We start from the raw sequence: 115,343 nt of genomic DNA on the forward strand, positions 1-115,343 counted from the left end.
GGCCGATGCCCGATACGAGGACCATGCCGGCCAGGGCCGTCAGGACGCAGAGAAATTTGCGGGCCGTCAGCTTTTCTTTCAGGAAAATCGGCGAGACCAGGATGACGATGATCGGGGCCATGTAATAACATAGCGTCGCCGTTGCGATGGACGTGTAGCGGTAGGCTTCGAAGAGGAAGGTCCAGTTGCCGCACAGGGCCGCGCCGGACAGGCAGAGGAGAAGCAGGTTTTGCCGGATATCCGGCCAGGATATGGGGATGCCCTTGCCTTTGATGAACAGAAATAAAAAGGCCGTGCCGATGATGCCGCGGCCGACGGCGATGACGCTGGACGGCAGGGGGATGTAGCGGACGAAAATGCCGATGGTACCGAAGATGAGCATAGCTAAAATCATCATGGATTTTGCTTTGTTTTCGAGCGTATCCGGTTGGTTCATGAAAATCTCCTTTACAGCATAGAGTTATTTGTGAAGACGCGCCTTGTTTTTTGCGGCGCTTTCCATTACTATTATAATATAGAATTACTAATATTGGGAGTGAACGATTATGATTACAGAATCAGATATGATGAAGTTGCAGAACGGCAGCGACGTCCGCGGCGTCGCCGTAGAAGGCGTTCCCGGCGAGCCCGTGACGCTGTTTCCCGAAGCGGCGAACCGCATTGCCGCCGGCTTTGCCTCCTTTTTAGCGGAAAAGACGGGCAAACCTGTCGACAGCCTGCGCGTTGCCGTCGGCCATGATTCGCGTATTTCTGCCGGCACGATGAAGCAGGCCGTGCTGGAAGGCCTCTGCGCCTGCGGCGTAGCCGGGTTTGACTGCGGCTTGGCTTCGACGCCGGCTATGTTCATGTCGATTATCTTCGAATCGACTCATATGGACGGAGCCATCATGATTACGGCCAGCCATTTGCCGTACAACCGCAACGGCTTGAAATTCTTTACGAAAGACGGCGGTCTGGAAAAGGCTGATATTAAAGACGTCCTGACCCGGGCGGCGTCGCTGGAAGAAACACACGGCGATGTGTCCGGCGTGCAGACGCTGCCGATTATCGATATATATGCCGAGCACCTGTGCTCCAAAATCCGCAGCGGCGTAGGCGCAGGCCCGGACAGCAAGCCCTTGGAAGGCATGCGCATCGTCGTCGACGCCGGCAACGGCGCAGGCGGCTTCTTTGCCTCGAAGGTCCTCGACGTCCTCGGCGCCGATACGACGGGCAGCCAGTTCCTCGAACCGGACGGCATGTTCCCCAATCATATTCCGAATCCGGAAAATAAAGAGGCCATGGCGGCGATCAGCAAAGCTGTTCTCGACAACCATGCCGATTTGGGCCTCATCTTCGATACGGACGTAGACCGCATGAGCGCCGTCCTGCCCGATGGTGAAGCCATCAACCGCAACGCCCTCATCGCCATGATGGCGGCCATCTTGGCTCCCGATTATCCGGGCAGCACCATCGTCACGGACTCGGTCACGTCGGATGAGCTGACGGCCTTCCTGCAGGATGAGCTTCATCTCATCCATCACCGCTACATGCGGGGCTATAAAAACGTCATCAACGAATGCATCCGCCTCAACCAGAGCGGCGTCGTATCGCCCTTAGCGATTGAAACGTCGGGCCACGGCGCGCTGAGCGAAAACTACTACCTCGACGACGGCGCCTATTTGGCGGTCAAGCTGCTCATTGCGGCGGCCCAGGCCAATAAAGCGGGGAAAGCTGTCGGCGATTTGGTTGCAAACTTGAAGCATCCGGCTGAAAGCAAGGAATACCGCCTCAAAATTCAGGGCACAGACGACGTAAAGGCTTACGGCGAAAGGGTACTGCAAGCCTTTGAAGAGCGGGCCGTCGCTGCCGGCGTCGTCGTCGCCAAGCCGTCGTACGAAGGCGTGCGCCTCGTATTCCCTGAAGGCTGGGCGCTCCTGCGCATGTCCCTCCACGACCCGAACATGCCGCTGAACGTCGAAAGCAAGGAAGAAGGCGGCTGCCAGGATATCATTGGCCACGTTAAATCATTCCTGGATGGGTTCGACTGCCTGGACATGACCGTATTCGACGCCTAAAGAAGCTGTTCACATGATATAAGAAAACCGTAAGGAAAGGGCGAAACGCCTCTCCTTACGGTTTTTTACATGAAAGAAGTATCAGGCCTTAGGGCTTGGCCTTTGGTTTCGGGCCGGCGTCGCTGACTTCTTCCGGGACGTCTGGGTATTTTTCCGTGAAGTTTTCCTGGAACATGGCGGCAACCTTGTCGGCCATGATGTCGTAGGATTTTTTATTGGCCCACGTATCGCGCGGGTTGAGGATCTGATTGGGGACGCCCGGGCAGGACTGGGGCACGTCGACGTTGAAGCGGCTGTCGTGCTTGTAGGGGACCGAATCGAGGCGGCCGTTCAGGGCTGCCGTAATCATGGCGCGGGTGTACTTGAGGTCCATGCGGCTGCCGATGCCGTAGGGGCCGCCGGTCCAGCCGGTGTTGACCAGGAAGACCTTCGTATGATACGTTTCGATTCGTTCGCCCAGCATGCCGGCGTAGATTTCCGGAGCCAGGGGCATGAAGGGTTCGCCGAACAAGGTGGAGAAGGTCGGCACCGGCTCGGTAATGCCTTGTTCCGTGCCGGCTACTTTCGACGTAAAGCCGGTGATGAAGTGGTACATAGCCGCTTCCTTGCTGAGGCGGGAGATAGGCGGCAGGACGCCGAAGCTGTCGGCCGTCAGGAAGATGATGACTTTCGGGATGCCGCCGATGCCGGGAATGGCCGCGTTGGGAATGTATTCGATAGGATAGCCGACGCGGGTGTTTTCCGTGTATTTGCTGTCGAAATAGTTCGGCCGTCGCGTCGCCGGGTCGAGGACGACGTTTTCAACGAGGCTGCCCGAACGGATGGCGTTGTAAATGTCCGGTTCCTTTTCGGGGTTCAGGTTGATGCACTTGGCATAGCAGCCACCTTCAAAGTTGAAGATGCCCCGCGGCGACCAGCCGTGTTCGTCGTCGCCGATGAGCTTGCGGTTCGGGTCTGCCGACAAGGTCGTTTTCCCCGTGCCGGACAAACCGAAGAAGATGGCCGTTTCCTTCGTGACCGGATCCATGTTGGCCGAGCAGTGCATGGGCAGGACGCCTTCGTCAGGCAGAAAGTAGTTCATAACGGAGAAGACGCTCTTTTTGATTTCACCGGCGTACTGCGTGCCGGCGATGAGGACGACCCGCGTTTCGTAGTCGATGATGATAGCCGCTTCAGAACGGACGCCGTCCGTCTTCGGGTCGCAGCGGTAGCCCGGCGTGACGATGACTGTAAAGTCCGGGTCGCCGAACTGGCTCAATTCGTCGGCCGTCGGGCGGATGAGCAGGTTGCGGATAAACAGGTTTTCGCTGGCTAATTCATTGATGATGCGGAATTTTTTGCGGCATATTAAATCGGCGCCGGCAAAGCCATCGAAGAGGAAGATATCACGGTTCTGCAGATACGCCGTCATCTTAGCCTTCAAGGCGTCAAACTTTTCCCGCGAAATCGGGCGGTTGACGTTGTTCCAGGCGATGTATTCATGAATAGCCGGCGTGTCGACGATGAATTTGTCCTTCGGCGAACGGCCCGTGTATTTCCCAGTCTGGACGACTAAGGCTCCCGTGTCGCTCAGCATGCCTTCGCCGCGAATCAGGGCCTGCTCGGTCAGCCAGGCCGGAGACATGTTGCGGTACACGTTGGCCGGGTAAAAAATTCCGATTCGTTCTAATCCATACGTATGTATCATGATATAATACCCCCCTGCTGTATAGTGGATACGCTGACGCGTATATATGATAAAAAATCATGCATATATTGTATATCACTTATTATAGACCTGATGACGGCAGGATTCAACGTATATGTATAATACATTATATAATAAATAACCTACCCTAAATGACAAAGGGAAATATTTTGGCGGATAGAAGGCTGGAATTGCCGCAGATTTGCAAGTTTTCTATTGACTATTTGACTTTTTATTGTATTATATAAAAGGGAGTTGGCACTCTGATGCTAAGAGTGCTAACACATTCTGAATAAAGGAGATTGTTGAACATGGCGAAAGAAACCTTTGAATTCCAAGCGGAAACGAAACAACTGCTGGACTTGATGGTTCATTCCATTTATACGAATCACGAAATATTTTTACGGGAACTGATTTCCAACGCATCCGACGCGATCGATAAGCTGCATTACGAATCGCTGACGAATAACGACCTTCTCGAAGGCGATACGGCCTTTGAAATCCATTTGACGCCGGATGAAGACAAGCATACCCTGACGATTTCCGATAACGGCATCGGCATGAATAAAGACGAGCTCATGCAGAACTTGGGCACCATTGCTAAATCGGGCACGAAGGCCTTTTTGGAAAAGCTGAAGGAAGCCCAGGAAGGCGGCAGCGTCGACAAAGACCTGATTGGCCAGTTCGGCGTCGGCTTTTATTCGGCCTTCATGGTCGCCGATACGGTGACGGTCGTCACGCGCAAAGCCGGCGAAACAGAAGCCTATAAATGGGAATCGGCAGGCGACGGCCAGTATACGCTGGAAACCTGCGAAAAGCCGAAGCACGGCACGACGATTATCCTGACCTTGGGCAAGGAATTTTACGGCGGCGAAACGGAAGAAAACTACACGGACAAATACCTCCTGGAAAGCCTGGTCAAGAAATATTCCGACTACATCCGCTATCCCATTACGATGGACTTCACGACGAAGGAAAAGCCGAAGGACGCCGACGGCAAGGTTATTGAAGACGCACCGGAAGAAGAACATACGGAAACGCGGACCCTCAACTCCATGCAGCCCTTGTGGACCCGCAATAAATCGGACATTAAGCCCGAAGAATACCGTGAATTTTTCCAGCATCAGTTCTACGAATGGGACGAACCGATGGAAATTTTCCACAGCCGCGTCGAAGGCAATGTCGAATACACGTCGCTGCTGTTCATTCCGGGCAGTGCGCCTTTCAATCTGTACTATGCCGATTATGAACCGGGCGTGCAGCTCTATTCGCGCCATGTATTTATCATGGATAAATGCAAAGATTTGCTGCCCGATTACCTGCGCTTTGTCAAAGGCCTTGTCGATTCTCCTGATTTGTCTCTCAACATTTCCCGCGAACTGCTCCAGCAGAGCCGTGAATTAAAGCTCATCGGCCGTAATCTGGAAAAGAACATCCTGAAGACCCTGGCCCGTAAGCTTGATAAAGACCGGGAAGCCTATGAAAAATTCTGGGCTGAATATGGGAAATCCTTAAAAATTGGCATCTACAGCGGTATGATGACTGGTGAAAACAACGTCGATAAATTAAAAGACCTGCTCCTGTTCATGTCGTCTAAAGACGGTAAGCTCTGCTCGCTGAAAGAATATGTCAGCCGCATGAAGGATGGCCAAGAAAAGATTTATTACGCTACAGGGAAAGACAAAGCCGCTATCGATGCCTTGCCGCAGATGGAAATGCTCCGCGACAGGGATATTGAAGTCTTGTGCATGACCGATCCCGTTGATGAATTTGCCGTAGAAGCTATTCGTGAATACGAAGGCAAGAAATTCCACTCCATCAGCCGCGGCGATCTGGATTTGGAAGACGAAGCATTCAAAGAAGAAAAGAAGAAGAACGAAGACCTAGCTAAGAGCAACGAAGGCCTTCTGAAGGATATGAAAGAACTCCTTGACGGCAAGGTCGTCGACGTCCGCCTGTCCAACCGCCTGAAGAGCGGCGCCGTCTGCCTCGTCGCCGACGCGGCCGGCCCGTCCCTGGCGATGGAACAAGCCTTTGCCGCCGCCGACAACCCGATGCTCAAGGCGCGCCGCATTTTGGAAATCAACCCGCAGCATCAGCTCTTTACAAAGCTGCAGGGCATTCACGAAGCCGGCAAGGATACGCCTGAATTCAAAGACTACTGCAAGATGCTCTACGATCAGGCCTTGCTCCTTGAAGGCATCATGCCTGACGACCCGGCAGCCTTCGCCAATAAGGTAGCTGAAATGATGGCAAAATAATAGCATAGCGTTACGACGAGAGTCCTTGTCAGGACTCTCGTTTTTGTATGTGCAGGAAAGGATCGTCGTGAATATACGGCGTATAGTTTTTATACGGAGGATGATATAATAAGGATAGATATTGGAATGAGGTGAAGGGCATGGAGTTTGGAATTCGTCCGGGCGTACTGGATGAGATACGGCAGTTGGCAGAAACATATCATATAGAAAAAGTCATTTTATTTGGTTCCAGAGCGCGGGGCGATTACAAACGGACGAGTGACATAGATCTGGCCGTCAGCGGCGGCGATGTCGTCCAATTTGCCTTGGCCGTAGACGAAGAAACGTCGACGCTGCTCATGTACGACATCGTCGATTTAGACGGACCAGTGCAGGACGAATTGCGGCAATCTATCGAAAGAGAGGGCATTGTCATTTATGAAAAAGTACGATAATTTTTGTGCGGCCTTGAAAAATCTTAAGGAGCTATTTTCCTATGAAGAACCGTATAATACCGTTGTTTTGACGGGATTAGTCGGGCTGTATGAAATTTGCTTTGAACAAGCATGGAAGATGATGAAAGAACTGCTGGAAGACAGCGGCTATGCCGAAAGCGCGACAGGCTCGCCCAGGCAGATTTTAAAGACGGCCTATAAAGCGAATATGATACGCAATGAAACGATGTGGCTTCAGGCGTTGCAGGCCCGAAATAACGTGAGTCATTCGTATAACGAGCTTATTGCCTTATCCATCGTGAGACAGACGAAGGCGTCGTACTATGATATGTTCTGCCGGCTAAAAGACGAAGTGGAGACGAATTGGTTGTAGAATCATCTGTACATACGTTTGCAGCCGTGCTATACTAAGGTAATCAATAATAATTATTTTTTACTATGCCGTGGCAGGAGAGGGTTATGGATATACAGTCGTATTTGAATAAGGATTATGATACGTCGCGGCCGTTTCGCGTCGTCGCGCCGTACGAGCCCATGGGCGACCAGCCTGAGGCGATTGCGTCGCTGGCAGAAGGGATACGGTCTGGGCAATGGGCCCAGGTGCTGCTGGGCGCGACGGGGACAGGCAAGACCTTTACGATGGCCAAGGTCATCGAGGCCGTGCAGAAGCCGACGCTGGTCATCGCGCATAACAAGACGCTGGCGGCCCAGCTGTGCAGCGAATTCAAGGCCTTTTTCCCAGACAACGAAGTGGCCTATTTCGTTAGCTATTACGATTACTATCAGCCAGAGGCGTACATTGCGTCTACAGATACATATATCGAAAAGGACGCGTCGATTAACGATGAAATCGACAAGCTGCGCCATTCGGCGACGATGAGCCTGTTTGAACGGCGCGACGTCATCATCGTGGCCTCCGTGTCCTGTATCTACGGCTTAGGCGACCCGGAGGATTACAGCGATCTTGTCGTGTCGCTGCGGCTGGGGCAGGAAAAGACGCAGGAAGAGATTCTTCACAAGCTCGTCGATATCCAGTACTCCCGCAACGATATGAATCTCGAACGGGGTACCTTCCGCGTTCACGGCGATACGATAGAAGTATTTCCGGCGGCCTTCGACAACTCCGTCATCCGCATTGAAATGTTCGGCGACGAAATCGACAGGCTGACGGAGGTCGACGTGCTGACCGGCGAGGTCGTGGCCGAGCGCAAGCACGTGGCGATTTATCCGGCCAGCCATTATGTCACGACAAAGGAAAAAATGGATAAGGCCCTGAAGACGATCGAGGCGGAGCTGGAAGAGCGCCTGGCCGTTCTGAAGGAAGGGGGCCATTTGCTGGAAGCGCAGCGGCTAGAGCAGCGGACGCGGTATGATATGGAAATGATGATGGAAATGGGCTACTGCTCGGGCATCGAAAACTATTCCCGTCATCTGGCGGGGCGGAAGGCCGGTGAAGCGCCGTACACGCTCCTCGATTATTTTCCCGACGATTTCCTCATCATGATCGACGAATCGCACGTCACCTTGCCCCAGCTGCGGGCTATGTACGCCGGCGACCGGTCGCGGAAGGAAAACCTCATCGAATACGGGTTCCGCCTGCCGTCGGCGCTGGACAACAGGCCGCTGAAATTTGAAGAGTTCGTCGAAAGGATTAACCAGATTATCTACGTCAGCGCGACGCCGGGACCCTATGAGATGGAGGTCCAGACCAATCTGGCCCAGCAGATTATCCGCCCGACAGGGCTCCTGGACCCGAAGGTCGAAGTGCGTCCTATTGCCGGACAGATGGATGATTTGTTAGGCGAAATACGGAAGCGGACGGAAAAGAACGAACGCGTGCTGGTGACGACGCTGACCAAGAAGATGGCCGAGGATTTGACCGATTATTTAAAGGAAATGGGCGTCCTCGTCCGCTATCTCCATTCGGATATTGCAACGATCGAGCGGGCCGAAATCATCCGCGACCTGCGGGCCGGCGTATTCGACGTCCTCGTCGGCATCAATCTGCTGCGCGAAGGGCTGGACATGCCGGAAGTGTCTCTCGTAGCGATTCTCGACGCCGACAAGGAAGGCTTCCTTCGTTCCGATACGTCCCTCATCCAGACGATGGGGCGGGCGGCGCGAAACGTCGACGGCACGGTCATCATGTACGCCGACAAGATTACCGATTCCATGGCCCGGGCTATGGACGAAACGAAGCGGCGCCGCGAAGTGCAGGACGCTTACAATCAAACGCATCATATTACGCCGAAGTCCGTCAAGAAAGACGTCGTAAACCTCATCGAGCTGACGAAGGTCGCCGAAGACCAGGCCCAATATAAGGGAAAGGGAGAAAAGCTGACGAAGGAGGCTTTGCATAAGGTCATCAACACCGTGACCCAGCAGATGAAGACGGCGGCGAAAAATCTGGAATTTGAAAAGGCGGCGGAATTGCGCGACCGCCTGGGGCAGCTGCGGCAGCAGCTGGCTGATATGAGCCATGACGACACGCTGCCCAAGGAGCTGCAGGGCGAGGACATGCCCTCGTCCCGGTATGTGCGCAAGGTGCGCCGGCCCGACGCGCGGCGGAAAAAGCCGGACTTGCCGGGCAAAGCTAAGGCAAAAAGGAGTAAAACGTAACCTATGCAGGAACCATATATTAGTATCAAAGGTGCGAGACAGCACAATTTGAAAAATATAGATGTAAAAATTCCCCGCGATAAGCTCGTCGTCTTTACGGGCTTATCCGGCTCGGGGAAATCGTCTCTGGCCTTCGACACGATTTACGCCGAAGGCCAGCGGCGTTATGTCGAATCCTTGTCGGCTTATGCCCGCCAGTTTTTAGGGCAGATGGATAAGCCCGACGTCGACTATATCGAAGGCCTGTCGCCGGCTATTTCTATCGACCAGAAGACGACGAGCCGCAATCCCCGCTCGACTGTAGGCACAGTCACGGAAATCTACGACTACCTGCGCCTGCTCTACGCCCGCGTAGGCGACGCCTACTGCCCGAAGTGCGGAAAGCCTATCCGCCAGCAGACGATCGAGCAGATGGCCGACTCCGTCATGGCTCTCGGCGCGGGGGAAAAGGTCATGGTCATGGCTCCCGTCGTCGACGGCCGAAAGGGAATGCATCAGAAGGTGCTGGCCGGCCTGGTGCGGGACGGCTATGTCCGCGTCCGCGTCGACGGCGAGGTATATCTGCTGTCTGACGATATCCCCTTGGACAAGAATAAGAAGCACACGATCGACGTGGTCATCGACCGGCTGGTCATTAAGGACAGCATCCTGACCCGCCTGACCGATTCGCTGGAAACGGCGGCCAAGCTGGCCGGCGGCATCGTCCATATCCTGCGCATGAGCACGGACGAGGTGCTGACCTTCAGCCAGCATTTCGCCTGCCCTGACTGCCATGTGAGCCTGCCGGAAATCGAGCCCCATCTCTTTTCCTTCAACAGCCCCTTCGGCGCCTGCCCGGCCTGTTCCGGCATCGGCAGCACCATGGAGGTCGATCCCCATTTGGTACTGCCTGATAAAACGAAATCCTTTGCTGACGGCGCTATTGCAGCCCTGAGCAGCAATCCCGATTCGTGGTTTATGCGCCAGCTCGGCGGCTTGCTCAAGCCCTATGGCTTTACGCTGGACAGCAGCTATGACGAGCTGCCCGGCGAGCTGCAGGAAAAGCTGATGTGGGGCTCTGACGACACGTGCGTCTTTGAGTATGAAAACCTGCGCGGCGAAGTGAAGCAGTACGCCACGGCCTTTGAAGGCGTCATTCCCATGGTGCGCCGCCGCTATAAGGAGGCGTCGTCCGACATGATGCGCGACCAGTTCGAGCAGTTTATGTCGGTCAAGCCCTGCACGACGTGCGGCGGCACTCGCCTGCGCCATGAAGCACTGGCTATTAAAATCGGCGGCCTCAATATTTCCGAGCTGACCGATTTGACTGTCGGCGACATGATTCGATTTTTTGACGGCTTGGAGCTGACGGAAAAGCAGCAGATGATCGGCCGGCAGATTTTTAAGGAAATCCGGGCCCGCCTGGAATTTCTCCAGACCGTAGGCCTGGAATACCTGACCTTGTCCCGTACGGCCGGCACCTTGTCGGGCGGAGAAGCGCAGCGCATCCGCCTGGCGACGCAGATCGGCTCCGGTCTGGTCGGCGTTTTATACATCCTCGACGAGCCGTCTATCGGCCTCCATCAGCGGGACAACGACAAGCTGCTCCAGGCCTTGAAGCACCTCCGCGACTTGGGCAATACGCTCATCGTCGTCGAGCATGACGAGGATACGATGCGGGCCGCCGATTATATACTGGACATCGGCCCGGCGGCGGGAGAGCACGGCGGTGAAATCGTGGCCCAGGGGACGGCAGAGGATATTATGGCCTGCGAGCAGTCCCTGACGGGACAGTATTTAAAGGGGGCGAAATATATCCCTATTCCGGAGGAGCGGCGCCAGGGCAACGGGACGTATATCGAAGTCATCGGCGCGGCGGAGCACAACTTGAAGAACATCGACGTATCGATTCCCATCGGCACCCTGACCGTCGTGACGGGCGTATCGGGGTCGGGCAAGTCGACGCTGGTCAACGAAATCCTGTATAAGGGATTGGCCGAAGCCGTATACGGCACGCCCCATCGTCCCGGCAAGTTTAGGGAAATCAGAGGGACGGAATATATCGATAAGATCATCAACATCGACCAGTCGCCTATTGGCCGTACGCCCCGTTCCAATCCGGCGACGTATACAGGCGTCTTCGATTTCATCCGCCAGCTGTACAGCCAGACGCCGGAGGCAAAGGTGAGAGGCTACAAGGCCGGGCGGTTCAGCTTCAACATCAAGGGCGGCCGCTGCGAGGCCTGCCGCGGCGACGGCATCATCCGCATCGAAATGAACTTCCTTCCCGACGTATACGTGCCCTGCGAGGTATGCCACGGCGCGCGCTACAACAGGGAGACGCTGGAAGTCAAATACAAGGGGAAGACCATATCGGACGTCCTCAACATGACTGTCGACGACGCCTGCGATTTCTTTGAAAACATTCCCCGCATCCTCAATAAGCTGCGGACCCTGCAGGACGTGGGGCTGGGCTATATCCGCCTCGGCCAGCCGGCGACGACCTTATCGGGCGGCGAAGCGCAGCGCGTCAAGCTGGCAACGGAGCTGTCCAAGCGCAGTACAGGCCGGACGCTGTACATCCTCGATGAACCGACGACGGGCCTCCATGCCGCCGATATTCATAAGCTCATGGACGTACTGCAGATGCTCGTCGACGGCGGCGATACGGTTGTAGTCATCGAGCACAACCTCGACGTCGTCAAGGCGGCGGATTATCTCGTCGATTTAGGCCCTGAAGGCGGCGACGGCGGCGGCACAGTCGTAGCGACGGGGACGCCGGAGGATATCTGCCAGGTGCCGCAGTCCTATACGGGAAGATTCCTGAAGCCCGTATTGGAACGGACGAAGGACTTGATGAAGGGGAACTGCCATGGCCTTGAGTGAAGCCGTACTCGATAAGGTACGAAATTTGACGACCCAGCCCGGCGTATACTTGTGGAAAAACGACAGGGGACAGATCATTTACGTCGGCAAGGCCGTGAATCTGCGCAACCGCGTGCGCAGCTACGTCCGGCACGACGCCAAGCGCGCGCCGAAGGTGACGGCGATGATGAGCCACGCCGCCGATGTGGAAACTATCGTCGTAGCCAATGAGATGGAAGCGCTCATACTGGAAAACACGCTCATTAAAAAGCATCGCCCGCGCTACAATATCATGCTGCGCGACGATAAGACCTACCCGTATATCAAGGTGACGGTGCAGGAAGACTATCCGCGTGTCTTTATGACCCGCCGCGTCCATCGAGACGGCGCCCGCTATTTCGGCCCCTTTGCCGACGCCGGCGCCGTTCATCGCGTGCTGAAGCTCATCCAGCGGGCCTTTCGCATCCGTTCCTGCCGGACGATGCAGGCCGACCGGCCCTGCCTGCAGTACCATCTGCATCACTGCGACGCGCCATGCGTCCATTACATTACAAAGGGTGAATACGGCAAACTCGTAGAACAGGCCGTCGGCATACTGGAAGGACGCGATGCGGGCATCGTGCGAAGGCTGCAGGAGCAGATGGAAGCGGCGGCGGAAGAGATGGAGTTCGAAAAGGCCGCTATGTACCGCGATCAGATAACTGCCGTCAGGGTGATTCAGGAGCAGCAGAACATTACGACTGTCGGCGGCGGCGACATGGACGTTCTCGGCTTTGCCGGCGACGCCGGGCAGACCTGCGTTCAGATTTACACTATCCGCCAGGGCCGCCTCATGGGACGGGAGACCTTCAGCCTGGAAAACAGTGCCGACGAAACGGCGGCTGCTTTGACGTCGGCCGTATTGGATCAGTATTACGTCGACGGCGTGTTCGTGCCCAAGGAAATCGTCGTCTCCGCCGTAGAGGATAAAGAGGATTACGAACGGCGGCTGACGCTGCAGAAGGGGCAGAACGTGGCCTTAGTCATCCCGCAGCGGGGCATCAAGAAGAAACTGCTGACCATGGCGGAGGATAACGCCCGCGTTCTCCTCGAACAGCGCCGCCTCCAGTGGCAGCACGATACGGACAAGACCAGCGGAGCCGTCGAAGCCTTGGCCCGCGTCCTCGACCTGCCGCGCCTGCCGGAGCGCATGGAATGCTTCGACATATCCCACACGCAGGGGATTGAAACGGTCGCGTCGATGGTCGTCTTTGAGCACGGCCGGCCGGCGAAGCAGGAGTACCGGCGGTTTAAGCTGAAAACCGTGCAGGGGAAACCTGACGATTTCAAATCCATGGCGGAAATCATGGGCCGCCGCTACGGAGAGCGGGATTGGCCCGCTCCGGACCTCATCGTCATCGACGGCGGCAAGGGACAGCTTCACGCCGCCCTGCCTATCATCCGAGAGGCGGGGTGCGAAGCGCCGGTTATCAGTTTGGCCAAGCGGATAGAAGAAGTATTCGTCGAGGGGCGGAGCGACTCCATTATCCTGAGTCATCACACGCCGGAGCTGCAGCTGCTCCAGGCTATCCGCGACGAGGCGCACCGCTTTGCCATTACGTATCACCGCAGCCTTCGGGGCAAGCGGAATCTCGTGTCTATCCTGGATCACATCGAAGGCATCGGGCCGAAACGGCGCAAGGCCTTGTGGGGAGCCTTTAAAAATCTGGACGCCATGAAGGCGGCTACGGTAGAAGAGCTGGCCGCCGTGCCGGGCATGACCCGGCAGGCTGCGGAAAACGTCTATTACTTTTTCCGCCTGGGAACGGATGAAAAGAGGAAAGTCGTGGAAAATAAGGCGGATTTACAGAATGTTTAAGGATTATCCCTGAAATACAATGGCATTTGCTTTTTGAACTATGGTATAATAAAGCATACACAGTACGCAGGAGGTAGGTATGATGAAAGAAAAATTAGCGGCCGCGCTGTGCGCCGCCTTGCTGGTCGGCTCGTTATCCTTCGCCGCGGCCCCGGCGACGGTGCAGGACGCGCAGAAGGCCGTATACACGAAATCAAACGGCAGCACGCTGACGATACAGTATCCGGCAGTTTCCGTCGCCGGCAACGCTGCAGCCAGCCAGAAAATCGCGCAATACTTTATAGAAGAACAAGCCAAGGCCAAGGCGTTTTTTGATAAAGAAAGCATGGAAGGCATGAAGATGACCGAAGAAAAGTCGTACGTCGTGACGCTCAACGACGGCAAGTATCTGTCCTTCATCGACCAGGGGTATATCTATTTTGACAAGGCCGCCCATCCGACGAGCTGGAAGCACGGCGTGACCTTCGATTTGGAAACGGGCGAACGGCTGGACTGGCAGGATTTGGTACGGCCGGAAGACGCGGAATTCTTTACGCTGGACCGCATCAACGCCAAGATTTTCCTGAGCAAGTACCAGCTGTCCACGTATTTTGAAGGCCTGACGGAGCTGCCGAAGAATTATTACCTCGACGAAAACAAGGTCATCCACTTCATTTTCGGGCAGTATGAAATCGCGCCGTACTCGACGGGTATCGTCGACATCAGCATGGGTAAAAAGGCAAAATAAGGTTGCAAAATATCGTCCTGTATGGTATGATAGTTAAGGATTATCAATAATTGATATTTATTAATGTTTCTTTTTAGGGAGGTTTTTTCAATGGATAAATACGAATGCACCATCTGCGGTTACATTTATGACGAAGCTGAAGGCGACGCTGAAAACAACGTAGCAGCCGGTACGAAATTTGCCGATTTGCCGGAAGATTGGGCATGCCCGACCTGCGGCGCTGGTAAAGACGCTTTCGTAAAAATGGACTAATTCTAAAAGAATTAGCGTAAGTTGTTAGTAAAAGCTTACTATCATGTGGTATACTCATGATAGTAAGCTTTTTTTGTTAAAGGAGGAATATTGCAATGGATATGAAGGAAATTCGCGAACAGGCTAAAAAACGGATGAAAGGCTGCCGCGTCTGTCCGGAGTGCAACGGCAAAGCCTGCGTCGGCATGATTCCCGGCTTCGGCGGGCTGCGGACGGGCCGTTCCTTTGCGCGCAATTTGGAATCGCTGCAGGAATACGGCTTGATCATGCGCAGCATGTCGGGCGTAGAAGAGCCGTCGACGGCTGTTGAAATTTTTGGCAAGACCCTGAGCCTGCCTATACTCATCGCGCCGGTAGGCGGCATCGTCCTGAACGCCCAGGTCGACGGCGACCCGGAAGAGGAAGAAATCAAATACGACGAAGCCGTTACGCAGGGGGCGATGGAAGCCGGCACGTGGGCCTTCACCGGTGACAGCGGCGCGCCGTACATGTACTCTTCGGGCATTGCGTCCTGTAAAAAGCGTCCGGGCTGCGTTGTCCCGACGATTAAGCCGCGGGAAGACGACAAGATCATCGAAAAGGCCGTATTGGCGGAACAGTCAGGCGCTCCGGCCGTGGCCTGCGATATCGACGCGGCGACGCTGATCAATATGCGCATTTTCGGTCAGCCTGTCGGCCCGAAGAGCGCTGAAAGCATCGCGAAGGTGGCGGCGTCCATTCAGATTCCCTTTATCGTAAAGGGAGTTATGTCGGCGGAAGAAGCGTTGGCCTGTGCGGAAGCGGGAGCTAAGGGCATCGTCGTCAGCAACCACGGCGGCCGCGTGCTGGACGGCATGGTCGGCACGGCTGACGTGCTGCCGGAAATCGCCGAAGCCGTCAAGGGGCGGATTACGATCTTTGCCGACGGCGGCGTCCGTCACGGCGAAGACGTATTGAAGCTCATTGCCCTGGGCGCCGACGCCGTCCTCGTCGGCCGTCCGGCAGCCGTTGCGGCCATCGGCGGCGGCGCAGAAGGCGTCAAGCTGATGCTGGATACGTTTAAGCGCGAATTGTGCGATGCCATGATGATTACGGGCGTGCGGGATATCCGCTGCGTCAATCCCCGCATCCTCAAAAAATTAAAATAACCGCGTCGTCTTTCAGACGCAAAAAAAACAAGCCGGGCGCTGCGCTCCGGCTTGTTTTTTCCTCGGACTTGCTGGGAAGGACTGGGAAATACATTGTGAAGTATATAAGTAACTATATGACGGCATATAGCTGCTTAACGCGTTTTGTAGCCTTGGTAATCTTTCAGCTTCGTGTTGTCTTCCAGGGCTTGTTTTACCGTTTTGCCGGCATCTAACTGGCTGATTACGTCTAAGGCTTTATCAGATAAGTAGGCGTTGTCTTTTTTGCCGAGCAGCTGAGTCTGGTCGGTCGCCCACAGGACGCCGGCGTTTTCGTTGCGGCCCTGCAGGAGGAACAGCGTGTCGCCGTTTTTATTGGCTTCGGCCAAGGTAACGCCGTGTTTTTTCTGCCATGCAGCGACGGCGGCGCATAAGCCGGCATCGTCAGAACGTTCGCGGTTCAGGATTAAGACGGCCTTGGTGTTTTTATATTCCGTGCAGAAATTGAAGTCGCCCTGAGAATCCATGGCGGCGAAAACAGGGCCCTGGCCGTTGTACTTCGGCGCGATGACCTTGTCGATGGTCAGGGATTTGCCGACACCCTGGGTCTGGGCATGAAGCTCGTAGTCGTACGAGTTGATATACCGGCCCTGGGCGTCTTTTTTGTTGGTCATGCCGACGATGCCGTCGACGCCGGGAACCTGGAAGTAATCGACGGCGGCGCGTACGACGTCAACGGGCGAGGCCGTGTCGATCCAGGTGTCGATGCCGTTGTCGTTTAAGGTCTTGTACAGTTCTTTCATTTCCGGAGAGACGGTGATGCCGAGTTTGTACGATACGGATACATTGCCGGCTTCGCTCTTGTAATCGACGGGGCTGACATATTTGCCTTTGCTCCACGTCTGGCCTTTATCGGGATTACCATAGAAGCTGTGGCTTTCATAGGCCAAATTGTATACTTCGTCAGGCGTCATGCCCGTGTACCAGTACGTGACCCAGGGATAGGAAACGGAAGCGTCCATCGTATCGCCGATAGCGTCGTAGAGCCAGCGCATCTTGGCAGTGAACTCTTTATATTCCGGGCTGACCCGTACTTCGGCAGGCTGTTCCTTGCCCGTTTTGGTAATCAATCCCTTGGCGTACAATTGTTTATAAGCTGCTGCGGCGTCTTTAATGGCTGCTTCAATCGAGACGGGGCGGCCGTCGCCGTCGTCGGCGCCGTACGTCAAGGTCAGCTTATCGGCAGGAATGCCCGTGCGCAGGACGGCTTCCATCTGGTCCGGTTCAATGGCAAAGGCCAGGCGGTCGAGCTGCCAGACCATGAGCTGCTCTTCTACGTCCAGGATAGACGTCGTGTTGTCGAAATCAAAGACGGCGTAGGGGCGGTTGGCTGCGTCGTACGAAGCAGAACGGCTGCCGTACATGTCCATGAACTGATTTAAGGAAGCCTTCACGGTCGGTTCCCAGTTGGCGCTCTGGACGTGCTGCTGCGCGGCGCTCTGGCTGACGGCGGCAGTATGGACCGGTGCGGCCCATACGGGGGCCGCTTGTACGGCCGTGAGGATCGATAAGGCGCAGACTACGCTGGCGGCGTATTTCTGCATGCGTTTTTTTGTCGGATACTTCATAAACGGAATACTCCCTTCTGACTAATCATGATATATTTACTATATAAAGAATGTATAAACTCACCGTCAAAGGCAGGTAAAAAACAGGTAAAAAGAGACGTTGACAGTATAAAATAAAAAAACGTATAATATAATTTATTGCTACGGTTATCATCGATGTATTTTTGCCTAAAGGGGGCTGTTTCATGCATAGCATATCCTATTTCTGGCGATTGTCCCGTACCATTTACGGTCCGCGCAATTTTCAGGAAAATAAGCGGGCCGTCGTTTTTTTTGCCCGCGCCGTGACGAACCGCTCTTTATTTGAAGAATTGTATTCTTTTTTTGACGCCTATGAGCCGATGAAAGGCTTTTTCGACAGGCAGGACCCGGATTTCCAGGAAGTCATGACCCGCGTGTTCCTGTTTAAAAATTCGACGATGCGCCAGCGCCTGGATGCGCTGCTCCATCATTTTACGATTTTGCGGACCATGTTTTCCGACGAAGTCATTCACGAGCTGTATTGGGGCAAGGGCTATACGCTGTGGAAATCGCCTGACGCGTCGCTGCCGCTGGAGGCCCGCCTGATTTTCGATACGGGCCAGCGGAAGGAAGGCTTTTTGTCGTTATACTTGTATCATGAAGGCGAAATGATTTATCATTTCAACTTCCGTTTCGATTACAATGCCGACGGCGCGCCGTCCATGTACATCGGTACGATTCAGGGCTCAAAGCACGGCCTGGAAACGACAAAGGCGCTGACGAAAAAGCTTTTCGGCTACCGGCCGAAGAATTTTATCCTGTACCTCATGCGTATCTTCGTCCAGACCTTGGGTATCCATGATATGTACGCCATTACCGATGAAGGATTTTATACGAACAGCCACCTGCTGCGGGGCAACCGTTCGAAGAAGACGAATTTCGACGACTTTTGGAACGACGAAGGGGCTGTGGCCGACGGGAAGGAGCAGTGGTATATTCGCCTGCCTATCGAAGAAAAGCGGCGCAAGTACGATGAAATCAAATCACAGAAGCGCAATCTGTTTCGGAAGCGGTATCTGCTCATGGATACGATCGTACCGGCCTATATCGAGGCGATCCGCGGCCTGTTCCGCGAAGGATTCGCGCCTGTCCCGTCTGCCGTGGACGAGGCGGCTATCGTCGACAAGCCGGCTGATTATGACCCTATCGAAGCGCCGAAAGAATAATAATATGTATATATACTGCAAGTCGTCTGCGCAGCGGCAGAGGGCTTGCAGTATTTTTTTGTCATAACAGGCCGTAGCTGCTTGCAAAAAGTCAAAAAGACGAATATAATAAAGTCAAAAAGATGAACCAATAGGCGTCTTTTTGTACGATAACCAATAGAGCAGGTGATTATGATGAGTATATTAGCCGACAAAATTGAACAATTTATTTTACATAAACTGCTGGAAGAAGAGGAAGAAAACATCGTGCTGCGCCGCAATGAACTGGCCGACGAGCTCAACTGCGCGCCGTCGCAGATCAGCTACGTCCTGAGCACCCGCTTTTCCAACGACAAGGGATTTTTGGTCGAATCGCGGCGCGGTTCGGGCGGCTTTGTCCGCATCGTCCGCCTGCGTCCGAAACAACAGGACCGCACGCCTGTGCTGCTGGAAGAACGGCTGCCGGCGGTGAGCATTACCCTGGACGATTTGGACGGGTTTTTATTCCAGCTTATCAAGCAGCACCGCATGACAAACCGAGAAGCTATTCTCATGCATCAGACCTTTGACGCATTGTACAAGGAAATCGACGACGAGGCGAAGCGGCTGGCCGTCATCAGCCGGATCCTCCGTCATCTGAATACCCATTAGCCCATTTTCGGAAGGAGGGTGATACCGATGCTGTGCGATATTTGCAAAAAGAGAGAGGCTGTCGTCCATATTGCGTCCTTTGAAAATGGGCGGCGCACGGACCTGCATTTGTGCGCGGCGTGTGCAAAGACACATAGCAAGTTAGCTCTGTTTCAGGACTTAAATATCATTAATAACGATTTTTTCCGCAAGATGGCCTATCCCGATTATACGGGCCAGTCGGAAGAAGAGCCGCGCTGTGCCAGCTGCGGCATGACGTACGGCGAGTTTAACCGATCGGGGCTCTTTGGCTGCCCCGACTGCTACGAAGCGTTTAAGGAAGAGCTGCCGCCGCTACTGCGCCGCATTCACGGCCATACGAAGCACGACGGCAAGGTGCCCAACCGCGGCACAGGCGTCTTCCGCACGATGACGCATATCAAGCGCCTCCGCCAGCATCTGCAGAAGCTGGTGCAGGAAGAACGGTACGAAGAAGCGGCGAAGGTCCGCGACGAAATACGGGCGCTGCAGAGAATGCAGCCCGATGCCGGTCGAAGGGAGGGCTGACCTATGCCGTATGAATTTCTCCGCAAGCCCCTCAGCCCCTGGCAGGAACAGCTCGGCGATTATGGCGACGTCGTCGTCGACAGCCGCATCCACCTGTCGAGGAATTTAAAGAACTACGTCTTTCCCCAGCGGGCGTCCGACGCCGAATTGGCGGCCGTCTTTGCCGAAGGGCGACGCATGACGCCGCTCCTGAGCGCTATGGGACGGGGCCAGTATGCTTTTATCGATTTGGACGAGCTGACGCCCCTGCAGCGGGAGCTGATGGCGGCCAAGCATTTCGTTTCAGCCGCCCATATTACAAAGCCTGTTTCCCGGGCGGTTATCGTGCGGGACGACGGCGCGGCGGCCGTCATGGTCAATGAAACGGACCATTTCTGCATCCAGACGGCGGCGGCTGGTTTCGACCTGCAAAAGGCCTGGGACGACGCGTCTCAAATCGATGACTGCCTGGAACAGAAGCTGAATTTTGCCTATCGCGACGACTTCGGCTATTTGACGGCCAGCCCGTCGATTACCGGTACAGGGCTCATTGCCGGCGTCACGGTTCACATACCGGCGCTGGTATTGATGAAGCGGCTGAACCGCATCGTCCAGGGGATTACGAAATTCGGCTTCGCCGTGTGCGGCATGTACGGCGAACGGGATGAATATATCGGCAACATATTCCAAATCAGCAACCAGATTACCCTGGGCGTATCGGAAGAAGGTATTTTAGGACAGCTGCGCAAGCTCGTTGCCCAGGTCGTGCAGGAAGAACGAAATTGCCGTCAGATTTTGTGGACCCATGACGGCGACACGATGAAAGATAAATTCTGCCGGGCCTACGGTACGCTGTCGCAGGCCTGGCTGATGAGCGAACAGGAAGGGCTGTCGCTGCTGAGCGATCTGCGTTTCGGCATCGACGCCGGCGTTATTGCAAAGCCGGCCCAGCTGTACGAGGGACTGCTGACGGCTATTACGCCGGCATACTTGCAGGCTGAAGCCGGGCGGGAACTCGGAGACACGGAGATGGAACGAGAACGGGCGGCCGTCATCCGCCGCATGGTATCGGCAGGCGACGGAGCGGCGTCTCTTCCGGAGTCCCTATAAAAGGAAGTGAGACACATGAACAATCGATTTACGAGCGACGCGAAGAAGGTACTGCGCTATGCTCAGGAATCTGCAAAATCGTTCCGTCATGATTATGTCGGGACAGAACATATACTGCTGGGCCTGGTGCTCCATACGGACAGCATGGCCGGACAGTTTTTGGCACAGCAGGGGCTGACGTCGGAGCACGTTACACGGGCGATTGAAAGCGCCGTCGGCATCGGCGAGAAAGCGACGTCGGCCCTGCGGCTCACGCCGCGGACGAAGCGGACCATGGAGCTGGCCGTGCGGACGGCGAACCAGCTGGGGCAGCAATATATCAGCACGGAGCACATGCTGGCCGGCGTGCTGCAGGAACAGGGCTGCATGGCCCGGCGGATTTTAGAGCAGATGGATGTCAATCCAGACGAGCTGCTGCAGAAAATCGTCCAGCTCATGAATAACGGCGCTGCCGGAGGCGAAGCCGAAGGGCAGGCCATCGATTTATCCGAATTTGGCCGCGATTTGAACGAACTGGCCCGGGAGGATAAGATCGACCCGGTCATCGGCCGGAGCCGGGAAATCGAACGGGTCGTCCAGATTTTGTGCCGCCGTACGAAAAACAACCCCGTCCTCATCGGTGAGCCCGGCGTAGGCAAGACGGCTATTGCCGAAGGGCTGGCCCAGCGCATCGTAACGGGCGACGTGCCCGACGTACTGGCCCATAAGCGTATCTTTTCCCTCGACATGGGAAGCCTCGTCGCCGGGACGAAATACCGCGGCGAATTTGAAGACCGTATCAAGCAGGTCATCGAAGCCGTCCAGCAGGACGACGACATGATCCTATTCATCGACGAGCTTCACCAGCTCATCGGCGCGGGAGCCGTAGAGGGCTCGATGGATGCGGCCAATATCCTCAAGCCGGCCTTGTCGCGGGGCGAGCTGCAGTGCATCGGTGCGACGACGATCGACGAATATAAGAAAAATCTGGAAAAGGACGCGGCCCTGGCCCGCCGCTTTCAGACCGTCCTCGTCGGCGAGCCGTCGGAAGACGAGGCCGAACAGATCGTATTCGGCCTGCGGGATCGGTACGAAGCCTTTCACAAGGCGCGCATTACCGACGAAGCGGTCCGGGCTGCCGTCAAATTGTCGGCCCGGTACATTTCGGACCGCTATCTGCCTGACAAGGCCATCGACGTCGTCGACGAAGCGGCGGCCCGCGTGCGCATGAAGGTCTACGCGCCGTCGCAGGACGTGCAGGCCCTGGAACAGCGGCTGGCGGCGATTCGTCAGGAAAAGGACGCGGCCCTGGCTAGTGAAGAGTTTGAACGGTGCGCGTCGCTGCGTGACGAAGGCAAGAAAATCGCCGATGAAATCGCCGCGCTGAAGCAGGAAAAGAAGCGCTATGACGATGCGAAGCTCATCGTGACGGAAGAAGACGTGGCCGACGTCGTTTCGCAGTGGACCGGCGTCCCCGTACAGCAGCTGACGGAAACAGAAGCCCGTCGTCTGCTCCATCTGGAAGAAGAGCTGCATAAGCGGGTTATCAGCCAGGACGAAGCGGTGACGGCGGTGGCCAAGGCCATCCGGCGGGCCCGCGCCGGCCTGAAAGACGTCAATCGTCCCATCGGCTCGTTCTTATTCCTGGGGCCGAGCGGCGTCGGGAAGACGGAGCTGGCCCGCACGCTGGCCCGTCAGCTTTTCGGCAGCCAGGACGCGATGATACGCATCGACATGAGCGAATTCATGGAACGGTACAGCGTATCCCGCCTCGTCGGCGCGCCGCCGGGATACGTCGGGTATGAAGAAGGCGGCGAGCTGACCGACGCCGTGCGGGAAAAGCCGTACAGCGTCGTCTTATTCGACGAAGTCGAAAAAGCCAGCGGCGATTTCTTCAACCTGCTCCTGCAGGTGCTCGACGAAGGGCGGCTGACCGATTCCAAGGGCCGCACAGTCGATTTCCGCAATACGGTCATCATTATGACCAGCAATCTCGGCGCGTCCCATTTGAAGCCGAGCGCGCCGGTCATGGGCTTTGCAGCCGGGACGGGAACCGACAAGGACAAGGCGGCGTCTTTTGCTATAGCTAAGAAGGAAATCCTCGACGACGTGAAGAAGTTTTTCCGTCCGGAATTCCTCAACCGCATCGACGAAATGCTCGTCTTCAAGCCACTGGAAACAGAGGACCTGCGGCGCATCGTGGCCCTCATGCTGGAAGACCTGGGCAGACGGCTTCAGGAAAAGGGCGTGCAGATGACCTGGACGACCGAAGCCGACGACGTGCTGGTACAGGAAGGGACCGACTTTGCCTACGGCGCAAGGCCGCTGAAGCGGGCTATCCAGAAGCTGGTAGAAGATCCCATTGCCGAGATGCTGCTGGGCGGCAGCTTAAAGGAGGGCAACGTCCTTCAAGTGGACAGCCTCGATAAAAAGGAGCTCGTCTTTACGACAACATAATACATTATATATAAGAAGCCCCTTGCCGGTTCTATGTCGGCAAGGGGCTTTGCGTCTTACGGAGTTTCCGCTTTTGAATCTAATTTCCACGTATTCTGCAATACGCGGAAATGCAGGTCGTGCCATTTTTTTTCAATATCCTGCATGGTGATTTCTGTAGAATACAGCAAGTTATTGTGTTTTTTTACAGATTGTTCCAGCTGGGCGATTCGCGTCTGCTGGATACGGGCCTGTTCCGTCAGCGTATAAAGGTTGTACTGCAGGACGGCAATCCAGACGAATTGTACGATAACCAACAGCAGAAGGACTGCCGCCGCGCCGGCGAGAAACTTTTCCGTTCCTAACAAATCGTCCCAACGCCGGTGAAGCGACCGTTTCTGTAAGTCGAATTCCGTGGCTGCATCAGTATCGCCGCCTAAGCGGCGGGAAGACAGGGAGACGACACGGCGGATGAATTTTTCCCGTACGGACAAGGAGAACACGACCTTTCGCGCTGCAATGCGCCTGAGTTATAAATTGGAAATGACGCGGGCTTTGTTGCGGACGAAGTCGAGCCACAACTGGGCTGCGTGGGAGAGGTAATGTCCCCGTTTCCAGATGACGTACAATACGTGCATGATTTCCGGCTCTACTAACGGACGGACGACGACTGATTCGGATACGCGCGGATTCGTTTCCTTCGTCGGGCAGAGGCGGCTCGGCAGGAGCGCTACGCCCAGGTTGGCCACGACGGTCTGAATCATGAGGTCGCGCTGGCTCGTTTCAAATACGATTTTCGGCTGGAAGCCGATTTTCTTGCAGTGCTGGATGATTTCGTCGTGCAGGTTGAAGTCGTCGCGATATAATACCAGCGATTCGTTGGCCAGCTTTTTCAGGGGAATGGTCTTTTCCTTGCTCAGGATGTTGTCCCGGTGGATGATGACGTTCATCGGGTCCTGGGTCAGGAAGAACGATTCGAAATCCTTTTCCTTCGGCTGGGTACAGACGATGCCCAGGTCGATGAGGCCTTCCTGCACGCTGATTTCGACCTTTTTCGAGCCGTGCTCGTACAGGTCGAGCTCAATCTGCGGGTATTCCTGCTTAAAGGCCCCTAAGAGATTGGCGAAAATCGGCGCGCCCGTAATAGGCGGCAGGCCGATGAGGACCGTCCCTTGCTCCAGCTTGAATTCGTTTTCAAAGTCGGTCTTCAAATGCTCGAACATGAAGACGACGCGCTTGGCGTGGGAGAGGAATATCGTGCCGGCGTCGGTTAATTCCACGGCCTTGGCGTTGCGCATAAACAAGACGACGCCTAATTCTTCTTCCAGGGCCTTGATCGTACGGCTGATTGCAGATTGGGAAATATGCAGCGTACGGGCCGCTTTGCTGAAGGATTTTTTATCGGCGACTTCTACAAAATATTTGAGATGATGAAAATCCATAATGCCACCTCCCTATAATAATACCTAAACAGTATACGTTTACAAAATGGCACAAACCAATGTTCAAAATCGCATCGCAATCCGGCATAATCCTATTGAATTTCAATTTGCTTAGGCATATAATTAACTCGTAAGGAAAAGTTACAAAGTCGTTCGGATGTGATGGTCAGAAAATACATAAAAAAGGCGTGAGTGTGCAAAACTGTAATACTATCATTATAGTATTACAAATTTGCAATAATATCAATACCTTTTTTGAATATTATCCGTACCTTCCTGTTTTTATTTTTGAAGCGGGACGCGTGTGCCTGCCTTGTGAATAGAATCACAGACTGGAAGCTGTGATGCATGCAACGCAAGGGACGCGCGAGTAAATTCGGAATGTCTTTTAACTTTGTCTGCAATATAGGAAAACCTATATTGAGGTATATATTTTTATAAGGAGCGTGTTTTATCTATGAGCAAATTCAAAACCATGGATGGCAACGAAGCAGCTGCATGGGTGTCCTATGCATTTACTGAAGTTGCCGCAATTTATCCGATCACGCCGTCTTCGCCTATGGCCGAACATGTCGATGATTGGGCTGCAGCAGGCATGAAGAACCTCTTTGGTCATCCGGTCAAAGTTTTCGAAATGCAGTCTGAAGCTGGTGCAGCTGGCGCATTCCACGGTTCTTTGCAGGCAGGCGCTTTGACGACTACATATACGGCATCCCAGGGCTTCTTGCTGATGATCCCGAATATGTACAAAGTTGCCGGCGAACTTCTCCCGGGCGTATTCCACGTTTCCGCTCGTGCGTTGGCTAACCATGCCCTGAGCATTTTCGGCGACCACCAGGACGTTATGTCCGCTCGTGCTTCCGGCTGCTGTCTCTTGGCTGAATCCAACGTACAGGAAGTTATGGACCTCGGCGGCGTAGCTCACTTATCCGCTTTGAAAGGTTCCTTGCCGTTCATCAACTTCTTCGACGGTTTCCGTACGTCTCACGAAATCCAAAAGGTTGAAGTTATGGACTTCGAAAACTTCCGTAACCTCATCGACTGGGACGCTGTAAAAGCTTTCCGCAAACGCGCTTTGAACCCGGATCATCCGGAAATCCGAGGCACTGCAGAAAACCCGGACGTTTACTTCCAGCACACAGAAGCCAGCAACAAATACTACGAAGCTATGCCTGATATCGTAGCTGGCTACATGGATGAAATCTCCAAGATCACGGGCCGCACCTACAAACCGTTCAACTACTACGGCGCTGAAGACGCTGAATATGTCGTAGTTTCCATGGGCTCCCTGTCCGACGTAGCTAAACAGGCTGTCGAATACTTGCAGAGCCAGGGCGAAAAAGTCGGCGCTATCAACGTTCACCTCTATCGTCCGTTCTCCAATAAATACCTCCTCAACGTATTGCCGAAGACGGTTAAGAAGATTGCCGTTATCGACCGTACGAAGGAACCGGGCTCCCTCGGCGAACCCCTGTACCTCGATATCGTCGGCTTCGTAAAAGAAGAAGGCCTCAATATCGACGTTATCGGCGGCCGCGCCGGCTTGGGCTCCAAAGACGTTCTGCCGGAAGACATCTTGTCCGTATTCACGGAACTCAAGAAAGAACATCCGCTCAACGGCTTCACCCTCAGCATCGAAGACGACGTTACGAACCTGTCCCTTCCGCGCGCACCGAAGATGCCGCTTGACACGACGGGCCTTACGGCTTGCAAATTCTGGGGCTTCGGCTCTGACGGCACGGTCGGCGCTAACAAGTCGGCTATCAAGATCATCGGCGACCACACGGATATGTATGCTCAGGCATACTTCGCTTATGACTCCAAGAAATCCGGCGGCGTAACGATTTCTCACCTGCGTTTCGGCACGAAACCTATCGACATGCCGTACCTCATCGACGCAGCTGACTACATCGCTTGCCATCGTCAGTCCTATGTAAAACGCTTCGACCTGCTCCGCGGCATTAAAGACGGCGGCACGTTCATGCTGAACTGCACGTGGACCGACGAAGAACTGGACAAAGAACTGCCGGCTAAGATCAAACGCGACATCGCTAAGAACCACGTTAAATTCTATACGTTGAACGGCGACGCTATCGGCCAGAAACTCGGCCTCGGCACCCGCATCAACATGGTAATGCAGGCTGCGTTCTTCGCATTGGCAAAAGTTATTCCTCTGGAAGACGCTGTTAAATACCTGAAAGACTCCATCGTTAAGAGCTACGGCAAGAAAGGCCAGAATGTCGTTGACATGAACTGGGCTGCTGTTGACGCCGGCGTAAGCGAATTCCATGAAGTCAACTATCCGGCTTCTTGGGCTGACGCTGTCGACGAAGTAGTAGAAGGCCGTCTGGCTCCGGAATACTTCACGAACGTTGCAGCTCCGATGCTCGGCCAGGTTGGCGACGACCTCGCTGTATCGGCATTCATCGGCCGTGAAGACGGCACGATGCCTTCCGGCACGTCCAAGTTTGAAAAAGCAGGCCCGGCTCTCCATGTTCCGTCCTGGGATGCTGAAAAATGTATCGGCTGCATGCAGTGCTCCTTCGTCTGCCCGCACGCTACGATCCGTCCGGTATTGACGACGAAAGAAGAAACGGCTGCTGCTCCGGCTGGCTACAAAGTAGCTGCTAAAGCTAAATCCGGCAAAGAATACGACGTTGCTATCATCGTCGACCAGCTCGACTGCCTCGAATGCGGCAGCTGCGTAAACGTCTGCCCGGTTAAGGCTCTCACCATGGTTCCGAACACGGACGAAGAACGTGCTAAGATGGACTTCTGGTACTATGGCACGGAAAAGGTTGCTCCGAAAGCTAACCCGCAGAATAAATACAGCGTTATCGGCTCCCAGTTCGAAACGCCGCTCCTCGAATTCTCCGGCGCATGCGCAGGCTGCGGTGAAACACCGTATGTCAAACTCGTTACGCAGCTCTTCGGCGACCGCATGATGATCGCCAACGCTACAGGCTGCTCCTCCATTTGGGGTGCATCTGCTCCGGTTGCTCCGTACACGACGAACGCTGCCGGCCATGGTCCTGCATGGGCTAACAGCTTGTTCGAAGACGCTGCTGAATTTGGCCTCGGCATGTTCATGGGCGTTGACAAAGTCCGCATGGACTTAGTTGCTAAACTTGACGAAGCGAAAGCTGTCGCTTCGGAAGAACTCCAGGCTGCTTTGAGCGACTGGGCTGCTAACGTACACGAAGGCGAAGGCTCCCGTGAACGTGCTGACAAGCTGACGGCTCTCCTCGAAGCTGAAGCTGCAGGCAAACCGGTTCTCGAAGACTTCCTCGACAAGAAACAGTTCTTCGTAAAACGTTCTCAGTGGATCATCGGCGGCGACGGCTGGTCCTATGATATCGGTTACGGCGGCGTTGACCACGTCCTCGCTTCCGACAACGACGTAAACGTCCTCGTACTCGATACGGAAGTTTACTCCAACACGGGCGGCCAGTCCTCCAAGGCTACTCCGACAGCTGCTATCGCACAGTTCGCTGCTGCCGGCAAACGCACGAAGAAGAAGGACCTCGGCATGATGGCTATTTCCTACGGCTATGTATACGTAGCTCAGGTAGCTATGGGCGCCGACAAGAACCAGCTCATCAAAGCTCTGAAAGAAGCTGAAGCTTACCATGGCCCGTCCCTCGTCATCTGCTACGCTCCTTGCATCAACCACGGCATCCGCAAGGGCATGAGCAAGAGCCAGACAGAAGAAAAACTCGCTGTCGAATGCGGTTACTGGGATCTGTTCCGCTACAACCCGGCTCTCAAAGAAGAAGGCAAGAATCCGTTCAGCCTCGACTCCAAAGAACCGGATTACAGCAAATTCCAGGAATTCCTCCAGGGCGAAGTTCGTTATGCTTCTCTCCAGAAGGCACTCCCCGAAAAAGCTGCTGAATTGTATGCGAAGACAGAAGCCGACGCTAAGAACCGCCGCGAAACCTATGTACGTTTCCAGAAGGGTTTTGAAGCTTAATCTGCAATGTCTGAACGCTGCATAGCGTACGTATAAAGAAAACTGCTGCACCATATGGTGCGGCAGTTTTTTTTCATGAAAATAACAGTTTTTTTCATCAATGTCTTTATTTTGAGAATATAACGTGGTAGAATAAGGATATGATTATTGATAGTGATTATTTATGAGAATGCGTTGTGATGTCATGAAAAAAAGATGGCGCGTCATTCCGGCAGACGAAGGCTGCGCGCGCTCATTGTCTGAACAACTCCATATATCACCTATACTGGCGCAGCTTCTGGTACATAGAGGTATCACCTCGGCAGAATGTGGGCGCCATTTTCTCTATGATTCGCTGGAACAGAGCTGCGATCCTTTTTTGATGAAAGGGATGGAAAAGGCGGTGCAGCGCATCTGCCGGGCTATAGAAGGGAAAGAGAAGATTATCATTTACGGAGATTATGACGTAGACGGCATTACGGCTACGTCGCTCCTGTATTGGGTCTTGTCGGATTTGGGCGCCGAGCCCTCTTTTTATATACCGGAACGGCAGAGCGAAGGGTACGGCCTCAATAGAGACGCCGTGCAACATTTGAAGGACGAGCATACGAATGTGCTGATTACGGTAGACTGCGGTATTTCCTCCTACGATATTGTCGATTCCTTCCGCGGCGACATGGATATCATCGTGACGGATCACCACGAGCCGCCGGCAGATATACCGCCGGCCTACGCCGTGCTGAATCCCAAGCAGGAAGGCTGCGTTTATCCGTTTAAGGAGCTGGCCGGCGCCGGCGTGGCTTACAAATTGTGTCAAGCCTTGTGGCTCCGTTTGTGCGGCGAGGCCCTGTCTGGGTATACGGAAATCGCCGCCTTAGGGACCATAGCCGATTTAGTTCCTTTAACTGGAGAAAACCGCATCATCGTCCGCGATGGGCTGCAGCGGATGAAAGAGGGATATAATACGGGCCTGCAGGCTCTTCTGGCCGTATCGGGCCTGACACCGGATTCAATCAGCGCCGGCCGCATCGCCTTTACGGCGGCGCCGCGCCTCAACGCTGCCGGCCGCATCAGCCACGCCGAAAAGGGCGTGCGCCTTTTGCTGGAAACCGACGAGGAGAAGGCTGGCCGCATTGCTGAAGAGCTGAACGAGCTGAACAAGGAACGGCAAGATATAGAGCACGACATCGCCAGGCAAGCGGTGCGGCAGATTGAAGCGGAGAAGAGAAGGGATGACGGCGTGCTCGTCGCCTACGGGCAGGACTGGCATGCCGGCGTTATCGGCATTGCGGCGTCGCGGCTGGTAGAAGAGTATTACCGGCCGTCGCTGGTCATCAGCGTTCACGACGGCGTCGGCAAGGGCTCGTGCCGGAGTATTGCCGGCTTTAATATGTACGAAGCCCTGCAGTATGCCGACGACTTGCTGATTCAATACGGCGGCCATCCCATGGCGGCTGGATTTTCCATACAGGCCGACCGCATCGAGGACTTCCGCCAGCGCTTGATAGACTATGCGGCGGCCCACATGAAGGAAGAAGACTATATTCCGCAGCTGGCCGTGGACGGCGAGCTCCGGCCCGACGATATCACCCTGTCTCTGGTCGGCGAGCTGAGCCAGCTGGAGCCCTACGGCATGGGCAACAGCCGTCCCGTTTTTTCCCTGCAAGGCTGCACGGTCGACGAAGCCCGGCCTATCGGCAGGGATAAAAAACACCTGCGCCTGGTCCTGCGCAGCGGCAAGCATACGCGAATATCCGGCGTAGGGTGGTCTATGGCGGAGGCCTGCGACGAAATCATGGAAGGCGACTGCATCGACGTGGCTTTTCAGCTGGAGCGCAACGAGTTCAACGGCGTGGCATCGCCGCAGCTCGTCGTGCAGGATCTGCGCGGTCCCGATATTCCTGTCCATTTAGACCGGACAGTCATGATAGATATATATTTGGCCTTGAAAAAATGCATTCCTGAATGGGGGATGCCCGTATGGCAGGTGCAGCAGCGCGCCTTGGCGGCTGAAGGCGACCGGTATGAAGCTCATGCCATTTATGCGGCGATCCTCGTGCTGAAGGAAATAGGCGTTTTAAAAATACGAAGCGACGTAGACGGCCCGTCTTATTACTTTCCCGTCCTCTCCGGGAAAATGTGCCTGCATATGTCGCCGACATATCAGAAATACAGTAAGACCTAAGGGGGAATTTGTATGGAACATAAAGATGCAGCAACGGCCTTTACCGAGCCGGATAAAGCGTTTCAACATTTAATCGATACGATTCACAGCTATCTTCCCGACGCCGGCTGCGACGACGTAAAGAAGGCCTATGCCTTAGCTTCCGAAGCCCATAAGGAACAGCACCGGGCCAGCGGCGAGCCCTATATCCTCCATCCGCTGGCTGTGGCCCAGATTTTGGCGGATATGAAAATCGACACGCGGACTATTACGGCGTCTCTTCTGCACGATGTCGTCGAAGATACGGACTATACGCTGGACGATTTGAAAAATCTCTTCGGCAAGGAAGTAGCCTTCCTCGTCGACGGCGTTACGAAATTGAGCCGTCTCAATTACCGGACCAAGGAAGACCAGCAGCTCAACAGCATGCGCAAGATGTTCCTGGCCATGGCCAAGGACGTGCGGGTCGTCGTCATCAAGCTGGCCGACCGCCTGCACAACATGCGGACCCTGCGGTACATGCGCAGCGACAAGCAGAAGCGCATCGCCCAGGAAACGCTGGAAATCTTCGCGCCTTTGGCCCATCGCCTCGGTATTTTCAATATCAAGTGGGAATTGGAAGACTTGTCCTTCCGCTATTTGGAGCCCGATAAATACTACGACCTGGTAGACCAGATGAAGCAAAAGCGGCACGTCCGCGAAGAAATCATCAACGAAGCGATCGACGTACTGCGCAAAGCTCTGGAGGACGCCCATATCCAGTGCGAGATTAACGGCCGGCCGAAGCATTTTTACAGCATTTATAAAAAAATGAAAAAAGATAACCGCGATCTCAGCCAGGTATACGACTTGTTCGCTATCCGGGTCATCGTCGATTCCGTTCAGGACTGCTACGGCGTTTTGGGGATCGTCCACAGCTTGTGGAAGCCCCTGCCGTACCGCTTCAAGGACTACATTGCCATGCCGAAGCCGAACAACTACCAGTCCCTGCATACGACGGTCATCGGCACGAGAGGGCAGCCCGTAGAAATCCAGATTCGGACCTGGGAAATGCATCACATCGCCGAGTACGGCGTCGCGGCTCACTGGCGGTATAAGGAAGGCAACGCCAACGCCGGCAAGAACGAATTCGACGAAAAGATGGGCTGGCTCCGCAACCTCCTCGAATGGCAGGATACGAGCAATCCCCAGGAATTCGTCAACGCCCTCAAGCTCGACGCCTTTTCCGACGAAGTATTCGTCTTCACGCCGCGGGGCGACGTCATCGACCTGCCCCAGGGGGCTATTCCCATCGACTTTGCCTACCGCATCCATACGGACGTAGGCCATCGCTGCGTCGGCGCTAAGGTAAACGGCAAGATCGTGCCGCTGGATTACGCGCTGAAAAACGGCGATATCGTAGAAATCATCACGTCTAAGGTCGGGAAGCCCAGCCTGGACTGGCTGAAAATTGTCGGCAGCTCCGAAAGCCGCTCGAAAATCCGCAACTGGTTCAAGAAGGAAAATAGAGAAGACAATATCCTGAAAGGCGCTGAAGCGCTGGAACGGGAATGCAAGCGCTTAGGCCACGACTGGAAGGCCATCAATACGGCGGGCCGCCTGGCCCGGGTTGCCAAGCAGATGAACGCCGGTTCGGAAGACGACCTCGTCGCCGCCGTAGGCTACGGCGGATTCGCCGTCAATACGGTCCTCATCAAGCTGCTGGAGCTGCACAAGAAGGAACTGCAGAAGCAGGAAGAAAAGAGCAGCCTGGCCATGATAGAAAAGCTCAAGCCGAAAAAGCCCGTCAAATCCAACGGCACAGGTGTGCTGGTCAAGGGCGAGCCGGGCCTTCTCGTACGGCTGGCCAAGTGCTGCAGCCCCGTGCCGGGCGATCCGATCATCGGCTTTATCACGCGGGGCCGCGGCGTTTCGGTCCATCGTGCCGACTGTCCCAATATCAGCAACAACCAGAACGACATCGACCGCCTCATCGACGTGGAATGGGAATACGGCAGCAACGAAAACTTTGAAGTCAGCATGGAAATCGTCGCCTACGACCGCACGGGCATCATGGCGGAAATCATGGCGGCCCTGGCGGAAATGAAGATTTCCGTCCTGTCTGTCAACGCGAAGGTCAACGACACGAAGAGCGTTACGATTCATATGAGCATCAGCATCAAGGATTTGGCTCAGTTTGAATTCGTCACGACGAAAATCCGGCGCTTGAAGGACGTATACCTCGTACAGCGCTATACAGGAGGACAGCAATGAGAGCAGTAGTGCAGAGAACGCTGACGTCGTCCGTGACGTCGGAAGGCGTGGAAACGGGCCGCGCAGGCCTGGGCCTGACGGTCCTGCTGGGCGTGGCCCAGGATGACAACGAAAAGGACGCGCTGTACATGGCGGAAAAGATCGCCAACCTGCGTATTTTTGAAGACGACAAGGGAAAGATGAACCGATCCCTCGTCGATATCGGCGGCGACATGCTCGTCGTGTCGCAATTCACCCTGTGCGGCGACGCCCGCCATGGCCGCCGGCCCAGCTTTACCGAAGCGGCGCCGCCGGAATTGGCCGAAGCGCTGTATGAGAAGTTCGTCTCCGCCGTGAGCGCCATGGGCATCCGCACGGCTACGGGCCGGTTCCGGACGGAAATGGTCGTTTCGCTGGAAAATCACGGCCCGGTTACGATCCTCGTAGACAGCAAAAAATTATTTTAGGAGGACACTTATATGAGCATGAAATATATGACAATGATGTTGGGGCCCGTTATGACGAACTGCTACATCGTATACGACAGCGAGACGAAAGACGCGATGGTCGTCGATCCGGCCTGGGATTACGATAAGATTAACCAGGCCCTGGAAGATCACCAGCTCCATTTAAAATTTATATTCCAGACCCACGGCCATGCTGACCACATCGGGGCTCTGCAGGAGCTGCGGAACCGTAAAAACGTCCCTGTATACATCGGCGAAGGCGATAAGGATTTAATCAGCAATTCCAGAAACAACCTGTCCCTGTTCATGGGCCATCCCATCGAATGCGCGTCGCCCGATTACATCGCTCATGAAGGCGATACGATTACCTTGGGCAATCTGTCCTTTACGGTCATTGAAACGCCGGGCCATACGCCGGGCGGCCTGTGCCTGTACGGCGAGGGCGTCGTCTTTTCCGGCGACACCTTGTTCCGCTACTCCGTAGGCCGTACGGATTTATACGGCGGCTCGTCCCGCACGCTCATCAGCAGCATCAACAATAAGCTCATGAGCCTGCCTGACGATACGGTCGTCCTGCCGGGACACGGGCCGGAATCGACTATAGGGGAAGAACGGCGGGGAAACCCCTTCCTATACGGAGGCTGGTAAGCCATGTCTATGTACAAGGAATCCCAGTTCTGGCTGCGCGTCACCCTGACGGCTCTCGCCGGCGCGCTGTTCCTGCTGGTCCATTCCATCTACTGGCCCGTCGTCATATCGCTGATCCTGACGTTTATCCTGATGCCGATGCGGAATCTGTTTATGCGCCTGTGCTACAAGCTGACGAATCGGCGTCTGCCCGCGGACATAGCCATACTTCTTTCGTTTTTTACGTTTATCCTGGTCATGACTGGCCTGACGAACGTCATACTCAAGCCGCTGCTGTATCAGCTGAATTTATTGGCGGCCAACTTCAATAACCTGGTGGCCCAGACGGCGGCGCTGGTCAACCAGCTGGAAAATGAACAGACGCAGTTTTACATTCCCGAGCAGATCAAGGTCATCATCAACGACGCCTTCGTCAAGGTCGGCAATTACGGCGTAGAAGGCGTGACCAACCTCATCCGCTCCGTCTTCGTCATAGCCGGCACGGTCGTGGAATTTTTCGTCGTCCCCTTCATTACGTTTTACTTCATGAAGGACGGCGGCCGCATGGTACGGTCCTTTGTCAATATTTACCCGGAGCACTACCGTCCTCAGCTGGCGGTGGTGTTTGATGAAATACACACGGTGCTGAGCCGCTACATACGCGGACAGCTGCTCATGAGCTGCATTATCGCCACGCTGACCTTTCTCGGCATGTGGGCTATGGGCGTTCCCTATCCCATGGTCATCGGCTTGATTGCGGCTATTACAGAGTGGGTTCCTATCGTCGGACCTATCGTGGGAGCCATACCGGCTATCCTGCTGGGAGCGACTGTCGACCTGACCTTGTCGGTCAAGGTCCTCGTATTTTACGTCATCATTCAGCAGATAGACAGCCACCTCATCATGCCGCAGGTCATGGGGGCAGTTATCAGCCTCCATCCCGTCGTCATCGTCATCGCGCTGCTCATCGGCGGCACGCTGTTCGGCGTGGCCGGCATGATACTGACTGTACCCGTAACGGCGGTCCTGCAGATTTTGTGCAAGCATTTGTGGTTTTACAATACGTATAAAGAAAAGGCGATGAATACATATGGAAACTAACAACACCAGTAAAGAAGAAATCATGAATATCATGATGAAGCGCATGAAAGACAAGATAAAAGATAAGAAATGCAAGATGACGTCGCAGCGGCAGGTCATCCTGCGGGCCTTCGTCGAAAGCGATATCCGCCACATGAATGCCGAAGAGGTCTTTGAAATCGTAAAGAAGATGTCTCCGGACATCGGCCTGGCTACGGTATATCGGACGCTCGATTTGTTCACGGAAATGGACCTTCTGAAAAAGCTCGATTTCGACGACGGCTGCAGCCGCTACGAATTGAACGACCGAGACAACGAAGGCCATTTCCATCATCACCTGATCTGCATGGGCTGCGGCAAGGTGTGGGAATGCCAGGACGACCTGCTGGAGACGCTGGAGTCTATTTTGCAGAAGCGCCTCCATTTCCATACGGTAGATCATCAGCTCAAGGTATACGGCTATTGTGAAGACTGTGAAAAGAAACGGGAGGCTGAACAAGGCGAACATGAATAATACGCCGGACTTTCAGACCTACAGCTACAGCGGCCCCGAACGATATCACTCCCTCGTCGGCCAGGTCATGGCCTCCCTGGGCTATGTCGGCGGCCGCGAATGCCGCACTATAGGCGCAGCGGTCGTCCTGGAAGAACGGGACGGCCGTCTCCGTTTGTCCTGCGCCTTCGGCGGTGACGGCGCCTGGCGGTCGGAAACCTGGCTGTGCCAGCCGGGAGAGGAGAGGACCCATATCAAGGACTGCCTCCTCCATTGGCACGAACAGTTCAGCGGCAAGCCCAAGAGCCCGTGGGGAACGCTCATCGGCGTGCGACCTACCAAATTAGTTCATCGCCTGTTTGACGAAGGGATGGATGCGGAAGCAGCCCGGCGCCATCTGTGCAGCCGGTATGAGGTGGCGGAAGACACGGCGAAGTTTCTCGTCCAGATGGCGGCAGTGCAGCGGCCCTATGTGACGGGCGGCAAGAAGGATTTTTCCGTATATGTCGGCATTCCCTACTGTCCCAGCCATTGCGTGTACTGTTCCTTTCCTTCGCGTCTTATCGGAGAAGAGAACGATGGTGCACTTCAGGATTTTGCCGACGCCATCGTCGCCGATATAGAAGATATGGGCCGTTTGTGCCGGCAGTACGGCCTGCGCATCCGCTCGGCTTACGTAGGCGGCGGCACGCCGACGTGCCTGCCCTTGCCGATACTGCGGCGGCTGATGACGGCTATGAGCTCCGTCTTTGCCGGTGTGGAAGAGTGGACTGTCGAAGCGGGGCGGCCCGATACGGCATCGGAAGACGTATTGGCCTTGCTGCGCCGCAGCGGCGTGACACGTATCAGCGTCAATCCCCAGACGATGCAGCAGCGCCTTCTCGACGCCATCGGACGGCGGCATACGACGGAAGATATATACGACATGTACGAGCGATGCAGACAAATGGCCTTTCCCGTCGTCAATATGGACTTTATCGCCGGCCTTCCCGGCCAAACCGTAGAGGATATGCGGGAAAATATGGAAATTGTTTGCCAACTGCACCCAGAAAATGTTACAATTCATACGTTAGCATTAAAAAAACGGGCGCCTTTATTTCATCACCCCCTGCGGGAGGACATCCCTTCTGCCGAGGAAGTGGGCGCTATGCTGGACGTGTGCCGGCAAACGCTGCAGGAAGGCGGCTACGGGCCGTATTATATGTATCGGCAGACCTATATGGCCGCCAGCTTTGCCAACGTCGGCTACGCCTTGCCGGGAGCGATCAGCCCCTACAACATCGAAATGATGGAAGAACGGGGAACCGTCCTGGCCGCCGGGCCGGGGGGAGCGACGAAATTTGTCCGCAGCGACGGCCACAGTCTGGAAAAGCTGTACATGCCTAAGGACATAGACAGATATATAGAGGCTCTGCCGGAAAACATGAGGCAGCGCCGCCGTTTGTGTGCTATCATATATGGAGGAGAGGATTTGTAATGGCAATTACCGCACCCAGAGGTACGCAGGATTTCTTGCCGGAACAAACGGCAGATTGGCAGATTTTAGAGCAGAAAATCCGTCAGATCTGTTCGCTTTACGGGTTCGGCGAAATTCGTACCCCTTTGTTTGAAAGTACCGAATTGTTTTTGCGCGGCATCGGCGAAACGACCGACGTCGTTACGAAAGAAATGTACACCTTCAATGACCGCGGCGGCCGCAGCATGACTTTGCGCCCTGAAAATACGGCGTCCGTCGTCCGCGCGTATTTGGAGCATAAATTATACGGCGACCCGAAGGTTCATAAGTTCTATTACATGGGGCCCATGTTCCGTCACGACCGTCCCCAGGCTGGACGGTACCGCCAGTTTAATCAGTTCGGCGTTGAAGAAATCGGCTCGAAGGACCCGGCCGTCGATGCGGAAATCATCGCGATGGCCTTTCAGCTGTTCCGCGAATTGGGACTGAACGATTTAGTCCTTCATCTCAATTCCGTCGGCTGCCCGAAATGCCGTCCCATTTACCGGCAGAAGCTCCTCGATTTCTTCGCCGACAAAAAAGATCAGCTCTGCGACGACTGCAAGGCCCGTCTGGAAAAGAATCCCCTGCGCGTCCTCGACTGCAAGGAAGAAGGCTGCAAGCAGGCCGCTGTCGGCGTTCCCGAATTGACGGACAACCTTTGCGACGACTGCAAGGAACACTTTGCCAAGGTTCAGGAATACCTGACGAAGATCGGCATTCCTTACGAATTGGATCCGCGCCTTGTCCGCGGCTTGGATTACTATACGAATACGGCTTTTGAAATCATGTACGCCCCCTTAGGGGCCCAGAGTACGGTCTGCGGCGGCGGCCGCTACGACGGCCTCATAGAAGAAGTGGGCGGTCCGGCGACGCCGGGTATCGGCTTTGCCATCGGCATGGAACGGCTGCTCCTGACTTTGAAGGAACAAGGCCTGCTGCCGCCGGTAGAAAAGAAGCAGCCCGTATTCATCGTAGCCCTCGGCGACGCGGCTAAGACGGAAGCCTTCAGCCTCCAGCAGCAGCTTCGTGCCAAGGGCATGTATGCCGAAATCGACACGATGGGCCGCAGCATGAAGGGGCAGATGAAATCGGCGAACCGCCTGGAAGCCGATTATACAGTCATTATCGGCGAAGAAGAGCTGGCCGCCGGTCAGGCTCAGGTCCGCGATATGGCTACGAAAGAGCAAGTCAGCGTTCCGATCGACGGAATTGTTGCATATATGGAAACACATAAGAAGGGATGATTCATTCATGGATACAATGGAAGGTTTGCACCGCTCGCAATATTGTGCTGAAGTCAGCGAAGCGGACAATGGCAAAGAAGTAATTCTGTGCGGTTGGGTGGAACGCCGCCGCGATCACGGCGGATTGATTTTCATCGACCTCCGCGACCGTACGGGTATCGTACAGGTCGTAGCCTCGCCGGATTACGAAGAAGTTTCCTTTAAAAAGGCCGAACAGGTCCGTACGGAATACGTTCTGGCTGTCCGCGGCGTCGTGCGCATGCGCGATAAGGATACGGTAAACCCGAAGATGAAGACCGGCACGATTGAAATCCGCTGCGAAGAGCTGCGTATTCTCAACTCGTCCAAGACGCCGCCGTTCTACATTGAAGATAACATCGACGTCGACGAAAAGATCCGCTTGAAATACCGGTATCTCGACCTGCGCCGTCCGGAAATGCAGAACAACCTCATCATGCGCCATAAAGTAAAACACGCTATGCGCACGTTCCTGAACGAACACGGCTTCATCGATATCGAAACGCCGGAGCTGTGCAAGAGCACGCCTGAAGGCGCCCGCGACTACCTTGTACCGAGCCGCGTCAACGAAGGCAAGTTTTATGCATTGCCCCAGTCTCCGCAGATTTTCAAACAGCTGCTCATGATTTCCGGCATGGACCGCTACTATCAGATCGCCCGCTGCTTCCGCGATGAAGACCTGCGCGCCGATCGCCAGCCTGAATTCACTCAGCTGGACATGGAAATGTCCTTTATGGATCAGGAAGAAATCTTGACGCTCGTCGAAGAAATGGTTCACTATATCTTCAAGGAAACGCTGGGCCACGACGTAGAACTGCCGATTCACCGCATGACCTGGGACTACGCCATGGAAAACTACGGCTCCGATAAGCCGGACCTGCGCTTCGACATGAAGTTTACCGACATTACGGACCTCGTCCGCGATACGGAATTCAAGGTATTCCGCTCCGTCGTCGACAACGGCGGCCAGGTCAAGGCCATCAACGTCAAGGGCGACGCCGGCATTCCGCGCCGCGAACTGGACAACCTCGTCGAATACGTATCCCGCTACGGTGCCAAGGGCTTGGCATGGATCTGCTTCATGGAAGATGGCACGCTGAAATCGCAGGTTAAGAAATTCCTCGGCGAAGACACGCTCAAAGCTATCGGCGAAAAGTGCGGCAGCGAAACGGGCGACTTGGTCCTCATGATTGCCGACAAACCGGCCGTCGTCGCAGCGGCTCTCGGTGAACTGCGTAAGGAAATGGCCCGCCGCATGAACATGATCGACGAAAGCAAATTCGCCTTTACCTGGGTTGTCGATTTCCCTATGTTCGAATACAGCGAAGAAGAAAAACGCTACGTCGCCATGCATCATCCGTTCACGGCTATCCGCGACGAAGACCTGGATAAATTGGAAACAGACCCGGCTCACGTCTATGCTAAGGCATACGACCTTGTTCTCAACGGCGTCGAACTGGGCGGCGGTTCCCTCCGTATTTACCAGCCTGACTTGCAGCAGCGCGTATTTAAGGCTATCGGCCTTACGCCGGAAGAAGCGGAACAGAAATTCGGCTTCCTGCTCCGGGCCTTTGAATACGGTGCTCCCCCTCACGGAGGCTTGGCCTTCGGCCTGGACCGCATGATCATGCTCATGCTCAAACGCAAGTCCATCCGCGACGTCATCGCCTTCCCGAAGACGCAGAACGCTATCGACCCCATGAGCGAAGCACCGTCGGAAGTTACGAAAAAACAACTTCACGAGCTTCACATTCAGGTAGAAGAAGAACTCGTCAAGAAATAAAAGTCGCATTACAAAAAGGTATCGGCATGGCCGGTACCTTTTTTATCAGATAGAAAGGAAGTTGAGCAACGTGAAACTGCAATATGTAAAAGCAGATCCCAGCGGCAATACGACCCTATTCGTACTGAGCGGCGTCGCGCCGGAACAGCGCAGCTCCTTGGCGGCGAAGCTATTGAAAGACAAGGGGATTGACGCCGAGCAGGTCGCGTATTTATCCATGACAGAAGGCCAGCCGCTGCGCGTCGACATGATGGGCGGCGAATTCTGCGGCAATGCATCCCGCTCCGCTGCGGCCTACGCCTTGCAGCTCGCTGGCCGGGATAGCGGCGACTATGCCGTGTCCTGCTCGGGCTGCGAAGGCCTCCTCCAGGCCCAGGCGAAAAAGCGTCCCGACGGGGCCTACGACGCCTATATCGAGATGCCCATGCCCTTGTCTGTCGAAGCAGTTCTCCTCGACGTAGGCGGCATGCCGAGCCGCTTTTTCCGCGTCGAGCTGCCGGGCATCGTTCATTTCGTCCACTTTGCCTCTGAAACGGAAATGGAATACAAGGACATGTTTTGGTCGGCCTTGCAGGACTATGCGTCAGACGAACAGCTGGATGCATTCGGCCTCATTCTCTTTGACCCGGCCCATCTGCACATGGTCCCGGCCGTATACGTGACGGCGACGGACACGCTGTACTGGGAACAAAGCTGCGGCTCCGGCTCGGCGGCCGTAGCGGCAGCCCTGGCCTGCGTAGGCAAAAAGGACGTATCCTGCACGATTCAGCAGCCCGGCGGGGCGATTGCCATCGCCGCGACCGTAGAAGGCGAAGACAAGGAGCTGCGCAGCATTTTTATCGGCGGCCCCGTATCCTTTGGCGAGGTACAGGAAATCGACATGTAATCATACTGCGTATGGCATGTAAGCCGGTTCTCTGTGAACCGGCTTCTTTTCGTACTAGCCGACATGCGCCAGGTGATATCCCTTTTTTGATTTTTGTGGAGCCGGGCTGTATCCGGGAAGGGGCAAATGTCATTGACAGTATACGGAGAATTCTTGTATAATAAGTCCATAATCATGTGACTGACGGAAGTGGAATCAACCACGGGGAGCATGATTGACGCGAAGCCGACCGTCTGGGCAACATTTCCAGAAGTGTCGGTATTTTTTTATGCTACGAACAGGAGTGACGCAAATCATGGCACAGGTATTAAGCGATATTGAAATTGCACAGCAGACCACGCTGGAACCGATCGTAAAGATTGCGGAAAAAGTCGGATTAACTGACGATGATTTGGAATTATACGGTAAATATAAGGCAAAGATTTCCTTTGACGCTATCAAGCGCCTTTCGAAAAACGAAGACGGCAAGCTCGTCCTCGTCACGGCTATTACGCCGACGCCGGCCGGCGAAGGCAAGACGCTGACGACGATCGGCCTCGCCCAGGCGCTGAACTACATGGGGCATAAGGCCGTCGTTGCCCTGCGCGAACCGTCCCTTGGCCCCGTATTCGGCATTAAGGGCGGCGCTGCCGGCGGCGGCTACTCGCAGGTACTGCCGATGGAAGATATTAACCTCCATTTTACAGGCGACATGCACGCTATTACGGCGGCCAACAATCTTCTGGCCGCTGCCATCGACAACCATGTTCATCAGGGCAACGCCCTGCGCATCGACGTGCGCCGCGTCATCTGGAAGCGCGTCATGGACATGAACGACCGGGCCCTGCGCAACATCGTCGTCGGCATGGGCGGCAAAGTCTGCGGGTTTCCGCGAGAAGACCATTTCATGATTACCGTTGCCTCGGAAATCATGGCGGCCCTGTGCCTGGCCAGCGACCTCATGGACTTGAAGAAGCGCATGGGCGACATCACCGTAGCCTATGACTTGGACGGCAACCTCGTGACGGCCCGCCAGCTCGGCGTCGAAGGCGCAATGGCTATCCTCATGAAGGACGCTATCAAGCCGAACCTCGTCCAGACGATCGAGCACACGCCGGCCCTCGTACACGGCGGCCCCTTCGCCAACATCGCGCATGGCTGCAACTCTGTCGTCGCTACGAAGCTGGCCCTCAAGATGGGCGAGATCGCCGTTACGGAAGCCGGTTTCGGCGCAGACCTCGGCGCGGAAAAATTCATGGACATTAAGTGCCGTTTCGCCGGCATTAAACCGAACGCCGTCGTCGTCGTCGCAACAGTCCGGGCTCTTAAAATGCACGGCGGCGTAGACAAGAAGAACTTGCAGGAAGAAAATATCGAAGCCTTGAAGAAGGGCTTTGCCAATTTGGCTAAGCACGTGGAAAATATGCGTACCTACGACGTTCCCGTCGTCGTCGGCATCAATAAATTTGCTACCGATACGGATGCGGAAATCGCGACGCTCCGCCAGCTCTGCGCCGATTACGGCGTCGACGCAGCCCTCAATAACTGCTGGGCCGAAGGCGGCAAGGGCGGCGTAGAATTGGGAGAAAAGGTACTGCAGCTCATCGCCCAGCCGCAGACGCCGTACAAGCCGCTGTACGACGTAAACGACACCATCGCCCAGAAGATGGAAACGATCGTCAAAAAGATTTACGGCGGCGCAGGCGTCGTCTTTGAAAGCAAAGCGCAGAAACAGGTGGCCGAGCTGGAAAAATTCGGCCTCGACAAGATGCCTCTCTGCGTAGCGAAGACGCAGTATTCCTTGTCCGACGATCCGTCTCTCCTCGGCGCGCCGAAGGACTTCACCGTTACCGTCAAGGACGTGCGCGTCTGCACCGGTGCAGGCTTTATCGTCTGCCAGACCGGCGACATTATGACGATGCCGGGCTTGCCGAAGGTTCCTGCTGCTAATAGAATGGATATCGATGAAAATGGCGTTATCACAGGATTGTTCTAAGCCCGATTTCAGCCGCTTCCAGTCCATGCCCCTCGACGCCCTGCTGGAAGCGACGGCTTCTAAGGAGCCTGTTCCCGGCGGCGGCGGCATCGCGGCCATGACGGCGGCCTCGGCGGCGGCCCTCGTCGAGATGGTGGCAAACCTGACCCTCGGTAAAAAAGGGTATGAAGACGTGGCCAAGCTGATGGAATCCATTAAGGAACAGGCCCGAGACCTGCGCATACGCTATCTGGCCGGTATTGCCGAGGACGCGGCGGCTTTTGACGGCGTAATCCGGGCCGTGCGGCTCCCTAAGGATACGCCCAATCGGAAAGACATTGTGCAGCAGGCCTTCAAGGAAGCGGCGGAAATCCCCTTTTCTCTGGGAAAGGATATTTTCGTCCTCGTGCAGCTGGCGGAGCAGACCGTGCGCTACGGCAATAAGTGGGTTATTACGGACGGAGCCATTGCGGCCATGAACGCCCGCTCTGCCATGCGGTCGGCTTTTTACAGCGTCCGCGTCAACTTACAGTCTATTACAGACGAGCAGTACGTGCGGGATATGACCGAGGCCATTCAGCGCATCGAACGCGAAGCGGCCCTGCTGGAACAGCGCGTAGAACGGGAATACGAAAGAAGATAAATATATGAAATACGGCCCTGCCATGAAAGGAGATACTTTCACGACAGGGCCGTTTCTTGTTTATGCAGTTGTTTAGAATTCGTATGTCGTTCCCGGTTCGACGACCTGGACGGGAATATTGTACTTGCTTTCCGTAAGCTGCTTATATTCCTGCGGGTCGGCGTCGATGATCGGCCACGTCTTGTAGTGGACGGGGATGACGAACTTCGGCTGAATCCACAAGGCCGCCAAGGCCGCGTCGTCTATGCCCATGGTAAAGTTGTTGCCGATGGGGAGAATGGCGCAGTCGATCTTGCCGAAGCGGTCGAGGATTTTCATGTCTGAAAACAGACCCGTATCGCCGGCGAAGTAGACGCGCTTGCCGCCGAATTCGACGATGACGCCGCAGGCCATGCCGCCTTCGACGCCCGATCCATGAAAGGCCGGCGTCAGGCGAATCGTGCCGAAGGGAAAAGAGGCACTGCCGCCGACGTGCATCGCGTGAGCCCGGCAGCCTGCAGCGGCCGCTTTGCCCGCTACTTCAGCCGTGCTGACGACTAAGGCGTCGTTTTTCTTGGCGATGGCTTCGACGTCGCCGTAGTGGTCGCCGTGGGCGTGGGTCAAGACGACGTACTGACAGTCAATGTCGGCGGGACAGACGTTTGTCCACGGATTGTCCGTAATAAACGGGTCGAAGAGAATCGTAGTCGTTTCGTCAGACAGCGAAAAGGCTGCATGACCGTAGTACGTGAATTTCATGGGAGGAGCCTCCTTATTTTTCCGGTTCCCGGTGGCTAGTGCTCCAGGTCTTCCATTCGTCGAAGAAGGGGCGCATCGCTTTAATCGGAGCGGGAGCGCACATGGTTGAGTCCAAGGCGTCGCGGAGTTTGGCTTCGTTGTCGCCTAAGGGATAGATGGTCTTGTATTCGTCGTATACGCTCCAGAAATCGCGCATGTGGAGGTTGGCGTACGTTTCGCCGTAGATTTTGAAGCACGAGTCGCACAAGGTGATGAAAACGGCTTCTTCATCGTGCTGTTTGGCGTCGTCAAAGGCGCAGCAGCGCGTGTACAGGCGGATGTTGCCGAATAATTTCCGCAGGTAATCGTACACTTCCGAAACCATGGCAGGTTCCAGCTGCATGAGGCGACAGCCGGGGGCAAAGTAGATGGGGTACTGGGCAATGTTATCAAATGTATCCATGTGAAAACACCTCTCTTTTGATTTTTGAAAATAATAATTAAAGAATAATTATTATTTATATTATACCATGCATGATAAAAAAAATCAATGAATACATGGCCGGCCTTTCCTCTTGTGCTCCTACGGGAAATCTTGTACAATATTTGTTGGAGAGTGATTGATACTATGCATATTGTAATGGTAGAGCCGGAAATTCCCGGCAATACGGGCAACGTAGCCCGGTTATGCGCGGCGAATAAGATGACGCTGCATTTGGTAAAACCCTTGGGGTTTTCTATCGACGACAAGCATTTAAAGCGCGCCGGCCTTGATTATTGGCATCTCGTAGACGTACAGGTTCATGAAAACTTCGATGAAGTGCTGGAAAAATACAAAGGCCACCGCTTTTTTTATTTGACGACAAAGGCAAACCAGTGTTATGCCGATATTCAGTTTCAAGAAGACGACATGCTCGTCTTCGGCAAGGAAACGAAGGGCTTGCCGGAAGAATTGCTTAAGCAATATCCGGACAGCTGCTTCCGCGTGCCCATGGCCGAAGAAGCGCGGAGTCTGAACCTGTCGAATACGGTCGCCATCGTTTCGTATGAAGCGCTGCGCCAGCTCGGATTTCCCGGCATGGCCAAGGGCGGCGTCGGCATCGATCATTTAACCTAAGGAAAAGGCGGGAAACAATAGTGGAATTATACGATAAAGCCAATGAGTTGGCAAAAGCGATTCAAAATTGCAAGGAATACGTAGAACTGGTAGAGGCGGGCAAGGTGCTGGCCGAAGACGAAAAGACGGCCCATTTGGTGCAGGATTTCCTCATCATGCAGGCCCAGCTGGCTTATGCCGAATCCATGGGCAATAAGCCGATCCGCAAGAAAATCGAACAGCTGAACCGCATGGCGGAACAGCTTAAAAAGAACGAAACGGCTATGGCTTACCTGCAGAAATACAACCGCTGGCAGGCGATGGCCGGAGAAGTGTATCAGGTAATTCAGAACGCAATGGCAGAAGGAATGAGCATTCTTGATAAATAAGTACGCATTGACAAGTTTTGCGGCGCAGATGAGCAAGTATACGCCGATGGACAACATCATTCTCGACGCGCCCATGAGCGAGCATACGACCTTTGCCGTCGGAGGCCCGGCTGATATTCTGGTCCTGCCGGCGTCGGTAAAGGAAATGTCCGTGGCCATCCGCATCGCCCGTTCCCTGGAACTGCCCGTGACGGTCTTGGGCGGCGGATCGAACGTCCTCGTCCGGGACGGCGGCATCCGCGGCGTCGTCATCCAGCTGAACCGCCTGAAGAAGGTCTTGTCCTGCCATGACGGCAAGATGCTGGTCAGCGCGGGCTACATGCTGAAGGATATTTGCCAATTTGCGCAGGAACAGGGATTGACGGGCATAGAATTTGCCTGCGGCATACCCGGCACGCTGGGCGGCGCCGTCTTCATGAACGCCGGCGCCTACGGCGGCGAAATGAGCCATGTCGTGTCCCGTGTCCGTACGGTCAGCAGCACCGGCGGCGTCCATACGTACAGCGCGCCGAATCTGGGCTTTGGCTATCGCCAGAGCCGGTTTCAGAAATCCCAGGAATTCGTCGTCGAAGTGGAACTGCTCCTGCGGCCCGGCGATAAGGACGAAATCCAGCGCACCATGGACGACCTCATGCAGCGGCGGCGCAGCAAGCAGCCGCTGGAAATGCACAGCGCCGGCAGCACTTTTAAGCGTCCTCCGGGATATTTTGCCGGCACTCTCATCGACCAGACCGGCCTGAAGGGCCTGTCATGCGGCGACGCGCAGGTATCGACGAAGCACGCCGGCTTCGTCGTCAATCGGGGCCATGCCTCGGCCCGCGACGTCCTGCAGGTCATTCGCGAAGTGCAGCGCCGCGTCGAACTGGCCCACGGCGTCCATTTAGAGCCGGAAGTGCGGATCATCGGCGAAGACTAGGTAAATTTCATCGTATTTTTCTGTAAAAAGCCCTGCGACGTGTAGTCAAGCGGGGCTTTTTGTGCTATACTCTATGAGTTACGAACTAACTATACTTATCATTATTTGACATAGGAGAGAGGACATTAGATGGAACGTCAAGATATTCGCAATATTGCAATTATTGCCCACGTTGACCATGGCAAAACGACATTGGTCGACGCAATGCTTAAGCAGAGCCACGTTTTCCGCACCAATGAAAAGGTTGCCGAACGAGTCATGGACTCCGGCGATATCGAACGGGAACGGGGCATTACGATCCTGTCCAAAAACACGTCCGTCATGCATGAAGGCGTCAAGATCAATATCGTCGACACGCCGGGCCATGCCGATTTCGGCGGCGAAGTAGAACGTGTTCTGAATATGGTCGACGGCGTACTGCTGCTCGTCGACGCCTTCGAAGGCCCTATGCCGCAGACGAAATACGTACTGCGCAAGGCCCTGGAACAGAATTTGAAGCCTATCGTAGTTATCAATAAAATCGACAAGCCCGAAGCCCGCGTTTCGGAAGTCGAAGACGAAGTACTGGAACTGTTCATGGAATTGGAAGCCAACGACGACCAGCTCGATTTCCCGGTCATCTACGCAAACGGCCGCGACGGCATCGCCAAGTATTCTATGGACGACGACAGCACCGATTTGGAACCGTTGTTTAAAACCATTATTAAATACTGCCCCTGCCCTAAAGGCGATATCGACGGCCCGCTGCAGTTCATGGTTACGACCCTGGATTACGACGACTACGTTGGTAAAATCGCCATCGGCCGTATCGTCCGCGGCCGCCTCCGTCCGAACCAGAACGTCGTGATTACCGACGGCGAAGGCCAGCGCCGTGCCAAGGTCGGCCGCGTATATACGTACGAAGGCCTGAAGCGGACGGAAACGGAAGAAGCTGCTATGGGCGATATTGCCTGCATCATCGGTATTCCTGATCTCAAGATCGGCGAAACTGTAGCAGACCCGCAGAATCCGGAAGCCTTGCCGAAAATCAACATCGACGAACCGACCTTGTCGATGATTTTCTACGTTAACGACAGCCCCTTTGCTGGTCAGGAAGGCGAATTCGTCACGAGCCGCCACCTCCGCGACCGCCTGTTCCGCGAAGTGCAGACCAACGTGTCCCTCCGCGTCGAAGAAACAGACAGCGCCGATGCCTTTAAGGTATCGGGCCGCGGCGAACTGCATATTGCCGTCCTCATCGAAGAAATGCGCCGCGAAGGCTATGAAATGCAGATCGGCAAGCCCAGCGTCATTACGAAGGAAATTAACGGCCAGAAATGCGAACCGCTGGAAGCATTGACCATCGACGTGCCGCAGGAATTCATGGGCTCCGTCATGGAAAAGCTCGGCACTCGCAAAGCGGAAATGGTCAACATGGTCGACATTGCCGGCTACACGCGCCTGGAATTCATCATTCCGGCCCGCGGCCTCATCGGCTTCCGCAGCGAATTCCTCACGGCTACGAAGGGCAACGGCATCATGTACCACGTCTTCCACGGCTATGCTCCCTGGAAGGGCGAAATCCCCGGCCGTACGCGCGGCAGCTTAGTCGCCTTTGAATCGGGCACGACGACGGGCTACGGTATTTTCAACCTGCAGGACCGCGGCGACATGTTCATCTCGCCGGCTCAGGAAATTTACCTCGGCCAGGTCGTAGGCGAAAGCAATCGCGACGTCGACATCGACGTAAACCCCTGCAAGAAAAAACACCTTACCAATACGCGTTCCTCTGCGTCGGACGAAGCGCTGCGCCTCGTTCCGCCCCGCGTCATGGGCTTGGAAAAATCGCTCGAATGGATCAACGACGACGAACTCGTCGAAGTTACGCCGAAGAGCATCCGTATCCGCAAAGCCATTTTGGATAAACACGACAGAAAGAAAGCGATGCGCAAAGCACAGCAGTAACCGCATCGTTACAGAAGCAGCCTTCCGGCAACCAGTCGGGAGGCTGCTTTTTATCAATGCTAAAGGATTTCTAAACAACTCTAAACTGCTTCTAAATAAATTTTTAACAAATAATGATTATTAAAAATATTGACAATGGGGCGGAAGTATGTAATAATTTAAGTGTAAAAACTACTGCAACTAAAAACACTAGGAGGTATTAGAGTATGAAAAAGAAAATGGGAACTATCTTAGCGGTATTAGCTGTAAGTGCAATGGGATTTTCGACGGCGTTTGCCAGCATGAGCGCGCAGGATGCAGAAAACATCGTATTGAAAGAATATCCGGGCGCTACGATTCATAGAGTAGACCGTGATTACGACGACGGCCGCAGAGTATATGAAGTAGATTTCAGAACCGACAGCATCTGGGACGGCGAATTGACCATTGACGCCGATACGGGCAAGATTTTAGAACGGAAAGAAAAATACTAAGATATAGTCTGTAGGAGGAAATGACGATGAAAAAGAAATTGAGCGCCTTGCTGGCTGTCGCAGCTGTGACGTGCATGGGCATCGTACCGGCCTTCGCTATCAGCATGCAGGATGCGGAACAGATTGTTAAAAACGAATATCCCGGCGCGGTGATCCATCGCGTAGAACGGGACTATGACAATGGCCGCAAGGTCTACGAAATTGATTTCCAGAGTGATACAGTCTGGGACGGTGATCTTACGATTGACGCCGAAACGGGCAGAATTTTGGAACGGGATATCGATAATGACCGCGACTGCGACCGCCGCCATCGCCACAACCGTCACTGCAACGATTGGTAACAGGTGCCGGCAAGTATAAGACATAAAAAGAACGGATTCATCAGGATAGGCCTGCGGGCCTGGTCTTGATGAATCCGTTTTTTGCTGGTTAGATGCTGCTGGACGATTTTACAACGTCAGGGTATGGTACACGCTTCCGTCCATGGTTTTCCATTGGCATTCGTCGGCCGTCATGATCATATATCCGGCAGGCGTGTTTTCCTTGGGCAGGGAAATCGAGCCGGGATTCAGGTATAGGTTGCCGCTGCCGAAGGCCTCCCAGGCCGGCACGTGCGTGTGGCCGTGAAGCAGGATGTCGCCGGCGCCGAGGGGAGGCGGGGTTGTCGTGTTGAAGACGTCGCCGTGCGTTGCGAAGACCGTCCGCTTTCCTAAATAGAGGAGGGCATAGCTGGCCATGATGGGAAATTCCAGCACCATTTGATCAACGGCTGCGTCGCAGTTTCCCTGTACGCAGAGGATGCGGTCCTTTTCGGCGTTCAGCATGGCTGCTACGTCTTTGGGACAGTATTCTTTCGGCAAGTCGTTGCGCGGGCCGTGATATAACATATCGCCTAACAGGACTAATTTCTGCGCCTCCTCGCGGCGGAAGGCGTCCAGCAGGCTGCGGCAGCAGTATGCGGAGCCGTGTATGTCTGAAGCAATCATGAGTTTCATCGTCGTACCTCCTATGTATGGATGAGGGTATTACAGTTTAAAATTATGTTTGAAATATTCCCGGTCTTCCGACAGCATGCGGCGTAGTTGGCTGTCCTGTTCCGTGATCCTGCGTACGGGGCGGCAGGGGTTGCCGTAGGCCAGATAGCCGTCGGGAATGTCCTTGGTGACGACGCTGCCGGCGCCGATGACGACGTTGTCGCCGATGCGCACGCCGCCTAGGACGGTGACGTTGCAGGCCAGCCAGACGTTATGACCGATATGGATGTCTTCGGCGTACTCGGCCATGGTCATGCGCCCTTCGTCGTCGAGGCCGAGCCGTTCCTGCGGCAGGAGGGGATGATTCGTCGCCATAAGCGATACGTTGGGGCCGAAGCAGACGTTGTCGCCGATATAAATGCGGGCGTCGTCCATGACGGTGAGGTTGAAGTTGGCGAAGAAATTTTCGCCGATGAAGGTATGGCAGCCGTAGTTAAATTGAATGGGTCCCTGGAAGTAATACACCTTTCCAATGGCTCCGATAAACTCCCTGACGATAGGCAGGCGCTGCAGGTCGTATTCATCCATCTGGTTGAAGCGCAGGCAGGCGCTGTGGGCCTTGTGCTTCATCGCCACCAGTTCCGGCGAGCGGTTGTTGAAGACATATCCGGCGAAAATTTTTTCTTCTTCTGTCACGGCGTATCGCCTCCTTATAAGTTTAAACTGTATATATAGTATAGTACTTCATTTTCCGGCGCGAAGCAACTGCAGGCGGGCCGCCCTCTAGCACGGCAATGGCAAACATGATATAGTATATATGGTCTGATTGGAAACTATTAGGAGGTTTTGTATGTATACATCCGTTTTATTTGATTTAGACGGCACGCTGACTGATTCGAAGGAAGGAATCATCAAGTCCGTTGAATATGCCCTCATACAGATGGGCGAAACGACGGAAGGCCGGCTGGATCAGCATATTATCGTCGGGCCGCCCCTGGTCACGACGTTTCGCGATACCTTTGGATTTTCCGAGGAAAAGGCGCGGGAAACGTACGCTCATTTCCAGCAGCGCTACAGCACGATAGGCAAGTTTGAAAACCGGGCCTTCGACGGCGTCGTCCCCATGCTGCAGCGCCTGCAGGAACGGGGCGTACGCTCCTTCGTTGCCACGTCCAAACCGGAGGTTCACGCCAAGGCTATCTGTGAAAAATTCGGCATCGCGCCGTACGTCGAAATGATTGCCGGTCCGGCCGTAGGCGGCACGGACACGAAGGCTGATATTATTCGCCGCATTTTGCAGCATATCGGCCCGGACGAGGCGAAACGGGCCGTCATGGTCGGCGACAGGCAGTACGACGTCTGCGGAGCCCGCGAAACGGGCCTGCCGGTCATCGTCGTCGGCTACGGCTACGGCAACGAGGAGGAACGGCGGCAGTTTCCGCCGGATTTCTTCGTTTCTTCCGTAGCGGAGTTAGAAGCCCTTATTTTACAATAATATAGTGTTGCAATCATAACAGAGAAAAGAGGAATGTTGATGAAATTAGAAACAGGGACTGGGCTGCATGGATTTCGCGTAACCCGATCGGTCTTCGTCAAGGAGCTGGAAAGCCAGGCCTATGAAATGGAGCATCTTCAGTCGGGAGCGCGGGTGTTATATATTCAAAATGAAGATGATAACAAGGTATTTTCCATTTCCTTCCGCACGACGCCGTCGGACAGCACCGGCGTGCCCCATATCTGCGAGCACTCCGTCTTGTGCGGCTCGCGGAAATTTCCGCTGAAGGAACCTTTTGTCGAATTAGTCAAGGGCTCGCTGAATACGTTCCTGAACGCCATGACCTTTCCCGACAAGACGATGTATCCCGTAGCCAGCCGGAATGCCGTCGATTTCAAAAATCTGATGGATGTGTATCTGGACGCCGTCTTTTTCCCGAATATGCTGACGGACGAACAGGTTCTCATGCAGGAAGGCTGGCATTACGAGCTGGAATCGCCCGATGCGCCTTTGACGTACTGCGGCGTCGTATATAATGAAATGAAAGGCGTGTTCTCGTCTCCCGACTCGCAGCTCGAACGGCGGGTCATGGAGAACTTGTTCCCGGACACGACGTACGGCGTCGAATCGGGCGGCGACCCCGACGATATTCCCAACTTGACGCAGGAAGCCTTCGCAGCCTTCCATGCCAAATATTACCATCCGTCGAACAGCTATATCTTCCTGTACGGCGACATGGATATCGACGCGACGCTGGCCTTCATAGACGGCGAATACCTGAGCAAGTTTACGAAGGAGCCGATCGATTCGGCTATCGGCCGTCAGGCGCCGGTGCCGTCTGTCGTCAAGACCTATCCGTACGGCATTGCCAAGGAAGAAAAAATGGAGCACAAGACGCTGCATAGCCTGACTTACGTCGTCGACGACGCCCTGGACCCGACGCTGGGCCTGGCCTTCAAGGTCCTGACGTACGTCCTGCTGCTGTCGCCGGCTGCGCCTCTGAAAAAAGCCCTCGTCGACGCCGGCGTGGGCAAGGATATTTCCGGCGACTTCCAGGACGGGCTGCTTCAGCCCTTGTGGGGGATTTCCGTCAACGGCTCTGACCCGGACAAGCAGGATAAGATACTGCCTATCGTCCGCCGCGTACTGGGCGATATGGTGAAGGAAGGCATCGACAAGACGCTTCTGGAGGGGGCTCTGAACCGCATCGAATTTACGCTCCGCGAAGCCGATTTTGCCGGTCGTCCCAAGGGACTGATTTACGGTATCCGCTGCATGGATTCGTGGCTCTACGACGGCGATCCGTTAGCGCCGCTGGCCTATGAAGGGGCGCTGAAGGTACTGCGCGACGGCATAGAAACGGGCTATTATGAACATATTTTGCAGAAATACGTCCTGGATAATACGTATTACGCCCTCATTTCCCTCGTGCCGGAACAGGGCCTGACGGAGCGGCACGACGCCGAGCTGGCTGAAAAGCTGGCGGCCTATAAGGCGACGCTGACAGAGGACGACATTGCCGGCATCATGGCGGCGACGGAAGCCTTAAAGAAGCGGCAGGCGACGCCTGATTCTCCGGAAGCGCTGCTGTCTATCCCGACTCTTTCTCGGGACGACTTGGAGCATAAGGCGGAGCGGATCGTCATGCACGAAGAAACGATGGGCTCCGTCCATATCTGCCACGTCCCCGACGTGACGAATGGCATTACCTATGTCAACGCCTATTTTGACCTTCACGGCATTACGGCAGAAGAGCTGCCTTATGTCTACTTGCTGAGCGATATCTTGGGCGACTTGGATACGAAGACCCACGGCTACGGCGAATTGGCGTCTTTGATCGATCTGCATACGGGTGGTATCGACAGCACTGTTTCGGCTTTTTCAGACAGGGAAAACAACAAGAATTATGTTCCCGTATTCAAGTTTAAGGCGAAAGTCCTGAGCCAGCATATCGACAAACTCGTCGGCCTGCTGAAGGAAATTTCCCTCGATACGGTCTTTACGAATGAGGAACGGCTAATCGAGCTGATTGAAGAAACGAAGGCCGGCTGGGATATGGACGCCTTCCGCCGCGGCCATATCCTCGTCATGCACCGCGTTTTGTCTTATACGTCGCCGGTCGAAGCGTTCTGCAACGCCGGAGAATTTTCCTATTACCAGTTTATCAGCCAGATAGCGGCGAATATCGGCGAAACCTGCGGCGAAGTAGCCGCCAAGCTGCAGGCTGTCATGAAGAAAATCTTCGTCCGCGCCGGCCTGACGATCGAAATTACCGGCAGCGACGACGAAAAGAAAGCCGCCGCAGCCGCATTGCCTCAATGGCTTGATGCCATGCCCAAGGGGGAACGCCGGACGGAACTGTGCGATTTCGTCATGGAACAAAAGAACGAAGGCATCATGACCAGCGGCACGGTGCAGTACGTCGCCAAGGGCGGCAACTTCCGCGACCACGGGTACACCTACGCCGGCTCGCTCATGGTGCTGGACACGATTCTGCAGTACGGGTATTTGTGGACGAAGATACGGGTGCAGGGCGGCGCGTACGGCGCCTTTACCCGATTCTACGACAACGGCGACATGGTATTCTGCTCCTATCGGGACCCGAATTTGGGCAGCACGGTTCAGGCTTACGACGAGCTGGCCGATTATTTGGAAACCTTCGACGTGTCTGAACGGGAAATGACGAAATACGTCATCGGCACGCTGAGCCGCATCGACGTGCCCCTTACGCCGTCCTTGCGCGGCGACAAAGCCATGAACCGCTACTTTACGGGGACGACGCCGGACGTAGCGCAGAAACGCCGGGATCAGCTGCTGGCGACGACGGCCGCCGATATCCGGGCCCTGGCTCCCTTGATCCGCTCGGTCATGGAAGACGGCAATCTCTGCGTCATGGGCGGAGAAGGGAAAATCCGCGAAGAAGCGAGCTTGTTCGGCAATCTCGTGTCGCTGCCCGATTAGGTCGTGAGCTCATGAGAGGTCGTTTTGCGCCCAGCCCGACGGGGTACATGCATTTGGGAAACGCGTGGACAGCATTTTTGTGCTGGCTTCAGGTCCGGCAGGCCGGCGGCACGCTGGTCCTGCGCATGGAAGACGTCGACGAGCAGCGGTCGAAAAAGGAATTTGCCGAGGCCCTGATGCGGGACTTGCAGTGGCTGGGGCTGACCTGGGACGAAGGACCTGACAGGGGCGGCCCGGCTGGGCCGTATATGCAGCAGGAACGATATGCTCTGTACGACGGCGCGCTGTCGGCACTGCAGCGCGGCGGCCTGCTGTACCCCTGCTACTGCAGCCGGGCCAGATTGCAGGCCATCGGCGCGCCCCACGCCGGCGAACGAAGCGTGTACGACGGGCATTGCTACGGCATGACGGTGGCGGAACGGGCCGCGATGAAGAAAGACCCGTCGTGGCGCGTCCACGTGCCACCAGCCGCCGTGTCGTTCTGCGACGGCGTATATGGACGGCAGGAGGCCTATTTGCCGGAGGCCTGCGGCGATTTTGTCGTACGTCGTGCCGACGGCTTGTACGCTTATCAGCTGGCCGTGTCCGTTGACGACGGGATGATGGGCATTACCCACGTCCTGCGGGGACGGGACTTGCTGTCGTCGACGGCGCAGCAGATTTGGCTCATCGAATACCTCGGCTATCCTGCACCGCAGTATACCCACGTGCCCATGCTGATCGACGGCGAAGGCCGCCGTTTATCGAAGCGGCAGCAGGGCATTACGATAGAGAGCCTGCGGGATGGCGGAGCCGACCGCGACAGCGTGCTGTCCTATCTGGCTTACAAAGGCGGGCTGGTATCCGAAAGGGCCCGCTATCCGCTGGAAGAGCTGGCGCGGCGCTGCGATTTGACGGCGCTGCGCCAGGAGGATATCGTCGTAGACGACGATGTAATGCGAGCCATTTGCGCCGTATAAGCTCAATATAATATGAATCTGTGCCTATTCTTTTTAATCACCATGCAGCCTGCATGGTGATTTTTTATATATAGTTCCCGCGAATGGGCTGATATTTGTTGTCACGAGGTGTTGAAATGTGGTAAAATGTGGTGAAAAGTGAAAGCGACGGGAAGGAGATGACGACAAGATGTTCATGGGAGAATATTCGCATACGATCGATGCGAAGGGCCGCGTGATTCTGCCTGCGAAATTCCGCGACGAATTGGGCTCTTCCTTCGTAGTGACCCGTGGACTGGAAGGTTGTCTCTCCGTGTATACGATGGAAGCGTGGATCAATTTAGCCAACGGCATGAAAAAGCTGAAGGCTTCGAAGGAAAATGTCCGGGCTTTCAAGCGCTTTTTGTTCGGCAGCGCCGCTGAGGTGGAATTTGACCGGCAGGGACGCATTCTGATTCCGGGGACGCTGCGCGAGTACGCCCAGTTGAAAAAGGACGTGACTATATTGGGGACGGGCGATAAAATAGAAATCTGGGCTCAGGAGGCGTATGAAGAATATGCGGCCAAGATCGTGCCGGATATGGAAGAGATCGCCGAAAGTCTGGACGAATCTCTGGATATTGAGTTTTAGGAGGTATTATGGCGTTTCATCATGTTAGCGTTCTCCGCGAGGAAACGATTGACAATCTTATAGGAAATCCCAGCGGGGTTTACGTAGACTGTACCCTCGGCGGCGGCGGCCATTCCCATGCGCTGGCGGAGCGGCTGAACGACGACGGCTTGCTCATCGGCCTCGATCAGGACGCCGACGCCATCGCCGCGGCGACGAAGCGGCTGGAAGATACGGCTTGCCGTCATATTCTGGTGCAGCGCAATTTCAGCCAGCTGTCCGATGTCCTCGACGAGCTGGGAATCGACGCCGTCGACGGAGTCATGTTTGATTTAGGCGTATCCAGTTATCAGCTCGACACGCCGGAACGGGGCTTTTCTTACATGCAGGACGGCCCGCTGGATATGCGCATGGACCGCAGCCGCGGCAAAAGCGCCTACGACGTGGTCAATTCGTACAGCGAAGGCGAGTTGTACCGCATTATCAAGGAGTACGGCGAAGAACGCTGGGCCAAGCGCATCGCTTCCTTTATCGTCGCCGCCCGCAAAGAAAAGGCCATTGAACGGACTGGCGAGCTCGTCTCGATTATTAAAAAGGCTATTCCAGCCGGTGCCAGAAAGGACGGCCCTCATCCGGCCAAGCGGACCTTTCAGGCCATCCGCATCGAAGTCAACGACGAACTCGGCATTCTGCGCAATGCGCTGGAAAGCGCGGCCAACCGGCTTAAGCCCGGGGGACATATATGCGTCATCACCTTCCATTCGCTAGAAGACCGCATTACAAAGCAAACGCTGAAAGTATTGGCTACGGACTGCATCTGCCCGCCCGATATTCCCGTGTGCACGTGCCATCATAAGGCCATATTGAAAGCGAAGCGGCAGGCTATTTCTCCGTCGCCGGAAGAGCTGGAGCAGAATCCGCGCGCCCGGAGCGCCAAGCTGCGCGTCGGAATTCGAAAATAATATTTACAAGGTACTGGTAGTAATTCGTCGAATGGATGTGATATAATATGTTGTCCAGAAAAGCAGGATACATACGGTATGCAGAGCAGAGGCAGGAGGCGGTTCCGGCCGACAGGAATTTTTCGGGCCTTATCCTGCGTACCTTGTCGGTAGTAGGGCTGATTTGCTTTTTTTTGCTGACATATATTGCCTTATCTGCGGCTAAAACTGATTATGGTTATGCGCTGATGAATGAAAAAAGACAGGTGCAGGCACTGCAGCGTGAAAATGAGAACTTGCGCGTTGATATCGCCAAGCTGGAAGCACCTGAGCGGATATATACGGTCGCTACGAAACAGCTGGGCATGGTTGCGCCGACGTATGTGCTGTACGGCGGCCAGTCGTCCGATCCCCAGAAGGAAGCAGCCCATACAGGCCGATAATATGATGACATCAGCAGCCTTTACCCAAGGCTGCTATTGTTGTTTGCTTTAATAGAAATGAGTATGCGTACATACAGATTGCGAGGAGGATGTTTGAGGATGAAAACAGTAAGCGAACTTTGCAAGCAAATTAAGGGCATATACAACGTAGAAGGCAACGTAGAAACGCCGATTACGGGCATCGCCGCCGATTCTCGGGAAATCGAGCCGGGAAATTTATTCGTATGCATTTCCGGCGTTCACGTCGACGGCGCTTCCTTTGCCGTCCAGGCTGTGGAAAAAGGCGCCGTTGCCGTCTTGACGACGAAGCATTTGGAATTGCCTAAGGGTACCGTGCAGATCCGGGTGCCGGATATTCATCATGCGCTGGAAGACATGGTTCCCTATTTCTATGATTATCCCGGCCGCAAGATGCGCATGATCGGCGTAACCGGCACGAACGGCAAGACGACGACGACCCATATCATCGCCCATATTCTGCGGGCTGCCGGCCATCATGTCGGCGTTCTCGGCACGATTCACGCCCTCATCGACGACGAAGAGCTGCCCATTCACAACACGACGCCTGACGTCGTCGAGCTGCAGCGCTTCCTAGCGCTCATGTACGAAAAGGGCATGACCCACGTCGTCATGGAAGTATCGAGCCATGCCCTGGCCCTGCACCGCGTAGCCGGCATTGAATTCGATACGGCCGTATTCACGAATTTGACGCAGGATCACCTCGATTTTCACAAGACGATGGAAGACTACGTAGCCGCTAAGGCCAAGTTATTCAAGGGCTTGTCTTTCCGCGAACATGTCAAGGACAATAAGACGGCTGTCGTCAACATCGACGACCCGTGGTCCAAGGATATCCTCAAGGCCTGCCAGTGCAAGGTCCTGACCTATGGCGTAGAAAAAGAAGCCGACTTGAGAGGGTCGAATCTGAACGTTGAACTGAAGAAATCGTCCTTCGACGTGACCGGGCCCTTCGGCAGCGTCCATCTGAATATGAATATTACCGGCTTGTTCAACGTATATAATACGCTGGCGGCTATCGGCGCGGCCCATGCCGAAGGCGTCGATACGGAAATCATCGACAGTGCTATACAGACCTTCCACTCCGTAGCAGGCCGCTTCGAGCTCGTCGAAGCCGGTCAGGATTTTGCCATCGTCGTCGATTATTCCCACACGCCGGACAGCCTGGAAAAGGCCTTGACGACAGCTCGTGCCATGCATCCGAACCGTATTTTAGCCGTCTTCGGCTGCGGCGGCGACCGCGACCGGACGAAGCGCCCCATCATGGGCAAGATTGCGGCAGAACACGCCGACATTCCCATCGTCACGTCGGACAATCCCCGTTCGGAAGACCCCGACGCCATTGTCGCTGAAGTGGAAGCCGGCGTAAAGCAGGGCCTCAAGCCGGGCCAGCATCACGAAGTCATCGTCGACCGCCGGTCGGCTATCCAGAGAGCCGTCGAACTGGCGCAGACCGGCGACATCATCGTTATTGCCGGCAAGGGTCATGAAACGTATCAGATTTTAAAAGACGGCACGATTCACTTCGACGATCGCGAAGAAGCGCGCAAGGCCGTGCTGGCGTTAAAGGGGCGATAAGAAAATGGCTTCCTTTACGAAGACAGAAATACAAGAGGCGACGGGAGCGTCTGTCGCCGTCAGCGGCGAAAAGACTTTATTTTCCGGCGTGGAAACGGATACGCGGGTCATCGGCAGGGACGCGTTGTTTGTAGCCCTCAAGGGCGAGCGGTTTGACGGTCATGATTTTGTCGGCAAAGCCGTGCAGCAGGGCGCGGCCGGCGTTATCGTGTCCGAAATGCGGGACGAATACAGAGAGTACGGCATTGCTGTTTTCGTCGCAGACGATACGCTGAAGGCCTATCAGGCTTTGGCCCGCTTCCATCGCCGCCGTTTTTCCATTCCCGTCGTAGCCGTAACGGGCTCCGTCGGCAAGACGTCGACGCGAAATATGATTGCCTCCGTCCTGTCGCAGAAATATGACGTGCTGCAGACGGAAAAAAATTTCAACAACGAAATCGGCCTGCCGCGCACGCTGCTGCAGCTGACGGAACGGCACGAAGCCTGCGTCGTCGAAATGGGCATGCGCGGCTTGGGACAGATTGCCGAGCTGGCGGCCATTGCCGAGCCGACTATCGGCGTCGTGACGAACGTCGGCAAGAGCCATATTGAACTCCTGGGGTCGCAGGAAAACATCGCCAAGGCGAAGAGCGAGCTTGTTTTGGCTCTTGACGAAAAGGGCACGGCCGTATTGAATGCCGACGATTCCTTCGTAGCCCCGATGGCCGCCCTATGCCGCGGCAGCGTGCTGACCTACGGCACCGAGGCGGGCGACGATATCTGGGCCGAGCAGATAGCCGTAAGCGAGCAGGGCGTAACCTTCACCTGCCACTGCGGCAGCGATGTCTTCGCGGCGCAGATTCCGGCAATCAGCCGCCACCACGCCTATAACGGATTGGCTGCGGCTGCCGTCGGCTGCTTGACGGGCCTTTCGGCCGAAGAAATCCGGCGCGGCCTGGCGGCGTATAAAGGCGTGCCCATGCGGGAAGAGCTGATTTCCTTGGCGCCGTATACGTTTATCAACGACGCCTATAACGCCAATCCGGCTTCCATGAGCGCGGCTATCCGTTCTCTGGGCGCCTTGACGACGGGCCGGAAAATTGCCGTATTGGGCGGCATGCTGGAATTAGGCGATTGGGCCCGGGAAGAACATGAAGCCATCGGCCGGGAGATCGCCTCGTCGGGTATTGACGTCCTCATTACCATGGGCGAGCTGGCCGGATATATTGCCTGCGCGGCGAGAGAAGGCGGCATGAAGCAGGTCTACACGGCCGCGACGCATGACGAATGCGCCGCCTGCCTGAAAGAACTGCTGCAGCCGGGTGATACGGTGCTGCTGAAAGGGTCCCGCGGGTTTGCCATGGAAAAAATACTGTCATATTTCGAAAGGAAGTCATGTGAATGTTAAATACGCTGATATTTGGATTCGCCGTCAGCCTGGTCATCGCCTTAGTGCTGGGCAAGCCGGTTATCGGGCAGTTAAAGAAATTCCATGCCCGCCAATCTGAACGGGAAGAAGGCCCGCAGAGCCATAAGTATAAAGCCGGGACGCCGACGATGGGCGGCATCTTGATTCTGATCGCTTTGGTTGTCTCCTGTCTGGTATTCAATCCGTCGGATCTGCGCAAGGGCCTGGCTTTGTTTCTGACGTTCGGACACGGCGTCATCGGATTCCTCGACGACAGCATCAAAGCGGTGAAACGGCGTAATCTGGGGCTGACAGCCAAGCAGAAATTGCTCGGCCAGTTCGTTATGGCAGCCGTATTTTGCTTCATTTTAAAGGAATTCCTTCAATTTCCTACGACTCTTTGGATTCCCTTCACGTCGATTACGATCGATTTGGGATTCTTCTATTATATCTTTGTGTTTGTCATGATCGTCGGAGCCAGCAATGCCGTCAACCTGACGGACGGCTTGGACGGCCTGGCGGCCGGTTCCTGCGCGATTACGTCTGTGGCCTACGTCGTCATTGCCGTAGCGCTGGGATACGTCAATTTCGCCGTGTTCAGCGCGGCCTTGACCGGCGCCTGCCTGGGCTTTCTGTTTTATAACCAGCACCCGGCCAAGATGTTTATGGGCGATACAGGTTCGCTGGCTTTGGGCGGGGCGCTGGCGGCGATGGCTATCTTGACGAAGACGGAGCTGCTTCTCATTCTGGCAGGCGGATTATACGTCATTGAAGCCTTATCGGTTATCATTCAGGTTGTTTCCTTTAAGACGCGGGGCGTGCGCGTATTCAAAATGAGCCCTATTCATCATCATTTTGAACTGTCTGGCTGGAGCGAAGTAAAGGTAGTTACCGTTTTTTGGAGTTTTTCCGCCCTCATGGCGATATTGGCGATTATCGTCGTCTTATCGTGCAAATAGAGGGTATTCATATTATCTGAACAAAGCAGGTGTTGGCAAATGAGCATAATGGATTTTTCCGGGAAAAAAATATTGGTCATCGGCGCAGGTATCAGCGGCCGGGCCGCATCGATGGCCTTGGCCCGTCACGGCGGCGCAGTTATTCTCAATGACAAAAAGGACATCGACTGCACGGAAGAGCCGTGGCCGGCGCTGCAGCGTGCCGGCGTCAAGTTCGTATTCGGCAGCCAGGAAAATTCGCTGCTGGACGGCGTGGACATCGTCGTGCCGTCGCCGGTTATTTCTCCGGAAATTCCCATTATGAAAGAAGCGCTGTCGCGCCGTTTGCCCGTTTGGAGTGAAGTAGAAACAGCCTGCCGCGTAACCGATGCCGACATATTGGGCGTGACGGGTACGAACGGGAAGACGACGACGACGACCCTGCTGGGGGAAATCATGAAGGCCTCAGGCCGTCAGACTGTCGTCGGCGGCAATATCGGCATCGGCCTTTCCGAGCAGGCGGCAGATTTGCCGAAGGAAGCCGTCGTCGTAGCGGAATTGTCCAGCTTCCAGCTGGAATTTACGCAGACGATGAAGGCTAAAGCGGCCGTCGTCCTGAATATTACGCCGGACCACCTAGACCGCCATCATACGATGGAAGCCTACGCCGAAGCGAAGAAGCGCATTTTCCGCAATCAGGATGGGGACGATACGGCTGTGCTGAATTACGACGACCCGCTGGTCAGGGCCATGGCTCCGGACATGACGGGCCGCGTCGTCTGGTTTTCCACGCAGGGCGAAGTGCCTGTCGGTGCGTTTTATCAGGACGGGCAGCTTATCCTCCGCATGGACGGCCAGGATACGCTCATTTGCCGGGAAGACGAACTTCATTTATTCGGCAAGCATAATATTCAAAATTGTTTGGCTGCGTCGCTGCTGGCTTACGCCGCCGGCGTGCCTCTCGACGTGATCTCTGGCGTATTGAAATCGTTCCGGGGCGTAGAGCACCGTCTGGAAAAAGTGCGCACAATTCACGGCGTCACCTATTACAATGATTCAAAAGGAACGAATACCGACGCGTCTATCAAAGCGCTGGAAGCGTTTTCGGGACACTTGGTCTTGATTGCCGGCGGCTACGATAAGATGACACCTCTCGACGAGTTTATGAAGCTGGCCGCCGAAAAGGTCGATACGCTTATATTGATCGGCGCGGCGGCAGATCGGTTTGAACAGGAAGCGAAGAAGGCCGGCGTCAAGGATATTCGCCGAGCCGGATACAGCATGGAACGGGCGATTATGATGGCCCGCAAGATTGCCAAAGCGCCGCAGGCCGTACTGTTGTCTCCGGCATGCTCGAGCTTTGACATGTACGATAATTTTGAGCAGCGCGGACGGGTCTTCAAGGGAATCGTCAACGCGATATAGCCATATATTTATTTTTGATTGGTAGGGGGCAAAAACATGGGTCGAGTAATTATTTCAGGAGGCGGAACAGGCGGCCATATCTATCCGGCAATAACAATTGCCCGCGCTATTGCCGATATCGAGCCGACGGAGTTTCTCTACGTAGGCTCGAAGATAGGGTTGGAAAATACGCTGATTCCTAAAGAAGGACTGCCTTTTGTGACCATAGACGTACGGGGACTGGAACGCCGCATTTCCTTCCGCAACGTAGTGACGCTGGGAAAGACGGCGGGAAGCGTATTTAAGGCCGAACGCATTATTCATCGGTTTAAGCCGGAAGTCGTCATCGGTACGGGCGGATTCGTCTGCGGCCCCGTGCTGCTGGCGGCCAGCCTGAGCGGTATTCCGACGCTCGTGCAGGAGCAAAACGTCATCCCCGGCGTGACCAATTTGATTTTGAGCAAGTTTGCCAACCGCGTCGCCCTGGGATATAGGGAAGCGGCCGGCCGGTTTAAGAAAAAAGAAAATCTCGTGTATACGGGAAATCCTGTCCGCAAGGATATTTTGACGGTAAGCAAGGAAGAAGGGCGCAGCCTGCTTGGGCTGGACCCGCATAAATTTACGCTCCTCGTCGCCGGCGGCAGCCGCGGGGCGCGCAGTATCAACTCGGCCATGATTGAAGTGCATCGGTATTTTAAGGATGTCAAGGACATACAGATTCTTCATATTACGGGAGACCACGAGTACGACCGTGTCGTCAAGCAGCTCGAAGGCATCGACGGCAAAGGGCGGTACGGCGAGGGAAGCCGTATTATACCGTACCTGCATCAGATGCCGGAAGCGTTGGCGGCGGCTGATTTGGCCGTATATCGTGCCGGCGCTGTCGGGTTGGCTGAATTGACGGTGCGGGGCGTTCCTTCGATTTTGATTCCCTATCCCTACGCGGCGGAAGATCATCAGCGGTACAACGCCCAGGCCCTGGTCATGTGCGGCGCGGCTAAGATGATCCTGGACAAGATGCTGACCGGTAAGGATTTGCTGGAAGAAATCCTTCATTTAAAAGAAGATCCGGAAGCGTTAGCTTCCATGGCCAAGGCCAGCAAGGCTCTGGGCCGGCCTCAAGCCGCTCACGACATTGCGAAGCTGGCGTTATCGATTGCGCGCCGACGCACGGGAAGCAGCGCAAAGTAAGGATGTGTAAGACCATGGTCAATCTCAACGACGTACGAAAAGTACATTTTATCGGCATTGCCGGCGCAGGCATGCGGGCAATAGCCAACGTTTTCATAGAAAAAGGATATATCGTATCGGGGTCGGACCTCAAGCGGTCGGCCATTACGGATAAATTTGCCGAACAGGGCGCGCGCATCTGCATCGGCCAGAAGGCGGAAAATCTGCAGGATGCCGAAGTCGTCGTCATCTCTTCGGCAATTCGCGAAACGAACGCAGAAGTAGTAGAAGCGCGGCGGAGGCATATCCCGGTGATACATCGGTCCGACGCGCTGGTACATATCATGACCTGGGGCAAGGGCATATCCGTCGCCGGAGCGCACGGCAAGACGACGACGTCGTCCATGCTCGGCCAGGTCTTTGAAGAAAGCCATCTGGAACCGACTATCGTCATCGGCGGTGAAGTCGATTACCTGCACAGCAATTCGATTTTAGGCAAAGGCGAATACGTCATTGCCGAAGCCGACGAAAGCGACGGGACCTTCCTGAAGCAGTCGCCGTATATCGCTGTCGTAACCAATATCGACGCCGATCACATGGATCATTACGGCTCCATGGACAACGTCGTCGAAGCCTTTAAGGAGTTTATACAGAAGCTGGACGCCGAGCAGGGGCTGGCCGTCCTGTGCTTTGAAAACGAATACATCCGCCGTCTGGCGCCGTCTCTGCAGCGCCGGTATCTGACGTACGGCATCGAGGCTGAGGCGGATTATCAGGCTCGGAATCTCCATTATGCCAAGGGCAAGCTGTATTTTGACGTGCTGTTTCACGGCGAGACGCTGGGCGAACTGATGCTGAACGTGCCGGGACGGCACAATGTCCTGAACGCGCTGGCGACGACGGCTGTGGCGCTGCGCTGCGGCATTTCCTTCAGTCAGGTAGCTTCAGCGTTGTCCCATTTTCACGGCGCAAAGCGGCGCTTTCAAACGAAAGGCTTTGCCGGCGACGTATGGGTCGTCGACGATTATGCCCATCACCCGACGGAAATCAACGCCACCCTCACGGCGGCCCGCGACATGGGCACGCACCGCGTCGTCTGCCTGTTTCAGCCGCACCGCTATACGCGGACGCAGCTCCTTCTTGAAGATTACGGCTCGGCCTTTGCTAAAGCCGACGTCCTCATTGTGACCGACGTATACAGCGCCGGCGAAGATCCTATTCCGGGCGTGACGGGCCGGCTTATTGCCGATAAGGTTCGCGAAAAGACCGGACAGGACGTCATCTACATTCCCCATACGGAAGACGTCGTCACATATTTGAAAGAACATGCCCGGCCGCTGGATTTAATCATTACCATGGGAGCCGGAGACATTTATAAAGTGGGAGAACAATACTTGGCGGAAGCAAAAGGATAAGATTAAAAACATGAACACTACTATAGAAACGATGAAACAGAAAAAAATTGCCGTCGTCGTCGGCGGCCCGTCGTCGGAAGCAGAAGTATCGCGCAATACCGGCGCGGCTATTGCCAAAGCGTTGACGACGAAAGGCTACGCTGTAGAGACGATTGAACTGGTGCCGGAGCGGCTGGTAGAGACGCTTAAGGAAAAAAATATTGACGTCGTATTCAACGCCCTGCACGGCCGGTACGGCGAAGACGGCGTGCTGCAGGGGCTTTGCGAAATGATGGGCCTTCCCTATACGGGTCCCGGCGTCATGGCCAGCGCCGTCGGCATGAGTAAGGTCGTGAGCAAATGCGCTTTTCAGGGCGCCGGTATTCCGACGGCTCCCTTCGCCTATTATTTCTCGGCCCAGGGCTTGGACTATATAGCTGACGATATTGGGCGTCGCTTTTCGCTGCCCGTGGTCATCAAGTCGTCGGCCCAGGGGTCGACGATCGGGACGGTCATCGTCAGCGACGCGTCGGATATTCGGGCGGCTCTGGATGAAGCCTTCCGTTACGGTCCGGCCATCATCGCCGAAGCCTTTCTCGACGGAGAAGAATTTACCGTCGCCGTCATGGACGACATGGCTATGCCGGTCATTCAAATCGTTCCCAGCACGGGGCGGTATGATTACTATTCGAAATATACGCCCGGCGTGACGAAGCATCTCTGCCCGGCGCCGATTTCGCCGGAACTGACGAAGAAAATGCAGGATTTAGCCCTGCAGGTCTTCCACCTGTGCCAGTGCAGCGGCGTCGCCCGCGTCGACATCATGACGAACAGCCAGGGAGAACCGTTCGTCCTGGAAATCAACACCGTGCCCGGCATGACGGCGACGAGCCTCGTGCCTGACGCGGCTATCGCGATGGGATTGTCCTTTGAAGACTTGTGCGAAAAAATTTTATTGGAAGCCTCTGTCGGCAAGTTTTAACTGCACAGTACGTTAGGATGTAGCATGAAGAAAGAAAACTATCGTAATTACCAATTTACATCGGATACAACTTCGCGGCGGAAGCCGGACAACGCGGCAGCGTTTAAGCATACGAGCGACGTGTTCGTGCCGCCCCATTTGGCGCATGATCCGCTGGACGATTTGTACGGAAACCGGCGCGAAGCCGAACGGCGGCAGCAGCTGCAGGAAGAAGAAACACGCCGTCGGAAGCGGCGCATAAAGCGCGAGAAGATAAAGAAAAAGCGGAAGCAGAAGCGCAAGGGACGCCTGACGGCTGTCGGCATCGTCCTGTTCGTCCTGCTGCTGTGGGTCTTTCTGCGCTTCGCCGCCGTTCCCTTCGGCACACTGGTCATTCAGGGAAATGAAACGCTGACGACGGATGATATATACCGGGCCGGCGGCGTTCCGGGCTACGTCAACGTCGTGCAGCTGTCGCCGGACGAGCTGAAGAATCGGCTGGAAAAAGATCTGCGCATCAGCAGCGCCGTCGTAGAACGGCAGTTCCCTGCGACGATACAGGTGACGCTGACCGAGCGGAAGGCGGCTGCTATCGTCATGACGATGTACGGCTTTGCCTACGTGGATAAGGACGGCGTCGTCATAGAGCTGGAGCCGCAGATAGAAGGCGTATCCGTGCCGATTATGACTGGGAAAAAGGTCGATACGCTGCTGCTGGGGGATACCATAGCCGATCCCGCCCTCCGGGCCGGCCTGGAATATTTGCAGAATTTGCCGCCGGACGTATTGAAACATATGGCTGAAATTAACGTAGGCAATCCGGACAATATCATTGCCTATACGACGGACTCGCTGCCCGTTCACTTGGGCAAGGGCGATAAGCCCGTCGAACGGGCGGCCATTACCGACGAGCTGCTGCGGGAAGTAGACAGCAACCATTTGCTGGTTCAATATATCGACACGACGCCCGGCGCTCCGTCCGTCAAGAGTAAGTAACCAGACGCCGGATTGCTCCGGCAAGGGGGGCTGACGACAGGCGAAAGCCCGTAACTGAGCCGTTGAGCGGCCCGAAAGATTTAAAAAAAGATGTAGATAATTTTTCCGATATAGTGTAAAATAATATAGAATCCTATCTATATATAGCAGTGCTGACGAATTTGAAGGAGGAAACAGAAGTATGGCAGAGTTTGCAAATATAAAAGTAATTGGTGTCGGCGGCGGCGGAAACAACGCCGTCAACCGTATGATAGAAAGCGGTCTGCAGGGCGTGCAGTTCATTTCCGTGAATACGGAAGATCAGGTATTGGAAGTATCGCAGGCCGACGTTAAGCTCCAGATCGGCGAAAAATTGACGCGCGGCCTCGGCGCCGGCGCCAATCCTCAGGTCGGCGAACAGGCCGCTTTGGAAAGCAAGGAAGAAATCATCAAAGCCCTTCAGGGCGCTGATATGGTCTTCATCACGGCAGGCATGGGCGGCGGCACCGGCACGGGCGCGGCTCCTATCGTAGCGGAATGCGCCAAGGAAATGGGCGCGCTGACCGTTGCTGTCGTAACGAAGCCCTTTGCTTTTGAAGGCAAACGCCGTAAGGAACAGGCCGAAAAGGGCGCGGCTTATCTGAAGGAAAAGGTCGATACGATCATTACGATTCCGAACGATAAGCTGCTCCAGATTATCGATAAAAAGACGCCGCTCAAAGACGCGTTCCTCGTAGCCGACGACGTTCTCCGCCAGGGCGTGCAGGGCATTTCCGATTTGATTACGACGACGGGCCTCATCAATCTCGACTTTGCCGACGTCAAGACGATCATGTCCGATCAGGGCGAAGCGATCATGGGCATCGGCGTAGGCTCCGGCGAAAACAGAGCCGTCGAAGCCGTCGACAGCGCGATCCACAGCCCGCTCCTGGAAATGGGCATCGACGGCGCGCAGAGCATCCTGCTCAACGTCACGGGCGGCCCGGATATCAGCTTATATGAAATCAATGAAGCGGCGGAAAAAGTTGCCGAAGCTGTTGATCCTGATGCCAATATCATCTTCGGTTCCGTTATTGACCCGGATATGGAAGATTCGATTCGCATTACTGTCGTTGCGACTGGATTTGGCAAAGAACCGTCTTCGATTCCTTCCTTCGGACAGGCGGGCGGACTTAAAGCCGGAGATTCCAAAGATGCCGGCGGCGTAGAAATTCCTACGTGGATGAGATAAGCAGTACAGTAAAAAGCGGATCCTTAGGGACCCGCTTTTTTTCAAAATTCCCCGCGCAGCGCGCGCGTTAGGAGGAATACATCATGAAATGTCCTTTTTGCAAGCATGACGATACCAAAGTAACCGATTCGCGGGCTACGGACGACGGCAGAGCCATTCGCCGCCGCCGGGAGTGCCAGAGCTGCGGCCGGCGGTTTACGACGTACGAGATGGTGGAAGAATCGCCGCTCATCGTCATTAAGCGCAACGGCAGCCGCGAGCTCTTCGACCGCAGCAAGATATTGAACGGTCTGCTGCGGGCCAGCAATAAGCGGATGATAACGCGACAGCAGCTGGAAGACATCGTTTCTCACGTAGAACGGGATATACGGAATTCTCTGGCTCAGGAAGTCACGAGCGAGAAAATCGGCGAAATGGTCTTGGACGAACTCAAGTCTATCGATGAAGTCGCCTATATCCGGTTCGCGTCGGTATATCGGAAATTTGCCGATTTGGAAAGCTTTATGGCTGAGCTGGAGCATTTGATGGGAACGAAAAAGAAGGAAACTGCAGAAGAGCAGCATGACATCGAGGAGTAAGTATGACTGAAGGGTATATTGACAACTTTTTAAACGACGCGTTGCCGAAGCTGCGCATTGCCGTCGTCGGCGATATCATGGTCGACCGTTACGTCTTCGGCAGCGTGGACCGCATTTCTCCGGAAGCGCCCGTGCCGGTCAATAAGGTCAACCGCATTTCATCGGTCCTGGGAGGTGCGGCGAACGTAGCCGCCAACCTGGCGAATTTAGACTGCCGAGTATATTTGGCCGGCTTAGTCGGCGACGATGAAAACGCCGCTCTTTTGCGCGGCCTGCTGGACGACGCCGGTATTGACGGTACGGGGATGGTCGTACGCAAGGGCCACGTGACGACGACGAAGGTACGGGTCCTTGGCTCGCGTCAGCAAATGGTACGGCTGGATTTTGAAGACGCCGTCCCCTTTGAAAGGGAAGAAGAAGACGCCTTGGCGGCCTGGCTGGACCAGCGCATCGCGCAGGGCTTAGACGGCATGATTTTGTCGGATTATAAAAAAGGCGTTCTAACGGACCGAATGTCCCAACTGGTTATCGAACGGGCCCGCAGGGCGGGAATTCCCGTCCTCGTCGACCCGAAGGGCAGTGACTGGCATAAGTACAACGGCGCTGATTTTGTGACGCCTAATATTAAGGAACTGGGAGACTGCTGCGGTGAAAGGATCCCTAACGAAGGCCAGGCCGTCGTGGATGCGGCGCGCAGGCTCCACGAGCAGTATGATTTCGCTCATATCATGGTCACGCGGTCGGAAAAGGGGATTACAGTTATTCGCAAGGACGGCAAGGTATGGAACAATCCAGCGACGGCTCAGGAAGTGTTCGACGTATCCGGCGCCGGCGATACCGTTGCCGCGGCCTTTTTGGCGGCCGTGGCTAGTCATTTGTCGATTCGCACGAGCCTGCAGGTTGCCAATGCGGCGGCAGGCATTGTCGTCACGAAGGTCGGGACCTATCCGATTCACCGCAGCGAGCTGCTGAAGCTGTGGCAGGAATGGCATCCTAATCGCTGGGCTCCGTACAAGGCCCTGAGTAGGGAAGAAACGGCGGAAAAAATACGGCAGTGGCAGAAGCAGGGCGAAACGGTTGTCTTTACGAACGGCTGCTTCGATATCCTGCACCGCGGCCACGTCCTGTATCTGCAGCAGGCGGCCATGCTGGGACAGCATCTCGTCGTCGGCTTGAATTCCGATGCGTCGGTGCGTCGGCTGAAAGGCGAAACGCGCCCTCTCGTCCACGAGGAGGACCGGGCCGTATTGCTGAGCGCCCTCGGCTGCGTCGACGAAGTCGTCATTTTTACGGAAGATACGCCGGCAGAGCTGCTCAGCGTGCTGCGGCCGGATATCCTCGTAAAGGGCGGCGACTATAAGGCCGAAGAGGTCGTCGGCAGGGAATATGTAAAGCGCGTAGAAATCATATCCTTTGAAGAAGGATATTCTACGACGGGATTAGTACAGAAAATCGCCTCTTTGGCGAAGGAGGGTAAACTATGAAAATCGTAACAGGCGGCGCCGGATTTATCGGCAGCAATATAGTAAAACAACTGAATAACCGGGGAATCGACGATATCCTCATCGTCGACGACTTGACGGACGGACGCAAATGCCGCAATCTTCAGGGCCTTTCGTTCTACGATTACATGGACTATGAAGATTTCGACATGCAGATGGCCGACGATACCTTTGACTGCGGCTATATTGACGTCGTATTCCATGAAGGAGCCTGCTCCGATACGATGAACTACGACGGCCGCTATATGATGAAGAACAATTACGAAGGCAGCAAGAACCTGCTGCGCTACTGCATGCAGCGCAAGATTCCCTTCCTGTATGCATCGTCGGCGTCGACCTACGGCAGCGGCAAGAACGGCTTCCGCGAAGAACCGCAGTGCGAGCAGGCTCTCAATCCCTACGCCTATTCCAAGCTGCAGTTCGACCGCTTCGTCCGCCGCGTCATGCCCTTGGCGAAGAGCCAGATCGTAGGCTTCCGGTACTTCAACGTCTTTGGGCCTCAGGAAAATCACAAGGACCGCATGGCGTCCCTCATTTTCCAAAAATACAACGAACTGCAGGAAACGGGCAAAATCACCTTGTTTGCCGGTACGGCGGGCTATGAGGACGGCGGCCAGATTCGCGATTTTATCTACGTCAAAGACGTCGTCAACGTCGTATTTTATTTCTGGGAACATCCGGAGCTGTCGGGCATTTACAACTGCGGCACCGGCGTAGGTCATACGTTCAATGAATTTGTCCAGGGCATCATCGATTACTGCGGCAAAGGGCATATCGAGTACGTTCCTTTCCCGGAAGTCCTTAAGGGGAAATATCAGAGCTATACCCAGGCCGATACGCAGAAGCTGATGAAGGCCGGCTACGACCGGGGCTTTACCCTTCTCGACGAAGCAGTAAAGGAATACTGCAGCATCCTCGAAAAGAGCGGCGGGTACTACGAATGAGAAAGGCCGTGTTTTTTGACCGCGACGGCGTCCTCAACGTCGACAAGGGCTATTTAAGCCGTGTGGAAGATTTTGAATGGATTGACGGGGCGAAGGAAGCCGTCGCCTGGCTGACGAAGGAAGGCTACGATGTCGTCGTCGTGACGAACCAGAGCGGCGTTGCCCGCGGCTACTATACGGAAGAAGACGTGCGTCGCCTTCACAACTGGATGTGCCGGCAGATAGAAGAAGCCGGCGGCAAGGTCACGGCCGTGTATTACTGCCCGTATCTGGAAGGCGCGCCGGTCAAGGCCTACGATAAACAGAGCGATTGGCGCAAGCCTGCGCCGGGCATGATTTTGCAGGCGGCGGCCGATTGGGATATCGACCTGACCGCGTCGGTCATGATCGGCGATATGCCCCGCGACGTGGAGTGCGGCGAACGGGCCGGCGTGCCGTCGTATTTATTTGAAGGCGGTTCCCTGCTCGATTTCGTCCGAAAGATCGTAAAAGAAGGGAAATGCCGTGAAACCATATAAGAATATCCTCATCGTCAAAATGAGTTCCCTCGGCGACGTGCTGCACGCGCTGCCGACGCTGTACGCCCTGCGGAAAAACTGCCCCGGCGCGCGCATCGTCTGGGCCGTGCACAAGCAGTTTTCCGCCGTCCTGCCGGGTAAACCCTATATCGACGACGTCGTGTACATCGATAAGAAGAGGCTGAAATCGCTATCCTATTTGAAGGAGCTGCGCCGGACCTTGCACGGATATCATTTCGATATGTGCCTCGATTTGCAGGGGCTGGCCAAAAGCGCGATCGTCGCCTTCTGCAGCGGCGCGAAGGAAAAATACGGCTACTGGGAAATGCGCGAAGGCAGCTTCCTGGTCAGCAAAGGGCTGACGGGGCAGCATAAATTCGATCACGTCATCGAACGGTATTTGGATACGGTACGCGCTTTAGGCGGCGCTGTAGACGGCGTCGAATTTCCTCTTCCGTCTGTCGACGCGGAAAAAGCGTCGCTTTCAGGGCGATTTGCTGCCGATGGCATGACGGGCCCTTATATTGCCGTCGTGCCCGGCGCGCGGTGGGACGTAAAGGAATGGCCTGTTCCGTATTGGCAGGAGTTTCTGCGCCGCGTTGTCCAAGGTGGCATGAACGTCGTCCTGTTGGGCAGCGGCGACGATGTGCCGAAGGGGAGGGCCATTGCCGAAGGCGTTGCGTCGCCGCGTCTGTTTGATTATACAGGAAAGACCAGTTTACGCGAGCTCATGGCGGCTATTGGCATGTCCCGCTTGTACATCAGTGCCGATACGGGGCCGCTGCATATTGCCAATGCCCTGAAGAAGGAGCTGATCGCCCTGTTTGGCCCGACCTGTCCGGATCGGACGGGGCCGTACGGCGGCGCCCGCAGCGAATACATCCATATGATTATTTCGCCTACGTCGGCGGCGACGCAGGAGCAGCCCCTCGTCGACGACCCGGACTGCATGAAACAGATATCCGTCGACAGGGTCTGGGAGACATATACGGACATCGTAAAGGAGGCAGATAATGATTAATTTGCGTCACAAACGAATTATCGTAACCTTCTTAATGCATTTAGGCGATTTGGTGCTGATTACGCCCTTTCTGCAGGTACTGCGCCGTCATGCTCACGGATCGGATATCACCCTCGTCGTTGACGAAAAAGTGGCCGACGTCGTGCGCTACAATCCGAACGTGGATCATATCGTGACTGTCGACAAAAAAGGCAAGGACAATTCAGTTGGCGCGCTGTGGCGTATTGGGCGGGAGCTGCACAAAAATCATTACGACATTTTGATAAATCTTCATCCTAATGAACGGACATCGTTTTTAGCGGCGGCCATCCAGGCGAAGCAGTTCGTCGGCATGAGTCATTTTTTGATTCGGCCTTTTATGGACACGTATACGCGGCTGGATCGCCTCCATTTTCACGCCGCCGATATGTATCTCAACGTGCTGGTTCAGCTGGGCATCGACGATTACCGAAACGACGGCCTGCAGCTGGTTACCTGCCCCGCATGGGATAAAACGGCCGATGATTTCTACGCGTCTCAGGGCGTAGGGCCGAATGATAAGCTCGTCGGCTTCAACATCGGCAGCGCCGTGCCCCAGAAACGCTGGCCTCCCGACCGGTTCGCCGCCGTCGCCGATTACTTTGCCGATAAAGGCTATACGTGCGTATTCTTTGGCGGTACGATGGACGAAGAGATGGTCGGCGAAGCCGTATCGCTGATGCGGCATAAACCTGTCGTAGGGACGGGAAAATTTTCGATCGGCGAACTGGCCGCTGCGATTAGGCGCTGCTCCCTGTTTATTACGAACGACAGCGGTCCTATGCACATTGCCGTAAGCCAGCGCGTACCCCTCGTCGCCTTGTACGGGCCGAGCAATCCCAAATTTTACGGGCCCTATACAGACCGGGCTATCGTATTGGAATCGACGACCCATTACGAAGTGGGCAAGAGCATGAAAAAAATCATTAAAGAAGGCAAATACAAAGGCATTTCCGTCATTCCTCTGAGCCAGGTAATACAGGCTGGAGAAGAATTGCTGGAGCGCTATAAAGAAGAATGAGAATTTCTCTTTCTTATTTTTGCCTTTTCGCGGCAAATAGAGTATAATGTAAGTAATATGACATATGATGAAATAAGTAGTGCATGATTACACGATGGAGGTGTTTCCCGTGAAAAAGATAGTGTTGGCCAGCGTATTAGCGGCCCTCGTTTCGGTTAGTGCCGTTTCTTTTGCTGCACCTATACGAAATCCTCAGGCTGGTGATTTTAAAGCAAATGTCAACTTCGGGTTTGATCAGGAAGAAGGCGACCGCAGTGCGGAAAGCCGTTTTGTCGGCGGCGATTTGACCTATGTCCTTAATGATAAATGGGATATTCAATATATTAATAACTATACGAAAGGCGATAACGGAAATAAGATCAACGAACATTATGTAGTTGGCAACTATCGCCTGGCGCCATATTTATCCATTTATGGCGGCGGCTCCTATGTCGACACGGATACGTGGCATTCGGGTAAGAATTCGTATGGTTATCAGTTCGGTCTCCGCGGCCAGCTGCCTCTTACAGACCGCCTGCAGGGCTTTGCTTCTGTCGGCGTCGGCGATGACGTTAATTCTTATGAAATCGGCGTCGGCTACGATATTACGTCGAGCTGGGACGCTCATGTAAAATACCGCAGCGCCAGCGTAGACGTGGATAACTACGATGATGACGTAGAAGGCTGGCAGGTCGGTATGGGCTACAAATTCTAAATTTCATTTCATCAACAAAAGCGCTGCGTCGGACTGACGCGGCGCTTTTTAGTACGCGCCGCAGGGCCGCATCTTGGTGTATCCATTGACAAGGAACGGCTCCGTTCCGTATAATATGAAATAACATGCGCTGTGGTTGAAAGTCGATGCCAGTCGCAGGCGAAGCGATCCACGTAAGGAGCTCAAAGCAGCTCTGATCATAGTGCGGCCTAGAAGTAAGACCTGCCGCGAAACGGCGAGAGAAGTAGTAGTGGGGGATACACATCTATGAGCGAACCTTCCAGCAGGCGAGTGTGGGGGTAAAGACCAGGTCAGGCATGTTGCAAAGCTGTGCATTGCGCACAGCTTTTTTTGTCATCCCAAGGAAGTTGCGCCATTTTGTTTGACGTATTTGCGCCGATATAGTAAAATATAAAGGTATTTATATATTTATCCAACGAAGTAAAGGAGCGGATGGCGTCGATGGAGGCTGATGTACAGGCCTTGGATGACGAATTGCAGAGAAATCCTTTCGATCAGTTTATGGATTTCCACGTCATTGCAGCAGATAAACAACTGACGGTGTTAGAGTTTCAAAACAAAGGGACGAAATGGGATAATCCCAACGGCACCTTGTACGGCGGCGTCCTGTATTCCATGTCGGCTTCCGCGATGGAAACGGCCTGCGCCGTGTATGGAAAAGCCGTGCTCACGTTGGATTTGTCCATGAATTTTCTTCGTCCTGCTTTTTCCAATACGGTCATCCGCGCTGAAACGCGGGTCATTCACAACGGCCATACGACGATGGTTGCCTTGTGCGACCTGTATGACAACAACGACCGGTATTTAGCTCATGGAAAGGGCACGTTTTTTGTAACCGGACCCTATGCGTTTGGAGGTGGAGAGGGACATGACCGCTGATAAACCCATAGATGTAGATGTGAACGCAGAGCTGCAGAGACGGCTTAGCCGCATTTATTCAGATATGCGGGACCCGAAGCACTATTTTAAAAATCTTCCCTGCAAGATCGAAGATTTCGCCGAAGGTTGGGTGCGTCTTAAATTTGAAATTACGCCGAATCTATGCAATTACCGGGGCATCGCCTCGGGCGGCGTTTTGGCTGCGTTCTGCGATACCCTGATGGGTATGGCGAGCCGTACTCTGGGCTACAAGGTTACGACGCTGGAGATTAATATGAATTATATCCGCCGCGTCAATTCCGGCGAAAGCCTGAACGGCGTCGGCCAGGTCGTTCATCACGGCGGCAAGACGATCGTCGTCGAATGCGAATGTTTTAACGAACAGGGTGCAGTCGTCGTCAAGGGACGGTCTTCTTTTTATATCATTGGCATGCTTTAACTAACGTAAAAACAAGGAAGGTTGGTCAGTACAATGGATTTTGCTTATAACGACGAACAAAAGGAACTTATCAGAGTCGTCCGCGATTTAGTAGAAAAGGAAATCGTTCCCTATGCTTCTGAAATGGATGAAACGGGAAAACTGCACGAAGGCCTGTTGGAAAAATTAGCCGCCCAGGGGCTATTGGGCGTAGCGATTCCGGAAGAATTCGGCGGCGCCGGCTTAGACGCCGTTACGATTGCCGGCATTTATGAAGAATTAGGCAAGGGATGCGCCGGCGTAGCTACGACGGTCGCCGCCAACGCCTTGGCCTCCTACCCGGTTATCATCGCCGGCAACGACGACCAGAAAAAACGGTATTTCGATATCATCAACCAGGATAATTTGGCAGCCTTCGCCTTGACTGAACCGGGCACGGGCTCCGACGCCGGTTCCGTATCGACCCGCGCCGTCAAGACCGAAGACGGAAAGGGCTATATCCTGAACGGCACGAAATGCTTCATTACGAACGGCGCCTTGGCCGAAGTCTTCGTCGTATTCGCCAATACGCGCAAGACCGGCGGCGTCCGCGGCCTGACGGCATTCATCGTCCGCAAGGGTACGCCGGGCTTTACCATCGGCAAGGAAGAAAATAAGATGGGTATCCGCGCTTCCAATACGACGGAACTCATTTTCCAGGATTGCTTCGTCCCCGTGGAAGACCGTCTCGGCCGCGAAGGCCAGGGCTTCCGCATTGCCATGAATACTCTTGACGCGGCTCGTCCCTTCGTCGGCGCCGTTTCTGTCGGCATTGCCGAAGCTGCTTTCCGCGCCTGCTGCGAATACGCCAAGGTCCGCGTGCAGTTCGACAAGCCCATCGCTTCGTTCCAGATGGTACAGAGCATGATCGCCGACATGGCTATGCAGATCGAAGGCGCCCGCCTGCTGGTACACCGCGCCTGCTGGATGAAGGACCAGGGCATGGAATTCAGCCGCGAAGCGGCCATTGCCAAATGCAACGCTTCCGACGTGGCGATGCGCGTTACGACCGACGCCGTACAGGTTATGGGCGGCTATGGATATATTAAAGAATATCCTGTCGAAAAATACATGCGCGACGCTAAGATCATGCAGATTTACGAAGGCACGAACCAAATTCAGCGTTTGGTTATTGCAAATAAGACGTTATATTGATACAATATATACGTTACAGCCCCGCATAGGGTATTATGGCGATGAGAAAGAGAGACTGGATTTGCAGCCGGTTACAGGAAGTGAGAGCCGTAGATTGAGAGCTTTCACCCGGAGGATTCAGGGCGTTCACTTTCGAGCTTCCTGCTGAACAGAGTAGGCAGGACGGGTATTCCCGTTACAGAATGCGAGAGACACAATTAGGGTGGTACCGCGGAATTAAAACTTTCGCCCCTGCATGGGGCGGAAGTTTTTTTTATTTGTATTAGAGGAGGAATATATCAATGACGATGATCAGCGATAAGATTGAAGCTATCAAAGCGGCAGTAGACGAACAAATAGCCAAGAGCGAAGCTCTGCAGGACGTGCAGAACATACGCGTCAAATACTTGGGCAAAAAGGGCGAGCTGACGTCTATTATGAAGGATTTAAAAAATCTTTCCAAGGAAGAACGGCCTCAGGTCGGCCAGCTTGTCAATACGGCCCGGGGCATCATCGAAGACCATTTGAAAGCTCGTATGGAAGAACTCAAGGAAAAATCCCTGGAAATGAAAATCCAGTCGGAAAAGATAGATATTACCCTGCCGGGCAGAAAACCCGTCATGGGTCACGAACATCCCCTTCATTTGACGCGCCGTCTTATGGAACAGTCCTTCCTGAACATGGGCTTTTCCATCGTAGAAGGTCCGGACATCGAATCGGATTACTATAATTTCCAAAGCCTGAACTTGCCGGAAGACCATCCGGCCCGGGATATGCAGGATTCTATGTACGTAACGCAGAACATCCTGCTCCGGACTCATACGTCGCCGCTGGAAGCGCGGACGCTGCAGGCTCACAAACCGAACGAACCGTTTAAAATCATCGCGCCGGGCAAGGTATACCGCTGCGACTACGACGCGACTCATTCGCCTGTATTCCATCAGATGGAAGGCATGATCGTCGACAAGGGCATCCGCTTCTCCGACTTAAAAGGCATGCTGGAAGACTTCCTGCGCGACATCTTTGGCCCGCAGACGAAGGTACGCTTCCGCGCCAGCTATTTCCCCTTTACGGAACCGAGCGCCGAAGTCGACATTTCCTGCGTCATGTGCGGCGGCAAGGGCTGCCGCGTCTGCTCGCACACGGGCTGGCTGGAAATCCTCGGCTGCGGCATGACCAACTTTGAAGTGCTCCGCATGAACGGCTATGACCCCAATCAGGTCAGCGCCTTCGCCTTCGGCATGGGCGTCGAACGCATTGCCATGCTGAAATACGGAATCGACGACTTGCGCCTGTTCTATGAAAACGACATGCGGTTCTTGAACCAGTTCTAGGAGGTACGAAAACGATGAAAAGCTCTTTGTTATGGATGCAGGATTATGTACATGTAGATATGACGCAGGACCCTCAGGCCTTTGCCGATACGCTCACCATTTCGGGGATTCCTGTCGAACAGGTAGAACACTGGGGGACGGAAATCAAAAAGGTCGTCACCGGCAAGATTTTGAAAATTGATAAGCACCCCGACGCCGATAAATTAGTCGTCTGCCAAATCGACGTAGGCAGTGAAACGCTGCAAATCGTCACAGGCGCTCCCAACGTGCGGGAAGGCCAGGTTGTTCCCGTCGCCGTCCACGGCTCTCATCTTCCCGGCGGCGTCAAGATCAAGCGCTCCAAGCTGCGCGGCGTAGAATCGAACGGTATGCTCTGCTCGGCTCACGAACTGGGATTTGACGACAGCGTGCTCCTGCCGGAAGAACGGAACGGCATCTGGATTTTGCCGGACGACACGCCCGTAGGCGTCGACGCTGTAGAATATCTGGCCCTGCAGGACGTCGTATACGAATACGAATTGACGCCGAACCGCGCCGATTGCTTCTCCATGGTCGGCCTGAGCCGTGAATTTGCCGTACTGAGCAATCAGGAAGCCAAATATCCGGATATCGTCGTCGACGAATGCGAAGAATCCATCAGCGGAAAGGTCAAGGTTTCCATCGAAGACGAAGAACTGTGCAGCCGCTATGCCGCTCGTCTGCTGGTCAACGTCAAGGTCGGCAAATCGCCCTTATGGATGCAGCAGCGCCTGCGCAAGTCCGGCGTTCGTCCGATTAACAACGTCGTCGACGTGACGAATTACGTCATGATCGAGCTGGGCATACCCCTGCATGCATATGACTACGACCACGTCGTCGACCATCATCTCATCGCACGGCGGGCCAAGGAAGGCGAAGATATGAAGACCCTTGACGGCATCGACCGCAAGCTCAGCGGCAACATGCTGGTCATTGCCGACCCGGCGAAGCCGTGCTGCATCGCCGGCATCATGGGCGGCTATGACTCGGAAGTCACAGCCGATACGAAGACGGTTATCCTCGAATGCGCTTCCTTCAAAGGGTCGAGTATCCGTCACACCGGCCGGTCCCTCGGCCTGCGCTCTGAAGCGTCGGCCCGTTTTGAACGGGGCCTCGACGCCGAAGGCTGCATTGCATCCCTCGACCGCTGTGCCCAGCTCCTGCAGCAGATGGGCGCCTGCGACGTAGCCCAGGGCGTCGTCGATGTGTATCCCCGGCCGCAGCAGACAGTCCGCATTTCCTTTACGGCTGCCCAGGTCAACGCCTTCCTCGGCACGGAGATTCCGGAGGAACAGATGATTCACATCTTGGAAACGCTCCAGTTCGTTATCGAAAAAGACGGCGAAACGCTGACGGCTGTCGTTCCGTCTTATCGCCGCGACTGCACGGAAATGCCGGATATCGCCGAAGAAGTCGCCCGCATTTTCGGTTATGAAAACATTCCTTCGACGCGCCCCTGGTCCAACATCAGCAAAGGGGAAGAAGGCTATCACCATCAGGTAAGCGAAAAAGTCTCGGCCGTCCTCAACGGCTGCGGCTTGAACGAAACGGTTACCTTCAGCTTCGTTCATCCCGACTCGCTGAAAAAAATGCTCTTCCCCGAAGGGGACGACGTATACAAAGCCGTTCCGATTCTCAACCCGATTACGGAAGAATTCCCGTGGATGCGCACGACCTTGCTGCCGTCCCTCATGGACGTCCTCGTACGCAATCAGGCCGTAAAGAACGAATCGGTCGGCATTTATGAAATCGCTCCGGTCTATAAGCCGAAATCGCTGCCCATTACGGAGCTGCCCGTACAGGAAATGTACGCTGCAGGCCTCCTGTACGGCAAGCGTCAGACCGGCGAATGGCCGAACAAAGCGGAACAGTACGATTTCTACGACATAAAGGGCATCGTGGAAACGATTCTTTCCAGCCTGGGTATTCAGGCCGACTTGGAAGTATCTGATTTCGCGCCCCTCCATCCGGGCAAGGCGGCGAAATTCGTCAAGGACGGCAAGGTGCTTTGCCAGTTCGGCGAGCTTCATCCGAAGGTCATCGACAACTACGACGTAGCCGGACCGGTATACGTCTTTGAAATGAATTTGACTGATATCCTGCCGCTCATCAACCTGATTCCGGATTACCACAAGGTCGCCAAGTTCCCGGCGTCGAGCCGCGATTTGGCCTTCCTGGCTCCGATCGGCACGTCCAACGCCGACATCATCGGCGTCATTCAGAAGGACGGCGGCCCGTACCTCGAAGCGGTGCACCTCTTTGATATGTACACGGGCAAACAGGTACCGAAGGGATTCAAGAGCCTGGCATATTCCCTCGTATTCCGTTCGGAAACGGGGACATTGACGGACAGCGATATTCAGGGTCCTATCGACGCGATCATTGCAGAATTGAAAGAAACGCTCGGCTGCGAACTGCGGTAAGACGCACGGCGGCATAGCGGACAGTAGGAGACGGCAGGGAGGCAGAACTTTGAAAGTCAAAGGCCCGCCCAGCCTGTCTCCTACTTTTATATTGTAAAAAAAGTAAACTTGTGGTATGATGTAGAGCGTAATATGGTAATTTAGAGATAAATTAGGGCTTTTGGGCCCATGAGGAGGACATAGTTAGAATGAACGTAACAGTTAACGAAGTAGACCAGCACAAAGTAACCCTGCACATTGAAGTGCCTGCAAAAGACGCTTCGAAAGCGGCTGCAGCAGCTTGCAAAAACTTGGCAAACCGCGTGAATATCCCCGGTTTCCGCAGAGGCAAAGCACCGCGCATGGTGCTGGAAAGCTTCTTGGGCAAAGACGCTGTGAAACAGGAAATCTTCGAAGCCATTGCCAATAAAGCGTACAGCGACGCATTGAAAGAAAAAGACATCGTTCCCGTAACGGACCCTGAAATCAACGTCATCTGCGACGAAAAGGGCAAGGACGTCGTATTCGAAGCTACGATTACGAAAAAGCCGGAAGTCAAGCTCGGCGAATACAAGGGCATCAAAGTCGCTAAAGACGTCGTTGCCGTAAGCGACGAAGACGTAGCGAAAGAATTGGCTAACCTGCAGAAGCAGCACTCCAAGCTCGTCGTAGCTCCGGAAGGAACGGAAATCGCAAAAGACGACTTTGCCGTTATCGATTTCAAGGGCACCGTCGACGGCGTAGCCTTTGAAGGCGGCGAAGGCAAGGCCTATCCGCTGCAGATCGGCTCGGGCAGCTTCATCCCCGGCTTTGAAGACCAGCTCATCGGCTGCAAGGCAGGCGACGAAAAAGACGTAACCGTCACGTTCCCCGAAGATTACTTTGAAAAATCCCTGGCTGGCAAGGAAGCCGTTTTCGCCGTTAAAGTCAACGACGTAAAACGCAGCGAGCTGCCGGCTATTAACGACGAATTTGCAAAAGAAGCGGGCAAATTCGATACGGTCGACGAATTGAAGGCCGACATCCGCAAACGCCTCGAATCGAGAGCTTCCTTCCAGGCTTTGGAAAAATTCAATTCCGAAGTATTAAAGACTGCCGTCAACGCTGCAGAAGTAGACATTCCCCAGGTCATGATCGACGACAAGATTGACCAGATGATCGAAGAACTGTCCATGAAATTGGAAACGCAGCGCATGAACCTTGACGATTACCTCAAATACATGGGCCAGGATATGGACAAACTGAAAGAACAGTATGCCGAACCGGCCAAAGAAAACGTCAAGATGGACCTCGTATTGGAAGCTATCGCCAAAGCTGAAAACATCGAAGTAAAGGATATCGATCTCCAGGCCGAAATCATCACGATGGCTCAGAACTTCGGCGCCGATCCGAAAGAAGTTTACAAAATTATTATGAAAGAACATCGCGTTCCGATGCTTGTCCAGTCTGTCGGCCGCAAAAAGGCCGCAAGCTTCATCTTGAAGAATGCTGTCGATACAAACGAAGAAGCAAAAGCTGAAGAACCTGCCGTAGAACAGGTAACGGCTGAAGACAAACCGGAAGCGTAATTTCCGGAGGTGTTTTTATGAGTATGTATGTCCCCATTGTCGTCGAACAGACGGCGCAGGGCGAACGGAGCTACGATATTTATTCCCGTTTGCTCAAAGACCGCATTGTATTTTTAGGCGGTCCCATTGACGATACGACGGCTAACATCATTATCGCCCAGCTGTTATTCCTGGAAGCCGATAACCCGGATAAGGATATCCACTTGTACATCAACAGCCCCGGCGGCGTAGTCACGGCCGGCATGGCTATTTATGATACGATGCAGTACATCAAGCCCGACGTGTCGACTATCTGCGTCGGCTCGGCGGCGAGCATGGCGTCGGTCCTGCTGTCTGCCGGCGCGAAGGGCAAGCGCTTTGCCCTGCCCCATTCGCAGGTCATGATTCATCAGCCCTTAGGCGGCGTTCAGGGACAGGCTACAGAAATCGAAATCCACGCCCGCGAAATCCTGCGCATGCGCAAGGAATTGAACGGCCTGTTGTCCAAGCACACGGGACAGCCCATAGACGTTATTCAGAAGGATACGGAACGGGATAATTTCATGACGGCCGAAGACGCCAAAGCCTACGGCCTCGTCGACGAAATTCTCGTCCGCCCTCACGAAGAAGCGAAATAACGGGCCATACAGGAGGAAGACGCTGTGAACGATAGAAATAACGAACCGAGATGCAGTTTCTGCGGCCGCTCGCAAAACGAGGTGCAGAAGCTGATCGCCGGTCCCGGCGTGTATATCTGCGACGAATGCATCGCCGTTGCCCAGCACATCTTGGAAGAAGAAAAGCAAGAAGTATCTTCTGACTTCCAACTGAAAGATCTGCCGACGCCGCGCCAAATCAAGGAGACGCTGGACGAATACGTCATCGGTCAGGAAGCGGCTAAAAAGACGTTGGCTGTCGCCGTATATAATCATTACAAACGACTGCAGACAAACAGTGTAGTAGAAGACGTAGAATTACAAAAATCCAATATCATCATGGTAGGGCCGACGGGCTGCGGCAAGACGCTGCTGGCCCAGACCCTGGCCCGGCTGCTGGACGTGCCCTTTGCCATTGCCGACGCGACGAGCCTGACCGAAGCAGGATATGTCGGCGAAGACGTGGAAAACTGCCTGCTCAAGCTGATTCAGGCGGCGGACTACGACATCGCCAAGGCCGAACGGGGTATCATCTACATCGACGAAATCGACAAGATTGCCCGCAAATCGGAAAATCCGTCCATTACGCGCGACGTATCGGGCGAAGGCGTGCAGCAGGCGCTGCTGAAAATCCTCGAAGGGACCGTAGCCGGCGTGCCGCCTCAGGGCGGGCGCAAGCATCCCCATCAGGAAATGCTGCAGATTGACACGACCAATATCCTGTTCATCTGCGGCGGCGCTTTCGACGGCATCGACAAGACCATTTTGAACCGGACGACGGATAAAAATATGGGTTTTGGCGCCGATATCCATTCGAAGGAAGAGCATTCCATGGAATCGCTCCTGAAGGAAATCATCCCGACGGACTTGCAGAAGTTCGGCCTCATTCCCGAATTGATCGGCCGTCTTCCCGTACTGGTCACACTGAACCCTCTCGACGAAGAGGCGATGGTTCACATTTTGACGGAACCGAAGAACGCCTTGGTGAAGCAGTATCAGAAGATGCTGGATATGGACGACGTAGAGCTGGAATTTACTCCTGAAGCCCTGCAGGCTATCGCCAAGGAAGCCCTGCGCCGCAACACCGGCGCCCGCGGCCTTCGTTCCATCATCGAACGGATCATGCTGGACGTCATGTTCGACGTGCCGAGCCGTCACGACGTGGAAAAATGCGTCGTAACGGAAGACTGCGTCACAAAAGGAACAGAGCCTGACCTTGTATTAAAACAGGTAAAATGATATAATATGGAAATAAAACTCATTTCTCTCAGTCGGAAATGAGTTTTATTTTTAGACTAAAGAAGGTGATACATCATGGATGAAAATTCGATTTTAGCGATGCCCTTCGTTCCCTTGCGGGGCATTGTCGTATATCCGAAACTGCTCAGCCACATCGACATTGGCCGGGAAAAATCCCTGGCTGCCGTCGATTATGCCATGGAACATGACCGGCTGCTCGTCGTTTCGGCTCAAGTAGATGAAGAAGTAGACGACCCGGGCTTTGACGACGTGTACCAGTGCGGTACCCTGGTCAGGATTCAGCAACTTCTCCGCCTTCCTGGCGGGCTGGTGCGCATCCTTGTCGACGGGATTGACCGCGTGCAGCTCCAGGGCTTTTCTGAAAAGAAGAATTATCTGGAAGTAGCCGCTGTCAAGGTCGACGAAATTGAAGACGATTCTATAGAAGAAGAAGCGCTGCGCCGCGTCGTATTGAAGCAGTTTTCCGACTGGCTGGAAAACGTCCGCAACGGTGAAGAAATCCGGGAAAAGGCCAAGGCTATTGAAGAACCCGGCGCCGTGGCCGACTTTATCGTGTCCCAGCTGCCGCTGCGCCTCGTCGTGCGCCAGCAGATCTTGGAAATGGCCGAAGTCAAGGCCCGTCTGCGCCGCGTCATGATCCTCCTCGACACGGAAGTAGAAATTGCCAATCTGGAATCGTCTCTCAACATGGAAGTGCGGAGCAAGATGGACCAGCAGCAGAAGGAATACTACCTGCGGGAAAAGATCAAGGCCATTCACCGCGAATTAGGCGACAAGGTCGATAAGGATACGGAAACGCAGGAGCTGCGGGAAAAGATTCATAAGATGAAGCTGCCGAAAAAGATCGAAGAGCCCCTTCTCAAAGAAGTGGACCGCCTCGATTCTATGCCGCCTATGATGGCGGAGTCGGCGATTATCCGCACCTATCTGGACTTGGCGTTGGAACTTCCCTGGAAAAAAGAAACGAAAGACCGCCTCGATTTGAAAGAAGCTCAGAGTGTTTTGGATGAAGACCACTACGGCTTGAAGCAGGTCAAGGACCGCATCATCGAATATTTGGCTGTCCGCCAGCTGACGCACAGTTTGAAAGGGCCGATTCTCTGCTTTGTCGGCCCTCCGGGCACCGGCAAGACGAGCATCGCCCGTTCGATTGCCCGGGCCATGAACCGCAAGTACGTCCGCATTTCCTTAGGCGGCGTGCGGGATGAAGCGGAAATCCGAGGCCACCGCCGCACCTATATCGGCGCGATGCCCGGCCGCATCATTTCGGGCCTCAAGCAAGCCGGCGTCAAGAACCCCGTATTCCTCCTTGACGAAATCGACAAGATGACGTCGGACATGCGCGGCGACCCGTCGGCAGCCCTTCTCGAAGTATTGGACCCGGAACAGAACAATTCCTTCGCCGACCATTACCTCGATATTCCCTTCGATTTGTCCAAGGTCTTCTGGATTACGACGGCCAACGTCGTCAGCGATATTCCCCGGCCGCTCCTGGACCGCATGGAAATTATCGAATTTACGAGCTATACGGAAGAAGAAAAGGTACAGATCGCCAAACAGTACCTCGTGCCGAAGCAGCTCAAGGAAAACGGCCTCAAGGCCAGCCAGGCCCGCTTCTCCGAGGCCGTCTTGAAGACGATTATCCAGGGGTATACGCGCGAATCGGGCGTCCGCACTCTGGAAAAGACCATCGGCGCCGTATGCCGCAAGGTAGGCAAGTCGATTTTGCTGGAAGAAGAAACGCCGCTTACCGTATCGATGAAAAATCTCCAGACGATTCTCGGCCCGGTTAAATATCTGCCGACGAAGGTCAACAAGGCCGACGAAGTCGGCATCGTCACAGGGCTGGCCTGGACGCAGGTCGGCGGCGAAGTACTGGAAACGGAAGCCGTCGCCGTCAAGGGCAAGGGCAGCCTGCTGCTGACGGGACAGCTTGGCGACGTCATGAAGGAATCGGCTGAAGCCGGTATGACCTACATCCGCCGCCGCGCCGGCGAGCTGGGGCTGCCGGAAGATTTCTATTCTCATTTGGATTTGCACATCCATCTGCCTGAAGGAGCGATTCCAAAGGACGGGCCGTCAGCGGGCATTACGATGGCTACAGCCCTGGCCTCGGCCCTGACGGGCAAGGCTGTGCGGCACGACGTGGCCATGACCGGCGAAATCACCTTGCGGGGCACGGTTCTTCCCGTCGGGGGAATCAAGGAGAAGGTCATTGCGGCTCATCGGGCCGGCATCAAAAAGATTTTGCTGCCGGAAGAGAATAAGCGCGATATGGACGACGTGCCTCAGTCGGTAAAGGACGACGTGACCTTTGTATTTGTACATCATATGGATGAAGTATTAGAACAGGCATTGGTGAACTCATAATGGCAAAGAGCTTGCAAATAATCAATCCGAAATATACGGCGTCGGCTGTCCGCAAGGATCAGTATCCCGACAGCGGTTTGCCGGAAATCGCCTTTTTAGGCCGTTCCAACGTAGGGAAGTCGAGCCTCATCAACTCTCTGTGCAACTACCGCGGCCTGGCCCGGGTCAGCGGCGAACCGGGAAAAACGCAGACCATCAACTACTTCAGCGTCGAGCTGCGGGAAAAAGACGGCGAAGCGATTCGCCGCACGCCCTTTTTCCTCGTCGACTTGCCGGGATACGGCTTTGCCCGGACTGGCGGCCAAAAGCGGCAGATGTGGAGCGACTTTATCGGCGAATACGTCACCCAGTCGCCTCACCTGGTCATGCTGTGCCTGCTCGTCGACCTGCGCCATCCCGGACTGGATATCGACCGGCAGGCCTATCAATGGCTGTCGGAACATGGCGTTCCCCTGCAAATTGTCGGGACGAAGGCCGATAAGCTGAAGGCCAGTGAAAAAAGAAAAAATATGATAATGCTCAACCAGATCTTTCCGACGGGCCATGACGCCGTTGTCCACTCTTCCTTGAAGAAGGAAGGCAGCGCGGCGTTGTTAGAACGCATCCTCATGAGCCTGGACGAAGCGAGCAGCCTTCCGTGATGCCGCAGGCATTGCGTACATCCGGCGTCCTATTGCGGCGCCGGATGTTTTTTATAAGGCCGAAGCGGCAGCAAAGCCGCCTGTTATATCGAGTTTTACAGTAATTTACTGGAAAAACGGGGGCGTTTTTGCTATAATAAATTAGATAAAGCAGCTGTTCATCAGATGAAAAATTAAAAAACGTATGCAGCATATCGCAACCGGTAATTCGTAAACGGCAGATTACCGGTTCTATACTTTGTAAGTTTTGGCAGTACGTTGGTAGGGATGGTATAGTTAACGATGAGCCTTTTTGAGGGGAAAGCCCGGAAGCTCCTGTCCATTGTCGTTCCTGTATACAATGAACAATTAAACATTGAGAAGTTTTATACAGAAGCGACAAAGGCAGTTCAGAATCTGGACATGGAATATGAAATTATATTTGTCGACGACGGATCCAGGGATGCGACGCCGCTGCTGCTCAGCCGGCTGACCCAGCAGGACGAGCACGTGCGTGCGCTTTTGCTGGCCCGTAATTTTGGTCATCAGCTGGCCATTACCTGCGGCATGGACCACGCCAGAGGCGATGCTATCGTCACGATGGACGGCGACCTGCAGCACCCGCCGGAAATGATTCCCCAGCTGGTTCAGTATTGGCGGGAAGGCTACGACGTCGTGCAGACGATACGCAAGGACACGAAGGGCGTAGGCTTTCTCAAGCGGCAAACGTCCAAGTGGTATTACCGCCTGCTGAACGCCTTGTCTCCGGTGCACATCGCGCCGGGCGGCTCCGATTTCCGCCTCATCGACAAGCGCGTGCTGGCGACGTTTAAGTTGTTTCGGGAGCACGACCGGTTTATCCGGGGAATGATCGGTGATATCGGCTACAAGCAGAAGACCGTCGACTTTGTAGCGCCGCCGCGGTTTGCCGGAAAATCAAAATTTTCCGTGCGGAAAATGCTGCACTTTGCCTTAGACGGCATCATGGCCTATTCGAAGATACCGCTGCGCATATCCTTTTACGCCGGCTTGGTCAGCGCCTTTTTGAGCGTCCTTATCATACTGCACGCCCTGTATTCCAGCGCCGTCGGCTCGGCTGCGCCGGGATGGACGACAGTCATCGTCGTCATCTGCATCTTAGGAGCCCTTCAGCTCATGTTCATCGGCATCGTAGGCGAATATATAGGCCGTATTTTTGAAGAAGTAAAGCAGCGTCCCCTCTATTGGCTGCGGGCTGAGCTGGGCGGACGCGGCGAACTGGAGGAACGCAACCGATAGTAGTCGAATCCTCACGGGGTACGGAACGGCCGGGCCGTTTCGGAGACGGAAAGGAGCTTGTATGCGAAACGAAATAAAACGGATATGGATGTTGGCCGCCGTGCTGGCTGCCATGGCTCTTCCTGTCGGAGCCGCCGATTATTACGCCGTAGGCGATAAGGGCGGCGAAGTGCTGCTTCTTCAGAAGCAGCTGATCAAGCGGGGCTACGACGTCGAAGCCGACGGCGTATTTTCCAAGGATATGGCCAAAGCCGTATCTAAATTCCAGAAGGATCAGAAAATACAGGTCAGCGGCAAGGTCGGCGGCTGGACGTACTATCTTCTGACGGGCAAACGGACTCTTATGCCGAAGGACAGCGGCTCCAAAGCCGTGCAGAAGCCGGCAAAGAGCAAGAAGAAACCTGTCAAAAAGGCCAAGGCTAAAAAGGCCGACAAGACGTCCAAGCTGAAGTATACGAAGCTGAAAAGCCTCAAGGGCTCCGACCACATCGGCCATCAGCTCGTCGATTCGGCGTACCAGTACATCGGCGTGCCCTATGTGTTCGGCGGCAATACGCCTAAGGGCTTCGATTGCTCCGGCTTTACGAAATACGTCTTTTCCCACAACGGCATCGAATTGCCGCGCATGGCTGACGAGCAGTACCGCATGGGGTTCCGCGTGCGGAAAAACGAGCTCATACCGGGCGATTTGGTTTTCTTTACGACATATGAGCCGGGCGTGTCCCACACGGGTATTTACGTCGGCGACGGCAACTTCATCAGCGCGACGAGCAGCGGCGGTATCCGCGTAGACAGCCTGAAAAGCGGCTACTGGTCCGAACGCTATATCGGCGCCAAACGGGTCAGATAAATAGAATACGATGGCTAGCAAGAGGCCCTTCCTCCGGCGGCGTCCCAGGAGCGGCTTCTGCTAGCCATTCCTTATAATGAAAAATTTGTAAAAATAAGTGAAAAATATAAGGGAAAAGGTTGCCCAACGAGGGCAAATAAGCGTATAATTTTTCCATATGAAGAATACAGGAGAGTGTTGTTGATGAAATACATGACGGGTAATGAAATCCGCAAAGCCTATTTGGAATTTTTCAAAAGCAAGGAGCATTTGATTCTGCATAGTTTTCCCCTGATTCCCCAGGATGACCCGAGCCTGCTGCTCATCGGCGCCGGCATGGCTCCGCTGAAGCCGTATTTTACGGGCAAGCTCGTACCGCCGTCCTACCGGGTCACGACGAGCCAGAAGTGCATCCGCACCGGCGACATCGACAACGTCGGCCGCACGGCCCGTCACCATACGTTTTTTGAAATGCTGGGGAACTTCTCCTTCGGCAACTACTTCAAAAAAGAAGCCATCGCCTGGGCGTGGGAATTCCTGACGGAAGTCCTCGAGCTGGACAAGGACAAGCTGTACGTTACAATTTATCCAAACGACGACGAAGCCTACGATTACTGGCATAACATGATCGGCCTGTCGGACGAACGCATCTTCAAATTTGAAGACAACTTCTGGGAAATCGGCGAAGGCCCCTGCGGACCGGACAGCGAAATTTTCTACGACCTGGGACCGGAACGGGGCTGCGGCCAGCCGACCTGCACCGTAGGCTGCGACTGCGACCGCTATCTGGAAATCTGGAACCTCGTATTTACCCAGTTTGACCGCACCAAGGACGGCGAATACGTGCCGCTGGCTAAGAAAAACATTGATACAGGTGCCGGCCTGGAACGGTTGGCTTCGGTTATCCAGCAGAAGGAATCGAACTTTGAAACGGATTTGATTTTCCCGATTATTGAAGACGTCATCGCCCTCTGCCACGGCGATTACAACGACCCTCATCAGAAAGTGGCCATGAAGGTTATTGCCGACCACATCCGGGCGATTACGGTCATGATCAGCGACGGCATCCTGCCGTCCAACGAAGGCCGCGGCTACGTCCTGCGCCGTATCTTGCGCCGCGCCGTCCGCTTCGGCCGCCTGCTGGGAATTAAAGAATTGTTCCTCAGCGGCCTCGTCGACACGGTGATCGGCATCCTCGGCGAAGAATACCCCGAACTGAAAGAACATGAAGAATTAATCAAAAAAGTTATCGATACGGAAGAAACGCAGTTCAGCGCTACGCTGGCCCAGGGGACGGAACTCCTCGACCAGCTCATGGCCGCTGCCGGCCCGGCGAAGGAACTGGACGGCAAGGACGTATTCAAGCTGTACGACACGTACGGATTCCCTGTCGAGCTGACTGAAGAAATTGCCAGTGAAAACGGCATTACCATCGACCATGCCGGCTTCGACGCCGCCATGAAGGAACAGCAGGAACGGGCCCGCGCCGCCCGCGAAGACGTGTCGGCGAAAGTGGCTACGCCCGATACGACGAGACTGGATCAGAGCAAGCTGGTCAACGACCCGACGGCCATTGAAGCGACTGTCGTCATGCTGGGCAAGGAAGGCGTAGAAGTGGCGAGAGCCTGCGACGGCGAAGAAGTGACGGTCATCATCGATAACAATCCCTTCCATCCCGAAGGAGGCGGCCAGCTCGGCGATACGGGCATGCTGGAAGGAAAAGAAGGCAAGGCCGTCGTAACGGACGCCAGAGCCTTGCCGAACGGCCTGGTATACCTCGTGGCGACCGTTCAGGAAGGGGCCCTGTGCCTCGGCGATATGGTCGACGTCAAGGTAGATAAGGACCGCAACCTGGCTATGGCCCGCAACCATACGGCGACCCATCTCCTGCAGGCCGCGCTGCGCAAGGTACTGGGCAACCATGTCAACCAGGCCGGCTCCCTCGTTACGCCGGACCGCCTGCGCTTCGACTTCACTCATTTCTCGCCCGTTACGGCAGACGAACTGGCCGAAGTGGAAGCCTTGGTCAACGAAGAAATTTTGGCGAACGTACGCGTCGATATAGAAGAAATGCCCATTACCAAGGCCAAGGAAAAGGGCGCTATGGCCCTCTTCGGCGAAAAATACGGCGACGTCGTCCGCGTCGTATCGGTCGACGATTTCAGCTGCGAATTGTGCGGCGGATCCCATGTGCCGTCGACGGCCGTCATCGGCACCTTCCGCATCTTGTCGGAATCCGGCACGGGCACGGGCGTACGGCGTATCGAAGCCGTTACCGGCGCGGCTGCGTTGCAGAAAGCGCAGCATGACGCGGCGGAACTGCGCCTCGTCGCCGACATGCTGAAAGCCAAGGTCGACGCGGTTCCCGATAAAGTAACCCAGGTTTTGGCGCAGCTGAAAGCGGCGGAAAAAGAACTGCAGCAGCTCAAGAAGGAAGCGGCTATGTCCGATATGGACGATATGCTGGCCGCTAAGGAAGACGTCAACGGCGTATCCGTCGTAGCGGCGGAAGCCCAGGCCGATTCTATGGACAGCCTGCGCGAGCTGGCCGATACGATCATGGACAAAGTCGGCAGCGGCGTCGTCCTTCTCGGAGCAGTTCATGACGGCAAGGTCAACTTCGTGTGCAAGGTCGCTAAAGCCGATACGAAGAAGGGCCTCCATGCCGGCAAGATCATTAAGGCGGCGGCTCAGGCAGCCGGCGGCAACGGCGGCGGTCGTCCTGATATGGCTCAGGCCGGCGGCAAGGCTCCGGAAAAATTGGCTGAAGCCCTGAAGGCTGGTAAAGCTGCCGTCAGCGAATTGATTGGATAAAAAGTATTTACATACGCAATGTCGTAAAGGATGTGATTCTATGGCAATCAGCGACGAAACGATGATCGTCAGGAATAGAAACGAAGAACAGACTGTCGCTTCTATGATTTTAGAAGATGTGTATCACGCATTGGAAGAAAAAGGATATAACCCCGTAAACCAAATCGTAGGATATTTGCTGTCCGGCGACCCGACGTATATTACGAGCCACAACAACGCCCGCAGCAACATCCGGCGCATCGAACGGGACGAACTCATTGAAGAACTGGTCCGTTCGTACGTAAAGCATCGCGGCTTATAGGAGGAACATGCGGATTTTAGGATTAGACGTCGGCTCTAAGACCATCGGCGTAGCCTGCAGCGACGCCTTGCTCATTACGGCGCAGGGCGTCGAGACGATACGGCGCGTTTCCAAGAAAAAGGACTTCCAGCGGCTGAAAGAGCTGGTCGCCGAAAAGGAAGTACACCGCATCGTCGTAGGCCGTCCCCGTCATATGAACGGCGACTACAGCGAAAATATTGATAAGATCGAGCACTTTGTAGATGAACTCAAAAAGGTCATGCCAGATATGGACTTTGTCTATTGGGATGAACGCCTAACGACCGTCATGGCCGAACACGTGCTGATGGAAGGCAATGTACGGCGGGAAAAGAGAAAACAGTTCGTCGATAAAATGGCGGCTGTTCTCATATTACAAAATTATTTAGACGCTCAAGGAGGATAACATGACAGAAGAAATGGAAGAAGTAATGGTCATTACGATTACCAGTCCCGATGGTGAAGAAAAAGATTTTCAGGAAGTAGACGCAGTCGAAATCGACGGCAAAATCTTTTCGCTGCTCCTTGAAATCTGCGAAAACGAAGACGAAGCGGAAGCTATCATCGCCCGCGTCGACGAAGAAGACGGCGAACCCGTTTACGTAGAACCGACGGAAGAAGAATTTGAAGCGGCCAGCAAGGCTTTTGAAGAATTGGCTGCTGAAGACGAAGAATAAGAACAGGTATATAGTAGCATAGAAAGAGGCATGCCGCGGCATGCCTCTTTCTGTACGTACGACAGGAGACGTTATGGCTGAATTACCAAGTATGCAGCAATTAAAAAATTTTATTATATATGGAAAATACGGCAATTTTACATCTGCGGCCAACGCTGCCAACATTACGCAGTCGGCGTTCAGCGCGCAGATTAAAAAGCTGGAAGACGTCGTCGGCGTCCGTCTGATCGCCCGGTCGAACCGCGGCAGCCATTTGACGAAAGCCGGCGAACTATTATTTCAGCGGCTGGAGCCCATATTGGACGAATTAGAGGGTTGCTTAGACGAAGTGCGTTCTATGGACGGCAGAGCCCAGCCTCTTTCCATCGGCATCATGCTGTCGCTGGGCGATATTCATATGAACCGCCATTTAGCCTATTTTCAGCAGCACTACAGCGGGGCCTCCTTTCAGGTATATAATTTGGAAGCGCAGGAATTGCTGCAGAAGCTCCGAAACGACGAGCTCGACATTATATCCTTATTTCGCCTGCCTTCTATGGATATCGACGGCTATGAGCAAGTCTGCTTCTGTAAGGAAACCCTCGTGTACTACGCGCCTCATATCGTCGTTTCCGGAGGGGTTGCGACGGCCGATTTCATCGCTTCGCAGCCTCTGGCCCAATATTCGCCGCAGTACGTCATGAACGAATATTTAAATCACTTTTTATCGGCTCATACGTCCTTGCCGCTGCAAACGCAGGCTTGGTTTTCTACGCCCTATGCAATGATGAATTATTGCCAGGCTAACCGCATCGGCGCGCTGCTGCCGGAACGTTTTTTAAAAGCCCTGGGCGTCGTTGGCGGCTGGTACGACGTAGACCCGCCTATCGTTTTGCCTTGCTACTTGCTGTACAAGCGGAGCAATCCCAGGTACGAGGCCATTCAGGTCTTCGTCGACTATATGAGGAGGACGTATCACGTGCCGTCGTGACATCGCCGTTTTTTATGACAAACATCGTTTTTTTCTGTTATACAAACCATACGCGAAGGAGTACAATTCTCCTTGAATTCAAGTAAAGGAGTTGTATGTAGACGTATGGAACAGAAATCGCTATGGAATAAAGATTTCCTGTTGGATACGGGAATTAATTTCGTCGTGTATTTGATTTATTATTTGCTCATGGTCATTATCGCCGTCGTGGCGAAAGATCAGCTGAATGCGTCGCTTAGCGAAGCCGGGCTGGCGTCGGGCATCTTTATCGTCGGCACGCTGCTGGCGCGCCTGCAGTTCGGCAAGGCCATCGAGTTGTATACGCGCCGCCGCACCTTGTATGGAGGAATTTTATTTTACCTGATTACGACATTATTATACTTTTATATTCCGAATTTGACCGTCATGTATATCATCCGCCTGCTGAACGGCTTGGCTTACGGTATTGTCTCGACGGCTACCAACACGATTATTTCCGCCTGTATCCCGGCAGATAAACGGGGCGAAGGCATCAATTATTACGGCTTGAGCACCAGCCTGGCCGCGGCTATCGGGCCGTTTTTGGGCATGTTCCTCATGCTGATTACGGACTTCCGCTTTATCATTGGCCTCTGCACGGTCTTAGTCATTGCCTGTGCCGTCGGCTGCGTCTTCCTCCACGTAGACGAAATCGAACTGAGCGAGGAAGAACGGGCGTATATGAAAGCCATATCTGTCGATAATTACGTGGAACGCCGCGTCATGACGATTTCCTTTATCGGATTCCTCATGGGCTTCGCCTATTCCAGCGTACTGACGTTTTTGGCTTCCTATGCCAGAGAAATTCACCTCGTACAGGCTGGCACGTTCTTCTTCGTCGTGTACGCCGTCGTCATTACGGTGACGAGGCCGCTGACGGGCATTATCTTCGACCGGAAGGGAGAAAATTACGTCCTCTATCCGTGCTATCTCTGCCTGGCCGCCGGATTGTTTCTGCTGTATGCGACAGGTACGGCATGGCAGCTTCTCCTGGCCGGCGTTTTCGTCGGGCTGGGATACGGGACGTTTATGTCGAACGGACAGGCCGTATGTATTAAATTGACGCCGCCTCACCGCGTCAGCGTGGCCTTGTCGACGTATTTCGTCGCCTTGGATCTGGGCCTTGGCGTAGGGCCGTACGTCTTGGGGATGCTGCACCGCATGCTTACGTTCCCCCAGTTATACGCCGTAGCCGGCGTCATCGCCATCGTCTGCTTTTTCTTATACTATGGCCTGTACGGACGTCGAAGCGTGAAAGCCGTCCGCGTTGTTCCGGCAACGGCGCAGAAATAATTGGTTTTATAGTAAATGTTAGGGTAACGACAGGTGTCATATATCTGCCGTTGCCTTATTTTTTTCAAAAAGAGTGGACATACGACGTGTCCTACTGTTCTAATTAACGTGACTAAGCCCTAATAGAAATGAAAATATCCCGTGTTCTATTCTTATCAGATTGAAATGAGTTTTTTTAGGGAAGCGTGCCGGTACTGATATTGGCGTTGCTTTATATATTTTTCGCTTTTATACAGTAAAGTTTCTCCGTAATTATTTTACCATAACATGCTGTATTCATTAGAAAATAATAAAAAATAATCGTTATTTATTATTGACTTTTCCACTGAAATGGTATACAATAAGACCATAGCAAGAGATAATAATTATTAGATAGAAAGAAATTTTAAAATTATTTTACGCATAGATGAAGGAGATTTCACCATGAAACATGTAGAATTTTACCGCAATGAAAAAGATAATTCCATTTTAGCAGTCGTAGGCGTTCAGGCTGAACAGGAAATCGTCGTAGACGGTCAGAAATTGGTTCGCTTAGTCGCCGATTCTGTAGACGCTGCCAAAGAAAAACACGTACCGGCCGTACGGAAGGAAGACGGCCGCCTGGTAGTAGAAGTCGGCTCGGTAACGCATCCGATGGAAGAAAAGCATTACATCGAATGGATTGCCCTGGTATCGGATGCATCCGTCGATATCCGCTATCTGAATCCCGGCGAAGCGCCGAAGGCCGAATTTGAAGGAACTTCCGGCGTCGTATACGCATACTGCAACCTCCACGGGTTATGGAAAACGGAAGTATAATTTGCAAATATTCCATATAGGCAGAGGCAATGGTTTCTGCCGATAAACGAAACGAGGCGCTGCCACATGAAGGAAATCCTGTTCTTCGTGCGGCAGTTTTGGCATACGTATGAGAGAAAATCGAGGTGAACCTTATGAATTTTAAAATGCTGTACATAGACGGAGCGTGGACTCCCAGCGCGTCGGGAGCTTATATCGATGTAGAAAATCCGGCGAATAAAGAGCGATTTGCCTGCGTGCCTGAAGGAAACGACGCCGACGTAGACAAAGCGGCGAAGGCTGCGGCAGCGGCCCTTCCGGCCTGGGCGGCGACGCCTCTATCGGAACGGATGGAGTACATGAAGAAGATGCTGACGTATTTTAAAGAGATGGAGCCGCAGCTGACAGACTGCATTGTCAAGGAATTGGGAGCTCCCGTGTCCTTTGCCGCGGCCAGCCACGTCCGATACCAATACGTGCGCACCCAGTCGTATATCGACTTGGCGGCTGGCCTTCCCTTGGTGGAAACCCTGCCCCAGTCGACGGTATACCGGGAGCCCGTCGGCGTCGTCGGCTGTATTACGCCGTGGAATTATCCCTTGGGGCAGATTATCCAGAAGGTCGTCCCGGCGATTCTCGTAGGCAATACGGTTGTGCTGAAGCCGAGTCAGCATACGCCCTTAGCCGCCTATTATCTGACAGAGGCTTTTCATAAGGCCGGATTCCCCAAAGGCGTGTTCAACCTCGTAACCGGCCGGGGCAGTCAAATCGGAAACGCCATGTGCGACCATCCCCTGATTAACATGATATCCTTTACGGGCTCGACGGAAGCCGGCGTCGGCGTAGCCCGCAGGGCGTTGGCGACGATGAAGCGCATCAGCATGGAGTTGGGCGGCAAGTCGCCCTGCGTTATTTTGAAAGGCGCAGACTACGAAGGGGCGGCGCGCATGTGCCTCGATTCCATCTTTCTCAATTCGGGGCAGACCTGCACGGCCTTGTCGCGCCTCGTCGTCCCGAAAGACGATAAAGAGACTGTCGAACGGCTGCTGCTGCAGCTGCTTCCGGAATACGTCGTCGGCGATCCAACCGACCCGGCCGTAAAGGTAGGCCCCGTCGCGTCAGAGCATCAATTCCAGACGGTATGCTCCTATATCCAGAAGGGAATCGACGAAGGTGCGGCCCTGCTGGCAGGCGGATTGCCGCCGGCTCCGGAGAAGGGATATTATGTCTATCCGACGATTTTTACCGATGTGACGAACGACATGACCATTGCCCGCGAAGAAATCTTCGGCCCCGTCCTCTGTGTCCTTACGTATGACACGGAAGAAGAGGCCGCAGCCATTGCCAACGACACGCCGTACGGCCTGAACGCCGCCGTCTGGGGGCCGAAAGAGCAGGCTGTCGCGACGGCGCGGCGTATCCGGTCGGGCAACGTCTATATCAACGACGGGCCGCGCGATGTGACAGCGCCCTTCGGCGGCTTTAAGCACAGCGGCATTGGCCGCGAAGGCGGGATGGACGGCATGCTTGAATTCACGGAGCCTCAGGCTTTATTTGACTGCGGGTCGTGAGCCGGAAAGGCTGAAGCGCTTCTGTCCCTTGCGGGCCTTAGGTTTTCTGCAAAATAATTAAAATCACAAGAAGGATTTCCTATATCCCTGTGGAATATTATATATATAAGGGAAGCAACCATGAGGTAGGAAAGCCATATCGTATCTGATGGACTTCCCGACGGAAAGGAAGGGATTTTTATGGCAACAACTGTTAGAGGCAAGAACTTAGAAATTACGCAAGCTCTGAAAGACTATGTATTGAAACGCGAAAAGAAAGTGACGAAATATTTCGACAACGAAGTAAACGTACAAGCAATGCTTTCCGTTGAAAAAGACCGTAAGATTGCAGAAATTACCTTGAAAGTAGACGGCGTCGTCCTCCGCGGCGTCGAAGCGAACGACGATATGTATGCCGCTATCGATTTGGTATACGACAAGATGGTTCGCCAAATCCATAAATATAAAACGAAATTGGCTCGCCGCATGAAGGGCTCGTCCTTCAACGCCGCCTTGGTAGAAGGGCCGGCGGAACCGGAAGAAACCTTTGAAATCGCCAGAACGAAGAAATTTGCCGCCCGCCCGATGGACGTCGAAGAAGCTATTTTGCAGATGAACCTCGTAGGCCACGACTTCTTCGTATTCCTAAACTCCAAGACCGATACGATCAGCGTCGTATACAAACGGAAACACGGCAAATACGGCTTGATTGAACCGGAACTCTAAGAGCCATGCTTGACTGATACAGATATACGATACGCCCGCTTTTGCCTTTTCAGAAGCAAGAGCGGGCGTTTTGTCTGCCTTAGGGATTGGCGTGGAACAGCTGGAACAGGGCGTTTTCGTCGTCCAGCATGGCCTGGAAGCAGTAGAGCGTCGCCGCCGCGTCGGCCAGGCTGTCGTGCCACTGGGTTTCTCCGTAGCCGTAGTGGGCGGCGCAGTCCTTCAGCTTGGCGTAGGAGCGCACGGGCTGATGCTCCGAATGGATGAAGGAATAGGCTTCGCCGGCGTCGAGTATTGGCAGGGCCGGCGGAAATGCGACGCCGGCCTGCTGCAGCATGCGCACGTCCTGCATCGTATTGTAGCCTACGATAAGCTGGGCCTGGGCAAACAGCTTGCTGAACAGCGGGGCGTAGCTGCTGAAGGAAGGGGCGTCCTGTACGCGTTCCGGCGTGATGTGGTGAATGGGTACCGTATCGTCCCATTCCGTTTGGTGTTCCGGCTTGAAATATTGGTTGTATATGACGGCGTTCCGGCCGTTGATGATGGAAACCTGCAGAATTTCGCCGTCGGAGGAAAGGTCGGTCATTTCGACGTCGACGGCGTAGATGCGGCTGGCGTCGAGGGTACGGATGAAGTCCTTGACTTGAGAGGATAAAGACCTGCGGCGGGCCAGCTCTTTTTTCTGCCGCCTTTCGAGGGGATACTCGCCGGGCTTGGCGAACAGTTCCCGATAGAGCCAGCGCCGGGCCTGCTTATAGTATTTGAAGCTTTTGGAGCGGGCGCCCTTAAAGCCTTGCGTAGCCCTTTCGTATTTGGCGAAATCCGTAAAGATACCGATGCGCCGGCCTCTGCTGACGGCGTAGTACCGCGTCGGATTCTGAACGTCCGGGTCCGGCTTGACCCAGCGGGACGCGCGTATATATCGTTTTTTGTCCCTCGTATCGTAATCCATGGCTTCCTCCTCTTTTCATTTTGAAAAACTGTTCTTATTGTACTGGAAAAGCGGAAAAGTAGCAAATGTTATTATTCATGCCGACGAGATAGTTTGGTATTGCTATGGGAAATATTAAAAATAATGGGCCCTTTCTTTAATTTATAATGGATTCGCGACGTATATTTCGTATATATTAAAATAAAATTCCAGCATACGGAAAAGGCCGGCGCATAGAGAAAAGGCGGCCTTTTATATAGAGTGAAAATGTATTATAATATATAAGTACTATACTGTTAAAATGCGAGTTTCTATGGTAAAATATAAAACTATGCCATAATACGGAGAATGTAGCTAAATAGCCGCTCCATTAAGCCATTCTTATTCTGATAATCCCCGAAAATCTAACGATAAGCACTTATAAGCACTAAGATTAGCTTTAGTTAACTAAAGTGACCTGCATTGCCCAGGTTAGAAATCCTTTAGTTTGCGAAAGGTGATTTTAGTCTATGATGGTGTCCATAATGCGACTAGCTTCTTCATCCATAGATGGCATGAAGTTGAAATATAGGTCGAGTGTCACTTTAATATCCTTGTGTCCCAGTCGCCGACTTACAACTTTAATATTTGCATTATGCATAATTAGCTGTGTCGCATGAAAATGGCGCAAGTCGTGCATGGAGAAGTGTTCAGGCATATTTACCTCTCTAAAGATATTTTTTAGATTTGTAGTGACACCCCTAGAATAGTGTGTACCTGTAGCAGGTGAGGTGAACACGTACTGGGATTTGTGTGGAACATCTTTCAATACCGCTAATAGCTTATCGCTGACATATATTGTCCGATAGCTTGTTTCTGTTTTTAAAGGAGCATCGCTATTCCCTCTATCCGTGATTTGATTATTGATCGTAATAGTCTTTTTATCGAAATCTACACAAGGCCATTTAAGCCCTAACAGCTCACCTCTACGCATTCCTGTGTAGATGGCTGTGTACACCATGGGGTATAAGTTTGGTCTTTTTTCTTTCATATATGTCAACAATTCCTGCATCTTTTCTACTGTAGGCAAGGTCATAAGTGCCTTCCTATTTTTAGGGGGCAACGTTATGTCTGTTTTATCTAGTGGGTTAACAGCAAGTATGTCTCGTTTTACTGCTTGTTTAAACATATAGCTCATTCGGGACTTTATGCCTCGTAAAGTAGATCCAGAAAGCTTATTTTGCCATAATAAATCACAGATAAGAGTTTCGCACATGTGAGGTGTTATGTCCTTCATCCTGCTGTCTCCTAGACGGGGTAATAGGTATTTCTCGTCTATATTATTGTAGGTGTTCTTTGTGTTCTCCGTCAGACCAGCTTCTTGTAATGCTGCCATCTTTTTTGAGAACTCACGATATGTTTCGGTGCTAAGCTGAGCTTGTATTTCTGCTTGTGTCATCACCCCATATTGCGCCTTTACATAAGCTGCTTTATCAAATAGTTCCTTTTTCGTAGCTGCGGTGATGGATTTACGTTTCTGTTTACCATCTAATCCTTTTCCAATGGTAATTGTCATCTTGTATTTTCCATTGGATAGTTGTGTGATGCTGCCTTCACCTTTGTTCCGTCTTTTAGTTGCCATGTTATCACCATCCTAAGTTGAAAATTTTAAAAAATTTGTGAGTGGGTATATATGGAATTGGATTCGTGCGTGTTCCCCCGTAGGGGTGCCTGCATTGAATCATATTAACTGCCAGCTGACCATATGTCACTCATTGCGAACATTTTGCATACCATACGATACATCAAGCTACATATGCCATAATCTTTTGATATATCATTATGCGCATATTGTAGCGCCGTAATGGCTGTTGTGGCGCTTATTGTGTGCTTATTGTACATCAAGCGCCCTGCTTGTGTCTAATGCGTTTAATAAATGGTACACGTGGAGACGTGGGAAAATGTGTGTATCTATAGGCTTGCGATAGTGGAGTAATATGGTGCTGTTTGTGACTAGGGGCATCTATACGTTTTGACTGGTATGGTAGTGTGGTGGCTAAAAGACGATTAAACGTTTATTTAATTGTTATAAAACATCTGTACGAAAGGAACGCATATAAAACCAGTAGACAATGCTAGGAAACATGCGGTAAAATGTAAGTATCATCATGTGAAAAAGAGGTTATTTATTATGCGTAAATTTTTATATTGTATTACTTTATTTATGCTTTTTGTTACTATCCCTTTAAATAGTTATGCATATAAAACACCTATAGTTATAAATGATATTATAACACTAGCAGCAGGAAAAGACGCAAGGTATAATATAATCGCTTATAATTGCCCTTATAATAGCGGTGTAGATACACGTAATTTTGAAGCGATTGAAGGATCACCTAATTCATACCGATGTATCCTCTTAATATCTAAAATACCTAACGAGTTTACGCACCCTATAAATGAAAAAATGAAAATGAGAATTTACGATGTATATATGTTTTTAGAAGATAATAGCTATGTATATTCCTTTCCTATATATTGTTTTGGTACAGAAAAATTTTCCATACCTAGTTATAATACACATACTAAACCTGTTTTATTGCAGGGGCGAATTATTACTGATTTAGTACAAAGTGGCGCACAAGGTAAAAGAGGGCCAATTACATTAAAAAAAGAATATCCTATTGTACAATATATTCTTAAAGACATAACAGAACATAAATAAAAAGAAAAGCCTATCAATTAAGATAGGCTATTTTTTATCTATTTTTCGGTACAGTTCTGTTAAGGATTCTCTTTCGTCATGTGTTTCTGGATGTTCTTTTTTTCGTACATATTTTGTAATTGTGCGCGTTAAGTATCCGCTGGCCGTCGTTGTCATTGGGGGCGGAGTATACCTCTACTCCCAGCACGACCACCCAGACGATAACCCTGTCAGTGACACAGTACAACGAATTGAAATGGGAGCTGACAGTGTTGGAGCAAAACTTGACGAGATTGGAGCAGCTCTCGACCGAGGACAAATCGAAGTTAGCGGAGCTGAGGATTCAGTTGGAGAATTGCAAGGAAGCCTTGACGAACGCACAGACCTCATTGACGACAGCAAAGAGCGATTTGACCGAATTGAAGAAATCCTTAACGACATTGCAGACCGAAATGGAATCAATGGAACACGAGCTGATGATCAAAGAACGGCAGAATAAAACGTGGGCTGCTCTTGCAGGAGTGGCCTTGGTCGGGTGGTGTATTAAATGAAGCGATTAATGTATATCCCAGACACAGTAAGTTATGCGTCTGCAATTCGTGAAAAATGTTTAGATTGCTGTGCAGGAAGTTCGCAAGAAGTAATGAAGTGTGATTTGGTTCGTTGTCCTTTATTCCCGTATCGTTTTGGGTGTAGTCCCCATACAGCCATAAAGAGATATAAGGATGACGTGAAAATTGTAAAAAGTCCCAGTCAGGAGTAGGACTTTTGTGTGTATTGCTCCCTTTAGGTGTAAATTCCTACGGGAGCTTTTTGTTTTTATGAAAGAGGTGGTAAAATGGCTAATTTTGAGCTTCCTAAGGAACTTCTTGACCAGTTAGCTCAGGGAGAGGTGCAAGCACTATTAGAAGGTCTTCAAGACCCAGAATTGCGCAAAAATCCTGCATTCCTTGCTAAGGTACGGCAGTTCCTTAAAGATAACAACTTCCTAACTACCATTGAAACCGAAGGGGTAACGGAAATTCAGCAGGACGTTTCCAATATCCCTGACTTGATGAGGTTAGTCGAATGATAGAAAGAAAAACAGAATGGACGAAACGTGACATTGAGAACGCTCAGGAGAATTTCTGGGCGTTCCTTTATATTGTATGGAAAAGTATTTCCCTGCCGCCACCTACACCCATACAGGTAGACATTGCAAACTATCTGCAACACCCACCCAGCGACCGTATCATCATCGAGGGCTTTCGAGGGGTGGCAAAATCCTTCATTACCTGTGCGTTTGTCGTGTGGTGCTTATGGCTTAATAGGCAGCTAAAGGTAGAAATTGTGTCGGCTTCTGGCGACCGTGCAGATGCCAATGCTCGCTTTATCAAGCAGATTATTCACACCATACCCTTCCTCGCTGATATGAAAGCGTCGAAGGAGCAGCTGGACACACAGAACATTTTTGACGTAGGGGGAGCAATTCCCGACATTTCCCCGTCGGTAAAGTCTATTGGTATCACAGGGCAGATTACAGGTACCCGTGCTGACATCCTGATTGCCGACGACGTAGAGGTGCCGAAGAATAGTGCGACACAGACGCAGCGAGAAAAACTGTCGGAAGCCGTCAAGGAATTTGATGCTATCTTGAAACCGAATGGACGCATTATATACCTTGGGACACCACAGACGGAATCGTCTCTCTATAACATCTTAGGCGACCGTGGGTACATCACCCGTATCTGGCCTGTCGTGTACCCAGCGTTGCATCAGGTGGAAGACCACTATGGACAGAACCTTGCTCCATTTATCTGGAATAAGCTAAAGGACGACCCGTCGCTCGAAGGCAAGCCTACAGACCCCTTGCGGTTCAATGAGGAAGAAATCTTCAAGCGGTCGTTGTCCTATGGCAAGGCTGGGTTCGCATTACAGTTTATGCTCAACACACGGCTCTCGGATGCCGAGAAGTATCCTCTGAAAGTGTCTGACCTCATCGTTACTGACCTTGATATGTACGAATCGTCCGTGAAGTGGTCTTGGGCGAAATCACGTGAAAACCTCATCAAGGATATTCCCTGTACGGCCATGAAGGGGGATTATTTCTACAGCGAGTTATCCCGTAGTCCCGACACGATGCCATATGACACCACGATCATGGCGATTGACCCTAGTGGGCGTGGCACTGATGAGACGTCCTACGTGGTCTTGAAGTATCTGAACGGATACCTGTTCTTGATGGATGTCGGCGGATACAGTGAGGGTTATAGTGACCTGACGCTTACCCAGCTTGCGACACGTGCTAGATTCTGGGATGTGGACTTAGTAATCGTCGAAGCCAACTTTGGGGATGGTATGTTTACCAAAGTCATGACACCGATATTCAACAAAATTCATCCCTGTGGTATCGAAGAAGTGAAATCCACAGGCCAAAAGGAAGCTCGTATTATTGATACCCTTGAACCTGTCATGATGCGACATAAGCTCATCGTGAACCGTCCGATAATTGAAGCGGACTACAAGGTATTTACGGAAAAGAAGTACGAGTATTCCCTTGTGTACCAGATGACCCGTTTGTGCAGGGAAAAGAACGCCCTGCCCCATGATGACCGTCTGGATGCCCTAGCAATGGGTGTTGGTCATTTTGTGGAAATGATGGATGTTGCAGACGAAGATAAAATCATGGAACTGACGGAAGAACAGCTTGAGCATTGGATGGAAGTCAGCGTGTTGGAAGAATATGCAAATATTGATTATAGACATGCAATGGTTAAAGCCATAAGGGACACGAGGTGAAATAGGTTGGTTGCACTAATACACTACGTCTAGGTTGGTTGCACTAATTGAAGAAGGTGCCAAAAGGTTACATATAGTACCAATAAGAACCATACAGCATCCATGAACATAGTATTGTATGAATAATTATTGTACTCATAAGTGCCCTTATGGTCTTATAAGTTCATTACGGTTCTTATGAGTTTCTATAGTCTAATTAATGATTATTAATTAATGATTCATAAGGTATCTCTATAGTTGATTATTAATGATTATCTATAGAGATACCTTTATTTGTTCTTATGCTTATCTTTATTTTCCCTTGTCATATTTTCATAGGAAGGAGAATGTGATATAATGCTTAATGGTTATCTCAAATTACCAAAGGAATCTTTTCTTACCACCCCTAACCATGTGTGGGAGAATCGTATCACCTTTACGCCACGGGAACTCCATGAGCTATTGGGTGTCCCGTTGTCAACAATTTATGCTTTGTGTGCTTCTGGTAAACTAAAAGCCTTCCGTGTAGGCTCACGGTGGCTGGTGCATCGGGACGGCTTGTACGACTTTCTACAAGACCAAATAGATAGCTCCATAATCCTATAAGCACTCATAAGCACTAATTAATGGGATGAACGGCATGGTTAAGCTGTTTTTGGTATATTATAAAACTATGCGACATGTTGCAATGGAGGTGCATTATGGCTACAGTTCAAGAAAAAATCGCTCAATTTCATGAAAAACTGAAAACCATTGAAATGGGCGGCGGTCAAAAACGCATTGATAAACAGCACGCACAAGGAAAGATGACGGCGCGGGAACGGCTGAACAAGCTCTTCGACGAAGGCAGCTTTACGGAAATCAGCCAGTTTATCCGCCATCGCTGCACGAATTTTAACATGCAGGAAAAAGACATTCCCGGTGACGGCGTCGTGACGGGATACGGCACCGTAAACGGCCGTCTCGTCTTCGCCTATGCCGAAGATTTCACCGTCGAAGGCGGTTCTCTCGGCGAGATGCATGCTCATAAAATCTGCCAGGTTCAGGAAATGGCCCTGAAGATGGGCGCTCCGATTATCGGCATCAACGACTCGGGCGGCGCGCGCATCCAGGAAGGCGTAGACGCCTTGTCCGGCTTCGGCCGCATTTTTATGAACAATACGTCGGCTTCGGGCGTCATTCCCCAGATCTCGGTCATCATGGGGCCCTGTGCCGGCGGCGCCGTATACAGCCCGGCTTTGACGGATTTCATTTTCATGGTTAAAAATACGTCGAATATGTTTATTACAGGCCCGACAGTTATCAAATCGGTTACGGCCGAAGAAGTTTCGTCTGAAGAATTAGGCGGCGCTATGACGCACAATTCCGTGTCCGGCGTAGCTCACTTTGCCTGCGAAAACGAAGACGACTGCATTGCTAAAATCAAATATCTCCTCGACTTCCTGCCGAGCAATAACATGGAGGAAGCGCCTATCGCCGAAACGAACGACGATCCGCAGCGTCAGGACGAAAGCCTGAATTCGGTCATCCCCGACAGCAGCAACATGCCTTACGACATGCTCGACGTCATTAAATCCTGCGTCGACAACGGCGAAATCTATCAGGTATTGGAAAATTACGCCTTAAATATCATTACCTGCTTCGCCCGCTTCGACGGCCAGACTGTCGGCATCATTGCCAACCAGCCGAAATTCCTGGCCGGCTGCCTGGACATCAACGCGTCCGATAAGGCGGCCCGCTTCATCCGCTTCTGCGACAGCTTCAACATCCCTCTCGTCACCTTCGTCGACGTGCCGGGCTTCCTGCCGGGAACGACGCAGGAATTCGGCGGCATCATCCGCCACGGTGCGAAGATGCTCTACGCGTACTGCGAAGCGACGGTGCCGAAGGTAACCGTTGTTACGCGCAAGGCCTACGGCGGCGCGTATATCGCCATGTGCTGCCGCCAGCTCGGCGCAGACATGGTATTTGCCTGGCCGACGGCTGAAATCGCCGTCATGGGTCCGGATGGCGCGGCCAATATCATCTTTAAGCGCGATCCGGAAAAAGAAAAGAAGAAACAAGAATATATTACGGAATTTTCCACGCCGTACAAAGCGGCGGAACACGGCTATGTAGACTGCATCATCGAGCCGAAGGAAACGCGTCCCCGCATCATCGACGCCTTGGCTATGCTGTACAGCAAGCGGGAAGAACGCCCGTCTAAGAAGCACGGCAATATGCCGTTATAAGGGGAGGGATGGCTATGGATTTGCAACTATTGGCCCTGATCGTCTTGGCTATCCTGTGCGTGCTGCAGTGGCGTCATTCCGCAAGCCGCATGCAGGAGATGGAACGGAAGATTGCCGAGCTGGCAGAGGTGAAGGATGATTTGCAGCGCCTGTTGGCTAAGCAGGGGCAGCAAACTGCGCCTGCACCAGCATCGCAAACAGCCGCGCCGCAGCCTGTGCAGGAAGAAGACGCGCCGAAGGAAGAACCCGTTCCGACCCATGCCGTAGCGGCGCACCAGTCTGTCGTGCCCGTAGGGCAGCGGCAGCCCGCCGTCGTCGCCGCCCGTCCTATGGCGACCGTTCCGGCGGAACCGACGGCGCCGCAGGCCGACGTTTCCGACATTTCGCCGGAAGTCGTCGCCGTGATCATGGCGGCCGTCGCAACTTACGGCTATTCGCCGGCGGCTATCCGCTCGATTAAAGCGAAGAAAGGGCAGAACAAACATTGGATTATGGCCGGCCGCCTGGCCGGTATGCGGTAAGATATATATTTTCGCCAGGAGGATATAGAATGAAAAAGTTTAAAATAACGGTAAATGGACAAGCATATGAAGTAGAAGTAGAAGAAATCGGCGGCGCTGCGCCCGCTCCTGCCGCCGTTCCGACTCCGGTTGCTCCTGCTCCGGCTCCGCAGCCTGCCGCCCCGGCAGCTCCGTCCGCTGCGCCTGCGACGCCTGCCGCCGCCCCGTCTTCGGCCGCTATGGAACCGATTCCCGACGGCGCCGTCGTCATTAAAGCTCCCATGCCCGGTAAGATTTCAGCCTTGAAAGCCGAAGCCGGCCAGGCAGTCAAACGGGGCGACGTCCTGCTCGTACTGGAAGCCATGAAAATGCAGAACGATATTACGGCGACTGCCGAAGGCAAGCTCCACAGCCTGCGGGTCAACGTAGGCGACAACGTCAAGACCGGTGACGCCTTGGCCGTTATCGTACAGTAAGAAAAAAGGTATATCGTCATATTGGCAAGGGAGAGGGTCAAATTCTGCGCTGAATTTGGCCCTTTTGGCGTGCCTTCATTTGGACTCGGAATAGAGACGCGCTGCTGCAAGGTCTGCCAGAGGCAAAGAACCCGCCGGTTCGGCTGAACCGGCGGGTTGTGTCATACTGAATGGATTATTTTTTCAATTCTTTTTTCGCTTCGGCTTTAGCCAGGAAGGGAGCCGATTCGATGATGAAGCGGTCGTGCGTCGCTTCGCCGACCTTGCCGGCGTCGTCGAAAGCTTCGATTTTGAAGGACAGCTTCTTTCTGTCCTGTTCGACGAGGGTTGCTTTCGCCGTTACGGTCAGGCCGATAGGCGTTGCGGCCAGGTGCTTGACGCTGATGGCGATGCCGACGGTGTTGTAGCCTTCGGGAAGCTGGCTTTCGCAGGCCAGGATGGCTGCGTTTTCCATCAGGGCGACGAGGGCCGGCGTAGCGTATACGGGCGATTTGCCGCTGCCCATTTTGATGGCCGTATTGTCCAGTACGACGACTTCGGAAATTTCACCTTGCGAATTCGGTTTGATTGTAAAGTCCATGATTGTTCCTCCTAATTGCGATTAAATTACAGTACCACTATACCATACTTGCCAAGGTTGTGCCACTATTTTTTGACACCGTACTTTAAATATTATAGAATAACGGTATTGGGAGTATCAACAATACGGAAATGTATCCAAATGAGGATGTGACAATGGTGAAGGTAAAAGCAGGAATACTCGCCGCGGCGGCCGTACTGTCCCTGACAATGCCGCTGCTGGCTAAAGACAAGGGGACGGAGACGCCCTTTCCGAACTGGGGGATTATCACCGTGCCCGACGGCCTGTATATGGAAGAAGGGTACCAGCCGCTGCTCACGGCGGAAAGCTACGGCAACGACGTGGCGGCTATGCTGGAACGGATTTATCCTATAGAGCCGCAGACGTATCAACTGGTAAAGCGGGACGGCGCTTCGTTCCAATACGGATATATGCTCCGCTACAGCGCCAATATTTGGGAGGTCGAAGCGGCCGTTGACCGGCAGCGCGAAAAGGCCGGCATACTGCACAGCGCCGGCGTCAAGCCCAATATGGACGTGCTCATGGAGCGTACGGCGGCGTTGATGAAGCAGTGCCTGCCTGAAGGCTTCAAGGTCGTACGGCCTATGAGTGCTAAAAAGTTCAGAGGCCATATGTTTTATGAATGCACGCTCCAGCGCAAGCTTATCATCAACGAGACGAATTTTGCCGAAACGATACATTGCCTGGCCTGGCAGCACGGCAGCTCCGTAGAAATTGCCATCCTGTTCGCCAATGAAGCCGATCAGGACGACAGCTTGCTTTCCGTCATGACGGATATGCTGAAAAACGCTGAAAAAATGCCTAAAAAATAAATGAGGAGGAATACAGATGGTACGATTTGAATGCGATTATTTGGAGGGAGCGCCCTTGCCGGTGCTGGAAGCCATTGCCAAGGCTAATTTGGAGCAGAATCCGGGATATGGGTTCGACTCTCATTCCGACCATGCCCGCGACTTGATTCGCCAGGCTTGCCAGGCTCCGGAGGCCGGCGTATATTTCCTCGTCGGCGGCACCCAGGCCAACCTTACGGTCATCGCTTCCTGCCTGAAAAACTATCAGGGCGTCATTGCGCCGCAGACGTCCCATATTTTCAACCATGAAACGGGCGCTATCGAAGCGACGGGCCATAAAATCCTGTCGGTCGAAACGGCGGACGGAAAGCTGACAGCTCAGCAGGTACGCGACGTCTGCCAGGCCTACTGGAAGGAAACGCATGCTCTGTTCTTTGTACAGCCCGGCATGGTCTATATTTCCCAGACGACGGAGGTCGGCACCATGTACAGCCGCGCTGAAATCGCCGCCATTCACGACGTCTGCAAGGAATACGGCATGAAATTATTCGTCGACGGGGCCCGCCTCGGCTACGCCCTGGCCGCGCCGGACAGCGACATGACCCTGGCCGATCTGCCGCAGATCTGCGACGTCTTTACCGTAGGCGGTACCAAGCAGGGCGCTTTATTCGGAGAAGCCGTCGTCATCATGGACGAAGACCTGTCCAAGGAATTTCCCTACCACATCAAGCAGCGCGGCGGTCTCCTGGCCAAGGGCTGGCTCTTAGGCGTACAGTACGAAGCGCTGTTTACGGACGACTTATACATGAAGAGCGCCCGTCACGCCGCCGACCTGGCCGTCAAGGTGTACAAGGGCCTGAAAGAAGCGGGCTATTCCTTCTTGTATGAGCATCAGACGAACCAGCAGCTGCCGATCGTGACGGAAGAACAGCTGAAGACGATCAGCCAATCCTATTCGGTAGACCACTTCGCCGATTTGCCCGATGGCCGCATCGCCATCCGCATCTGCACGTCCTGGGCGACGAAGGAAGAAGACGTCGACGCCTTGCTGGCCTTTATGAAGACGCTGAAATAAGCGGTATAACTCAACGATAAAAAAAGAACAGCCCTGAAACGGCGCAATTCCGTTTTCAGGGCTGTCTTTGTATTGTATATATTGTTGTATAGAAGCTGTTAGGAAATAACCCATTTGACGACGTATATTGCCAAGGGGATGGTGACGCAGGCGATGCCGATGATGTCGATGTATACGCCCGTCTTGATCATCTTGGTGATGGGGATGTAGCCGCTGGCGTACACGATGGCGTTCGGCGGCGTCGAGACGGGAAGCATGAAGCCCAGCGACGAGGCCAGGGCGATGGCTACGGCGACGGGAACGGGATTGAAGCCGGCAGCCATGGCAGCCGTAATACCCAAGGGGCCGACCATGTTGGTAGCTGCCGTGTGGGACGTGAGTTCCGACATGAGGAGGGACATGACGGCGAATACGGCGATGAGGGCTACCTCCGACGGATTGCCGCCGAGGGCGTCGATGATGAGCGTGCCGAACCATGTCGACAAGCCTGTGGCGTACATCATCGTACCCATCGACAGGCCGCCGCCGAAGAGGAGGAGGGTACCCCATTCGATGCCCTTAGCCGCTTCCTTCCACGACAAGGTAAACTGCCGTTCCTTGAAGTTGACCGGCAGGAGGAATAAGGCCAGCGCGCCGATGAGGGCGGCGACAGCTTCGGGGAACAGGCGGTTGTACAGCTTAATCATCGGGCTGCCCGGTTCGAGGACGATGCTCATGATGCCCGGCGTCACCCAGAGGACGATGGCGACGATAAAGGCGATCAGCGTATTTTTCTGGGCCCGCGTCCATTTTCCCAGCTCCTGGCGGCGGGCGGCGATGAATTCGTCGGCGCCGGCGATTTCCGAAACCTCCAGCGGATACATGCGGGCGAGGACGACGTAGGCGATGATGAAGTACAGGATCGTGCTGACGGCCCCCCAGACCATCCAGTCGAAGAAGGAGACATAAATGTGGCTCATTTCGCTCAGAAAGCCGACGATAATCAAGTTGGGCGGCGCGCCGATCGGCGTGAGCGACCCGCCGATGGATGCGGCATAGGCCGTCATGAGCATGATGCCCGTAGCGTATTTTGACGTGTGCAAGTCTAAAATTTTGCCTTGGGCAGCGAACATTTCCTTAATAGCTCCTAACAACCCCAGGGCAATGGGGAACATCATAGCCGTCGTCGCCGTGTTGCTGACCCAGCCGGAGCACAGGGCCGTCGCCAGCCCCATGGCCAGGAGGATCTTCTTGGGATTCGAGCCGACCCAGCGGCGCGACAGGAGCCAAAAGGCGAAGCGCTTGTCCAGATGGTGATGCATCATGGCCGTCGCCAGCATGAAGCCGCCCATAAACAGGAAGATGAGCGGGTTGGCAAAGGCGCTGAAGGCCGTTGAGGCCGGTACGATGCCGATGACGACGGCCAGCGTCGGGCCGAGGAGCGCCGTGACCGGCAGGGGCAGCGGCTCTGTAATCCACCATAAGGCGACGAGCGTCATCAAGGCCAGCAGCTTATGGGCTGCCAGGGATAAGTCGGGCATAGGCGTTAAAAAGACGAGAAGGGCGCAGATAGGCGCGCCGAACAGACCGATGGTCCGCCTTCTCCGATCAAATGCAGATGTATGGCTCAATATAGGGCACCTCTTTCACATAAAATCAACTTGCCTGCGCGGAAGAAGGACGCGCAGATATAAGCAACCTATATTATAGCACTGTACTTTAAAGTATTGTAGAAATATACGTCATAATACAGAAAAAGAACTGAAAAATTTCAGTCCTTTTTCGTATACTTCTCTTATAAATTTGGCATAAGCTCTTTTAAGTGTTCCGTCAGCTTCATGTTTTCGCCGTAGTCGACGGGGCAGTCGATGATGACAGGCCGGTCCTGGGTGAAGGCCTCTTCCAGCGCAGGCAGCAGGTCTTCCGTCTTTTCGATGCGGTAGCCTATGGCTCCGACGCTTTCGGCGAATTTGACGAAGTCCGGATTGGTGAAATCGACGTAGGCGTGATGGCCGAACTGCATGTCCTGCTTCCACTTGATGAGGCCGTAGCTGCAGTCGTTGAAGATGAGGGTGACGAAATTCGTGCCCAGACGGTAAGCCGTTTCAAACTCCTGGCAGTTCATCATGAAGCCGGCGTCGCCGGTAATCGCCAGGACCTTCTTGTTGGGATGGACGAGCTTGGCGGCGATAGCGCCGGGGACGGCGATGCCCATGGTGGCGAAGCCGTTGGAAATAATGCACGTATTGGGCTTATAGCAGTTGTAGTGGCGGGCGATCCAGACCTTGTTGGCGCCGACGTCGGAAATGATGATGTCGTCTTCGCCCATGACCCGGCGGCAGTCGATGAGGGCCTTCTGCGGCTTGACCGGGAAAGACTGATCGGAGGCGTAGCTTTTGTGTTCTTCCACCATGCGGCGGCGTATATCCAGGGCGTACGTCGGTTTCTGCAGGCGGGCGGCCTTTTCCAGGATGCGGCTCAGGGAGTCCGTAATATCGCCGACGACTTCTACGGCCGGTTCGTAGTTTTTGTTAATATCGGCCGGCATGGTATCGATGTGAATGATGTCGGCCTGGCTCAGATGCCACTTGGCCGGGGCGTATTCGATGATGTCATAGCCGATGGCGATGACCAGGCTGGCCCGTTCCAGCACCTTGGTCTGGTAGTCTTCCATAGGAATGCCTACGGTCCACAACGAATAGGGGTTGTCAAAGGGAATGACGCCCTTGGCCATCATCGTATTGATGACCGGGATTTTCAGCGTTTCGGCAAATTTCGTCAGCATCTCCGAGGCGTGGTTGCGGATGGCGCTGCTGCCGGCCAGGATGACCGGATTTTTGGCGTAGGAAATCATGGCCGCCGCCGCTTCGATCTGCGACTGCAGGGCCGTTTCCGGCAGGATAGCCTTGCGCTGCATAGGCCGTTCCGTATCGGCGACGGGCATGTGGCTGATGTTTACGGGCAAGTCGATGAAGGTCGCCCCCGGCTTTTCCCGTTCGGCGTATTTGAAGGCCAGGCGGGTGATTTCGGCCATCGTGTCGGGGCGGACGACGGTGTAGGCCCGGCGGGTAATAGGCTCGAACATGGAGCGCAAATCTAAATACTGATGGGCCGTAATGTGCATCTTATCCGTGCCGACCTGGCCGGAAATGGCGACGAGGGGCGCGCCGTCGCAGTCGGCGTCGGCCACTCCCGTAATGAGGTTCGTCGCGCCGGGGCCGAGGGTCGCCATGCAGACGCCGGCCTTGCCGGTCAGGCGGCCGTAGACGTCGGCCATAAAGGCTGCGCCCTGCTCGTGGCGGACGGTGATAAATTCGATTTTCGAACGTTCCAAGGCATTCATGATAGACAGGTTTTCTTCGCCGGGAATGCCGAATATGTAATGGACTCCCTCTTCTTCCAGGCATTCGACCAGTAAATCGGCCGTATTGCGCTGTTTTTTCGTTCTTGTCATAGGAAATCTCCTTTCGTCGCTGCGTATCTTGCCCGTATTATAGTATGACCGCTGTACTTTTGCAATTTTATCCCGTATAATTTAATGGAAATTTAATATTTTTTCATGGCGGCAATGGGCCGTATATGCTGTAGATATGCAGTTTTTCTGTTATCGAAAGGGAAAAATTATTTTAGTATATGAAAATGCATTTTTAAGAATAGGAGCGTGCAATTATGAACGTATTGATAAGCGCCTGCCTGCTGGGCCTTGCCTGCCGCTACGACGGGCAGAGCAAAGGATATTCCGCCGTCGAAGCGTTGCTGAAGGAAGCCGATATTCACCTTATCCCCTTTTGTCCCGAGCAGGGCGGCGGACTGGCTACGCCTCGCGACCCGGCGGAACGGCAGGGCGGCGCAGTGCGGACGAAAAGCGGCCGGGACGTGACGGAGCAGTATCGCCGCGGCGCGGCTATGGCTTTAAATTTGGCGAAGACCTTCGGCTGCACCGTCGCCGTGCTGAAAGAAAAAAGCCCGTCCTGCGGCAGCGGCCGGATTTACGACGGCACGTTTACGCGGACGTTGACGGCAGGCGACGGCGTGACAGCAGAGCTGCTGAAGAACTACGGTATTACTGTCGTCGGCGAAAGCCAGATCGAAAAATTTTTGAGCCAAGCGTTAACATAAGTGGATTGTAAAGAAACAAAATCCCCTTTGCCTGTTCATGAAATACCCTAATTTGCTCTTTCAACAAAAAAATATTTCATGAACAGGCATTTTTTTACATGAAATTTTTCCCTTTCTCTGCTTTAAATGCAATATAAAGATGGGGGGATTGATAGTAGTGATACTATAGCCTGTTCCCGAAT

Annotated in this window: 102 protein-coding genes and 1 riboswitch (1 of these 103 running past the window's edge); of the genes, 88 read left to right on the plus strand and 14 right to left on the minus strand. The window is 53.9% G+C overall.

The features are described 5' to 3' along the window. Positions 1-436, minus strand: the start of a protein-coding gene (locus OCV58_RS00545) for a DMT family transporter (RefSeq protein WP_198643465.1). The gene continues 440 nt to the left of window position 1, outside the view; only the first 436 of its 876 coding nucleotides appear in the window; it begins with the start codon at positions 434-436; its stop codon lies off the left edge, out of view. Between the two features lie 109 nt (positions 437-545). Here OCV58_RS00545 and OCV58_RS00550 point away from each other — a divergent pair, with 109 nt between their 5' ends. Then, positions 546-2,057: a phosphohexomutase domain-containing protein gene (locus OCV58_RS00550; protein ID WP_154876583.1), complete on the plus strand. Its 1,512-nt coding sequence runs from the start codon at positions 546-548 to the stop codon at positions 2,055-2,057. Positions 2,058-2,145: 88 nt separating this feature from the next. Here OCV58_RS00550 and pckA read toward each other — a convergent pair whose 3' ends face one another. Next, positions 2,146-3,744, minus strand: a complete 1,599-nt coding sequence (gene pckA / locus OCV58_RS00555) for a phosphoenolpyruvate carboxykinase (ATP) (RefSeq protein WP_095629400.1) — start codon at positions 3,742-3,744, stop codon at positions 2,146-2,148. Positions 3,745-4,055: 311 nt separating this feature from the next. Between pckA and htpG the strand changes: the two genes are divergently transcribed. The 9 genes from htpG (at position 4,056) to OCV58_RS00600 (ending at position 15,866) form a co-directional block, all read left to right on the plus strand. Beyond that, positions 4,056-6,005, plus strand: coding sequence for a molecular chaperone HtpG (htpG, locus tag OCV58_RS00560; protein WP_154876584.1), 1,950 nt, complete (start codon positions 4,056-4,058; stop codon positions 6,003-6,005). A gap of 140 nt (positions 6,006-6,145) precedes the next feature. After that, positions 6,146-6,439: a nucleotidyltransferase family protein gene (locus OCV58_RS00565; RefSeq protein ID WP_154876585.1), complete on the plus strand. Its 294-nt coding sequence runs from the start codon at positions 6,146-6,148 to the stop codon at positions 6,437-6,439. Then, the gene (locus OCV58_RS00570; RefSeq protein ID WP_087478109.1) at positions 6,423-6,812 is read left to right on the plus strand and encodes an HI0074 family nucleotidyltransferase substrate-binding subunit; all 390 of its coding nucleotides are present in this window, start codon (positions 6,423-6,425) and stop codon (positions 6,810-6,812) included. The genes OCV58_RS00565 and OCV58_RS00570 overlap by 17 nt, the downstream gene beginning before the upstream one ends. 86 nt (positions 6,813-6,898) lie before the next feature. Then, entirely contained in the window at positions 6,899-9,058 is a 2,160-nt protein-coding gene (gene uvrB / locus OCV58_RS00575) for an excinuclease ABC subunit UvrB (RefSeq protein ID WP_154876586.1), read from the plus strand. A gap of 3 nt (positions 9,059-9,061) precedes the next feature. After that, positions 9,062-11,923: an excinuclease ABC subunit UvrA gene (uvrA, locus tag OCV58_RS00580; protein WP_154876587.1), complete on the plus strand. Its 2,862-nt coding sequence runs from the start codon at positions 9,062-9,064 to the stop codon at positions 11,921-11,923. Beyond that, positions 11,910-13,760 carry an excinuclease ABC subunit UvrC gene (uvrC, locus tag OCV58_RS00585; RefSeq protein ID WP_154876588.1) on the plus strand — a complete coding sequence of 617 codons (1,851 nt, stop codon included), beginning with the start codon at positions 11,910-11,912 and terminating at the stop codon, positions 13,758-13,760. The genes uvrA and uvrC overlap by 14 nt, the downstream gene beginning before the upstream one ends. Before the next feature lie 79 nt (positions 13,761-13,839). Next, the gene (locus OCV58_RS00590; RefSeq protein WP_087478105.1) at positions 13,840-14,487 is read left to right on the plus strand and encodes a PdaC/RsiV family protein; all 648 of its coding nucleotides are present in this window, start codon (positions 13,840-13,842) and stop codon (positions 14,485-14,487) included. Positions 14,488-14,577: 90 nt separating this feature from the next. After that, the gene (locus OCV58_RS00595; protein WP_087478104.1) at positions 14,578-14,739 is read left to right on the plus strand and encodes a rubredoxin; all 162 of its coding nucleotides are present in this window, start codon (positions 14,578-14,580) and stop codon (positions 14,737-14,739) included. A 95-nt stretch (positions 14,740-14,834) separates the two neighbouring features. Further along, complete coding sequence (locus tag OCV58_RS00600; RefSeq protein WP_087478103.1) at positions 14,835-15,866, plus strand: alpha-hydroxy-acid oxidizing protein; 1,032 nt, start codon at positions 14,835-14,837, stop codon at positions 15,864-15,866. 134 nt (positions 15,867-16,000) lie between these two features. Here the strand turns inward: OCV58_RS00600 and OCV58_RS00605 are convergent, their stop codons facing one another. Beyond that, complete coding sequence (locus OCV58_RS00605; RefSeq protein ID WP_087478102.1) at positions 16,001-17,473, minus strand: HAD family hydrolase; 1,473 nt, start codon at positions 17,471-17,473, stop codon at positions 16,001-16,003. A 185-nt stretch (positions 17,474-17,658) separates the two neighbouring features. Between OCV58_RS00605 and OCV58_RS00610 the strand changes: the two genes are divergently transcribed. The 5 genes from OCV58_RS00610 to OCV58_RS00630 all read left to right on the plus strand — a co-directional run bounded on the left by OCV58_RS00610 (position 17,659) and on the right by OCV58_RS00630 (position 23,361). After that, complete coding sequence (locus tag OCV58_RS00610; RefSeq protein WP_154876589.1) at positions 17,659-18,660, plus strand: VirK/YbjX family protein; 1,002 nt, start codon at positions 17,659-17,661, stop codon at positions 18,658-18,660. 174 nt (positions 18,661-18,834) lie between these two features. Further along, positions 18,835-19,290: a CtsR family transcriptional regulator gene (locus OCV58_RS00615; RefSeq protein WP_087478100.1), complete on the plus strand. Its 456-nt coding sequence runs from the start codon at positions 18,835-18,837 to the stop codon at positions 19,288-19,290. A gap of 27 nt (positions 19,291-19,317) precedes the next feature. Continuing rightward, positions 19,318-19,836, plus strand: coding sequence for a UvrB/UvrC motif-containing protein (locus tag OCV58_RS00620; RefSeq protein ID WP_154876590.1), 519 nt, complete (start codon positions 19,318-19,320; stop codon positions 19,834-19,836). A 3-nt stretch (positions 19,837-19,839) separates the two neighbouring features. After that, a complete protein-coding gene (locus OCV58_RS00625) occupies positions 19,840-20,925 on the plus strand; it encodes an ATP--guanido phosphotransferase (RefSeq protein WP_154876591.1) in 1,086 nt (361 codons plus the stop codon). A gap of 15 nt (positions 20,926-20,940) precedes the next feature. Then, the gene (locus OCV58_RS00630) at positions 20,941-23,361 is read left to right on the plus strand and encodes an ATP-dependent Clp protease ATP-binding subunit (RefSeq protein ID WP_154876592.1); all 2,421 of its coding nucleotides are present in this window, start codon (positions 20,941-20,943) and stop codon (positions 23,359-23,361) included. Between the two features lie 56 nt (positions 23,362-23,417). On the opposite strand, the gene OCV58_RS00635 is transcribed toward OCV58_RS00630, so the two are convergent. Together OCV58_RS00635 and OCV58_RS00640 are read right to left on the minus strand one after the other, a co-directional pair. Continuing rightward, entirely contained in the window at positions 23,418-23,834 is a 417-nt protein-coding gene (locus OCV58_RS00635; RefSeq protein WP_107195695.1) for a hypothetical protein, read from the minus strand. A 36-nt stretch (positions 23,835-23,870) separates the two neighbouring features. Further along, entirely contained in the window at positions 23,871-24,782 is a 912-nt protein-coding gene (locus tag OCV58_RS00640; RefSeq protein WP_014016983.1) for a LysR family transcriptional regulator, read from the minus strand. Between the two features lie 457 nt (positions 24,783-25,239). Here OCV58_RS00640 and nifJ point away from each other — a divergent pair, with 457 nt between their 5' ends. The 13 genes from nifJ (at position 25,240) to OCV58_RS00705 (ending at position 43,823) form a co-directional block, all read left to right on the plus strand. Then, entirely contained in the window at positions 25,240-28,755 is a 3,516-nt protein-coding gene (nifJ, locus tag OCV58_RS00645) for a pyruvate:ferredoxin (flavodoxin) oxidoreductase (RefSeq protein WP_154876593.1), read from the plus strand. Between the two features lie 184 nt (positions 28,756-28,939). After that, the gene (recJ, locus tag OCV58_RS00650; protein ID WP_154876594.1) at positions 28,940-30,919 is read left to right on the plus strand and encodes a single-stranded-DNA-specific exonuclease RecJ; all 1,980 of its coding nucleotides are present in this window, start codon (positions 28,940-28,942) and stop codon (positions 30,917-30,919) included. Positions 30,920-30,931: 12 nt separating this feature from the next. Further along, positions 30,932-33,151 (plus strand): RelA/SpoT family protein, encoded by a 2,220-nt coding sequence (locus tag OCV58_RS00655; RefSeq protein WP_107195693.1) that lies wholly within the window; start codon positions 30,932-30,934, stop codon positions 33,149-33,151. Beyond that, positions 33,148-33,597, plus strand: coding sequence for a D-aminoacyl-tRNA deacylase (gene dtd / locus OCV58_RS00660; protein ID WP_107195692.1), 450 nt, complete (start codon positions 33,148-33,150; stop codon positions 33,595-33,597). The genes OCV58_RS00655 and dtd overlap by 4 nt, the downstream gene beginning before the upstream one ends. A 12-nt stretch (positions 33,598-33,609) precedes the next feature. After that, positions 33,610-34,245: an MBL fold metallo-hydrolase gene (locus tag OCV58_RS00665; RefSeq protein WP_154876595.1), complete on the plus strand. Its 636-nt coding sequence runs from the start codon at positions 33,610-33,612 to the stop codon at positions 34,243-34,245. Between the two features lie 3 nt (positions 34,246-34,248). Continuing rightward, positions 34,249-35,325: an AI-2E family transporter gene (locus OCV58_RS00670; protein WP_087478090.1), complete on the plus strand. Its 1,077-nt coding sequence runs from the start codon at positions 34,249-34,251 to the stop codon at positions 35,323-35,325. Further along, on the plus strand, positions 35,315-35,818 hold the full coding sequence (locus tag OCV58_RS00675; RefSeq protein ID WP_394802383.1) for a Fur family transcriptional regulator: 504 nt from the start codon (positions 35,315-35,317) through the stop codon (positions 35,816-35,818). The genes OCV58_RS00670 and OCV58_RS00675 overlap by 11 nt, the downstream gene beginning before the upstream one ends. Continuing rightward, positions 35,811-37,274: a coproporphyrinogen dehydrogenase HemZ gene (gene hemZ / locus OCV58_RS00680; protein WP_154876596.1), complete on the plus strand. Its 1,464-nt coding sequence runs from the start codon at positions 35,811-35,813 to the stop codon at positions 37,272-37,274. The genes OCV58_RS00675 and hemZ overlap by 8 nt, the downstream gene beginning before the upstream one ends. Further along, the gene (gene hisS, locus OCV58_RS00685) at positions 37,274-38,539 is read left to right on the plus strand and encodes a histidine--tRNA ligase (protein ID WP_154876597.1); all 1,266 of its coding nucleotides are present in this window, start codon (positions 37,274-37,276) and stop codon (positions 38,537-38,539) included. Before hemZ ends, hisS begins: the two co-directional genes overlap by 1 nt. Positions 38,540-38,546: 7 nt before the next feature. Then, the gene (gene aspS / locus OCV58_RS00690; protein WP_087478087.1) at positions 38,547-40,340 is read left to right on the plus strand and encodes an aspartate--tRNA ligase; all 1,794 of its coding nucleotides are present in this window, start codon (positions 38,547-38,549) and stop codon (positions 40,338-40,340) included. A gap of 70 nt (positions 40,341-40,410) precedes the next feature. Continuing rightward, positions 40,411-41,226 carry a histidine racemase CntK family protein gene (locus OCV58_RS00695; RefSeq protein WP_154876598.1) on the plus strand — a complete coding sequence of 272 codons (816 nt, stop codon included), beginning with the start codon at positions 40,411-40,413 and terminating at the stop codon, positions 41,224-41,226. Positions 41,227-41,392: 166 nt separating this feature from the next. Continuing rightward, a riboswitch (ZMP/ZTP riboswitch) is annotated at positions 41,393-41,472 on the plus strand. 49 nt (positions 41,473-41,521) lie between these two features. After that, positions 41,522-43,201: a formate--tetrahydrofolate ligase gene (locus OCV58_RS00700; protein WP_154876599.1), complete on the plus strand. Its 1,680-nt coding sequence runs from the start codon at positions 41,522-41,524 to the stop codon at positions 43,199-43,201. Continuing rightward, complete coding sequence (locus OCV58_RS00705; protein WP_095629418.1) at positions 43,176-43,823, plus strand: cyclodeaminase/cyclohydrolase family protein; 648 nt, start codon at positions 43,176-43,178, stop codon at positions 43,821-43,823. Before OCV58_RS00700 ends, OCV58_RS00705 begins: the two co-directional genes overlap by 26 nt. Positions 43,824-43,895: 72 nt before the next feature. Here the strand turns inward: OCV58_RS00705 and OCV58_RS00710 are convergent, their stop codons facing one another. Together OCV58_RS00710 and OCV58_RS00715 are read right to left on the minus strand one after the other, a co-directional pair. Next, the gene (locus OCV58_RS00710) at positions 43,896-44,561 is read right to left on the minus strand and encodes a metal-dependent hydrolase (RefSeq protein WP_095629381.1); all 666 of its coding nucleotides are present in this window, start codon (positions 44,559-44,561) and stop codon (positions 43,896-43,898) included. A 13-nt stretch (positions 44,562-44,574) separates the two neighbouring features. After that, entirely contained in the window at positions 44,575-45,003 is a 429-nt protein-coding gene (locus OCV58_RS00715) for a hypothetical protein (RefSeq protein ID WP_087478083.1), read from the minus strand. Between the two features lie 165 nt (positions 45,004-45,168). Between OCV58_RS00715 and trmL the strand changes: the two genes are divergently transcribed. The 6 genes from trmL to OCV58_RS00745 all read left to right on the plus strand — a co-directional run bounded on the left by trmL (position 45,169) and on the right by OCV58_RS00745 (position 49,699). Next, positions 45,169-45,657: a tRNA (uridine(34)/cytosine(34)/5-carboxymethylaminomethyluridine(34)-2'-O)-methyltransferase TrmL gene (gene trmL / locus OCV58_RS00720; RefSeq protein ID WP_087478082.1), complete on the plus strand. Its 489-nt coding sequence runs from the start codon at positions 45,169-45,171 to the stop codon at positions 45,655-45,657. Positions 45,658-45,677: 20 nt separating this feature from the next. Then, the gene (locus OCV58_RS00725) at positions 45,678-46,025 is read left to right on the plus strand and encodes a YlbF/YmcA family competence regulator (protein WP_087478081.1); all 348 of its coding nucleotides are present in this window, start codon (positions 45,678-45,680) and stop codon (positions 46,023-46,025) included. 28 nt (positions 46,026-46,053) lie between these two features. Continuing rightward, positions 46,054-46,941, plus strand: a complete 888-nt coding sequence (gene murB / locus OCV58_RS00730) for a UDP-N-acetylmuramate dehydrogenase (protein WP_198643466.1) — start codon at positions 46,054-46,056, stop codon at positions 46,939-46,941. 129 nt (positions 46,942-47,070) lie between these two features. Next, complete coding sequence (typA, locus tag OCV58_RS00735; RefSeq protein ID WP_154876600.1) at positions 47,071-48,885, plus strand: translational GTPase TypA; 1,815 nt, start codon at positions 47,071-47,073, stop codon at positions 48,883-48,885. Between the two features lie 206 nt (positions 48,886-49,091). Further along, on the plus strand, positions 49,092-49,358 hold the full coding sequence (locus OCV58_RS00740) for a PepSY domain-containing protein (protein ID WP_087478078.1): 267 nt from the start codon (positions 49,092-49,094) through the stop codon (positions 49,356-49,358). Positions 49,359-49,384: 26 nt separating this feature from the next. Beyond that, the gene (locus OCV58_RS00745; protein WP_267312733.1) at positions 49,385-49,699 is read left to right on the plus strand and encodes a PepSY domain-containing protein; all 315 of its coding nucleotides are present in this window, start codon (positions 49,385-49,387) and stop codon (positions 49,697-49,699) included. Positions 49,700-49,807: 108 nt separating this feature from the next. Here the strand turns inward: OCV58_RS00745 and yfcE are convergent, their stop codons facing one another. Further along, entirely contained in the window at positions 49,808-50,353 is a 546-nt protein-coding gene (gene yfcE, locus OCV58_RS00750; protein WP_154876602.1) for a phosphodiesterase, read from the minus strand. 30 nt (positions 50,354-50,383) lie between these two features. Then, positions 50,384-51,028 (minus strand): sugar O-acetyltransferase, encoded by a 645-nt coding sequence (locus OCV58_RS00755; protein ID WP_154876603.1) that lies wholly within the window; start codon positions 51,026-51,028, stop codon positions 50,384-50,386. Positions 51,029-51,182: 154 nt separating this feature from the next. On the opposite strand from OCV58_RS00755, the gene OCV58_RS00760 reads away from it, so the two are divergent. The 43 genes from OCV58_RS00760 (at position 51,183) to hpf (ending at position 99,021) form a co-directional block, all read left to right on the plus strand. Continuing rightward, complete coding sequence (locus OCV58_RS00760) at positions 51,183-51,827, plus strand: HAD hydrolase-like protein (protein WP_087478074.1); 645 nt, start codon at positions 51,183-51,185, stop codon at positions 51,825-51,827. A 39-nt stretch (positions 51,828-51,866) separates the two neighbouring features. Continuing rightward, on the plus strand, positions 51,867-54,788 hold the full coding sequence (locus OCV58_RS00765) for an insulinase family protein (RefSeq protein ID WP_154876604.1): 2,922 nt from the start codon (positions 51,867-51,869) through the stop codon (positions 54,786-54,788). Between the two features lie 11 nt (positions 54,789-54,799). Continuing rightward, positions 54,800-55,747: a tRNA glutamyl-Q(34) synthetase GluQRS gene (gene gluQRS / locus OCV58_RS00770; RefSeq protein WP_154876605.1), complete on the plus strand. Its 948-nt coding sequence runs from the start codon at positions 54,800-54,802 to the stop codon at positions 55,745-55,747. Between the two features lie 169 nt (positions 55,748-55,916). After that, positions 55,917-56,357 (plus strand): division/cell wall cluster transcriptional repressor MraZ, encoded by a 441-nt coding sequence (gene mraZ, locus OCV58_RS00775; protein ID WP_087478071.1) that lies wholly within the window; start codon positions 55,917-55,919, stop codon positions 56,355-56,357. Positions 56,358-56,365: 8 nt separating this feature from the next. After that, positions 56,366-57,298 carry a 16S rRNA (cytosine(1402)-N(4))-methyltransferase RsmH gene (gene rsmH, locus OCV58_RS00780; protein WP_095629372.1) on the plus strand — a complete coding sequence of 311 codons (933 nt, stop codon included), beginning with the start codon at positions 56,366-56,368 and terminating at the stop codon, positions 57,296-57,298. Positions 57,299-57,345: 47 nt separating this feature from the next. Beyond that, positions 57,346-57,720 carry an FtsB/FtsL family cell division protein gene (locus OCV58_RS00785; RefSeq protein ID WP_095629371.1) on the plus strand — a complete coding sequence of 125 codons (375 nt, stop codon included), beginning with the start codon at positions 57,346-57,348 and terminating at the stop codon, positions 57,718-57,720. Between the two features lie 99 nt (positions 57,721-57,819). Then, positions 57,820-59,316: a UDP-N-acetylmuramoyl-L-alanyl-D-glutamate--2,6-diaminopimelate ligase gene (locus tag OCV58_RS00790; RefSeq protein WP_095629370.1), complete on the plus strand. Its 1,497-nt coding sequence runs from the start codon at positions 57,820-57,822 to the stop codon at positions 59,314-59,316. Between the two features lie 4 nt (positions 59,317-59,320). After that, positions 59,321-60,703 carry a UDP-N-acetylmuramoyl-tripeptide--D-alanyl-D-alanine ligase gene (locus OCV58_RS00795; protein WP_087478067.1) on the plus strand — a complete coding sequence of 461 codons (1,383 nt, stop codon included), beginning with the start codon at positions 59,321-59,323 and terminating at the stop codon, positions 60,701-60,703. Beyond that, positions 60,697-61,662 carry a phospho-N-acetylmuramoyl-pentapeptide-transferase gene (gene mraY / locus OCV58_RS00800; RefSeq protein ID WP_087478066.1) on the plus strand — a complete coding sequence of 322 codons (966 nt, stop codon included), beginning with the start codon at positions 60,697-60,699 and terminating at the stop codon, positions 61,660-61,662. The genes OCV58_RS00795 and mraY overlap by 7 nt, the downstream gene beginning before the upstream one ends. A 39-nt stretch (positions 61,663-61,701) precedes the next feature. Next, positions 61,702-63,066, plus strand: coding sequence for a UDP-N-acetylmuramoyl-L-alanine--D-glutamate ligase (murD, locus tag OCV58_RS00805; RefSeq protein WP_095629368.1), 1,365 nt, complete (start codon positions 61,702-61,704; stop codon positions 63,064-63,066). A 36-nt stretch (positions 63,067-63,102) separates the two neighbouring features. Next, complete coding sequence (gene murG / locus OCV58_RS00810; RefSeq protein ID WP_107195675.1) at positions 63,103-64,236, plus strand: undecaprenyldiphospho-muramoylpentapeptide beta-N-acetylglucosaminyltransferase; 1,134 nt, start codon at positions 63,103-63,105, stop codon at positions 64,234-64,236. 14 nt (positions 64,237-64,250) lie between these two features. After that, complete coding sequence (gene murC / locus OCV58_RS00815) at positions 64,251-65,630, plus strand: UDP-N-acetylmuramate--L-alanine ligase (protein WP_087478063.1); 1,380 nt, start codon at positions 64,251-64,253, stop codon at positions 65,628-65,630. A 31-nt stretch (positions 65,631-65,661) separates the two neighbouring features. After that, positions 65,662-66,591 (plus strand): D-alanine--D-alanine ligase, encoded by a 930-nt coding sequence (locus OCV58_RS00820; RefSeq protein WP_162860322.1) that lies wholly within the window; start codon positions 65,662-65,664, stop codon positions 66,589-66,591. Between the two features lie 24 nt (positions 66,592-66,615). Further along, positions 66,616-67,566, plus strand: coding sequence for a cell division protein FtsQ/DivIB (locus tag OCV58_RS00825; RefSeq protein WP_087478062.1), 951 nt, complete (start codon positions 66,616-66,618; stop codon positions 67,564-67,566). A gap of 181 nt (positions 67,567-67,747) precedes the next feature. Next, positions 67,748-68,776 (plus strand): cell division protein FtsZ, encoded by a 1,029-nt coding sequence (gene ftsZ, locus OCV58_RS00830; protein WP_087478061.1) that lies wholly within the window; start codon positions 67,748-67,750, stop codon positions 68,774-68,776. 83 nt (positions 68,777-68,859) lie between these two features. Further along, on the plus strand, positions 68,860-69,354 hold the full coding sequence (nrdR, locus tag OCV58_RS00835) for a transcriptional regulator NrdR (protein WP_154876606.1): 495 nt from the start codon (positions 68,860-68,862) through the stop codon (positions 69,352-69,354). 2 nt (positions 69,355-69,356) lie between these two features. After that, positions 69,357-70,838 (plus strand): D-glycero-beta-D-manno-heptose-7-phosphate kinase, encoded by a 1,482-nt coding sequence (gene rfaE1, locus OCV58_RS00840; RefSeq protein WP_154876607.1) that lies wholly within the window; start codon positions 69,357-69,359, stop codon positions 70,836-70,838. Then, positions 70,835-71,800, plus strand: a complete 966-nt coding sequence (gene rfaD, locus OCV58_RS00845; protein WP_087478058.1) for an ADP-glyceromanno-heptose 6-epimerase — start codon at positions 70,835-70,837, stop codon at positions 71,798-71,800. Before rfaE1 ends, rfaD begins: the two co-directional genes overlap by 4 nt. Further along, positions 71,797-72,318 carry a D-glycero-alpha-D-manno-heptose-1,7-bisphosphate 7-phosphatase gene (locus OCV58_RS00850; RefSeq protein ID WP_154876608.1) on the plus strand — a complete coding sequence of 174 codons (522 nt, stop codon included), beginning with the start codon at positions 71,797-71,799 and terminating at the stop codon, positions 72,316-72,318. Before rfaD ends, OCV58_RS00850 begins: the two co-directional genes overlap by 4 nt. Further along, the gene (locus OCV58_RS00855) at positions 72,305-73,339 is read left to right on the plus strand and encodes a glycosyltransferase family 9 protein (protein WP_154876609.1); all 1,035 of its coding nucleotides are present in this window, start codon (positions 72,305-72,307) and stop codon (positions 73,337-73,339) included. The genes OCV58_RS00850 and OCV58_RS00855 overlap by 14 nt, the downstream gene beginning before the upstream one ends. Then, entirely contained in the window at positions 73,332-74,378 is a 1,047-nt protein-coding gene (locus tag OCV58_RS00860; RefSeq protein ID WP_107195670.1) for a glycosyltransferase family 9 protein, read from the plus strand. The genes OCV58_RS00855 and OCV58_RS00860 overlap by 8 nt, the downstream gene beginning before the upstream one ends. A 109-nt stretch (positions 74,379-74,487) precedes the next feature. Continuing rightward, positions 74,488-75,072 (plus strand): outer membrane beta-barrel protein, encoded by a 585-nt coding sequence (locus OCV58_RS00865; protein ID WP_095629361.1) that lies wholly within the window; start codon positions 74,488-74,490, stop codon positions 75,070-75,072. 462 nt (positions 75,073-75,534) lie between these two features. Further along, positions 75,535-75,972, plus strand: a complete 438-nt coding sequence (locus tag OCV58_RS00870; protein ID WP_095629360.1) for a PaaI family thioesterase — start codon at positions 75,535-75,537, stop codon at positions 75,970-75,972. After that, the gene (locus tag OCV58_RS00875) at positions 75,962-76,411 is read left to right on the plus strand and encodes a PaaI family thioesterase (RefSeq protein ID WP_162860283.1); all 450 of its coding nucleotides are present in this window, start codon (positions 75,962-75,964) and stop codon (positions 76,409-76,411) included. Before OCV58_RS00870 ends, OCV58_RS00875 begins: the two co-directional genes overlap by 11 nt. A gap of 33 nt (positions 76,412-76,444) precedes the next feature. Continuing rightward, positions 76,445-77,584 carry an acyl-CoA dehydrogenase family protein gene (locus OCV58_RS00880; protein WP_087477172.1) on the plus strand — a complete coding sequence of 380 codons (1,140 nt, stop codon included), beginning with the start codon at positions 76,445-76,447 and terminating at the stop codon, positions 77,582-77,584. Between the two features lie 287 nt (positions 77,585-77,871). After that, complete coding sequence (pheS, locus tag OCV58_RS00885; RefSeq protein WP_087477186.1) at positions 77,872-78,897, plus strand: phenylalanine--tRNA ligase subunit alpha; 1,026 nt, start codon at positions 77,872-77,874, stop codon at positions 78,895-78,897. A 14-nt stretch (positions 78,898-78,911) separates the two neighbouring features. Then, positions 78,912-81,338: a phenylalanine--tRNA ligase subunit beta gene (pheT, locus tag OCV58_RS00890; protein ID WP_154876610.1), complete on the plus strand. Its 2,427-nt coding sequence runs from the start codon at positions 78,912-78,914 to the stop codon at positions 81,336-81,338. 188 nt (positions 81,339-81,526) lie between these two features. Next, positions 81,527-82,885 carry a trigger factor gene (gene tig / locus OCV58_RS00895; RefSeq protein ID WP_107195668.1) on the plus strand — a complete coding sequence of 453 codons (1,359 nt, stop codon included), beginning with the start codon at positions 81,527-81,529 and terminating at the stop codon, positions 82,883-82,885. A 23-nt stretch (positions 82,886-82,908) separates the two neighbouring features. Beyond that, positions 82,909-83,502, plus strand: a complete 594-nt coding sequence (gene clpP, locus OCV58_RS00900) for an ATP-dependent Clp endopeptidase proteolytic subunit ClpP (protein ID WP_394802387.1) — start codon at positions 82,909-82,911, stop codon at positions 83,500-83,502. A gap of 24 nt (positions 83,503-83,526) precedes the next feature. Further along, positions 83,527-84,759, plus strand: coding sequence for an ATP-dependent Clp protease ATP-binding subunit ClpX (gene clpX, locus OCV58_RS00905; protein ID WP_087477168.1), 1,233 nt, complete (start codon positions 83,527-83,529; stop codon positions 84,757-84,759). A gap of 75 nt (positions 84,760-84,834) precedes the next feature. Continuing rightward, complete coding sequence (gene lon, locus OCV58_RS00910) at positions 84,835-87,150, plus strand: endopeptidase La (RefSeq protein ID WP_087477167.1); 2,316 nt, start codon at positions 84,835-84,837, stop codon at positions 87,148-87,150. Next, entirely contained in the window at positions 87,150-87,791 is a 642-nt protein-coding gene (yihA, locus tag OCV58_RS00915) for a ribosome biogenesis GTP-binding protein YihA/YsxC (protein WP_095629354.1), read from the plus strand. Before lon ends, yihA begins: the two co-directional genes overlap by 1 nt. A 282-nt stretch (positions 87,792-88,073) precedes the next feature. Then, entirely contained in the window at positions 88,074-89,048 is a 975-nt protein-coding gene (locus tag OCV58_RS00920) for a glycosyltransferase family 2 protein (protein ID WP_267312734.1), read from the plus strand. A 61-nt stretch (positions 89,049-89,109) separates the two neighbouring features. Continuing rightward, the gene (locus OCV58_RS00925; protein ID WP_154876611.1) at positions 89,110-89,898 is read left to right on the plus strand and encodes a C40 family peptidase; all 789 of its coding nucleotides are present in this window, start codon (positions 89,110-89,112) and stop codon (positions 89,896-89,898) included. Positions 89,899-90,090: 192 nt separating this feature from the next. Then, positions 90,091-92,691 (plus strand): alanine--tRNA ligase, encoded by a 2,601-nt coding sequence (gene alaS / locus OCV58_RS00930; RefSeq protein WP_267312749.1) that lies wholly within the window; start codon positions 90,091-90,093, stop codon positions 92,689-92,691. Positions 92,692-92,731: 40 nt separating this feature from the next. Further along, positions 92,732-92,992, plus strand: a complete 261-nt coding sequence (locus OCV58_RS00935; protein ID WP_087477163.1) for an IreB family regulatory phosphoprotein — start codon at positions 92,732-92,734, stop codon at positions 92,990-92,992. Positions 92,993-92,999: 7 nt separating this feature from the next. Further along, positions 93,000-93,416: a Holliday junction resolvase RuvX gene (gene ruvX, locus OCV58_RS00940; RefSeq protein ID WP_087477162.1), complete on the plus strand. Its 417-nt coding sequence runs from the start codon at positions 93,000-93,002 to the stop codon at positions 93,414-93,416. A 1-nt stretch (position 93,417) separates the two neighbouring features. After that, the gene (locus OCV58_RS00945; RefSeq protein WP_087477161.1) at positions 93,418-93,687 is read left to right on the plus strand and encodes a DUF1292 domain-containing protein; all 270 of its coding nucleotides are present in this window, start codon (positions 93,418-93,420) and stop codon (positions 93,685-93,687) included. 73 nt (positions 93,688-93,760) lie between these two features. Further along, positions 93,761-94,657 (plus strand): LysR family transcriptional regulator, encoded by an 897-nt coding sequence (locus OCV58_RS00950; RefSeq protein ID WP_154876613.1) that lies wholly within the window; start codon positions 93,761-93,763, stop codon positions 94,655-94,657. Between the two features lie 105 nt (positions 94,658-94,762). Further along, positions 94,763-95,968 carry an MFS transporter gene (locus OCV58_RS00955; protein ID WP_154876614.1) on the plus strand — a complete coding sequence of 402 codons (1,206 nt, stop codon included), beginning with the start codon at positions 94,763-94,765 and terminating at the stop codon, positions 95,966-95,968. 423 nt (positions 95,969-96,391) lie between these two features. Then, a complete protein-coding gene (locus tag OCV58_RS00960; RefSeq protein ID WP_154876615.1) occupies positions 96,392-96,766 on the plus strand; it encodes a desulfoferrodoxin family protein in 375 nt (124 codons plus the stop codon). 134 nt (positions 96,767-96,900) lie between these two features. Continuing rightward, the gene (locus OCV58_RS00965) at positions 96,901-98,316 is read left to right on the plus strand and encodes an aldehyde dehydrogenase family protein (protein WP_154876616.1); all 1,416 of its coding nucleotides are present in this window, start codon (positions 96,901-96,903) and stop codon (positions 98,314-98,316) included. 180 nt (positions 98,317-98,496) lie between these two features. Beyond that, on the plus strand, positions 98,497-99,021 hold the full coding sequence (gene hpf, locus OCV58_RS00970; RefSeq protein WP_087477156.1) for a ribosome hibernation-promoting factor, HPF/YfiA family: 525 nt from the start codon (positions 98,497-98,499) through the stop codon (positions 99,019-99,021). 79 nt (positions 99,022-99,100) lie between these two features. On the opposite strand, the gene OCV58_RS00975 is transcribed toward hpf, so the two are convergent. Together OCV58_RS00975 and OCV58_RS00980 are read right to left on the minus strand one after the other, a co-directional pair. Next, the gene (locus OCV58_RS00975; RefSeq protein ID WP_087477155.1) at positions 99,101-99,970 is read right to left on the minus strand and encodes a ribonuclease H1 domain-containing protein; all 870 of its coding nucleotides are present in this window, start codon (positions 99,968-99,970) and stop codon (positions 99,101-99,103) included. Between the two features lie 481 nt (positions 99,971-100,451). Continuing rightward, the gene (locus OCV58_RS00980) at positions 100,452-101,570 is read right to left on the minus strand and encodes a tyrosine-type recombinase/integrase (protein ID WP_107195863.1); all 1,119 of its coding nucleotides are present in this window, start codon (positions 101,568-101,570) and stop codon (positions 100,452-100,454) included. A gap of 549 nt (positions 101,571-102,119) precedes the next feature. On the opposite strand from OCV58_RS00980, the gene OCV58_RS00985 reads away from it, so the two are divergent. From OCV58_RS00985 to OCV58_RS01015, 8 genes are all read left to right on the plus strand, one after another. Continuing rightward, positions 102,120-102,653, plus strand: a complete 534-nt coding sequence (locus OCV58_RS00985; RefSeq protein ID WP_154876617.1) for a hypothetical protein — start codon at positions 102,120-102,122, stop codon at positions 102,651-102,653. A 251-nt stretch (positions 102,654-102,904) separates the two neighbouring features. Beyond that, positions 102,905-103,183 carry a hypothetical protein gene (locus OCV58_RS00990; protein ID WP_198643472.1) on the plus strand — a complete coding sequence of 93 codons (279 nt, stop codon included), beginning with the start codon at positions 102,905-102,907 and terminating at the stop codon, positions 103,181-103,183. A gap of 287 nt (positions 103,184-103,470) precedes the next feature. Continuing rightward, positions 103,471-103,704, plus strand: coding sequence for a DNA packaging protein (locus tag OCV58_RS00995; RefSeq protein ID WP_107195866.1), 234 nt, complete (start codon positions 103,471-103,473; stop codon positions 103,702-103,704). Next, complete coding sequence (gene terL, locus OCV58_RS01000; protein ID WP_107195867.1) at positions 103,701-105,410, plus strand: phage terminase large subunit; 1,710 nt, start codon at positions 103,701-103,703, stop codon at positions 105,408-105,410. Before OCV58_RS00995 ends, terL begins: the two co-directional genes overlap by 4 nt. A 336-nt stretch (positions 105,411-105,746) precedes the next feature. Further along, positions 105,747-105,995, plus strand: a complete 249-nt coding sequence (locus OCV58_RS12200; protein WP_107195868.1) for a helix-turn-helix domain-containing protein — start codon at positions 105,747-105,749, stop codon at positions 105,993-105,995. A gap of 95 nt (positions 105,996-106,090) precedes the next feature. Beyond that, on the plus strand, positions 106,091-107,620 hold the full coding sequence (gene mmdA, locus OCV58_RS01005) for a methylmalonyl-CoA decarboxylase subunit alpha (protein ID WP_154876619.1): 1,530 nt from the start codon (positions 106,091-106,093) through the stop codon (positions 107,618-107,620). Between the two features lie 14 nt (positions 107,621-107,634). Beyond that, positions 107,635-108,141: a hypothetical protein gene (locus OCV58_RS01010; protein ID WP_154876620.1), complete on the plus strand. Its 507-nt coding sequence runs from the start codon at positions 107,635-107,637 to the stop codon at positions 108,139-108,141. 29 nt (positions 108,142-108,170) lie between these two features. After that, positions 108,171-108,596, plus strand: coding sequence for a biotin/lipoyl-containing protein (locus OCV58_RS01015; protein WP_154876621.1), 426 nt, complete (start codon positions 108,171-108,173; stop codon positions 108,594-108,596). Positions 108,597-108,771: 175 nt separating this feature from the next. On the opposite strand, the gene OCV58_RS01020 is transcribed toward OCV58_RS01015, so the two are convergent. Next, a complete protein-coding gene (locus tag OCV58_RS01020; RefSeq protein ID WP_095629344.1) occupies positions 108,772-109,176 on the minus strand; it encodes a thioesterase family protein in 405 nt (134 codons plus the stop codon). 155 nt (positions 109,177-109,331) lie between these two features. Between OCV58_RS01020 and OCV58_RS01025 the strand changes: the two genes are divergently transcribed. Together OCV58_RS01025 and OCV58_RS01030 are read left to right on the plus strand one after the other, a co-directional pair. After that, a complete protein-coding gene (locus OCV58_RS01025) occupies positions 109,332-110,009 on the plus strand; it encodes a hypothetical protein (protein ID WP_267312735.1) in 678 nt (225 codons plus the stop codon). A gap of 16 nt (positions 110,010-110,025) precedes the next feature. Then, positions 110,026-111,063 carry a threonine aldolase family protein gene (locus OCV58_RS01030; protein ID WP_154876622.1) on the plus strand — a complete coding sequence of 346 codons (1,038 nt, stop codon included), beginning with the start codon at positions 110,026-110,028 and terminating at the stop codon, positions 111,061-111,063. Between the two features lie 98 nt (positions 111,064-111,161). Here the strand turns inward: OCV58_RS01030 and OCV58_RS01035 are convergent, their stop codons facing one another. After that, entirely contained in the window at positions 111,162-112,673 is a 1,512-nt protein-coding gene (locus OCV58_RS01035; protein ID WP_198947395.1) for an SLC13 family permease, read from the minus strand. Between the two features lie 164 nt (positions 112,674-112,837). Further along, positions 112,838-114,496 (minus strand): acetolactate synthase large subunit, encoded by a 1,659-nt coding sequence (locus tag OCV58_RS01040; protein ID WP_154876623.1) that lies wholly within the window; start codon positions 114,494-114,496, stop codon positions 112,838-112,840. Between the two features lie 215 nt (positions 114,497-114,711). Between OCV58_RS01040 and OCV58_RS01045 the strand changes: the two genes are divergently transcribed. Continuing rightward, positions 114,712-115,161 (plus strand): 2-thiouracil desulfurase family protein, encoded by a 450-nt coding sequence (locus OCV58_RS01045; protein ID WP_087477149.1) that lies wholly within the window; start codon positions 114,712-114,714, stop codon positions 115,159-115,161. The last annotated feature ends 182 nt before the right edge of the window (positions 115,162-115,343 follow it).

Origin of the sequence: Megasphaera stantonii (genome assembly GCF_025567065.1) — a bacterium.
Taxonomy (GTDB): Bacteria; Bacillota; Negativicutes; order Veillonellales; family Megasphaeraceae; genus Megasphaera; species Megasphaera stantonii.

Excerpts from the sequence above, each read along its gene's own strand:
- OCV58_RS00550 (WP_154876583.1), top strand. The coding sequence starts at position 546 with ATGATTACAGAATCAGATATGATGAAGTTGCAGAACGGCAGCGACGTC.
- pckA (WP_095629400.1), bottom strand. The coding sequence starts at position 3,744 with ATGATACATACGTATGGATTAGAACGAATCGGAATTTTTTACCCGGCC.
- htpG (WP_154876584.1), top strand. The coding sequence starts at position 4,056 with ATGGCGAAAGAAACCTTTGAATTCCAAGCGGAAACGAAACAACTGCTG.
- OCV58_RS00565 (WP_154876585.1), top strand. The coding sequence starts at position 6,146 with ATGGAGTTTGGAATTCGTCCGGGCGTACTGGATGAGATACGGCAGTTG.
- OCV58_RS00570 (WP_087478109.1), top strand. The coding sequence starts at position 6,423 with ATGAAAAAGTACGATAATTTTTGTGCGGCCTTGAAAAATCTTAAGGAG.
- uvrB (WP_154876586.1), top strand. The coding sequence starts at position 6,899 with ATGGATATACAGTCGTATTTGAATAAGGATTATGATACGTCGCGGCCG.
- uvrA (WP_154876587.1), top strand. The coding sequence starts at position 9,062 with ATGCAGGAACCATATATTAGTATCAAAGGTGCGAGACAGCACAATTTG.
- uvrC (WP_154876588.1), top strand. The coding sequence starts at position 11,910 with ATGGCCTTGAGTGAAGCCGTACTCGATAAGGTACGAAATTTGACGACC.
- OCV58_RS00590 (WP_087478105.1), top strand. The coding sequence starts at position 13,840 with ATGATGAAAGAAAAATTAGCGGCCGCGCTGTGCGCCGCCTTGCTGGTC.
- OCV58_RS00595 (WP_087478104.1), top strand. The coding sequence starts at position 14,578 with ATGGATAAATACGAATGCACCATCTGCGGTTACATTTATGACGAAGCT.
- OCV58_RS00600 (WP_087478103.1), top strand. The coding sequence starts at position 14,835 with ATGGATATGAAGGAAATTCGCGAACAGGCTAAAAAACGGATGAAAGGC.
- OCV58_RS00605 (WP_087478102.1), bottom strand. The coding sequence starts at position 17,473 with ATGAAGTATCCGACAAAAAAACGCATGCAGAAATACGCCGCCAGCGTA.
- OCV58_RS00610 (WP_154876589.1), top strand. The coding sequence starts at position 17,659 with ATGCATAGCATATCCTATTTCTGGCGATTGTCCCGTACCATTTACGGT.
- OCV58_RS00615 (WP_087478100.1), top strand. The coding sequence starts at position 18,835 with ATGAGTATATTAGCCGACAAAATTGAACAATTTATTTTACATAAACTG.
- OCV58_RS00620 (WP_154876590.1), top strand. The coding sequence starts at position 19,318 with ATGCTGTGCGATATTTGCAAAAAGAGAGAGGCTGTCGTCCATATTGCG.
- OCV58_RS00625 (WP_154876591.1), top strand. The coding sequence starts at position 19,840 with ATGCCGTATGAATTTCTCCGCAAGCCCCTCAGCCCCTGGCAGGAACAG.
- OCV58_RS00630 (WP_154876592.1), top strand. The coding sequence starts at position 20,941 with ATGAACAATCGATTTACGAGCGACGCGAAGAAGGTACTGCGCTATGCT.
- OCV58_RS00640 (WP_014016983.1), bottom strand. The coding sequence starts at position 24,782 with ATGGATTTTCATCATCTCAAATATTTTGTAGAAGTCGCCGATAAAAAA.
- nifJ (WP_154876593.1), top strand. The coding sequence starts at position 25,240 with ATGAGCAAATTCAAAACCATGGATGGCAACGAAGCAGCTGCATGGGTG.
- recJ (WP_154876594.1), top strand. The coding sequence starts at position 28,940 with ATGAAAAAAAGATGGCGCGTCATTCCGGCAGACGAAGGCTGCGCGCGC.
- OCV58_RS00655 (WP_107195693.1), top strand. The coding sequence starts at position 30,932 with ATGGAACATAAAGATGCAGCAACGGCCTTTACCGAGCCGGATAAAGCG.
- dtd (WP_107195692.1), top strand. The coding sequence starts at position 33,148 with ATGAGAGCAGTAGTGCAGAGAACGCTGACGTCGTCCGTGACGTCGGAA.
- OCV58_RS00665 (WP_154876595.1), top strand. The coding sequence starts at position 33,610 with ATGAGCATGAAATATATGACAATGATGTTGGGGCCCGTTATGACGAAC.
- OCV58_RS00670 (WP_087478090.1), top strand. The coding sequence starts at position 34,249 with ATGTCTATGTACAAGGAATCCCAGTTCTGGCTGCGCGTCACCCTGACG.
- OCV58_RS00675 (WP_394802383.1), top strand. The coding sequence starts at position 35,315 with ATGGAAACTAACAACACCAGTAAAGAAGAAATCATGAATATCATGATG.
- hemZ (WP_154876596.1), top strand. The coding sequence starts at position 35,811 with ATGAATAATACGCCGGACTTTCAGACCTACAGCTACAGCGGCCCCGAA.
- hisS (WP_154876597.1), top strand. The coding sequence starts at position 37,274 with ATGGCAATTACCGCACCCAGAGGTACGCAGGATTTCTTGCCGGAACAA.
- aspS (WP_087478087.1), top strand. The coding sequence starts at position 38,547 with ATGGATACAATGGAAGGTTTGCACCGCTCGCAATATTGTGCTGAAGTC.
- OCV58_RS00700 (WP_154876599.1), top strand. The coding sequence starts at position 41,522 with ATGGCACAGGTATTAAGCGATATTGAAATTGCACAGCAGACCACGCTG.
- OCV58_RS00705 (WP_095629418.1), top strand. The coding sequence starts at position 43,176 with ATGGCGTTATCACAGGATTGTTCTAAGCCCGATTTCAGCCGCTTCCAG.
- OCV58_RS00710 (WP_095629381.1), bottom strand. The coding sequence starts at position 44,561 with ATGAAATTCACGTACTACGGTCATGCAGCCTTTTCGCTGTCTGACGAA.
- OCV58_RS00715 (WP_087478083.1), bottom strand. The coding sequence starts at position 45,003 with ATGGATACATTTGATAACATTGCCCAGTACCCCATCTACTTTGCCCCC.
- trmL (WP_087478082.1), top strand. The coding sequence starts at position 45,169 with ATGCATATTGTAATGGTAGAGCCGGAAATTCCCGGCAATACGGGCAAC.
- murB (WP_198643466.1), top strand. The coding sequence starts at position 46,054 with ATGAGCAAGTATACGCCGATGGACAACATCATTCTCGACGCGCCCATG.
- typA (WP_154876600.1), top strand. The coding sequence starts at position 47,071 with ATGGAACGTCAAGATATTCGCAATATTGCAATTATTGCCCACGTTGAC.
- OCV58_RS00740 (WP_087478078.1), top strand. The coding sequence starts at position 49,092 with ATGAAAAAGAAAATGGGAACTATCTTAGCGGTATTAGCTGTAAGTGCA.
- OCV58_RS00745 (WP_267312733.1), top strand. The coding sequence starts at position 49,385 with ATGAAAAAGAAATTGAGCGCCTTGCTGGCTGTCGCAGCTGTGACGTGC.
- yfcE (WP_154876602.1), bottom strand. The coding sequence starts at position 50,353 with ATGAAACTCATGATTGCTTCAGACATACACGGCTCCGCATACTGCTGC.
- OCV58_RS00760 (WP_087478074.1), top strand. The coding sequence starts at position 51,183 with ATGTATACATCCGTTTTATTTGATTTAGACGGCACGCTGACTGATTCG.
- OCV58_RS00765 (WP_154876604.1), top strand. The coding sequence starts at position 51,867 with ATGAAATTAGAAACAGGGACTGGGCTGCATGGATTTCGCGTAACCCGA.
- gluQRS (WP_154876605.1), top strand. The coding sequence starts at position 54,800 with ATGAGAGGTCGTTTTGCGCCCAGCCCGACGGGGTACATGCATTTGGGA.
- mraZ (WP_087478071.1), top strand. The coding sequence starts at position 55,917 with ATGTTCATGGGAGAATATTCGCATACGATCGATGCGAAGGGCCGCGTG.
- rsmH (WP_095629372.1), top strand. The coding sequence starts at position 56,366 with ATGGCGTTTCATCATGTTAGCGTTCTCCGCGAGGAAACGATTGACAAT.
- OCV58_RS00785 (WP_095629371.1), top strand. The coding sequence starts at position 57,346 with ATGTTGTCCAGAAAAGCAGGATACATACGGTATGCAGAGCAGAGGCAG.
- OCV58_RS00790 (WP_095629370.1), top strand. The coding sequence starts at position 57,820 with ATGAAAACAGTAAGCGAACTTTGCAAGCAAATTAAGGGCATATACAAC.
- OCV58_RS00795 (WP_087478067.1), top strand. The coding sequence starts at position 59,321 with ATGGCTTCCTTTACGAAGACAGAAATACAAGAGGCGACGGGAGCGTCT.
- mraY (WP_087478066.1), top strand. The coding sequence starts at position 60,697 with ATGTTAAATACGCTGATATTTGGATTCGCCGTCAGCCTGGTCATCGCC.
- murD (WP_095629368.1), top strand. The coding sequence starts at position 61,702 with ATGAGCATAATGGATTTTTCCGGGAAAAAAATATTGGTCATCGGCGCA.
- murG (WP_107195675.1), top strand. The coding sequence starts at position 63,103 with ATGGGTCGAGTAATTATTTCAGGAGGCGGAACAGGCGGCCATATCTAT.
- murC (WP_087478063.1), top strand. The coding sequence starts at position 64,251 with ATGGTCAATCTCAACGACGTACGAAAAGTACATTTTATCGGCATTGCC.
- OCV58_RS00820 (WP_162860322.1), top strand. The coding sequence starts at position 65,662 with ATGAAACAGAAAAAAATTGCCGTCGTCGTCGGCGGCCCGTCGTCGGAA.
- OCV58_RS00825 (WP_087478062.1), top strand. The coding sequence starts at position 66,616 with ATGAAGAAAGAAAACTATCGTAATTACCAATTTACATCGGATACAACT.
- ftsZ (WP_087478061.1), top strand. The coding sequence starts at position 67,748 with ATGGCAGAGTTTGCAAATATAAAAGTAATTGGTGTCGGCGGCGGCGGA.
- nrdR (WP_154876606.1), top strand. The coding sequence starts at position 68,860 with ATGAAATGTCCTTTTTGCAAGCATGACGATACCAAAGTAACCGATTCG.
- rfaE1 (WP_154876607.1), top strand. The coding sequence starts at position 69,357 with ATGACTGAAGGGTATATTGACAACTTTTTAAACGACGCGTTGCCGAAG.
- rfaD (WP_087478058.1), top strand. The coding sequence starts at position 70,835 with ATGAAAATCGTAACAGGCGGCGCCGGATTTATCGGCAGCAATATAGTA.
- OCV58_RS00850 (WP_154876608.1), top strand. The coding sequence starts at position 71,797 with ATGAGAAAGGCCGTGTTTTTTGACCGCGACGGCGTCCTCAACGTCGAC.
- OCV58_RS00860 (WP_107195670.1), top strand. The coding sequence starts at position 73,332 with ATGATTAATTTGCGTCACAAACGAATTATCGTAACCTTCTTAATGCAT.
- OCV58_RS00870 (WP_095629360.1), top strand. The coding sequence starts at position 75,535 with ATGGAGGCTGATGTACAGGCCTTGGATGACGAATTGCAGAGAAATCCT.
- OCV58_RS00875 (WP_162860283.1), top strand. The coding sequence starts at position 75,962 with ATGACCGCTGATAAACCCATAGATGTAGATGTGAACGCAGAGCTGCAG.
- OCV58_RS00880 (WP_087477172.1), top strand. The coding sequence starts at position 76,445 with ATGGATTTTGCTTATAACGACGAACAAAAGGAACTTATCAGAGTCGTC.
- pheS (WP_087477186.1), top strand. The coding sequence starts at position 77,872 with ATGATCAGCGATAAGATTGAAGCTATCAAAGCGGCAGTAGACGAACAA.
- pheT (WP_154876610.1), top strand. The coding sequence starts at position 78,912 with ATGAAAAGCTCTTTGTTATGGATGCAGGATTATGTACATGTAGATATG.
- tig (WP_107195668.1), top strand. The coding sequence starts at position 81,527 with ATGAACGTAACAGTTAACGAAGTAGACCAGCACAAAGTAACCCTGCAC.
- clpP (WP_394802387.1), top strand. The coding sequence starts at position 82,909 with ATGTATGTCCCCATTGTCGTCGAACAGACGGCGCAGGGCGAACGGAGC.
- lon (WP_087477167.1), top strand. The coding sequence starts at position 84,835 with ATGGATGAAAATTCGATTTTAGCGATGCCCTTCGTTCCCTTGCGGGGC.
- yihA (WP_095629354.1), top strand. The coding sequence starts at position 87,150 with ATGGCAAAGAGCTTGCAAATAATCAATCCGAAATATACGGCGTCGGCT.
- OCV58_RS00920 (WP_267312734.1), top strand. The coding sequence starts at position 88,074 with ATGAGCCTTTTTGAGGGGAAAGCCCGGAAGCTCCTGTCCATTGTCGTT.
- OCV58_RS00925 (WP_154876611.1), top strand. The coding sequence starts at position 89,110 with ATGCGAAACGAAATAAAACGGATATGGATGTTGGCCGCCGTGCTGGCT.
- alaS (WP_267312749.1), top strand. The coding sequence starts at position 90,091 with ATGACGGGTAATGAAATCCGCAAAGCCTATTTGGAATTTTTCAAAAGC.
- OCV58_RS00935 (WP_087477163.1), top strand. The coding sequence starts at position 92,732 with ATGGCAATCAGCGACGAAACGATGATCGTCAGGAATAGAAACGAAGAA.
- ruvX (WP_087477162.1), top strand. The coding sequence starts at position 93,000 with ATGCGGATTTTAGGATTAGACGTCGGCTCTAAGACCATCGGCGTAGCC.
- OCV58_RS00945 (WP_087477161.1), top strand. The coding sequence starts at position 93,418 with ATGACAGAAGAAATGGAAGAAGTAATGGTCATTACGATTACCAGTCCC.
- OCV58_RS00950 (WP_154876613.1), top strand. The coding sequence starts at position 93,761 with ATGGCTGAATTACCAAGTATGCAGCAATTAAAAAATTTTATTATATAT.
- OCV58_RS00955 (WP_154876614.1), top strand. The coding sequence starts at position 94,763 with ATGGAACAGAAATCGCTATGGAATAAAGATTTCCTGTTGGATACGGGA.
- OCV58_RS00960 (WP_154876615.1), top strand. The coding sequence starts at position 96,392 with ATGAAACATGTAGAATTTTACCGCAATGAAAAAGATAATTCCATTTTA.
- OCV58_RS00965 (WP_154876616.1), top strand. The coding sequence starts at position 96,901 with ATGAATTTTAAAATGCTGTACATAGACGGAGCGTGGACTCCCAGCGCG.
- hpf (WP_087477156.1), top strand. The coding sequence starts at position 98,497 with ATGGCAACAACTGTTAGAGGCAAGAACTTAGAAATTACGCAAGCTCTG.
- OCV58_RS00975 (WP_087477155.1), bottom strand. The coding sequence starts at position 99,970 with ATGGATTACGATACGAGGGACAAAAAACGATATATACGCGCGTCCCGC.
- OCV58_RS00980 (WP_107195863.1), bottom strand. The coding sequence starts at position 101,570 with ATGGCAACTAAAAGACGGAACAAAGGTGAAGGCAGCATCACACAACTA.
- OCV58_RS00985 (WP_154876617.1), top strand. The coding sequence starts at position 102,120 with ATGCGTAAATTTTTATATTGTATTACTTTATTTATGCTTTTTGTTACT.
- OCV58_RS00995 (WP_107195866.1), top strand. The coding sequence starts at position 103,471 with ATGGCTAATTTTGAGCTTCCTAAGGAACTTCTTGACCAGTTAGCTCAG.
- terL (WP_107195867.1), top strand. The coding sequence starts at position 103,701 with ATGATAGAAAGAAAAACAGAATGGACGAAACGTGACATTGAGAACGCT.
- OCV58_RS12200 (WP_107195868.1), top strand. The coding sequence starts at position 105,747 with ATGCTTAATGGTTATCTCAAATTACCAAAGGAATCTTTTCTTACCACC.
- mmdA (WP_154876619.1), top strand. The coding sequence starts at position 106,091 with ATGGCTACAGTTCAAGAAAAAATCGCTCAATTTCATGAAAAACTGAAA.
- OCV58_RS01010 (WP_154876620.1), top strand. The coding sequence starts at position 107,635 with ATGGATTTGCAACTATTGGCCCTGATCGTCTTGGCTATCCTGTGCGTG.
- OCV58_RS01015 (WP_154876621.1), top strand. The coding sequence starts at position 108,171 with ATGAAAAAGTTTAAAATAACGGTAAATGGACAAGCATATGAAGTAGAA.
- OCV58_RS01020 (WP_095629344.1), bottom strand. The coding sequence starts at position 109,176 with ATGGACTTTACAATCAAACCGAATTCGCAAGGTGAAATTTCCGAAGTC.
- OCV58_RS01025 (WP_267312735.1), top strand. The coding sequence starts at position 109,332 with ATGGTGAAGGTAAAAGCAGGAATACTCGCCGCGGCGGCCGTACTGTCC.
- OCV58_RS01030 (WP_154876622.1), top strand. The coding sequence starts at position 110,026 with ATGGTACGATTTGAATGCGATTATTTGGAGGGAGCGCCCTTGCCGGTG.
- OCV58_RS01040 (WP_154876623.1), bottom strand. The coding sequence starts at position 114,496 with ATGACAAGAACGAAAAAACAGCGCAATACGGCCGATTTACTGGTCGAA.
- OCV58_RS01045 (WP_087477149.1), top strand. The coding sequence starts at position 114,712 with ATGAACGTATTGATAAGCGCCTGCCTGCTGGGCCTTGCCTGCCGCTAC.